A 115,343-nucleotide genomic window follows, 5' to 3' on the forward strand; every position below is an offset into this window, starting at 1 on the left:
ACGGGCTTCCCATCCTCAACCTGCCCGAACCCGCACAGGCCGAACAGGCCTCCGCGCCGGACGGGGACTGCCGGGCCGACCGCGGTGACCAGAAGAGCGGCGCGGGCGCGATCGAAGCCTTCAATTTCGCGTACTACAGCCAACGCAGCGGCGAAGCCGCCCGCGCCCTCGCAACACCGAACTCGTCGGTGCTACCAGGCCCCGAGTTGCAGCGCGTCATCGACACGGTCCCGCTCGGTACCAGCTACTGCATCCGCACCATCGAACTCTCCCATGGGGTCTACCTGGTCGATCTCTCCCTGATGCGACCGGACCAACCCCTCTCCCGCGGCACCCAGACCGTCACCACCCAAGAGATCGACGGGCGCTGGTACGTCGATGTCTTCACCTGAGTCCCAGCTCCGAGATGCGGTGCGGACTGCGCCGCCGACCCGGAAACGAGGACTTATTGCGAGCAGAGTGCTCGAACTATCGGGATGACCGCAACACCAACGCCGCAACGCTGGCGTTGCGCGCACGATGGTTCGGGCGGACAGATCAACCGCGCAATAGTGCGCCATACGTCATCGTTTCGCCGCACCTGACCGCGGAACAGGGCCGTTGCGGAGAGAGCGGCTTGCTAGCCATGCAAGCTGGGATCGCAAGCGTTGCGGCGCGTGACGTGGTGCCCCGGCGGCTGCTGCAACACGGCGCAACACCCTAATGAGCACCGCAACGCACTTCCGCAACACCACAAGAAATACCACCGGCGGCAACCCGTGGTCCCTCGTCCAGCGGGACCCCGTGAAAGGAGTCCCCGAGCATGAATGACCTCAGTATCCGAGCCGCGCAAGTCCAGCTCCGCGCCCTGATAGCGGCCCTCATCGTTGCGATCGCTATTGCAGTCGGCATCACCACAGGCGCCTTCGTGCTCTCCTTCGCCGTGCAACGTGACCTGGCATTGCAGGCGGGTATCCCGCACTACCTCACCTGGATCTTCCCGGCCATCGTCGACGGCGCAATACTCGGCGCGACGATCGCGGTCGTTGCGTTGAGCAAAATAGGCGGCAGCGCAATCGGGAAAAGGTTCTTCCTCGGGCTCGCTGTGGTGGTGGTCTTCATCAGCGTCTTCGGCAACGCCAACCATGCCTACCGTGCAGGGGAAGCCGCCGCGCGCAACGTTGCCGCCGGAATCGAACTGGGCTACACGCCGCTGTCACCGACCGGCGCATCGCTCATTGCAATCATTCCACCGTTGCTCGTGCTGGCTTTCACCCACGGCGTCGGCATCCTCATCAAGGCCATCGGCACCGCTCACATGGAGTACACCGCGGTCGTGCGAGACGCCCGACATCGTGAACCACAATGGGCGGGCGAGGACGCTGGGACCGACTCTCGGATGTCTGCACCGGAGCCGAGGTCGGTCGACCGCAACACCGGACGCAATGCGCAATCCGTTGCCTCGACCGTTGCACCGGGCGTCGACGTTGCGTCGGCAACCGAGTCGTCGGCATCCGACCGCGCCAGGGCCGCCGTTGCGAGGCCAGACATTGACCGTGACGTTGCGGCTGTCCTGCAACCGGAGGAAGCGGACCCTGCTGACTTCACCGGTGTTGCGGGAGAGAGCGAGGAACACCAGAAGCACAGTATCCGCAATGCACTGCACAGTCGCGATGCCGCACAAGAGATCAGCAATGGCCCGGAGGGCCCACCTCAGTCGTTCGTGCTGCCGGACGAGACCCAGACGATTGACAACCTCCTCGCCTTCATCGACGCCTGCGCCGACTTCGAACCGATAGTGAAGGAGACGGCCCGGCTGCGGATCAGTGAGCGACGCAGCTACGCAGAGATCGCCACGCTCACCAACGCCAAGGCAGCTTCCACCGCAATGCGCCGCTTCGACAAGGTGGCGCAACGCGCGGTCGAGGCAGGGTTCCGGACCCCGCCGCTGCCCGACGTTGACGACTCGACCGAGGGCCGCAATGCCGCAACGCTCGATAAGCAGTACGCCTTTGCCGGGGCATTGCAATGACTCGAATTGGCGAGAATGTCCACACATGAGTCAGCGCACTCTGCAAGGCATGGGAAAGAGCGACATGGCGGACCTCGGACAAGAACGGTCATCGTTGGAACCAACACGCTCGGGGTCGGAGCACAATACCGCAATGTCACGCATCACTCGGACGAGCCGCGCAATGCAACGCCCGGCTACGATAAAACCGGCAGCGCAACAGCGGCCAGCTCCGAGAGTCCCTGCCACACGCAGGTGATGCAGACACGCCACCAGCTGCTCCAACGGTCGGGACTACCCGCTATTCGCGGGCGCGACCGGTGGAGGCACCCGTGTCCGGTGGAGTGGGCAAGTGCACCCGGCATGACTCGGATCGGTCGACGAGAGCGCCGGGTCGGACAGGTAGCATCCTGCGCGCAGTAAATGGGTCCATTGCCCCGGAAATGATCGGAATCGTTCGTCCTTCAGGTTGTCGAGATCCCCTCGACCACAGAGGACGGCAATGGTCCGGGTTCGCCAGAGATCGACACCGCAAGAGACAAGGGGAGGGACCGTCGATGGCAATGGTCAGGAGCTCTACGAGGAATGCAAACGCCTGGCAGAGGGCCGGTTTAGTCGCCGCGCTATGGATGAGCGGGACACTCGCCTCCGCGGCATCAGCCCAAGCCGAACCTGTCGACCTACTCTCTGCGGGGGCTGTGCTTTCTGAGCAACCCCTCGCCACCGTGGTGCTTCCTGCCGGCGCCGCCGACACCAGCACCCGAATCCTCTACTCCACATTGCGCACCGCCACCGACCCGGGCGAGTCCACCGGATCGGTCTTCCTGCCACAGGGCCCACCGCCGGCTGGGGGGTGGCCGGTCGTGTCCTACGCCCACGGCAACGTTGGCATCGACGATGCCTGCGCCCCCTCGGTCACCGGGTCCACCGAGGTCGAACGCGTATCAATCGAGCAATGGCTGGCTGCCGGCTACGCGGTCGCGGCCACTGACTACGCCGGGATCGGCACCGACGGAGTCAATGCGTACACAGACGGCCCGGCAGCCGGCGCCAACGCCGTCGACATCGTCCGCGCGGCCCACCACATCTACGGCGACCAACTCGGCGACCGATGGATCGTTGCCGGCCTGTCCCAGGGCGGCCACGCCGCCTACTTCGCCGCCCACCAGGCCACTACCCGAAGCCCCGAACTCGACTTCCGTGGTGCAATCGCCGTCGGCGCCCCCACGCACCTCGACCAGCTCCTACCGCTAGCTGGACCCAACTTTCCACCGGTGCCGAACGCTGGGATCGCCCACTACGTTCTCTACACCCTCGCCGGCCTCGACGACCAGCGACCGCAACTCGACATCCGCCGCCGTCTGACCCCAACCGGCGTCGAGCTCATAGAGAAGGCGAAGGTGACCTGCAGCAGCGAGTTTGACGAGTATCTGCGCACACACCCGGTCACCATCGCGGAGCTTTTCACCGCCCCACTGGACAGCCCCGACCTGCACGCAGTGCTCCAACACATGCAGCAGGCACCTACCAGCGGGTTCGACCGCCCGATCCGAGTCGTGCACAGCCTTACCGACACCAAGGTGCCGATCCCACTAACCTGGGCGCAACTGAGTGAAATGCGTTCGAACGGCGTCGATACCGAGTACCAGCAGCTCTCCGATGTGGACCATTCCGCCAGCTTGACCGCCGCCATGCCCGAATCGCTGGCCTTCGCTGCGCGCGTACTGAAGTGAACACACCCAGACACACTGTGCAGTGTTGCGGGGGTTGAACCGCCGGCTTCCCTTGTTGCGCCCCGTTTAGCCTGATGTCAACGGTCGCTCGCGACACTTTGTGTCGCCATTCCGGCGATGACAAGAAGACACGCACATTTTCCGCACTCCTGGCTCGAGCGCCGTCCTACCGTGCCCGCCAAGGCCATACGACTGCCGTCCTGATTACGCCACTGCCGACACGCCCGACCGCGTGCGGGGGTCGTCGCTGGTAGAAGGACCGCTACCTGACACTGACAGCCGGAAAACCCTCGGTTGCAGTGCGATAGGAGTCCGGAAGATGGCACGGTTCGCCAGAGGTGGGGTCGCGGCGATTACCACCACCGCAGTCTTATGCGGGACCGCGCTCATCTCAGGGCCCGCGATCGCGCATGCCGACCCGGCCAGTTGCTCGTCGACGTTCAACCTGTTCATCCCCGGTACATGGGAGACCAACGAGCACGCCGACCCGAACCGGCCGGTGGGCATGCTGGCTCCCGTCGCGGAGGCGATCAAGGCGAAGAACGGTGCCCGAGCGCAGGTATACACGCTGCCGTACATGGCGCGCGCGTTCGACAACGGCCACACCTACGCTGACAGCAAAGCCGACGCGGTCAGCAAGGCCACCGCCGTGCTGAAGAACTACGCCGACAAGTGCCAAGGCGCGAAGATCACCATCACCGGCTACTCCCAAGGTTCCGATGCTGCAGGTGATCTCGCGTCGGCAATCGGAAACGATCGAGGGCCGGTCGACGCGGACCGGGTCCTCGGTGTGGCGCTGCTCGCCGATCCCGGTGCGGGCACGAAGGGCGCCGCGACGGTCGGGCCGAAGACCTCCGGGCAGGGGATCGCCGGTCCCAGAGAGCAGGGCATGGGCAAGTTGTCCGGGCGGGTCGCCTCGATCTGTGATCCGAAAGATCTGTACTGCTCGATCCAAAAGGGTGCCAACCCGTTCCTCGGATCGCTCGGATCGATCCTGTCGAAGACCCCGGGTGCCACCGATGCCGGAGGTGGTAACGCGGCAGTGGCCACCGCGCTGACCTCGGATTTCACCGACGCTGACCTGCCCGGTCTCGGCTCGAACCTGGACGCGCTCGGAAAGCAACTCTCCGGCATCGATTACGGCGGCTCCGTCGATGTCGCGGAGGTCGCTGACACTGCGACCTCGCTGTCGAAGACCCTCAGTCCCCTGGCCGAGCTGCTCCAGTCCGGGGCCGCCAACAGTGCCGCCACCACGGGCCTTGCCGCCGCCCCGGCGGGCACGCCGGAAAACGCGGCCGCGCAGGTCCTCACCACAGCCGGCCACGCGGACCTGACCGGTGCACTGGACTCGATTGCCACAATCGCGAACACCGCGGCCAAGCTCTCGAATAGTGGCACCACCACACTGCCCGCCACCGACCCGCAAATCTCGCAGCTCTCCACCACCGCCGCGTCACTCGGTAGCCAGATCGCGCCTGTGGCCACCACACCCGCAGATGCCCTGTCGACCGCGTCGAGCGTGTTGTCGGTCCTCAAACCGACAGTCGTCGTCGAGCAGGCCCTCAACGTGGTCACCGGCATCACCGCACTCGACATCCCGAAGATCCTGCACAACCTGATCGTGCTCCCACAGAGAATCGCCGCCGGCGATGTCCGCGGCGCCCGGGACGCCGCCCGAGAGCTGAACGTGCACTTCGCGCCGCTGGTGAAGATGGCCGCCGCCGTCGACCTGAAGTGGGTCTCGCAAATACTCTCGATCATCCCGGACCCGACCGGCTACACCCAGATCGCAGCGCTGGTCACCAGCATTCTCGGCAACGTCGACGTGATCAAGCTGGCCAACATCGCCGGCCAGGCCCAGGAAATCGCCTGGGCCGCCGCGGACAAACTCTTCCCACCACCCGGAGTGCTACCCGACCCCCTCGGTGCCGCCGCGCAGACCGCGGCGTTGATCCCCCTCGGCCTCGAACTCGCCTCGGTGGCCGCGAACATGCTCACCGGCAAAGCCAGCAAGACCGCCCCCGCGCTACTGGGCAAGCAAGCCAACCCCGTAGGAAACGCGATCACCACGCAAGCTCAAACCCTTGACCTGCAAGGACTCTCCGGATCGGTGTCCACGATGGCGCGCTCGCAGGGGGCCGAGGATCTCGCCACGGTCGTCGGCGAGGGCCTGAACGCAGCCAGCTTCTTCGCCTCCGGTGCCCACCAGAGCTACCACACCCTGGTCGTCGACAACGCCGGCCGCAACGCCATCCAGTGGGTCTCGGACTGGTTGAACCTGCAGATCAACCGCGCCGTCTGACCATCCCGACACCGTCCCCAGTCGAATAGGAGCACCGAATTGGCCCCTCGAGCACATCGTCCCACCGCGCGCTGGGTGACCTGCCCACACTGCAGCAAACGCACCTACTTCACACGCAAAGACGCCCGCGCAGCCCGCACACACCACGAAAAGCGACAGGGCCTATCGATCTATCCCTGCCCACACCAAGGCGAAGACCGCGACGGCTTCCACGTCGGACACAGGCCCAAGAGTTTGACCCGCGGGACAATCGGCCGCGGCAACCTTGCTGCAAGCCAAAGAGAATCGCCCCATCACCAACACCGTGCAACCGAGGATGCATCGCGACGTCGATGAACGCTACCGGAACGCTGACCTCCCCGAACTCGGGCAAAGGACCATCAACGCATCGGCACCGCCTACACCGAGCACACAGTGGTCGTCCATGGCACCCGCGACCGCGAACGACGAGACGAGGACATCCGACCGACTACCCGACGGCACTGGTGGAGCCGAAGCCGGCATCCGAACGCAACAGCGGCGATATTGCGGGCCGCGCGGCACCTCGGCGTTGCGCAGTATCTCGGTGTTGCATCGGACTCGGCCGTTGCACAGAACCCCAACGTTGCGCCGCGCACTACTAAAGCCGTTGCGCAGTTCGCCGACGCCGCAACGGCAGACCACTCCTCACTCGTCGGCAGCCATGAGGCCGCAGCGGTCGGACCTGAGGATTGCACTGGCGTTGTGGATGCCGCGTAACCAACCGAACCGAACCCAGATGACGTAACCAACGTTGCAGCCCTTACCGAAGAGCACGCACGCAATGCGCTGGACGGACACAACGCCGATGCACTGAAGGCCAGTAATGCGCCGGAGGACTCGCAAGAGCCTTTCGTGTTGCCGGACGAGGCCCAGACCATCGAGAACCTCCTCGACTTCATCGACACGTGCGCCGACTTCGAGCCTGTAGTGAAGGAGACGGCCCGACTGCGAATCCTCGAACAGCACAGCTACGCAGAGATCGCCACGCTCACGCGGGCCAAAGCCGCAAGCACCGCAATGCAAGGTTGCGCAACGCGCGGTCGACGCCGGGTTCCGGACGCCCCCGTTGCCGCAGTTCCAGGAGATGGCGGACGGACGCATTGCTGGCCTGATCAGAAGCCTGTCCGTGCTGAAGGGCACGTGACCCGTCACAGATAAGCCGCTGGGTGGTTCAACCCGGGCCGGTGCCGCCCTGACCCTTGCACCCGAAGGAGCGCGAAGGCCCATGACCATGGTGGCAGAAACCGTTGATGCCGTCATCGGCGGCGACACACACCGCGACACCCACGCACTGGAGATGACCTGCGGCAACGCTCAATCCGCAGTACACATTGGTTGGTGCACCCTGATCACCCGCCCCCGGCAAGGCGGCGACGGACGGGTCGTGCTGTCCGACGGCTCGACCGGGGAGACCACTAGAGCCACAGTCATGACCGTCGCCCGCGCCGCCGACTGCCTGTGCGGCGCCGGTTTCGGTGAACGCTCGGAAAACCGCACTAACCCAGCCGCAACGGATACCGGCACCGCGATTTCGACACCCGCGCCGGCACTCTCGACGTCGCGATCCCCAAGCTGCGGTCTGTTTCGAACGAACATGTCGGAATCCTCAGCACGGTCGCTATCCCAAAAGACGATCCGCTTGCAGTGACGCCCGCAAATCCCCCGGGTTCCAGGCATCGGACACGGGCTGCCAATGCCACCGGCGTCCCGCGTCGGGCGCCGTCCGACGAACAACGGAGGGTCGTAGTGTGCGCCGCGAGTCTTTGCACCTCGCATCGCGAGAGAAAGTCGGCACAATGAGCGACGAACAGGACCCGGCTCGGTCCGACGACGATCACACGGTGGCTCTGCTCGCCCGCACCCGTACCCAGTGCCAGGAATATTCGGACATCGTCGGCGTCGACGGCGCGGCGGGATAACCCTCTGCGCGTCGGTCTTGAGCCGGCCAACGAACGTATCGCAGCAGACGATTACGCCGTCGAGCGAGGGAGCTGGATGTTGCCAATCGCGATGACTGGTCCTTCGCTGCTGTTGGATCGCTGGCTGCTGCGCTCGATCAGGACTGCGGGTAGTCGTTCCCGGTCATGTAGCGACAGACCGCGCGGTGGAGCGGTCGGTCCCTCTCCCAGAGCGGGGGTCTCCTGGGTGCGATGATCGACTGCGCTGCAACCGTCCGCGCGTATTGATGGCAACGCCGTGGTGGTCCGCAGACCCAATAGCGTTGTCGTTCGACGTCAACCGAGCGAGAGAGAGGCCAAGGTCGACCGCACAGCATGCAGGTTACGGTCTCGCGGGATCTCACCCCCTCGCGGTCAGTCACGTTGTCGTCCTGTCACCTTGCCCGGTTCGTCTGGGCTGTTCGGATCGGACTGGATGAGCGCGCGATGAGCGCGAGTTGTCGGGTCGAGCGCACTAGTGTTGTCCCGCGGATCGCCACCGAACTCTGATGCCCCTGCGTTGTCTGCCATCTCGAACGCCTCGTCGATCCCCCGTGGTCTGGATCGATCGTTGCGCCAAACGACGACGTGTCCAGACAGACGAGCGCCCTGCTGCTCGGCGGAGCAGCAGGGCAGCTAGCCTCAGTCGAAGGTGGGCGCTTCGAGTGACCACGCAGTGACGTCAGACAGCTTGACTCGCAGGTGGGGGACGAAGCCGACGGATGGGAAGGGACCTCGATTGCCCAAACCCTGAACCTGAACATTCTGCAGGGTGATGAATCGGGGCGTGAAGATGTCGTCGTTTCCGTTCTCGGCGTCATCCTTCGGGAAGGAAACCTCCTCGGCAAAACCTTCCATCATCTTGGCGAAGACGTCAGCTATAGGCTTCATCTCGTGGTTCTCCGGTTGGTCGCTGAACTCCTCCGCGATCCGGGCGAAAAAGGACTTTGCACTCACGACAGTCCCGCGAGCGGTGCCCCATGGCAGGTACAAGGTAAGGCCGAAACCCGCGTCAACCCGATTCGCGAAGTCGGCGATGGACTGGAGGTACGGGTCGGGGGCTGTAAACGGATTTACGACCTCGGTGACGTCGATCTCGTTTGTGATGGTGGAGACTGGTTCGGTCATGATTTACTCCAGGCAGGTGTGGGTGTGAATTTGGACCAGTGGGTAGAGGCGAAGGCCCTTCTGTGCCTTCGCCTCTACCATGCAGCGCTACTACGCGGCGTTAGCCTCGAGCGCGTTCAGCACGATCTGAGGCATCGACTGCTGCCTGAGATACGTTGCGACGAACTCGGCGCTGTCCTGGTCCTCGCGGAGGACGTCGGCGACGACTTGTGCGAACCCGGGGATCTTGACCGCCTTGACAACAACCGCAACAAACACATTGCGGACGTACCACCTGTTGTGACTTGCGCCGAGTTCGAGAAGCCGAGCAATCAGCAGCCGACGACTCGTGAAATCCGTGGTTGCCGAGTACGCGAGCGCCATGAAGTCTGCAAGCTTGTCACAGAAGGAAAAAGGGTGGTTTCCGTAGGCGAACTGGTCAAAGTTAACGAGCACCTGCGCGAATTCCGACGGCGCGTGCTGAGCGAGCGCCTTCATGGCCTTCGCTGGCAGCAGCGGGACGAACTGCAGGTAGAGCGTCGAGTCCTCAGGATTGCGCACGAGAACCTCTGCGAGGGTATGCACTGCCTGCGGGTCGTCAGCCATGATTTGGCCCAGCGCCTGCTTGGCCTGTTCTTCAGGCGATGACAGCAGGGACGCGTCACTTGTGACCAAGTTCAGCGCCTGCGCCAGTTGCCCAGCAGTCGCGTACCGCTTGCCAGGGTCCTGATCCAGGCATCGATGCAGGATGTATTGGTATTTGGCCGGCGCCTTGCTGACATCGGGCGGGAACCAATTCGGCGTAATCCCCGTAGAGAGTTCGTGAAGGATCTTACCGAGAGAGTAGACGTCAGCAACCGGTCCGACGTCGTGAGCATCGTTGAACTGTTCCGGCGCCATGTACTCGGGTGTTCCCATTGCGAGCCGCGAACGCGTGATGCGAGCGCTATTGCTAAGCAGTCGCAGACCCAGTCCGAAGTCGGCCAGACGAGGAACGTCATCGAAGAACAGGACGTTCTCCGGCTTGAGATCTCGATGCACGACGCCTTCGTTATGCGCGTAGGCCATAGCGTCCACGATCTGGCCGAATATCCGCTGGACCTCATCGTCGGGCAGACCATTTGGGTTCTGTCCCAGGCGGCCGCGAAGCGAGCCATCAGCCCAGTCCATCGCATAGAACGGACCGCGGGCTTTGCTCGTTCCTGAACCCCGAACGTTGACCACGTTGGGATGTTGAAGTGACATCTGGCAACGGATTTCGCGCAAGAAGCGCTCCTCCGAGGTTGCAGGATCCGGATCAAGCGGGTCCCGCTTCATGAACTTCAGAGCGACCTTCTGATCGCCGGGATCAGTCCGCGCTTCCCAGATGACACCCTGTCCATTGTTGAGGCAGTCCAGCTGCCGAATAACCTTGTAACGCATTGCTTTAACTCCATCTGGGCAGACGCCTGCCCGGTTAGGTCTTGCTGCAAGCTGATGGCTGCATGATGGAGTGTTGCGTGCGTCACTCTTGCGGAACGGCAAACATTAGATACACTTCTGTCAAGCAGCCAATACACCCCGATGGGTGCTGCGGTGGAGTCTCGGAGCTGTTTCAAACCGGCAAAGTATGTGCAGTTCCGAGACTCAGTCAGTTAGTTAGAACGGTGGTTCGTCCTCCTCTCGCTTCTTAGCGGCCGGCCTGAATCGTTGCGCCGACTCCTTACCTGTTGTACCGAACCGGTTCGGACGACTCTGTGGGCCAGAGTCCCATGGGTTATCGTCCGTTAGTGGCCGCCAGTCGATCTCCGCTCTGTTGGCAGCCTTAAGCTCGTGCTCGGACTCCGGCGGCGTAACGTCCTCGAACTCATTGTCATCGGCGAGTACGTAGACACCACGCTTATCTGAAGTGCGTCGGAGTTCCCCGTTGGCTGCCATGCGAGCCAACGCGGCACGGATGACGTTCGCCGGATCCTTCGAGTCGGTCGTCCATCCCGACTTTCTGAGGTGTAAGTGAGCATCCTGGATTGTCATCGGCTTCCGGTTGCTCTTGAAGGCGTCGAGCAGCATCTCGTTTGTCGAACGCGTGTCCTCATCTTCCTCGTCGGACAACGCACTCAAAGCCCGCTCGACACGTCGAGTCTCGGAGGTAAGCCAGCGTTTGTACTCGCGCAGCTCCTCCACTATTGCGTCCACTCGGCTTTCGGGCATAAGGAATAGTAGCACCGCGGCAGGGCCAGTAGCAACTTTGTCAAGTTTGAATCTGCTTGATGTGTCGGACGCTTGCACGGCACTGCTTGGTCTGGTTCGGACATCTACTACTTCTAGTAAGAAAACTCCAGCTGGGGGCCTAGATATAGTGGTGGTGTCCTCGTGGCATCGATCATGACATTGAGAGTTATGATGTGAGTCACACCAGTCGGAACGTAGCGTTTTTCAAACGTGCCCGACCTGACGCTTTAGTAAGGTGTGTCACGTTCACTGCGCTCATGTGGCCGCTCTTCAGTGATCCGAGTGTGTGGGAGCAGATGTCAGAGGCACCACCTACCGAGGTTCTTTCAGCGCAGGATTAGCGGCGTGTCGTCTTGACAAATCCCACGGTCTTGAAGGGGCCGACCGTATAAACGTGACTCGACACACGCTTGCGGACTGCGCTGGTCAGCGAGTTCCAGTCAACGATCGGCATTCGGGACGAGCCAGTGAGGGTTCCGTTAACGGCGACGACGGCCCATGCGCTGCGTCGAACGCTTCTTGGATCTCGGCGGGGATCCGGCCGCGTGAGGAAACTTCGTAGCCGCTCGTGGCCGCCCACTCCCGCACGTCCCGCCTTACCCCAGACGGTCCCGCTCGACTCGTCGTGTCGACGTGAGAGTTCGGGCAGTGTGAATCGGCGGAGTTCACGCAGGGTGGCAAGCCGGTCTCGACTCGTCCCGTCGAGGGCTTTTAGCGTGGGAAGCCGCTGGCACCTCGTGGTGTCAGCGGCTTCGTTACCTGCTCGGGCACGCTACGCACTGTAGGTCTGACCCGGTCAGGGTGACGGTGCCCGCCAGCGCGCCTCTCGGCAAGTGGTCGCTCGAAGCGACGATTCTGTCAACGGCACCTGAAAACTGACCCCTTTCCGGCAGGCGGGTTCAAGGGCGGATTCGAGCGGTCGTCGCAACACCGTCGGTTCATGGTGCCAGACTTTCGGCGAAAACCTGTGCCGGTGTTCGCCAGTCGAGGTTCTTGCGCGGCCGGTTGTTGAGACGATCCTCTACTGCACGCAGCGTCTCGGGGTCGTGAACGGACAGATCGGTACCCTTGGGGAAATACTGCCGGAGCAATCCGTTCGTGTTCTCGTTCGTGCCACGCAACCACGGTGAGGCCGGATGCGCGAAGTAGACACCGTCGGCGAACAGATGGCCGAACAGATCATGACGTGCCATCTCCGAACCCTGGTCCCAGGTCATAGTCCAGCGCGCATGCTCGGGAATCTGCTCGAAGAGCGCACCGAGTGCCTCGGCGAACGGTTCGGCGCGATGCCCGCCCGGTAGATGCAGGAGCCGGACATAGCGGCTGCGTCGCTCGACGAGCGTGCCGATCGAGGACCTACTCGACCGGCCGACGATCAAATCCCCCTCCCAATCGCCGGTCCTACTGCGGGTTTCGACCACAGCGGGACGCGCATCGATCGACTGGGACGGAGTGATAAACCGGATCCGACGCTCGTCGGCTCTCCGCCGGCGGCGCCGCAGCGGACGTCTGGTGCGGAGCTTGGTGGTCAACGTGCGGCACAAACCGGACCGGCCGCTGTTGTGTACAGCGCCTGATAGATGGTTTCGTGGCACACGTGCCAGCCGGGACGGTCAGGATACTCGGTCCGCAGCCATGCGGCGATCTGTTCCGGGCTCCACTCGGTCTCGAGTTTTTCCTGCACCTTCGCCCGAAGATCCGGGTCGTCGAGCAGACGGCCCCGGCGGGGGCGGAGTGAGCGCCCCGTGGCGCGGGCGTGCGCCAGGGTGGCGTCATAGCCCCCGCGATCATGCGGAAAGGTGTTGCGCTGCAGCCCCCGACTGACCGTCGACGCCGATCGGCCCAAACGCCGGGCCACCTCCCGGATCGAGTGCCCAGCGGCTCGCAGCGTGGCGATGCGCTGGCGTTCGAGCAGACTCAGATACCGGCTCGATCGCGCCTCGTCGGCCAACCGTACCGGCGGAATCCCACCGCACTCCGCCCGCCATCGGTAACCGGTCTTGCGTCCGATACCGAGCTGCCTGCATGCCTCGATGCTGCCGACACCGCCGGCGAGCAGCGCCCAGTACCGCGTCTCCAGCTCGAGTCGCCGTTTGCGTCCTCTTCGTCCCATCCGCACACTCCTCTTCTATCAGGAGTGTTGCGACCAATACTTGAACCCGCCTGCCATACCGTGTTCAGTTTTCACGTTCCGTCGACAGGGCGTTTCAGTCGGCGAGGATTGACGTGCACTGAGAACGTCCCGGTTCCGCGACCACCGGCACTATTGACCGTGCAACTCACCAAGGTCTGACCTACCGGGAACCTGTCGCCAGACGTGCGGTCGCAGCCCTCGAAGACGGTTCCGGGCAGATTTGCAGGCGTGGGCCATGTCACCGCGGCCGTGCCCGATTGGTCCGCATCGGTGTGATGACTGAGCGATGGTCGAGAAGATCGCACGCGCCCATTCGGCGGGCTCCGCGGGCGGCAGATGTCGTAGCCGACCCGTCTCGGCGTCGAGGGTGTGCACGAGGACCGCGACGGCGAACCCGGCCACGGCGGGGAACGACTGCTCGCCGCGACATCGAACGCCGGCGATGGACGGTGGATGCCTCGGTCCCGCCGTCGCCGGGCGGCAACAAGTTCGGATCACCGCCCTCCTCAGGGCAGGATGAGACCGTGAGCGACCGAAGTGCAGCAGACCTCGAGCGTGAATTCGCCATGCTCGCCTATGTACGCGACCGTCTCCGGGCTTCGGAGGGCGAAGACGTCCGTATCCCGACCACTGCCGTCGACCAGGTTCTCGATGAGCTCAACAGGCTCGAACGATCGCCGTGGGATCCGAACTGATTTCTATCCGTGCAGAGTCGAGCAGCGGGGACCGGCTGGCGGCCGCCACGATGCAGCATCGGGAGTCTCGAATGAATTCGTCCCGCGACAGGTCCCCGCACCCGGTGCGGGCGAGTATCACCGACCGCCTCAACCGGTACGCCCGACAGCACGGCTAGAACATCACCCTGGTGCGCCGCCGATTCGTCATCGACCGCTTCCTGACCCGCGTCGTCGATGCCGACCTCGGACGGGTGAATCCTCAAGGGTGCCTCGGAATGTGGTGCTGGTCGATATCGCGTGGGCAGTGGTTATCGCGTGGGCGAGCTCAGCTGTCGGTTGCCGGTCCGGGGGAGGGTGGTCTGGGGGTTGTTTGGGTGTCGGACGTCTCGGATGGCGTCGGCGAGGTCGGCGGCTGTCGGCAGGGCGGGCCGGACGTCGGCGGGCAGGGACCGGTGTGTGGTGTAGGTGCTGACGGCGAGCGGGGAGTCCAGACCGCGAAGCGCGTATTCGACGACGATGTCGTCGCGGTCGGCGGCGAGGAGGATTCCGATGGTGGTGCCGTCGCCGTGCTCGGGTTTGCGGAGTAGGTCATCGACGGCGTTGACGTAGAAGTTGAGCTTGCCGATGTGTTCGGGCTCGGCGTGGCCGATCTTGAGCTCGAAGACGACGAAGCGGCGCAGGCCCAGGTGGAAGAACAGCAGATCGGGGTAGTAGTCGGAGTTGCCGACGGTGAGCTTGTACTGGCGTCCGACGAAGGAAAAACCACCACCGAGCTCGGTGAGGAAATGGGTGAGTCGGCCGATGAGGGCATCTTCGAGGTCGCGTTCGCTGTAACCGGCGTCGAGGCCGAGGAAGTCGAGGTTGTACGGATCCTGCAGGATTTCGTGGGCGAGGTCGGATTCGTGCGCCGGCAGCGTGGTGGGGAAATTGTTCGGTGCAGCCCCCACCCGCAGATGCCGATCCGAAGTGATGTGATGGACGAGTGTGGCGCGGGACCAGCCGTGATGAGCGGCCTGGCTGGCGTACCAATCGCGGACACTGGGGTCGGGGAGACGGTCGAGGAGGACGAGGATGTGTCCCCACGGCAATTGCGCAGCAGGGTGCTGCGCAATTGAGTCGGGGTATGCGGTGGCAAGGGTGCGCATGTAGACCAGATTGCGTTGCGACAGTCCTCGCATGCCGGGGAACTCGGTGCGCAGGTCGTCGGCGAGCCGGGCAATGACCCGGGCACCCCACCCTTCCTCGCTCTGCCGAGCGCGGATCAGCTTCCCGATCTTCCAGTACAAGATGATCAGTTCGGCGTTGACCTTGCGAGCAGCATGGACGCGGGTGGTGCGGACCTGGGACTTGATGTCCTCGAGCAATGCGCCGTACCCGGCGGGCTCGATTTCTTCTGATCGACTCATCGTCGCCAATCTTCTCCCATCCGACCGACAAGTGGTGCAGCCGGGCGTGCAGACATACATCCGGCCTCGGTATCGACCTCGGAGGCACTGGCTGGTCGTCGCTCCTCGAGAAGAGGAAAGACGCGGGGAACCGGCATTTACGCAGCAAGCTGCTGCGCAAATGGGCAGGCCGAGGGTAAGGACATCACGATCGCGGCTCGTGCGATCCGATGTGATGACGGCGGTGCCGCACCCCCCGAGGTGTGGTAATCGTGATGGAGCCACCTGTGGGCGGGGGACGGTGGTGGGTGGTGTGAGTCAGGTCGGATGACGACCGCAAATGCGTCGGTCGCGATTGCGGTTCACGAATTCGCCGGCATGGGAACAGGGTGATCGCGGAGAGGGTGATTCCCGCGGTGCCTCGTAGGGTCGCAACGATGCCGCCTCGTCGTTGGCCACCATGCAGCGCGGCGTGGCGACTTCTTTCCCGGTGCCATCGATCGACGCTCGCGGACCGATACCGCGGCGTGCCGGTTCGGGTCAGAGGATCGCGGTGTCGGGGGTCGACGTACCGGTGATCGGACCCGGCGTCTGGTCGGTTGATGTAGTCGGCGCACTGCAGGGTGGCAGGCCAGAACTGGTCGAGGTTGGGGAGGTCGGCGATGGGTAAGCCTTTCGCAGTGGATTAGTGGTCCTGGCCGACGAGGTGGGCGAGTTCGGCGAAGCCGCAGTGGTATTCCCTCTTGTCGTACTGGTACCAGTTTCCGTAGGCCATCAGCTGCCCGGATCTGTTGCTCCACAGTTGGATCGGCGCGAACCGCAGGCCGTAGGGGTGGAAGAAGACGCCCACCGCCTGGTTTGTTGCCATACCAGAGGTCGTCGTGGGTGCCGCGCCGGTCGTCGGCCTGGTCGAGGAGTGCGAAGAGTTTCTCGGCGCTCACGCGGTCGGTGTCGGAGCCGATGGCGCCGAGGAAGGTGTCCTTCGTCCACCGGGTGGTGGTGTCGGCCGAGGAGCGGGCTTGGCTGCGGCGATCTCGCCGCCGTAGGTGGAGGGGATGAGGATCTCGAGTCCCCGCCGGGCAGGTCAATCGGAGGGCGGTGACCTGTATGTCGTCGCGGGTGATCTGGTTGAGGTACTCGACGACGCCGGAGATCGGCGTCGATCTGGTCGACCGCGAGACACAGGTGGATGCGTGCGGATGTTCGGCCAAACACGCTCGGGTCTCAGCCTGCGCGGGTGGCGTAGGGATCCGTCGCCAGAAGCAATTGATGATCCGGGTATGCGCGGGCCAGGGTTCGAGGAAGACGAGGAACTCCTGATGACGATCGCTGATTTTGCCGCAGGCCGGTGACCTTGCCGGTGGCGATGGTAGGGCGCCGAATGGGATGGAGGACCATGTCGGACGTAGGGTGGGTGCGCGCCTCGACCGAGCCGGTCCTGCGCGCCTGGATTTGCGACCTTCCCGTGGACGCTCAGCACGATCGCGAAATCGGGCGGATTAAAAGCTCAGCCGGACGATGTCGGTGACCTTTCCGGCCGGCTCCGGTTGGTAGAGAGCTTCAAGTCTCACTGGAGCCAAGGCTTGACATTGTCCTCGCGCCACGCACCCGCGACTGTGGTGTTACTGGCAGAACTAACGGGAATGTGAGGAGGCTTGTCCGATTGCCTCGCACGAGATGATATGTCCAGATATGGGCTTGGCCATCCGCAAGAATGCTGCCGCAACGCCTGCCTCACCGACCATAAGGTCTGGGCAGCGTTTAGAGCGCTCGTCCGAGGGCCAGCCACCGTCCATGCGGTATGACACGAGATTCTCGGTAAGCAGACGCGCTTGTTCGAGAAAACTCGGCTGGTTCGTCTGTAGGGCGGCATCGATGAGGACCTCGATATTTCCGGCCAAGCCATGACACTGCGACGTTCCGATCCATGATCCTCCGGCCGCGGTCATCCGAGCGGCCCGCATAGCTGATTCCAGGTGGCTTGTGTCTTTGGTCGTCGCGTGGGCCTTCATGAGAAAACGCGCCATTCCGGGTGCTCCGTGGCACCAGTTGGTTCCGGAACTTCGTTCAGAGGTTTCGGTTGCGGTCCAGTACAGACCGGAACCATCCCCGAGGGCGGGGTGCGCTAACTCGATGATCCAGTCGGCCAATAGGTGCGACATCGCGCGAGATGCCTCGTGTCCGCTCGCGAGTGCATGTTCGGCGAGGAAGTAGCCGATGCCTGCCGATCCATGAGCGAATCCGAGATACTCTTGGCGACTGAGCAGGTCGAAGTCTTCAGGCATACGCCAGATGAGTCGGTCCGGCTCCCGCCTCTCGAGCAGTGCACGTGCACACCGGTCGGCCGCGTCGAGGGTGCTGTCGCTGTGGTCGATGTGCCACCGCATGAGGTGGAAGAGGCCGACGCCGGCCAGTCCAGTCATCAAGTCGGGTGAGCGGACACTGTTTGTGTCGAGTAGAGTTGCCATCTCATTGCAGCGATCAAGCCATAGTGCATCTTTCGTCGCACAGTGCAGCATCAGATAGAGCAGTGCTGGGCCGGCCTCGCCGAAATACAAGCCGGGCATTGCCTCCCGTCTCGGCACGATCGGTTCGGTTTCCCACAGCCAAGTTCCGCACCGTGTGGCCGTCGCGAGGTATTCGTCATTTCCGGTCGCTCGGGCCAGCGCGCACAGGAGAAGGGCGATGCCACTCGAGCCTGCGTAGAGGTCGCGGCTGGGCTGCCGGTTCAGGGTGTGATGGTCCGATGTCCAATAGAGTCTCCTGTCGTCCACTGGGGTCGCTTCGGCCACAATCCGGTCAGCGATTTCTATCGCCAGTGTCAGTGGTGAAAACCCGTCAGGTGGCGTCGGTGGGACGGGAGGTTGGTGCTCTACTGCCTCGACGATGCCTTCAACCGACTGGAACCGAGCGTTCCGGTCCTGTCTCAGGCACCGCGCCGCCGCGGCCATGATCGGGTTGTCGGGTGCCCGAGCATATTCGAGTTGAGCGACTGCCTCGGCATCCACCCAGTTCGAGGCATCTGATGACGTGGCGGCACTGAGAAGGGTGGCGCCGATGCCATAAATGTCATCGAGTACTGACCGGCCGGCACGGGTATCGGCTTGCTCGGGGGAGCAGTAGCCGGGAGTCCCCATGCTTCCGGTTGGCTCACACGTCGGTGGTCCCGCGAGTTCGAGATCGATGAGTTTGAACCCGTCCTTCGTCATGACGATGTTCGCCGGCTTGATATCGCAGCTGACATAGCCACATCGATGGAGCGCGGCAACGGTCTGGCACAGTGAGGTCATCCACTCGCGAAGGAGGTGTGGGGGCGGTCTGAGTCCCTGGGCCGCGAGTGATCCGATTATTGCCCCAAGTGTCGGGCCTTGAATCGGTTGATAGATCAAGAATGATGTGTCCGGGTCGTCCCAGTAGTCGATCAATTGCGGCGCGATCCCGGCGGGACCGAGTGCCCTGAGACACGCTGCTTCGTTGCTGAGCCGGGTGGTGGCGTTTCTACCGTCGACCTCCTCCATGGTGTGGCCGAAAGCCTCTTTGATGACCACGAAATCTCCGCCCGAAGCATCGTCGATGGCACCGAGGCAGGTTCTTCCCTTGGGGCTTTCGAACATGGTGTTCAGTCGAACATACTTCTGGCCGACGATTCGCGATCGAGTCGACTGCCGTGGCGGGTTTTCCGCTGACCGATCGTCGATATCGACTCCATCGACGGTCACGATAGCTGGCACGATTCGTCCCGATGGGAGTTGAACCCAATGGGATCCGAAGGATCCGAAGCGGGAAGAAACCAAACTGCCATCTCTGAACAGTTTTTCGTTGGGGATTCGAGGACCGTAGTACTGCATCGTTGCGTTGTCGAGCTCCTCGGCAATGATCATTGCCGACGTTTCGTCGCGGGGATACACAGTCAAGAACTTGCCGACTTGCGAGCGGCCGCCCTCGCCCGTCGACAAATGTGCGAGGACACGCAGATTCGAGGCGTGTTTGAATCCCACATGATGCTCCCGAAGTATCGGGGCGCACGCTGACAGTACCTCTGCCGCGCAGCGCACCGACGATGTCACATGCAGCTTCGTGCCTGCCTCACGCTCGAACCGCCCGGGTGGGGAATACTCGGTCCATAGTTGTCGATCGTCGGTCGAGATACCCCACGCTTCACTGAACAGCTCGGAACGAAGGGTGAAGGCGGCTGCCTCGAGGCGGTCGCCGCGTTCGACCGGCGGCGTGTTGTGGTCTGTCAATGCGGCGTCATTTGCAGTTGATGTTCCAACTTCAAAAGTTGCATCTCGATTGCGTCGCGCCAGTCACCTACCAGGGGCAAAACCAGGGTTTCCGCACCAACGAAAGGCCACCGCGCTGTATCCCCGCTGATGACCAAGCGCAGCGCTGTGGTCAGCGACGCAGCTTCACCGGTCTTTCCTTCCGAGACAAGGACACGCACGTAGTTGTTGGCGAGATGGAGCTGCCTGCATGTCACGAAGGTATGGCCATACGACGCGACAAGATCCGCGCAGGCTTCGAGCGAGCCGACAAGTTCCTCACGCGCGAGGCGGTTCCGGCCATCACGCCAATAGATGAGGGCCGAGACGGGCAGCGCGAAAGAGTCCAGTATCACCTTGATTTCGTGAGAGTCGGGCAGCGGAACCCGCTCACTCAACGACTGATAGTCGCGGCGGGCTCTCCTGGTGTCGCCGCGGTTCGCTGTCGCGGCGATCTCGTTGTAATGCTCGATGAGCACGCGCACCAGGACCACGTCGTCGAGGGTATGGCGTGTGAGAAGGCTTGTGAGCTGCTCCCTCAAGATCGCCGGGACGCCATCATGCTCATCGAGATTCGTGGGGGCCATATTCTTCGATCGCCCGGACTATTGGACAAAAGTGCTCGTGCACCCAGTGACCTGGGTGGCCATCGAACAGGTGAAGCAACACGAGCTGCAGCAGCAGTCCCACGTCCAGGTGATAAGATCTGCATCTGGCGGGGCCGGGAAATCGCCCTCCATGCCCGCAAAATCTTCTACCGCCATGGCCGTTGAAAGTGGTTTCGGTATGCCGTTCTCTTCGAAGAATTCGGCCAGCAGTTGCGGTGTGTTGATGTGTTGAGGTTCCTTGCCGGACGGCTCTTGGTTCTGTTGACGGTCTGCGAGTTCAGTTCGGAGCCGTCGCAACGTCGTCAGGGCATCTCGGTACGTTCCGATCTGCCGTTGGACCGTGTCCATCACTCGTGCGGCGATATCTAGATCGTCTTGAGCCGGTTCGCGATTGTAGTCGGGCACGTCGAACCCCCTAATTTCGCATGTGGATGTCCAGTGAAAGCAAGACTAGCACAGTGATGTGACGTACGTCACACCCTGTTCCCGTGCGTGCATGGATGGCGCGCTCGTCGGGACAGGGGCGACGGTGTGGGAGGGTCTATCTCGGTGGTTGAAATAGATGGGATCGGCATTGTCAGCTGTGTCTGCGCGCTCCGGAGCGTCGAGCTTGTTTGTCCGGGTGTGGTCGGTCGGCCCCACTGAGTGGTGCGGTTCGGATTCTGCAGTGGAGAAGGAGGTTTCGTTTCGTGTCGTGCTTTCGGGATGGGTGTTTGGGAGGTCGCCGCCGGGGACTGATTGGCTCGGTGTGAGCGGTGGTGAGTCGCATTTGCAGGCGGCGAGTGGCTGGCCATGCCGTGCCACGGCGAGCGCTGCGGCAATCGTGTGGGCGAAATCTGCCGTTTCGGGTCGCTTCCCGCTCGCACCGGAACGCCCAATCCCGGACTCCCGGAGCGCATATCATTCTGGTCGTCAGACGCTGCCGCTGACGGGAACGCGGGTCGCGAGTAGCCGACTACCTGTCTTTCGCTGGCGCGGTGTGGCAGTGGGCCGAGAGATGTCGTCGTGGCGACCGGGATCAGCGCAACCGGATTGCGTCGCGCAGGGCTTGCGCTACGGCGGGGTTGGCGACGTCGCCGTGGTCGGTGATCGTTGCGTCGGCCTGGAGGTTGAAAACCTTGCTGTGCGTGAAGGTGTACTGGTGCGGAGGGGTCACCTTCCGTAGGAGTGGTTCGGTTCTGTCGAGTTCGGGGGTGTGTTGGGCGCCGTTGCGTCCCATGCCGCCGTAGGGGTCGTTCTGGTCGCCGAGGGCGGCGGCATTGTCGCGGGCGATGCGTGAGGCCAGGGGGTAGGCGACGCCCACGGCGAGGTCATTCTTGGTGTGGGTGATGACGACCGGCCCGTTGACACGACGCTCGCCGAGGACGGTACGGAACGCGCCGTCGTGCTGTCCGTCGAATCGTTGTGCCAGGCCGTTGTGGGAGAAGGCGGCCTGCAACAGGATGAGGCTGAGCGGGGCATCGGAGGGTGGGAGCGCGGCAGCGGTTGCGGTCACGAGCCGTCCGCCGAAACTGTGTCCTGTCAGGTGGATAGGAATTTGGGAATGTTTTTCGCGGAGTCGGCCGAGGACCCCGGCCACACCTGTTTGGCCGACGGCGCCGGCGCGGGTCTTCATCGTGTAGTAGGTGGCGAAGTTCGCGATACGGCGGGCGGCGGCCTTGGCGCCGGACAACAGGTCTCCGAGAAAGGCGGCGCCGCCGCCGGTGTTTCCGGCCGCGCCTCCCGGACCGGTCGACAGTAGGACGGGCACCTCGCCGGTGAACTTCTGGAAGAGCTTTTCGGGGTCGAGGTCGAGGAACTCTCTGGATGCGTCGTCCTCATGTGCCTGGCTCGGGTCCAGGAGGGTACGTATCTGCAGCACGAACTCGCGCCGCGCGTCTGCGGAGGTGTCCAGGTCTTCGATCTGGGCTCGCGCGCGTTCCACGATGTTTCCTCGCGTCGGGTCGCTTCCGTCGGCGCCCAGCAGCACAGGGTCCTGTTCGAGCTGCGTCAGCGCGGCCAGGAGGGCTGCATCGTTGGCTGCGGTCGCGGAGGCGGCTCCTCCGCCGGGTATGAGCGATTCGAGTGCGAACCTCTTGCTCGGCCACAGCACTCTCATCACGGCCATGCGGGATCCGGATCCGTTCTCGGGCAGTCCGACCACCTCGAGCGAGGTGATGAGTGTGTCGTACAGCGTGGTGGCTTCGGCCTTGTCGTTGTTCCAGCCGTGCGCGAGGACGAGCAGGTCGGTGCTGTCGGCGAGGCCGTCGAGGAGCCGGACTACCTGGTTGTCGTCGTGGACGAGTCCGTCCTTGGTGAACTCGATCTCGAATTGTCCGGTGATCATCGGGTATGCCTTTCACACGGATTGAATGGCCTTCATCAGGTCGACGAGACCATGGCCTTCGAAGTAGCGTTCGCGGCCCAGGGGCACCGCGCTGGCGAGGAAGATGCGTTTGACCTCGTCGGAGCGCCCGATGAACTCCTGTCGGATGGAGAGAAACGCGGCGATGGCCCCGGACACATGGGGTGCCGCCATGCTCGTGCCGCTGTCTTCGAGGTAGTACGCCGTGTGCGCGGGCGGGATGCTGGGGGCGCTGGTAGGCCCGGTTCCCGGCATCGTGGCGAGCTTCGACAGTGCCGTGGCCTGCTTTGTTCCGGCCGCGCACGAGACGATGCGTTCTCCGGGTGCCACGAGGTCCGGCTTGAGGCGCCCGTCCGCCGTGGGTCCTTTCGACGAGAAATACGAGATTCCGAAGGTGTGGGGGGAGTCGCGATGAGTTGATCCGACGGTGATCGCACCGGCGGCGTTGCCGGGGTCGTTGATGGTGTTGGAGAGTCCTACCTTCGTCACGCGGGTGCTGGTCGGAAGGGTGGAGTAACCGGTGTTGCCGGCCGCGGCGACCACGATGACACCGGCCTGCACCAGCCGGTTCACCTCCGTGCACAGCGGACTTTGACCGCAGGCGAACATCTCGGCATCGAAGTCGTATCCCACACTGAGGTTTACTCCGTGCACCCGCAGGAGTTTGGGATTGTCGTTGAGCTTCTCGCGGATGTACTCCAGGGCCCGGACGATGTCGCTGGACCTGCCCACCCCCTGATCGTCGAGGACGCGCAGGCTCACCAGATGACAACCCGGCGCCACACCGTGAAAGCGTTCGCGTTCGCGGTCGGTGCCGATCACGCGCGCATCGGTCACCGTCACCCGGGTCGGTTGGTTCTCGTCCTCGTCGCCCGCGACGATCCGATCCTGGCGTTCGAGAACCACGTTGGTCACCGAGTTCGAGGCACGCCCGGCGATGATGCCGGCCACGTGGGTTCCATGTCCGAGGGGATCGGTCAGTGCCGCGGTGCGGTGAAGGTCGATGCGCTGGTCGCGGTCCTCCTTCGACATCGGTCCGCTCTCGGCCGGGTCCTCGTCCGGGTCGGGCAGCCGGTGACCGCCCACCTCGACGAAACATCGGTGCAGATTACGCACCCCGGCGTCCAACAACAGGTGCTCGCCGTCGATGTCACCGAAGTGCGGATGCGTGGCGTCGATCCCCGAGTCCAGGACTGCCCAGCAGATGCCTTCGCCACTGGCCTCGAAGGAACGCAGGGCGGCGTCCGCCTTGATGGTGGAGACGGATTTGGCGATATGGGCGCGGACCGGGAAGTCGGGCCACAGTCGGTAAATCGTGCGGTACGGAAAGTCCGACGGCGGCACCCCGACCGTGCCTGATGCGGGTGGTTGCCGACGGGCCGCCGCGTCGGTCGCCGCCCTGAGCGCGCGTTCCTGATCGACCGCCACCAACTGCTTCCACTCGGCCAGTGTCATCTCGCAGCGAAAATAGCCTTTCGAGATTCTCGTCAGCTGCCACGGATCCGCACCTCCTCTGCTCCCGGACGGCGCACCGAAAACATCGGCGAAGAGTTGACGAAAGGCGTTGGTGGCACCGGAGAGACCGTCGATGTGCAGGACGTTGAGCTCGACGAGGTACGGACCGCGGTCTTCCGGAGCGCTGCCCAGGCCCCATCGTCGGCGGTTGTTGTCATCCTCGAGCTCGGGCGGTGCGGTCTGCCGGTCGAGGCGCTCGCCCGAGAAATCATCCCGACTGGATCCGCCGTCGGAGCCTCGCGCACGTGGCCCGGTCATTCCTCACCTCCGTTGGTGCATTCGACGAGCCGCTCGGTAGTCGAATTCGTCGATCTATTCCCGGCTCCCCGTCTCCACACGCACCCCAGCGTCGCTCAATTCCATCCTTCTCGAGAGTTGCCGCGGCGCGCACCAGAGCGATAGTCAAGGTGACTGGTCTGTTTCATTGTCCCCTCCGCAGGTGCGGGTGTCAGCGTTGGTTCGGCGCTCTAATAATTATTCGAGGTGCACCACCAAAAGGCCCGTCCGGCGCTGCGGGATACTAGTTGGTGTCCGTCGTCCGCCGTGCCATCGCCGCCCGTGTCAGTAACCGGACACATCGAGCGTCGTACCACCGGGGAGCAGCTAGTCCACCGAACTTGCATATCCCCTCATCTGGGGAGGTAATTGTATAGGAACGATGCATGCGAAAGCGGACTCGATTCTCGTTTTCAGAACCAGGGGAATTGGGCGTCGACCTCTTGGAACGACGGCATCTTGATCCGCGAACCTTTCGGACCGGCCGCCTGCCGCTGGTGGTGCCTGCGGACTGACCGAACCACCGGGCACCTGTGTACAACCTCTCGGCTCCAACGGACTGACACGTCATTCTGGCCGCTAGAGCCCATCCGACTCGGAATCTCGGTTTGGCGCAAGCCGACATCAACGCGCCAGCGATTACAAATATCAAGCAGCTCAGGGCAATTCCTGCGAGGCATACGCACTGCTGGCACGGCAACGAATGGACGTCGTTCCGAGGAGACCGCGATTGCTTCCCATGCCCTCTCCAACCTGCACCTTGTACGAGCATCGATGATGCTCCGTGCAAACTCGGGACGCGCGAGTATGCGGCTACCCGAGTCATTGGCTGGCCTCCCCTTGAAGGAACAGATTTCCCGGTTGCTGACGGCGACTGTGCGCGCCCGGAAACGATGCAAAGCTGTCAGTGGTAGTCCTGACAGGAGGTAGGTATGCGCGGAGATTGGGAGCCGGTCGAGTCGTTCGGCACGACCGACCGCGGAGACGGGCCGTTGGACCGGGTGGACGCGGCTCTTGTCGACGCATCTGTCGAATGTCGGCGGTTTCAAAGAGCCAAGGGCGGGCGGGCGATTGTCGTTTCGGGCCGGGAACTTACCGATCAGGGACTCGCGACACTCGACCTGCCGGGCGACGTAGCGGACGTGTTATTCGTCGAGCCCTCCTCGTCAGAAATTGTGAACAGCTTTTTCCTGTCGTGGGCCCGCGCCGCCTCGCTTATTGCGGCACTGCCCGATGGCGCCGAGACTTTCGGGCTGATCCCGTCCGGCGGGAGGGTCGTCGTCCACACTGTGTCGGGGCCGACGAGCTTCCGGCTCTATCGGCGTGGAGCTCCCGGGCCGAAACTCGGCGAGAGTTCGGACGTGCTCGAGCAGCGGTCGAAGTGGTTCGAAACCCGGCACGGCGATTCCGAGTGACTGTCAGTCCACCGGCAGCCGCCAGATACTCCGGCCGTAGGTCGCGGCGGTCAGCAGCCGTTCCTGTTCGTGGTAGACGAGGTCGACGACCGTGACATTGGGCAGGGTGCCGGTGAGGTTCGCCCAGCTGGTGCCGTCGTCGTCGGAGACGAAGACCCCGGCATCGCCGCACACGTAGATCCGTCCCGGATGCGCCGCAGGCACCGCAATAGACAGCGCGGGGACGTCAGGGAGCTCACCGCGGTCGATGTCGGTCCAGTTCAGGCCCCCGTCGGCGGAACGGAAGACGTGATGGATGCCAAAGTTCGCGACCGTCGCATAAACCACGTCGGCATCGTCTGCCCGGCTCTGCACCCGGGTGAGGGTGCGGCCGGGCAGAAGTGTGCTGGCGAGGTTGTCGCTCCAGGTCGCGCCGCCGTCGGTGCTGCGGAAGAATCCGCCGTTCTCGGTGCCGATATAGACACGTTTGTTGTCGGCCCGCGCCACCTCGACGGCGGTGATGTCGCTGCCGTCCAGGACCTCCGACACCGCCGTCCAGGTGTCGCCGTCGTTCTTCGTTCGCCATACCCGCCGCGACCCCGTGAACAGCGTCTTGCGGTTCTTGGGATCCATCGCCACGAACATCATCCACGGCTTCGCCTGATTCTCCGGCGGTGACACCTCTTTCCAGCCGTCACTGGCACGAAAGCGTGCCATTCCCATGAACTGCCAGGTCGTGAACAAATGATTAGCATCCTGGGGGTCGATGACAACCCAGCCGCCGTCGCCGCCGGTGAGCTCGAAGTACGTGTGCGCCTGCCCATCGAGGGTGGCCAGTGTTCCGTTGTCCTGAGCGCCGCCGGCGATGAAGTCGCCGCTTGTCTGGGCAACCTCGAGGTCATAAAACATGTTGGTGGCCAGGCCATTGCTTCGGTTCTCCCACTTTGTTCCACCGTCGGCGCTGAAATCCATCCCGCCGTCGTTCATGTCGTAGACCGAACCCGGTTCCCCCGTCGGCATGACCAGCGAATGGTGGTCGGCGTGCGCGTAGATCGGGTCACCGCGGTCGGAGTCCCAACGTGTCACCCTGGTCCAGGTATTGCCGCCGTTCTTCGTGCGATGCAGGTCCACGCCGCCGCACAGCACCCAGTTCGCATCCGAGGAGTGGACGACGATGGTGTTGTTGTAGGACATCTGCCGCTCGTCCGCGAAATGGTTGCCGCCCACGGCGGTCCACGTGTCGCCGCCGTCCCCGGTGCGGAAGATGCCCAGCACGGCGCTCTGGCGCTCTATCTGGGCATACAGCACATTCGGATCGGAGGGCGCGAGCGCGAGTGAGGTGCGGCCGATTGCGGCGGGCGGCGGGAGCCCGCCACCGAGTTGCTGCCACGTCGCGCCGCCGTCGCGGCTCCGCCAAATTCCGCTCTTCGCTCCTTGGGCGGTGATCGTGACGTAGGTGAGCCCCTCATCGCCGGTTCGGAATTGGATGTCGTGACAGCGATACCCCGCCGGGCCGGCCAGGGGGACCCGGGCCCAGGACAGGCCACCGTCCCGTGAAACAAAGAGGCCCGCGGCATCTTGCGGGCGGTGGCCGACACCACCGGCCAGCAGGTGTTGGGAATCGAACGGGTCGACGGCAAGAGCGCCGATCCGACGGGGCAGACCGAGTGTGGCCGCGGGCGCGAGTACCTGCCAGGTCGCGCCCGCGTCGAGAGAGCGCATCACACCGATCCCCGGGTGCGAGTCCGCGGACAGGTTCGCCTCGCCAGTACCGCAGTAGATCGTGTCCGGCTGCTGCGGATCGATCGCGAGCGAGCCGACGTTCAACGACGGTTGGTCGTGCCACAACGGCTGCCATGTCATGCCCGCATCGGTGCTTTGCCAGACACCACCCCCAGCCGCACCGGCCCACAGGCGTTCCGGGTGATCGGGGTGGCAGACCAAGCAGGTCATGCGCCCGCCGATGTTCGATGGACCCACCGAGGCCCACAGGTCGCTACCCGGTGCGGGCGGCACCTCCACCTGGGCCCGGGCACGTTCTTGCAAGAGCACATCGATCGGCGACTCCCGAAGGGGCCAAGCCTCCCTCGCCTGGAACCAGTCGCTGCGGACTTTGTGCGTGGTCGTAGGATCCGGTCGAGCGGTCGGTGATTCCGATTTCCGGGGCCGGTCGGCGTACCGCTGCTGAACGACGATTGTCTTGCGGGCCATGGAGATCTACCTCCTCGATCAAACGCACTGTGCAGTCGGCCGTGCGCCGCGAGCATCGTGGCGCACTGCCGACGGGGTCAGGCTCTCTGCGGTTGCCGCCGACCCGCGGCAGGAGCACACCGTGCAGTCCTCGTTCGGACATCGCGCGGATAGATGCGGTTACCCCACTTCCGGACGAGGCCGCCTCAAAACGAACCCGGCGACCGTTAACCCGGCGGCGGCAACGGCGGGCGCCAGCACCAACAGCGCCTCGAGCGAACCGTCACCACCGTCCGGCTCGACCCCGAACAAGGCCTCGATCCACTGTGGACCGAACACCAAGTTCATCGCGAACCCGACAGCTGACACCGCCGCGAGAATGTAAAGAGCAGCACCGAGTGTTCTCACACCAGTCCTCATGTTGGGCCCCCGGGAAGGCGTCGAGACGGCGCGGTAGTGGGCGACCGTGCGTCAGGTGGATACCGATAACTGCTGCTGCGTACCCCGACCTGCAGCTCCAAGATCCGTGCTCATTTTCGCAAAGTCCGGGCTTGGTCGTTGGTATATTGCAGGATTCGATTTCTCTCGTTGCGGGCGCGGGCGAGCAATGGCTTCCGTACCCGGACACGGAGATTCGGAATCGCAGCGAACGGGACCCGCCGACACAGCCGACCTAATGTCTGTTAGAGGTTGTCTCATGTGGGGAGTTTCTTGAAGCAAGTGAGCGCGGCCGCGAGATGGAGGAATCCGGCAAAGTGCTCGGCGCGGCGTTCATAGCGGATGGTCAGGCGTCGGTAGCCGGTGAGCCAGGCGATGGTGCGTTCGATCTTCCACCGGTACCGGCCCAGCCGGTCGTTCCTCTCGATTCCGCGACGAGCGATGCGCGGGACAATGCCCTCTTCGCGCAGCCACCGGCGGTGCTTGTCGTAGTCGTAGCCCTTATCGGCGCGAAGCTTTCCGGGTTTGCGACGGCGCGGCCCACGTCGGGACTTCACCGCCGGGATCGCGCTGACCATCGGTTGCAGCAAGGTGCTGTCGTGGGTGTTCGCCGCGGACACATCGACGACCAGCGGGATTCCATTCGACTCGGACAGGACGTGGATCTTCGACCCCTTCTTGCCGCGATCGACCGGACTCGGCCCGGTCAGCGATCCCCTTTTTTCGCCCGCACGCTCGCGGCGTCCAGGATCGCTGCCGTCCAGTCGAGTTCACCGGCGCTACCGAGCCGGTCGAGCACCTCACGGTGCAGTCTCTCGAACACCCCTGCCGCCGCCCAGACGGTAAATCTTCGGTGCGCGGTAGGAACTGTGACCCCGAACGAGGGCGGCAGATGCCGCCACGCACATCCACTGGTCAGCACGTACACGATCGCGGTGAACACCGCCCGATCATCCACCGGCGCACTGCCACCTCCCTGCGGCCGTGCGGCGAATCGCGGAATCAACGGTTCGACGATCTCCCACAACGCATCCGGCACCAACCGCAGTGACAACCCATCTAACACGCGTCACATTATGCCCCACACGCCACTTCATCCACATGAGACACGCTCTTAGTGGGCGATTAGGTTGAGGCGGAGATGGTTTCGTGCAGAATTTCAATCTCCATCCCCTTTCCGCAACGAATTGATGCGTTCGTTGGGGTTGCTTGCCCCGATGTCGGGCCTTGACCCCAAGGCGAATGAAACCCTTCCGATCGAGGAGCTCGCGCAGGCCCCGGTCGCCGCGTTCGAGGGGGTGAGCGAGTCCGACGCCGAACACCTCGAGGCGGCGTTCAACATCAAGACCGTCGCGGACCTGGGCACCAACAAGTTCTTCCTCTGGGCGCAGGCAGTCGCGAAACTCGCCGAATAGATCCCTCCCGGATCGAGCGTGGTAGGGGCCCGAACCCTGGTTGCAGAGGAATACCCCGCAGACCCCTCGAGGCTGCGGGGGTATTCCCGTCAACGGGACGGTCCATTCGTTCGACCTGTCCGCGCCCGGCCGAAGCCGACGGACGGCACCCGGTGCGCCCGGGGGGTCAGGTGAGGCCGGCGACTTCCTTGGCGATCGCGGCCAGCCGGGTTTGCGCGGCGGAGACGACCCCGTGCCGGTTCTTGTTCGCTTCCTCGTAGGCGACGATCGCCCGCACGTCGGCGGGATCGGTGAGTTCCTTCACCGCCGCCACAGCTTGGGAGACGTTGAGGTCGTCGAAGTCCTCGATCGGCAACTCGCCCGATTCCGGGACACCGGTTGCGGTGCCGGTGCGGACCGAACGCAGGGCGTCGGCGGCACCCTCGGCACCTTGCTGGCGGGTGACCCTCTCGGCGGTCTCGAGGGCGGCGTCGCGGCTCGCGGTCAGCGTTTTGACCGCAACGTCCCCGGCGTGCGCGCCCCGGCTGAGCAGCTCCCCCAGGGAGGGTGGGGTGGCGCGGACGGTGTCGAGGGCCCGGTCCAGGCCGCGGGGCGGACCAGGACACCGGCACGTTGATCAGCCGTACCGCGGTGCCGGTGGCCGCCTGCAACGGGGTGCGGCGCAGCGCAGCGGGGCCACCGAGGGCGTCTTCGGCTAGGACGGTGGTGAGCCAGTCCACCGTGGCCTGGTGGGCGGTGATCAGCCGGAACGCGAGATTTTCGATGTCTTTGCGGCCGGCGGCGGTGGCGAGGGCTTTGATGTAGCGGGCGCGGTCGAGGAGCTGGTGTTCGAGGGCCAGGTCACCGAGTAGGGCTTCGTCGAACGGTTGGGCCTGCTCGACGACCGTTTTCACCGCGGCGGCGGCACGTCCCAGGAACGGCCCGATCAGCTCGGGGATTCCGCCGAGGTCGCGGATCGCGGCGTCGATGGCCTCGGCCCGGCCGCGGGCGTTCTCGGCGTTCTCGAGGAGTTCGCGGCGCACGGCCTCGGTTCTGGCCTGGGCTACTCGGGTCTCGGCGACCTGAATTTCGGTGTTGGTCAGGTCCAGGATCGTGCGCAACTGCGTCAGCAGTGTGGCGGTGTCAGATGTGCCCATACGTTTTCCCCTTTCGACGTGAATGGACGGTGTCGGTTCGGCGCAGGGTGCACCGCCCCGTGACTACCCCGCCCTACCCTCCGGTAACCGTCGCGCGTTTCGGATCGTTCGGCGCGCATGCGGGTTCCTGCATATGCTCCGGGGGGTCCGCCGAGCGAAAGGGTGCGAGCATGCCCAAAAACATGAGTGCGAAGAAACCGGCGCCTGCGGCGGTAGCGGTGGGCGTGCGGGTGCTGGTCCGCCGAGCATCCGAGGAGGCGCAGACCGGTGAAGTCGTCGAGGACTACGCCGCCCTGACCGACTCCCGGCGTGGGCACGAGTGGGCGCCCGTGCATCGGTGGGCCATCGCTCTCGACGACGGGCGCCTGGTCTTCGCCGACACCGAGGACCTCACCCTCGATCCCGGCGCACAGTAATTCGGGCTGCGGCCGCCGTGCCTCTGCTCGACAGCGGGATGCGGGCAGCGAGAGAGCGCGACCCGGTACCCCGAGGTACGGCGAAATCGGTCCTGCGGGTCCGTGGGGGGTCGAGAGTTTCTATCCCACGATGAGCAGCAAGCCGACGACCGCGACCACGAGAGCGGAGGCGGTGATGCAGACCGCCCACGCCCGTACCGCGATTCGGTGCCAGTCCCGAACACGGTCCACCACCACCTCGGCGGTCCGCAGTCGGGGCTTCGAGCGTGTGGCCGCGGTCTCGGCCCCGTCCGGTAGTCGCCCGCGTCGAGAAATCGCATCCGCGGTGACCGCGGCAGTAAGAGATGGGGGGCATGTTGCGGGGTGGAGTGGTCCGGGCGGTGTCGTGCGGGTAGGGAACGGCCCAGCATGTCGGTGTCCGGTCTTTACCACTTTTGTGTGCGTCCGCGCTGTCGCACCGGCGGCCTGCGTCGTTGCGCTGGCCGACCCAGCCGGGGGTGTGGTGCCGACTCGGCTGAGTCGATCGACCCGCACTGCGCCCTGACGGTCCGGGAACAGGCGTATCGTGCGATGTGAACTAGATCACACTGCATGTCTGGCGCCCGGCCCCACAACCCGGCCGAGGAGACCGATCAGTGGTTTGGCCGTCCGCCAGGGCAGGGAGGTGGCATGATCCGCACGAGTTCACTCTTTTCCGCGGAGCGAGCGCCCTGCGGGCGGGTGGTGGACGGTCGACGGCACCAGGAGAACGACGACGAAGGCCTGCGCATCGACGACCGGACCTATGCCTGCGGTTGCCGCATGATTCGCCACGAGTTCCATGACGGGTCCGTCCGTATCAAGACCGTCCGCCACGACGGCAAGGTCCTGAAGGACGAGCACAGCGGCAACCACGAGGCCTGAAAATGACCGCATTCCACGACGTCGTCATCGTCGGCGGCGGTGGCGCGGGCCTGCGGGCGGCCATCGCCATCGCGGAAGCCGACCCGAAGCTGAGCGTCGCGATCGTGTCGAAGGTCTATCCGATGCGTAGCCACACAGTCTCCGCAGAGGGTGGAGCCGCTGCCGTCATCGCCGATGACGACACCCTCGAAGAACACGCCATCGACACCGTGTCCGGCAGCGACTGGCTGTCCGACCAGGATGCCGTCGAGGCATTCATCGAGGAAGCCCCGACCGAGCTGCTTCGTCTCGAACATTGGGGCTGTCCTTGGAGTAGACAGTCGAACGGGCACATCGCCGTGCGCGCCTTCGGCGGAATGCGAAAGAAGCGCACGTGGTTCGCCGCCGACAAGACCGGCTTTCACTTGCTGCACACACTGTTCCAGACGGCACTGTCCTATTCGGACATCGTGCGCTACGACGAGTGGTTCGTCACGACAATTCTGGTCGACGAAGGCCGGGTGCGCGGCGTGGTGGCAATCGAATTGGCCACCGGCCGGATCGAGACGATCGTCGCCGGCGCCGTCATCGTGTGCACCGGAGGCTGCGGTCGAGTCTTCCCCTTCACCACCAACGCGAACATCAAGACCGGCGATGGCATGGCTCTGGCCTACCGGGCGGGCGCCGGCCTGAAAGACATGGAGTTCGTCCAGTACCACCCGACCGGCCTGCCCTTCACTGGCATCCTGATCACCGAGGCCGCCCGTGCGGAAGGTGGGTGGTTGCTGAACAAGGACGGCTACCGCTACCTGCAGGACTACGACCTCGGCACACCCACTCCCGAACCTCAGCTGCGGAGCATGGAGCTGGGGCCGCGGGACCGGCTCTCTCAGGCATTCGTGCACGAGCAGGAGAAAGGCCGGACCATCGATACCCCCAGCGGGCCGATCGTCCATCTAGACCTTCGCCATCTCGGCGCGAACGTCATCGACGCCAAACTGCCGTTCGTGCGCGAACTGTGTGCCAGCTATCAGAACATCGACCCGGTCCACGAACTCATCCCGGTGCGCCCGGTCGTGCACTACATGATGGGCGGGATCCACACCGACATCCAGGGTGCAACCGACCTGGCCGGCCTGTACGCCGCGGGCGAAGTCGCGTGCGTGAGCGTCAACGGCGCCAACCGGCTGGGCTCGAACTCCCTACCGGAACTGCTGGTCTTCGGAGCCCGCGCGGGACGGGCCGCGGCGGACTACGTGAGGCAACTACGCACCGGGGCGTCCAGCGCGGCGGTCGAGGCGCGGGGACGCGACGAGCAGCACCGGCTCGAAACCGAGCTTGCCCGGCACCAGGGTGAGGGCGGCTCGGGTCGTGAACGCATCGCCGGCATCCGTACCGAGATGCAGGATGCGATGGAGGCCGGGGCCGGTATCTTCCGGGACGAGAAATCACTGGGTAGGGCGGTCGACAAACTCAGGGCGCTGCGGGAGCGTTACGCCGGCGCGGCCATCGATGACCACAGCCGTACCTTCAACACCGAGCTGGTCGCCACCCTCGAGCTGTCGTGCATGTTGGATGTCGCCGAGTGCATCGTGGGCAGCGCCCTGCGACGGGAGGAGTCACGCGGCGCACACCAGCGTACCGACTTCCCCGTGCGCGACGACGAGCGGTATCTGGCCCATTCACTGGTTCATCGGGAGTCCGACGGGGCGCCCCGCTTCTCGTACCTCCCGGTCACGATCACCCGCTGGCCGCCGGGCGAGCGGATATACGGGAGATGAGAACCGTGGCGGACACAACCACTGCCGACACCATCACGATGGAGGTCTCGCGCTACCGGCCCGAGCAGGAGTCCGAACCGGCACTGCAGAGCTATCAGGTTCCGCTGCGCAAGCAGTGGGCGATCCTCGACGGCCTCAACTACATCAAGGACCGCCTCGACGGCACGTTGTCCTACCGCTGGTCGTGCCGGATGGGCATCTGCGGCAGCTGCGGCATGACAGTCAACGGCGAGCCGAAGCTGACCTGCTCGACATTCCTGACCGACTACGCGCCGGGGCCCGTCCGGGTCGAGCCGATGCGAAACTTCCCGGTGATCCGCGACCTGGTCGTCGATATCAGTGACTTCATGGAGAAGCTGCCCGAGGTCAAGCCATGGCTGATCCGCTCGGACGACACCGAGCCCGAGGACGGCGAGTACCTGCAGACACCGGAGCAGATGGACGAATACAAGAAGTACAGCATGTGCATCAACTGCATGCTCTGCTACGCCGCCTGCCCGGTGTACGCCCTCGATCCCCTGTTCATCGGCCCGGCGGCGATCGCGTTGGGGCAACGGTACAACCTGGACTCGCGGGACGAGGGCGCCGAGGACCGGCGTGATGTACTTTCCTCCGCGGAGGGTGCGTGGGCCTGCACCTACGTCGGCGAGTGCAGCGTCGCATGCCCCAAGGGCGTCGATCCCGCCGGCGCGATCCAACGGTACAAGCTGACCGCGGCGACGAAGTCGCTCAAGGAGTTCCTTTTGCCCCGAGGTGCGCGGTGACCGCCGGGCCCGTCGGCGCTGGAGGCATGGACACCGCTCCCGCCGGCGCCGGACCCGTGTACACGGCTCGCGCGTACCGGCAACCGGTGTCGCGGTTCTGGTGGCTTCGGCGACGCTCGTACTTCCTGTTCATGATGCGCGAGCTGTCCAGCGTGTTTGTCGCGTGGTTTGTGGTGTTCCTGCTGATGCTGGTCGCCGCGGTCAGCTCCGGCCCCGTGGCCTACCAGGAGTTCCTCGACTGGAGCGCCCGCCCATGGGTGATCGCGCTCGACGTGATCGCCTCGGCTTTCGTGTTGCTGCACGCCGTGACGTGGTTCAACCTGGCGCCCAAGGCGATGGTGGTCCGGCTGCGCGGGCGGCGAGTCCCGCCTCGTGTGGTGCTCGCAGCGCATTACGGGCTGTGGGCGGCGTGTTCGGCGGTTGTGGCGTGGGTGATCTTGCGATGACGGCAAAGAGGGCACCGGCCGGGAAGCAGAGCACCCCGAGATCGCTGGAGCCTGCAGCGTGGCTGTTGTTCAGTGCGGGTGGCATGATCGCGGCCCTGCTGATTCCGGTCCTGCTGGTTTTGTTCGGCATCGCGATCCCGCTCGGCTGGTTGGCCGCGCCCGACCACTCCCACCTGCTCTCGGTGCTGCACCACCCGGTCACACTGCTGGTGCTCTTCGGGCTCTGTGTTTCGGCATTGTTCCACTGGGCGCATAGATTCCGCTCCGTCCTGAGTCACGGGTTGCGCCTCGAGCGGGCCGGTGGGGTGATCGCGGTGCTGTGCTACGGCGGCGCGGTGGTGGGGTCCGTCGTGGCCGCGTATGTGCTCATCAGTGCGTGGTGACGGGCAAGGGCGCCGGCGCACGATCGGGTGCCGCCGGCGATGGTCACCGACACGGGGTTGACGGTGTCGGCGCGCGTCGGCCGGTGTCACGGTGATCGCGGGATCGGGGTCGGCTGCCGGTGCGGTGGTGTTGTTCGGTGTGGGGAGCCGGTGCCCGACGGTGCGCAGGGGCAGGAGGGTGAGAAGACCGGCGAGGGCGATCAGGACCGGGGTGCGGCGGGTCGGGTGCGTGTGCATGAGAGTGGTCGTTCGTACCGAGCGGAAAGGGGCTGTGACGCGAGGTGCAACGGCGGGTTGAGTGCTTCGATGCTTCGATGCGTCGAAAGCGGGAGGGGTGTGGGGTGGACCCGGGAAGGGCGGTCCACCCCACAGATCGTGGATCAGTTCGGTTGCAGCAGCGCCTGTATGGTGGTGATTTCGGCCCGCTGAGCGCCGATGATGTCGGTGGCCATCTTCTTGGCGTCGGCGTTCTCCCCGTCGGCCAGTTCGGTCTGGGGCCATCTCGATGGCACCGGTGTGGTGCTCGATCATCATCGTCAGCCACATGGTGTCGAACTCGGCGCCGTTCTTGCCGCGAGCTCACTCATCTGCTGCGCGGACATCGTTCCGCTCATGCCGCCCGCGGCGTGATCCGTCCCGCTCATCCCGGCGGCGGCCTTGGTGGTGGGGGCGGGTTTGCCCGGCCCGGTGAGCAGGGTGGACATCTGCTCCATCTCGGGTCCCTGGGCGGCCCCGATGGCGTTGGCCAACTCGATCACCTGCGGCTTGGTGCTGCGGCCCTCGACCATGGCGGCCATCTCGACCGCCTGGGCGTGGTGCGGACATCATCTGCAGGAACATCACGTCGGCGTCGTTGAACGCGACGACGCCCTCGGCCGTCCCGGCGGCGGTGGTGTTCGACATTTGGCTCATGTCGTGGCCTCCGCCGCCGTTGTCGCTACAGCTGGCGACGACAAGGATCGCGGCGGCACCGTCGAAGGTGGTGTCGATGACCGCACGCAGGTTGGCCGATCCGGCGGCGGTGATTGCCGGCCTGCCACCGGATTCGCGTCCTCTTCCCACCGTCGCCCCCTACGACGAGTTGCTGCGGCGGCGACCGCCACCCTCCGCGGACGCCGTCTCTGCACGGGAAGGAGCATCATCATGACCGGGTCGCCCCCCCACCTCACCGGCCGCCGCACGGCGCCGGCGTGGACTCACCCCCGAGGCCGCCGCCACCGCGATCGAGCAGGCCTGCCGTGATCTGCGGCTGCCGACGGTGCGCACCCGGTTCGAGGACATGCTCACCGTCGCCCACAAGGAGCAACTGACCTACGAGGGCTTTCTCGCCGACCTGCTGCTGGCCGAATGCGACGACCGCGCCCGGCGCCGCAGCATCCGCCGGGTCAAGGCCGCCGGATTCCCGCGCCAGAAATGGTTGGCGGACTTCGACTTCGACGCCAACCCGAACGTCAACCCGGCCACCATCAACAGTCTCGCCAGCTGCGTCTGGGTCCGCAAGGGCGAACCGTTGTGTCTGATCGGGGATTCCGGCACCGGCAAATCGCACCTGCTGATCGGCCTGGGCACCGCCGCCGCCGAGGCCGGTTTCCGGGTCCGCTACACCCTGGCGACGAAGCTGGTCAACGAACTCGTCGAGGCCGCCGACGAGAAAATGCTCGTCAAGACCATCGCCCGCTACGGGCGGGTGGATCTGCTCTGCGTTGACGAGCTCGGCTACATAGAACTCGACAAACGCGGTGCCGAGTTGCTGTTTCAGGTTTTGACCGAACGTGAGGAGAAGAACTCCGTGGCGATCGCGTCCAACCAGTCATTTTCGGGTTGGACCCGGACGTTCACCGACCCGAGGCTCTGCGCGGCCATCGTCGACCGACTCACCTTCGGCGGCGCGATCATCGAAACCGGCACCGACAGCTACCGGCTCGCTCAAACCAGGGCAGCAGCTCAAGCCGCGAGCTGATCGGAGGCCATGCGGGCGGACGGACAACACCGTCGACGTCGCGGCGTCCAGCCCGGACATTCGACCAACCCAGAACGCCCAGTTCACCGCATCAGGGTGGGGCCACTTCAGGCCGTCACGCCTCCACGAGTAAGGGTCGGCTGGGGCCAACTCGAGCCGACAAGGTGGGGCCAGATCGAGGGTTCTGGCCCACTTTTCGTGATGGTTCCTGAGTGTGTCAGTGGCTGAGTAGTATTCGTTTGCGGAGGAGGTCGAATCCGGCACGTCCGTACATCTGCCGCTTGAGCATTTTGATTCTATTTACGTTGCCCTCGACAGCGCCGGAGTTGTGGGGCAGGGTCAGCCCGCCCCGGACGGCGGCGTGGTCGCGTTCGATTCCCCGGACGAATCGTTGCAGGTGTGGCAGATCGTCCGACGCGACGGCCACCATCCAGGAGGCCAGACGGTCGCCGTGGCGGCCGGTGAGCATCTCGGCGAACGCGGTGACGTGCGCGGCCGTGGTCTCGAGGTGCTGGCAGCTGGCGAGGACCTGTTTGAGTCCGAGTTGCTCGTCGTCGGTGAGGTTGTCGGGATGGTGCAGCATCCACGAGGTAATGGTCCGAACCTTCGGGACTTTCGGTGTGGCCGGCGGGGCGGCACCGACGTCGCGGAACGGGCGGAGGTAGTCGCGGACGGTGGCGTAGCTGCCGCGATAGCCCAAGGCCCGGATCTCGTCGAAGAGGGTGAGGGCGGTCGTGCATCCGTCGTTCCATCGCTCGTGCAGGTGCTCGGTGAACTCGTCCAACACGTTGCGCCGGCCTGCCCGCGGTGTGACCAGCAGTTCGTCGACGCTGCCAGCGCGGTAATACCGGCGCACGGTTTCCTTGGCGAGTCCGAGCTCCCGCTGGATCGGTTTGATCCCCTTACCCTGGGCCTTGAGCGCGGCGACGGCCTCGTAGCGGCGCTTGGTGCGGGCGACGAGGACGGATTGTTCTCGGTGTGCGGTGTGCGCCTGTTCGGCGGCCCGCCGGAGGTCTTCCGCGGCGGTGCGTTCGATGATGGGTTCGGGGTCGACTGCGGTGTTGGCGCGGAGGCAACCGTGCTGGGCGGCAACGGTTTTCTCGACGGCTTCGGCCAGGTTGTGCCATAGGTGCCAGCGGTCGGCGACCTCGATCGCGTCGGGGGCTCCGGTGCGCGCCCCTTCGGCGTACGCGCCGGCGCGATCGCGGCACACCACGGTCGTGCCCGGGTGTGCGGTCAGCCAGTCGGCGAAGGTGTCGGCCTTCCGGTCGACGAGGACGTCGACGGGCCGGTGGGTGGCCATGTCGATCAGGACGGTCCCGTACCGGTGCCGTCGGCGCAGGGCGAAGTCGTCGACACCGAGGACCTCCACCGTTGCCGTGGGCGGGTCCGGAAGCGCACGTACAAGTCGTAGCAGGGTGCTGCGTCCGACGTGCACTCCGAGTGCTGTCGCCAGTCGGGCTCCGGCTCGGCCGGCGAGCGCCAGCCCGATCCTTTCGAGGGTTCCCCGCAGCGGTGGGGTGCGTCGCGCATATCGTGTGGTCACACCGTCGATCTGCTCGGCGAAGGTGCGGCGCTCGCAGTCGGCGGTCAGACACAGGAAGCGCCGCACCCGCAGGACGAGGCGACTCGGCCGATTTCCGATCGCGGTGTCGGCCACCGTGCGTTCGTATCGGCTGTGCACCCGATCGGAGGTGTCACCGCAGGCCGGGCAGGACGCCGACACCGACAGTGGGGAAGCACGAATGCTCACCCCGCCCCAGCGACGTCGATCGAATCAATCGCCACACCCACCAGGTGGGGAAGCAAAACACGCAGGTCACAACAGCTTCCAAAACACCAGCAAGATCATCTCCCGCGCATTCCACGTCTCATCGGAACGACACGCCGCCACGATGGACCATCACGGAAAGTGGGCCAGAACCTGAAAACTGAACCCGCCTGCCATACCGTGTTCAGTTTTCACGTTTCGTCGACACCAAATCGGCACAGTTCGACGGATACGGCCGGACACTCGAACCGAACCTCGACACCATGCTGTTAAATCCCGCGGATTCGCTTTCGGTGGCAGGCTGCGCGTGTCCATGACACCAGATGGGCAGACTGGAACACATGACCGAGTTGCTACTCGACAACTCGCAAGGATCCAGAGCCTACAACGTCCTCGCCGAGCTGGACGCGACGTTCGGTGAAGAGAACGCCGACGCACCGCTCGGCCCGATCGCCGAGTACAGCGGCGCGGCCTCACGCTCGGAACTCGGCGGCGCCGAGATCGTGCTCGCCATCCCCGGCGAATCGGGGGGCCAGGCCACCTCCACCGCGTTGGCGGTGCTGGGTCCTTACCCGTGGCCGTTGCGGTCGCTGCGGGTGCTGTCCACTGCGGATTTCGACTGCCTCACCGACGCGATGGAGCTGCCGCCGCTGGTGTCGGTGGAGGAGGCCGGCCGCCGATGGTCTCGGGATGAACCGTCAGAGCGTGCTGAAGGCGATCGAGGGCAAGGTGCTGCCCGCGACGCGTGTGGGCGGCACCTGGGTGCTGCGGCAGTCCGTGGGTGACTGTGCCCGCGCCCGCCGCGGCGCATAGCCGGCAGCGTTATTGCGCGGAGCAGGAATTGCGGAAGATCAAGCGGAGTCACCGACCGTCCACGTCCAGGTGGAACGCTCACATGTATCCCCGCACCGATAGGAGTTCCTTGTTCAGTTTCCTTCGCCGCCATTCCGCGGCGCCCGCCAGCGATTGGATGGCGACGCGAGGGAACGTCGGAGAACGCGTGGATGCGGGGTCGCCGGAGAACTATGCCCGTCTGAAGCAGTTCGCGTGCGACTTCGTGGTCAGTGGCTCCTACGTCGAGCCAGATGGCGACGAGCACGAGCTCTGGCGTGCCGGCAAGCTCGTTCCCTGGTACATCAGTCACCTCCTCGATAACGGACGGCACTTCGGGTCCGGGGTCGACATCGCCTGCCACGCAGAGGAACCGGCCGTGGATCTGTGGGAGGCGGGCCGACTGTGCCCGAGCTGGGATCAGACCGTGGCGTTAGCTCGACTCCTCGATGTACGGGTTCGCGACCTTACTCATCCCGACGCGCGACCTCACCACCATGAGGATCGCCCTCGCTACCGGGTCCGGGACAACGCCATTCTGTCGTTCGAGCCTTCGGTGCTCCAGGCCGCCGCATCGTCCACCACATGATTCTCATGCTGGTATGTCCGGACGGCACGAGCCCAGGGCCTCGGATCTCGGACTGGGTGCCGACCAGGGGAGATGAAAATGACTGAGAGCCTGACTTGCACAGTTTTAGTACCCCGATCAAGGGGCGGGTAGTTCAAGCGCGGTGAGGATAGCGGCGGCATCTGGTGTGCTCAGGTCCGCTGCTGTGTGGGGTCGGCCTGCGATCGTCAGAGTGATCTCCTGGAGCGGCCGCAGGACTTTCACGATGCGCCTGATCGAGACCCCGGTCTCGGTCTGCAGGTAGCGGGCGATCGCGAGGGCGGTGAACACGATGGTCAGGTGCGCTTCGATCGCGTCTCGGGTGTGGTGGAACATCGGTCTGGCTCGAAGGTCGGTCTTCGACATGCGGAACGACTGCTCGACGTGCCAGAGGTCGTGGTACTTGTCGATGACCTCGCCCGGGGTCATCAGCGCATTGGGGATGTTGGTGACGTAACCCTTCAATCCGACCAGCGATCGGGCGCGCTCGAGGGCTGAGGTGTCGAGGCTGCCGCCCTCAGTGGTGGTCTTGACGAACCTGGTCGCCTTCGGTGGCTTGTCGCCGTCGACGATGCCGCGGGCGCGAGCTTCCTGAGCATTGAGGGTCATATTGTCACGGACCGCGCGTCGCTTCGAGTACTGCCAGACTGCCCGCCAGGACTTTGGATGGCGGGGGTCCGTGGCCGATCTGGACGATGCCGATTTCGACTCCGAAGAAGCCGAGGTCGCTGTTGGTGCGTTCGTTGAGCCAGTCGAGGGCGCTGCGGAACTCTTCGCGGAAGTTGGGAGCGACCCAGATGACGGTGGAAGCGTCGAGGCCCGAGGCGTAGACCAAGCATTGTCCGAGGTGTCCGTGATCGGTGCGTTCGAGTTGGTTCTCGATGACGACGGAGCGGTCGTTGCCGTCCTTGGCGTGGATGTCGAGGCGGAAGTCACCGATCCGCACTTCGGTGGCGACGACGGTCAGAGTCATTTCGAGGGCGTCGGCGAGGACGTCGATGTTCTCGGCGAGCCACGGTGTGAAGTCCCCGGATTCGGAGGTCCACACCGATCTGGCGTCCGCGATTCGGCGCAGCCTACCCAGGTTCTTGCTGTCGAGTTCGTCCATGTCGACTCGCCCCACTTCCGAGCACGGTACTCAGCTGTGGGCTCAGCGTACGGCCGACCGACCGGTGCGGTGCCGAGTTCATGACCGGAATTGGCCTGTGTGTGGTGCAGATATAACGCAGCCACGCAGAGGGACCGCGGCGTCCGCGGTCACCAACGCCCGTTTCCGCGGCATCGGTGCCCTGGGGTGCGGTGTGGATGCTGAGCGGCGTAGAACGGCCACCGCGCCCGCGCCGCCGCGGTGGACGAGGGTTCCGGCGCGTGTCTTCCCGCGGAGCGGGTCATGTTCCCCGGGCGTTCGATGAGGGTGGGGCGTGTGGGTTCGGCGGGCCGCCGGAGGCGACGGTGAGTGTCCAGTCGCGGCGTTCGGTGACGGCGCGGTGTAGGTGCTGTGCCCAGCGGCGGCATTCGTCGCCACTGCGATCGTGGGTGATCGTGATTCGTCTGGTCCACCTTTCGGGTATCCCGCGGTCGTTGATCGCCAGCCCGATGACAACCCGAAGATCGGGATCGGGCGTTCCGGTGACCACGATGCGGCCGGGTTCGCCGCCCATCTCCATCCGGGCCCCGAGTACCGCGGCGATTACTTCGGCCACCTCGAGCACGGACTTCCCCCCGAGCACGTCGATGTAGTCGACTTCGGTCATCTCGGTCCTCCATTCCGTGCCGGCCGCATATCGCCGGCACCTGGAACCGAATCACATCACGCACGTCGGTCGACGGCCCGGGTGGCACCGACGGCTCGGGTGGCACCGGCGGCCCGGGCATCAGCGGCTGGAACGGGTCGGGCGCTTCGGGCTGCGGCCACACCCCGGGTCGGGTGCACGCCTGTGCCGTTACCGCGTGCGACCGAGCGCACGGTGCGTTGCGTGAACGGGAGGTGCGGTCGTATCGGTCTTTATAAAGGGACTTCTTATAGAGACTGATAATGTCTGATGAATGGATCCAGTCCTGAACCCGTTCAAGCCCGGAGCCGGTCTGCGCCCGCCCATTCTCGCTGGTCGCGACACTCTGTTCGGGGAAACTCGCCACCACGCTCGCCACCAGCCTGCGGGGCGCGACGCGACGATTCGACCCGCGCAAGCTCACCCAACTGTTGGGTGTGTTCACCTCGTTCACGGTGTCGCTGAACGTGGGTGTGGTCACCCTCGGCGTCGATATCGACCCGGCTGCCGGGTTCGCCGATACCGGCCGGTTGTCCACCGACCTGACCGACCTGTTCGTCGTTCTCGGTGAGACCGTGCGTGAGCTGGGTGTCGGTGCGCTGATCCTGATCGACGAGCTGCAGGAGGCCACGGCCGAGGAGATGGCGGCGGTCAGCACCGCCCTCCATCAGATCAGTCAGACCTCGCCGGTGTTGCCGTTGTTCCTGGTCGGCGCGGGCCTGCCGTCGCTGCCGTCGCAGTTGGCCACGGCCAACAGTTACGCCGAGCGGCTGTACCAGTTCCGGGCCTTGTCGACCCTGAGCGAGCCGGACTCGCGGGCGGCGCTCGTCCAACCGGTCATCGAGCGGGACGCCGAATGGGACGAGGCGGCACTGCGGCTGGCGCTGGACGCAGCCAACGGCTACCCCTATTTCCTGCAGGAGGTGGGGAAAGCGGTGTGGAACAACGCCTTGGGTTCGGTTTTCACCGTGGAGGACGCGCGGGTCGGCACCGATGTCGCGCGGCAGGAAGTCGATGCCGGTCTCTACCAGTCGCGGTGGGACCGTGCGACACCGGCGCAGAAGGACCTGCTGCGGGCCCTGGCGGAGGAAGGCGAGGGCGAGGGTGTCGTCGTCCGGGACCTGGCCAGGGCCATGGGCAAGCCCAGCGCGTCGGCGCTGTCCGTGCCGCGCGACGAACTGATCAAGAAGGGCCTGGTCTACGCCCCCGAACGCGGCGTCCTCGCGTTCACTGTTCCCGGCTTCCACCAATTCATCGGCGACCAAGACTGAGCTGATTGCTCGATGCGGCCGCGGCGCCCCGCAGCCACCCCCCGAGCGAGTGCGGGCCGGCAGACCACCCGTCGATGCCGGAACCGGTGAACGCGACGGGCGCCGATGCTTTCGTCACGCGGAACGAGTCCCCGCAGCGTGTAGCCCGCTGGTTCGCGCGGGTTGTGGTGCGGTCCTTCATCTCCGGGGTGGCCTCGTCATCCGGCGACTACGCTCGACGTGGAGCTGGGATCGGACGGTGGCCCGTACAGCCGGTTTCGTCAAGCAGGTGGTCTCCTCGACGCTCTACCACCCGGACGGAACGATCGAAACCACACGTGATCCCGCGGTGTGGACGCTCGCGCACCGCGGCTACAGCGGCTGCGGTCGCCTCGACGTCTGGGTCTACCGGACACAGGCCGCCGCGCTGCAGGCGGGTGCCACCCTGGCGATGGACTGCGGTATGGACGAGGATCCTCGCGCTACCGAACTGTTCGAGGCCCGCCGCTAGACGGCGGTGATGGAGCGGTACGAGGAACTGAGCCCGGAGGGGCACCTCTTGCGGGTCCAGGCCGCGTTCCTGCAATTAGACGACGCCTGAGGGGGCATCCAAGGCTTCGGAAACCCGGGCTTCATGGATGATGTGGCCGCCGGTTTCGGCGCTGTCCCTCTCGCTGGAGGGCTTTGTCGACGCCGTGAACAAGCGTACTTCGGATCTCTTTCCGTCCGGATGAGGTCCTCGACACGAGGCTGCAGGGCGTTCCCCCGCGTGTGGACATCATGAACACTGGGAAGGTCGAATGGACACAGAGGGGGATCACCATGGCACGGCAGAGGCATCCTCACAAGTACACACGGCGCGGTCCCGGCGACGACCGAGTCGTCCTCCTCGACGTCGACGGGGTGGTCGCCGACATGTCCATGTTCGAGCACGAACTCGCGCGCCCGGCGGCGGCGCGGTGGCCGGCGTCCTTCTCCCACCTCGCGGACGCGGAGGTCAACGCCTCGGGTTTCGACCTCGCCTGGGCGATCGAGGGACTCGGCTTCACCCTCGTCTATTCGACGACCCGGCCCGACCACACCCATGCGGGCACCCGTGCGTGGCTCACCGACCACGACCTTCCTGCCGGTCGGGCGCTGCTGTGCAGACCGCAAACCATGGCGTGGTCGTCGACCGCGGCGGAGGTCAAACGCTCCCACTGCCGGCTCGTGCGACGGCAGCATCCGCAATGGCTGCGCGGGTTCGTCGACGACGAAGCACCCATCGTCGACCACTTTGCCGGCGAAGGCCTTCCCGCCCTGCTCGCCGCCGATCTCGCCGGTCTCGGTTCCCGGGCACTCGGGCAGGTCTTCGACGGCACCGAACAGGCCCCCACCGCCGCGCAGCATCACACCTCGATCACATCGAACTCGGCGTAGAGCCACGACCGTTACGTGTGTCGAACACAGCCCGGGTGAAATCCGCCCCGTCTCCGGCCGTCCGGGCGGCCGAGTATGCCGGCAACGTGGCGAGGGGTCGGCGCCGTGCCGACGACATCGTCGACGAGCCGCCCGGATCGTCTGCCATCAGGGTGACGCCGTCACTCGCGTGACCGGTGACGGCATCAGGTAGTTCGGCTGTGCCCCACCGGACCGGCTGTGCCCGGTCCGCCGGGGCGAGTCAGGTCCATGAGCGTTGCCGGGAACGCGCAATCAGCCTCTTCCCCAGTTCGTGGCGCGGGGTAATCGGTCGGGAGGTGGCGAGATGGATCGCGAGACGACACTCGACTTCGATCTGGACTTCGATCCACGTGGCGTGGACCGTTCGCCCCAACACGGCGGGTATGCCCGTCCCCTGGGGTGTGGGGATCGAGTTGCCGACGTCCTCGGTGACCCAGCTCGATGCGGCCTTCGCTGCCCGGTTGGAGAAGATGCGCGATTCACCGGTCAACCAGGATCGCTACGTCGTCCTGCGGAGCGTGCACGGCCGGGTGGAGGCCGACCTCGTCGAGTGGTTCGACCGACGCGAGCAGGCGATGCAGGCCGCACACCGCCGGCACCAGGCATTCATGCCGCGGTGCGATCCCGGTGGGCTGGGGGTGGGCGAGGAGATCGAGATCCCATCCGGGAGCGCGGCGTCGTGATCATCATCGACGCGGAGGATGTCGGCACGAGGCAGGATGAGGCAATGAGCGACGGAGTTCTCTATGACAACTGTTGCGGCGAGCCCATCGCCTGGGCACGGGTCGGCGAATCTGTCATCGGGGAGGAGTGGACCGGGCACGGCCACGTAGCGATTACCCGGCGGCTGAGCCCGGCGGAAGCGGTACGCAAATACGGCCCGGTCACAGAGGTGGTGGTCGGCCGGGGCGGCGGCTTCAAGTCGGTCACCTACGGTGCCACCAGGTTCTTCTCCCGATTCGTGGACCCACGGGGGACCGGGTTGTACGACGACGGGGTGGTCGTAGTCGACGACCCCGCCCGGGACGGCTACCAGTGCCCGGTCTGCGGGGCTGCGCCCGGTGCGCAATGCGTGAACACGAAGGGGAAGCCCTGTGCGACACACGGGAAACGATCGGAGGGGCGCAGCCGCCGGGAGATCGAGCGAGCACAGGAAGCGGACCGGATCGCCCGTGAAGAAGCAGAAGCCGCGCAGCAGTGGAAACGCGATATGGCTACCCCACCCGTCGTCGGCGACGTCATCGAGATCAAGCGGTGGAAGTGGGTCGGGGCCCCGGCGCGGGAGTTGGTTCCCGATGTCCCCGATCACGCGACTGTTCAGCGAACCTATGCCAACACACGGTGAGTGGTACCGCTGAGAGCAGCGAGCATATGTTCCTGGCGAATAACGAGTTCACCGATGATTGGCACGAAATCTGTGGCCAGCCGACATCGATGCGTTTGCCCTGCAAGAACGGCGGCACCGGAGTGCAATGCCGGGTCCGGCACAAGGCGGAAGAACACCTACGCGAGGACACGCCGTGGGAGTGACGCATCGTTCGACGACGAGCGCGGTCGGGCGATAGGCAACGCGAAATCCGACCGAAGCCCGGGGTGTCGGGTCAGCATGCACGCCTACGTGCAAACTCACGTGCAAACCTGCGCGTAATATCGCGTGCGTTCTTGCGCGCATCGACTAGTATGAACTGCGGCGGGCCGGGAACACGCACGGCGGCCAAGGGGAGCGGATGAAGGAGTGGACATGGCGCAGGTCGGAAGACGTGGAGGCCACTCTTCGCGGCCGATCGAGGGAGGTCGAACTGCTGCCTCCGTGTCGGGAAGAGATCCCGACACTGAGCCATCCACTGCGGGTTTGACGTCAAAGCTCGAATCCCGCAAGGGTCCGGTAAAGGTGCAGCTGAACACGTGGGTGTTGGCCTCGACGGAGGCCCGGTTGAAGTGGCTTGCGGCGAACCGAAGGTTCACGGTCACCAGCGTCGTGGACGTGGCCCTGCAGGAGTTGCTCGACCGCTACGACGTACCACCGGCAGATCCCGATGGCCAGATCCGGGAGCAGTAAGGTGAGCGGTGGACCCGAGCAGTTCGCCCTGTTCGAATTGTCCTCGCCGACTGCACCTCTCTCTCCACAACCACCTGAGAATCCCGGCGTGGACGATGGTGATGCCCCGGGGGAGGCCCTCCCTGAATCCGCGACTGTGGCATCGGCTGAGGCGGATGATCCGGAGCCTGACGAGCCCACCGCTGATGACACGACAACATCACCCACACCGGTGTGGGAGTCGCTGCCGGTCGGTGTCGAGGCGGACGAGCACGCTTTGATCGTGACCGCCGCGGGAACGTACACGCCGTCCGGGCGGGAGTTGACCGGACCGGTCGATTCGGTGGAGAAGCTCGACAAACTTGTTCGCTGGGCCGCTTTGACGCCGTTGGGTTCGCCGCCGCAGGTGTGGATCGTGGGCCAGGACGCGTGCGAAGCGTTGGGGTGGGTGATCGACCCGGGCAGCGAAGACGACTTCGACGATATGGAGGCGCTGCGCACCCGCGCCGCCGCCGACCTGACCGCGGTGCTGCAGGCGACGTTGACGCCGATGCTGAGTGCGGGCTGGGAGCTGCGCGGTGATCCGGGGCATGTGGTGCACCTGTCCCGGTCGATCGGCAAGTTCATTTCGATGGTCGATGTGGTGATCGAGCCGTACGTGTGGACCTATTGGAACAAGGACTTCGGTTGGAACAACCGGGTCGGGGAGATGGGGATCCTCGGCTCACCGACGGCGGGAACGTATCTCCCCGACGAGGACCTGCCGGCGGCGCGGGAATTGGGTCGCCGGTTGGCGTGGTCCGCGAAACACCTCGGGGTGCTTCCGGGGCCGACACCGGCGCGGACCGGTGCGGCGATCGTCGACAAGATCAAGCGGGAACGCACCCGGTCGGGCAAGGGCCTGGTGGTGGCGACCGCCGGGCCGGTGCCGCCGCTGGACGGGGCCCCGCGCGGGGACCTCGAACCCGCGGTGGGGTGGACACGCGTCCCGGAGGCCGATGAACTCGACAACGTCCACCGGTTGGTGTCCATCGACCAGCGGGCCGCGTATCTGGCGTCGGCGGGGATGCTCGAATTCGGGTACGGGCAGCCTGCCCATTTGACCGGCGGGGCGGCGGCCGGTGCGGTGGTGGGGGAGAAGGGGGCCCCGTTCGGGTTGTGGCGGGTCACCCTACCGGCGGCGCGGACGTTGTCGCTGCCGGAGAGGCTGCCGCCCCCGCACCCGCACATGCTGGCGGACCAGCCGGTGCAGACGTGGGTCACCTCCGTGAGCCTGGACGGGTTGTGCTCACCGGTGGCCGATGGGGGGATCGGTGCCGAACTCGACGATCTGGACATCACCGAGGCCTGGGTGTATCCGCAGCAGGGCCGGGTTTTGGACAAGTGGGCGAAGATCCTCCGCGAGGCGCGCAAGGTCTCGGTGGACACCGAGGACGTGGCGACGAAACGGTTCATCGGGTCTTGCTACAAGGGTTACATCGGGCGAATGGTGAACCCGGACATGTGGACTGCGAAGCAGATGCAGCATCACCACCAACCGCTGTGGCGGGCGGCGATCATTGCGCACTGCCGGTGGCGCGGGCGCCGGGTGGCGATGCGGATCGCCCGCGAGCACGGCCGCTGGCCGGTCCGCACCGTCACCGACTCCTGGGTGTACCTCCTCTCAGACGGCGAGGACATCGCCGACCCGAGTGAGGCGTTGGGGAAGATGTCGGTGGAGAAGGACATATACCTGTCCGACACCCTGCTGTCCGCGTTGGCGTCGGCTCAGGATGTGCATGAGGTGAATCTGGCGATCAGGGCGGCATTCGCCGACGACGAGTTCGCCGCCGACGAAGGGGAAGGGGGACTCTGATGGCCCTGCACTTGCCGAAGCCGCGCACCACGAAGCCGGCGCAGCAGGCGGTCGGTCTGGACGGCCTCAAGGTCTCGGTTGCCAACGCCGCGACCAGCGGGGTGGAAAAGTCGAAGCAGGTCAAGTCCGGGGGTTTGGCGGGGCTGACCAGCAAGGTTTCGGTCAAACAATTACGCAAGGAGCTCGGCAACGAGGGGTTGCGGCAGGCGGCGATCGATGCCGGCCGTACACCCCCGTCGGCGCGCACACTGCGCCGGTGGGCGCAGCAGGGCCGGATCCCGCACGCGGATGTTCTCGAGCGTGCGCAGCGGCGTGCGGCGATCGAACGCCTGGGTGGTGTCGATGCGGTGGCGGCGATGATCGGCCGGTCCCGCTCCGCGGTCTCCCGATACCGGTCGGGGGAGACGAACGAGTTGCGTGCGGACGCGAGCAAGAAGCTCAAGAACGTGAAGGCGCAGGACATCATGAAACGCGCCGGAGTGTTGCGGCCGGACGGAACCCCGAAAAGAGCGGTCATCCGGGTCAAGGGTGGTGTCATGGTCCGTAACGGCGCCGACGAGGGCTACGACTACCGGGTCCGGACCCTGGATTTCGCGAACTCGGATACACCGTTCACCAGTGAGGAGTCCCGCGAACTGGCCGCCGCGTTGGCGAATGACGATCACGCCCGGGTCGTCGCGTTGCTGGAGCGGCACGCCACCCTCGACTACCCGGAGAACAAGGGCTTCGACAAGTACAGCGACCAGTTCGGATTCCACTTCGACCACATCGATTCCGTCCACATCGACTGGATCTAGAGGCCGTCGCCGATCCTTACGGTGGTCGACGACATTGGCCGGCCCGCTGTTTCGGGCTGGGCAGGTCAAAGTTTTTCCATGCGTTGACACATCACTGCCCGGCCGATAGAGCGCAAGCGTCACCGGCGCCCGTGAGACAGGGCGGTCGAATGCCTGACCGTCGGGCCGTGTGCCGATATTCGCGGCCCCCGCGGCCGTCGGAGGGGGGAGACCTCGAGGACCGCGAGGGAGCGACGTTCGTCGTCGGGCAAGGCGTCGGCCCGTCACTTCTTCACCGCCCGGTAGAGCCACTGACCCACTTGCTCACCGTCGGCGGTGCCATAGTTCGCGGGAACGAGTGCGTCGCCGTGCTCTTCGCGGTAGGTCGCGATTTCGGTGAGCATCCGTCGCCGCTTGCCGTCGGCCGGTGACACGGCAGGAAGTGAGTTGTCGTCATCGCTCCATACGAACCCGACCGCATCGAGTTGCCGAATGCGGTGGACCGGCAGGGTGCCGAGCATCCGGGCAACCCGCTGGCGGTCCTGCCAGCGTCCCAGTCGGATACCGCATTCGGTGACGTAGTCGGCGGGGATCGCCGTCCGAGGGTGCTGGTGACCAAAGGTGCGGTAGAGCTGCAGAGGTGAGGCCGAGGACTGGTTTAGCTCGCATCGAGATCGCATCCTTGTGATTTCTCGGTGCGGGTGGGTTCGTAGTCGACGGCGTGTTGGACGAACATCCGGGTCACCGAGGCGGGGAGGAAATCTGTCACGGTGCGAACGCGGCCGGTGACCCGGACAGTGGGACGGCACGGCCGATCTCCCACTCCCGGATCGCGTCGTCGAGGAACACCTGATCGACCTCGGTGATCTCGTCGAGGCTGTCGATGAATTGACGGACATCGGCGACGATCTCGGGGTCGTCGGTGATGATCACAGCGTCGTCGGCGAGGGTGGAGTTTTCGGACGCGTTCGCGGACCCGATCACCGCCCGTCGGCTGGTGGCGATCACCTTGGCATGCAGGGTCGGCGACGACAGCACCCGCACCCCCGTGCACGTAGTAGGCGAGGGTGGCGGGGGAGGTGGCGTGCCCCCGGATCACAGCTTTGGAGGCGTTGACGACCAGGACGTCCCCGGCGCGCAGCGGGAGCAGCTCGGGGGCGTCCTGTCCGAGGTATCCGATCGCGGCGTATCGGGCGCCGCGGGTGCGGATGGCGCGGGTGATGTGCGGCCAGGGGCTCGGCCCGTGGAATGTGGTCCCCATGCCCCGAAAGGTAGCGGGATGAACGCTGGGGCCGGTGGATCCGATTGACATGCCGCACTAGCAAGGTCCCACCATCTCCCTCGTGACTGCTGTAGGAGATGTTTCCGCAGCGCTCTCGGGCTATTTCTCGGCCAACACTTTCTACTTTGCAGGGTGCTACAGGAGTGCTGTCAGTGAGTGCGATATCCGACTCGGCGCGTGAGGGCAGGAGTTTCAGGCGTTGGGCTGGCGACAAATGAAGTCGGCCCTTCCCGGGACGGTGAACGCGATGCGACCGTGTTCGGGTGACCAGATCAGACCCTTTTTGATGGCGGAATCACGGACATCGCTGACCGCGGTCGTCGCCACACCCATGGCTGCGGCGACCTTCCCGGACCGGGGAGTGGGTTCCCCGGTCTCCGCAATGGCGCGCAGGTACCGGCGCTCCCGTCCCGGTGGCCCGGGTCCACCGGGACGGGAAGAACCCGTCGTCCAAGGCCCGACGGCCTTCCTCGACCGCGGATTAATGCGGTGGGTGATAGCTTCGGTGCAGCGGATGTCGATGGTTGAATGCGATTTGCGTGTGGTGTCGAGGGCGGAGCGGCGGCAGTATGACGACGAAGAGGAAAGAAGTTCAGGCAGCAGAGCATGAGGGAGACCGGGCATTCGAGGCGGTCGTCGCATTGCTGGATTACCCGATGTTCGTGGTCACCACGCGACATGGCGACCACAGGGCAGGATGCCTGGTCGGTTTCGCGTCCCAGGTGAGCATCCATCCGCCGCGGTTCCTCGCTGGTCTGTCGAAAAAAAACCACACCTTCGAGGTCGCTTCCGCCGCCGAACACCTAGCCGTTCACGTCCTCAGCCGCGAGCATCTCGATCTCGCCCGGTTGTTCGGCAGTCAGACCGGCGACGACATCGACAAGTTCGCCCGCTGTGCATGGCGGGACGGCCCCAACGGCCTGCCGATACTCGACGACGCCACTGCCTGGTTCAGTGGACGGATCCTGGAGCGTCTTCCCCTCGGCGATCACGTTGCGTTCTTGACAGCTCCGGAGGCCGGATCGGCGCCAATCCATCTCGGGCAGCTGGTCACCTTCGCCGACGTGCGCGATCTCGAACCAGGACATGAGGCCTGATGCCTCGCGCACACATGCTTGGAGACCTCCCCGGCGACGTCACGGCCGAAGAGCACTACCGTGACCCACCTGACGGAGTGCGCGCCAACATGATCACCACTCTAGATGGGGCCGCCGCCTTCGATGGACGCGTTAGGCCGTGGTCGGATCCGGTAGATCAGGCCCTACTTCTGGCATTACGTACGTACGCCGACGTCGTGCTTGTCGGTGCGGGAACAGTGCGCGCCGAACACTACGGACCGGTGCGGCTGACGCCAGAACAGTCTGCGTATCGACGTGAGCACTGGGGTGACGACACACCACCTCCAATTGCGGTCGTGACTCGCAGTGGCACGCTGCCTCTCGACTCCCCGCTGTTCGCGTCGGGGCGGAGACCCATCGTGGTGACCACGCGCCGTACTGCCAATGTGAAGGGGGCGAGGCTGTCGGATGTCGCCGAGGTTCTTGTCGTAGGGGAGGACACGGTCGACATTCCGACTTGTATGAGTGTCAGCGGTCCGTGGTCGGGTCAGCTGCCCGTAGCGTTCCGTAGCAGACCGGAAGGGCTGACTCGCGTAATTCCTGTCACCCGCCCGTTGGGTTGACCCTGGTAGGGGTGTGTCCACCCCTTCCGGTCTGCGTTCGCGGAGTGACTGAAGAGAGGCGTGACCCCAAGCTGCTGTGAGAGGTACTTGAAGTCGGATTGTCCTCCGCGGATCCCATCCTGACAGAGAAGGGAACCGTCTTCCATGATCGTCATCGGTATCGATCCCCACAAGTCCACCCACACCGCAACCGCGGTCGACCCGGCCACCAACACCGACCTCGGCTCGATCCGCATCGACGCCACCCTCACCGGATACAAGAAGCTGATCGCCTGGGCCAAGTCCTGGCCGCAACGCCAGTGGGCGGTCGAGAATGCCTACGGTCTCGGACATCACCTTGCGCAGTGGCTGCTCGTCCTCGGGGAGGTCACCCTCGACGTTCCGACCACGGCCACCGCCCGGGTCCGGGGACTCTCCCGCGGCGGCCGACGCAAGAACGACCGCATTGATGCGGCGGCAGCGGCGTGCGTCGCCGCCGCACAGGGCGACGCCCGCCCGGTTGATCCGGAGGGTCCCACCGACATCCTGTCCCTACTCGACGAGCGACGAACAAACTTGTCGGGCAGCAGAACTCGCATCGTGAATCAACTCCACGCGCTGCTGCGTCAGCTGCTCGCCGGGGGTGCCCCGACCTCGCTCACCGCTGCTGCAGCGACCGCGCTGTTGCGGGGCTTCCGCGCCCGCAGCGAGGTGGACCGGGTGCGGGTCGGTCTGTGTCGGGATCTGATCGCCGACGTCCGGCGCCTCGACGACCAGCTCGCGGCGAACGAGAAGCAGATGACCCATGCGCTCGACGAGCACGGCACCCGCCTGCGCGAGGTCGACGGCATCGGTGCGGTGACCGCGGCCCGGCTGATCGGCCGCACCGGCCGGCCCGATCGGTTCCCGACCGCGGCGGCCTTTGCGAACTACAACGGCTCGGCGCCGGTGCAGATCGCCAGTGCCGACACCGACCGGCACCGACTCTCCCGCTACGGCGACCGACAACTCAACAGCGCGCTCTATACCGTCGCTGTGGTTCAGATCCGGATGCCCGCGAGTGCCGGGCGCGCGTATTACGACAAGAAGATCGCCGAGGGAAGAAAGCCCGCTGCGGCGAGGCGCGCCCTCAAACGTCACCTGTCCGATCACGTCTGGCGGATCATGCTCGCCGATGAAAAGCTTCGTCTTCGACCAGAAAGGAATCAATCCGCCAGGGCGGCTTGACAAACAGAGAGGCACCCCTACTCATCGCGACCCTGCGGGATCGAGGCCTGCGACGGATATTGTGCGAGGGTGGCCCCACCCTCCTCGACGAACTGATCGTTCACGATCTTATCGACGAGATGTGTCTGACCCTCGCGCCCAGGATGGCCGGGCCTCAGCCGCTAACGCGAGAACAGAGTTGTCTTCTGGACATGCCACGCAAACTGACGCTTGAGCATGTCTTGTCGCACGAAGATTACCTCTACCTGAGATACGGCCGCGGCCCGAAGTAGCGGCGCCCGCACTTGAAGTGTCGCTGTCTACGAATCGTACCAGCGGCAACACGAGCACTACCGTGTGCCGCTAGCTGCTAGCGGAGTGCAGACCTGTCTGATTCATCTGCTCCGCAACACCTTCCGTATGCATTCCGTTAGTACTGGGACGAGATGTCGCGGGACCTGCGGCCGATTTACACCGCCGTCAACCGGCAGTCAAAAGGAACGGTTCGCTGAGTTAGCCGGCAAATGGGGGCCGAGGTATCCAGCGATCGTCCGGCTTTGAGTCAACGCCCAGCCGGCATTGCACTTGCCGCTCCGCCACCACCTTGGCCCGAGTTTGTATTTCGAGCGCCAGGAACTGCGCCGAGGGGGCGAACCGGGTTCACTGCGGCGATCTGGTGGCGGTGTCGAGTCGCCAGGGAGACGGTGTGATCACTGAATCGTCGCGCAGAGTTCCGAGTGACGCGCGCTGGTCGCCTCAAGAACCCTTATTGTGAGACTCCGTGAACCACACCGCGATCTGTGCCCGCGAAGTGAATCCCAGCTTGGCCAGGAGATGTTCCACGTGTCCCTGCGCAGTGCGCGGCGAAATCGTCAGGCGCGCGGCGATCTCCTTGTTTGTGAGCCCCTCGGCGATAAGTTCCGCGACCTCACGCTCGCGTTTGGTCAGAGTTGCCGATGATGCGGCATCGGACATCGGCGCCGACGGGTCCGGCTCGCCCAGCGCGTAGGCGACGGCTGCGTCGAAACCGAGCGTACCGCCCTGCTTGCGGGCCGCGTCGATTGCCCGCTCACTCATCGCCCGTCGAGTCTCGCGTTCGCACTCTTCTTGATACACCAACACGTTGGGCAAGAACAGAGTCGAGCTCCCCACCGACCAGCTGAGCTGCTCTGCGGCTCCGATCAACACGACCGCGCGTCGGATGTGGTGCTCCTCGGCGGCGATCCATGCCAGGGCTTGCAGGCACATGCTGGCGTTCAGTCGGTCGTTGACCCTCCGATTCAGTTGCAGCGCCTGCTGGAGAAGGCGAACTGCTCGCGCGCGATCCCCGTGCCGCCACACCGCAACAGCAAGTGCCCACAGCGTGTACGACCGATACACCACTTCACCTCGCGGTTCGGTGATCGCGAGGACCCGCTCATGGCAGTCGATGGCCCGCTCGGTCTCGGTTAGCATGTCATGCGTCATTCCGAGGCCAATGAGACCGACGACCTGGAAGAGAAGGTCGTCCCGTGCGGCGTACACTTCGATGGCATTTTCGAGATGCGCCAGTGCGTCGGGTAGCTGACCACCGAACAGTGCCAGAAATCCGTCGGACAGGTGGAGGTGTGCGCGCAGCATCGGGTCGGTCCTCTGGTCGGCGAGCGCGTCGCCCCGCGCCACCAGGATGCCCGACGCTTGCAGGTCGCCCTGCACTCCAGCCAAGATGCTGTCGGCGTAGAGAGCTTTTGCCCGGTCGACCGTAAGGGGGCCCGACACGCTGGTCAGGAAACGGTCGAGCCAGCGCCGGCCCTCGCTGAACAATCCCCGGGAAAGCCAGAATGAGAAGAGAGCAGCAGAGATCCGAAGTCCGGTTTTGGGGCTATCGGACACGCAGAACTCCAACGCCTCGCGGATATTCGGTTGTTCCCGGCCCAGTTTGGCGATCAACGCGAGCTGGCGGGAACTGATCCATTCGGCCTCGGCCTCGAGCGCCAATCGCTCACACCAGTCACGATGTCGATGACGAACTTCGTCATACTCGTCACTCTCCTGCGCCTTTTCTCGCCCATAGGCCCGCACGGTCTCGAGCATTCGGAACCGCACCGCGGTACCCGACTCTTCTCTCGTCAAGATCGACTTGTCGACCAGGAAAGTCACCGTGTCGAGGAGGTCCTCCGACATGTGGTCACGATCGCAGACCTGTTCTGCAGCCTCGAGTTCGAATCCGCCGGCGAATATCGACAGCTGTGCCCACATCCGTTGTTCGATGGGTGTGCACAGGTCGTAGCTCCAGTCGATGCACATCCGCAACGTCTGCTGGCGCGACGGTGCGTCCCGGCTGCCGCGGGTAAGCAAGGTGTAGCGGTCGGTCAGCCGCTCCAGGATCTGCTCGGGTGACATTGCCCGTAGTCTTGCTGCTGCCAATTCGATCGGCAGCGGCAGCCCGTCCAGTCGCTGGCAGATGCGAGCGATGGTGATCTTGTTGTCGTCGGTGAGCTCGAAACCCGGGAGGGCCGAGGAGGCGCGTTCGGCGAACAGTGTCACCGCATTCTTGCGGGGCAGCCCTCTCGGTAGACGGTCGGGATCGGGAACGGGGAGCGGGGGAACCAGCAGAACCGCTTCCCCGCCGATACCGAGTGGTTCGCGACTGGTCGCGAGAATCCGCACGTCAGGGCAACCATGCAGCACGTTTTCGGCAAGTTTCGCCACCGCATCGACCACCTGCTCACAATTGTCCAGAACGAGCAGCAGCTCGCGAGGGGCGAGGAACTCGACCAGCACCTCCTGTACGGGACTCGTCGCCCGGTAGCGCAGCCCCAGAACTCCCGCCACCACACCTCCCAACAGCGACTCGTCACGTAGATCGCCCAGCTCGACCAGCCACACACCGTCGGGGAAATCGTGTTGCGCCTTGGTGGCGACCCTCAGCGCCAGGCGGGTCTTCCCGACCCCGCCGATCCCGGTCAACGTGACCAACCGCGAGGCCGACAGCAGATTCTTCGCCTCGGCCAACTCCGTGCGGCGGTCGACGAAACTGGTCAGCTCCAGCGGAAGGCCACCGGTCCGGCTCGAATCCAGGGATGACGGTGATGGCCAGCTCCCGTCTGACCCGCGTTCTGCCGAGGAATAGTGCGCGTGCGTCGATGTAGTGCTGTCGTGCACTTTATCCGGTTCGGTGTGCAGGGCCATCTCGTCGATCGGAAACCCATGACGACGTTGGGATGCTTGCAGTAGTTGGCCCAGTTCCGCGGCGGAGGGACGACTTCCCGGGTCGCCGGACATCGCACGTTCGATGCTGGCGCTGACGTCCTCCAGAACACCGTGCTCACGGGGGTCCGGCACGGGCTCGGAGGCGATCCGCAGGAACTGGGCCACCAGCTGCTCGCCGCTGCGGCGTTCGAAGGCGACGTGCCCGGTGATCGCCGCGAACAATGTCGCGCCGAGGGCGTAGACGTCAGCGGCGGGACCCGACGGCTCGCCGGCCAGGACCTCGGGGGCGGTGAACGCGGGCGACCCCGTCACGACGCCGTGTTTGGTTTCGAACCCGCCCGCGATGTGGGCGATGCCGAAGTCCGTCAGCACCGGCTCTCCGTAGTCGGTGAACAGTATGTTCCCGGGCTTGACGTCGCGATGGAGGATCCCGAGGCGATGGGCGGTCTCCAGAGCGCCGGCCATCTTCACCCCGAGTCGCAGCGCTTCCTCCAACGGGAGCGGCCCGTGGCGGCGGATCCGCTCGTCCACCGAGTCCTGGGCAAAGCACGGCATGACAATGAAGGGCCGACCGTTCTCGGTTGCACCGACGTGGAGAACATTGACGATGTTGGGGTGCCCGGTCAGCCGGCCTGCCGCATGCTGTTCCCGAAGGAACCGGGCCCGATTCTCCTCGTCCAAGTCGGCGGTGAGGACTTTAACCGCCACGGTGCGGTCCAGCGAAGCCTGCAGGCACCGGTAGACGACGCCGAACCCGCCGCGGCCGATCTCCCGAGCGTCCGCGAACCCGGCTGCCGCCAACTCCGCCGTGACTGAACCGGACACGTCACGTTGCGTCGCGAATGGATCGACGTCGGTCATCGACTACGTCGATCCGGTCCGAAACACGGTCGAAAAATGCACGACTGGTCACCTCTCGATAATGTTCCCCAAGGATATCGCTAGACGCCCGAGCTAGAGCGCGACTGGCCACCACAACGGCATTCTCGACGCGAGCGGGCCGCGGTCCAGGTTGGACGTCGATCCCGGTGTCCGTGACGTCGTCGCCGATCGCGATCAGTGTTGTCGAGCAGTTCGTCGACCGTGTGATAGATGATCGCGGGTGACGGTCGCCCCGGGGATCTCGGGCATGCTGGCATGCCGCTCTATCCGAGTTCAGCGAAAACGGGGCATGCGCGGCACCGCGCGTCAACCGAACCGACGGACAAGACCGTGATGGGCACGTCGACATGCAACCACCACTCGGCATCGGGAGAATCGTCTGCGGTGTTGTCGCCGGTGATAGACACAGCAGCGACGGCGCTCGCAACATGCAGCTTGTCCACCACCACCACCACCGGCCACCATGCGATGCCGATCTGGATGGGTGCGTTTGGCGACCTCGCCCGGATCAGTATTGAGGGCACCGGATTGTACGGGGCAAGCGGTCCTCTGCCCTGGCGACAGCGGTGTCACATTTTGGAGGTCGACAGGATTGGATCCAGTCGGATCGGCGCCGCGAATGCAAGAACGACGACCCCGGCGCGGTAAATGCTGCACGAGCCATCCTCCGCCCCAAACCCTCATGCGGTCGCCCGCGGCGTCATCCTCCGCGACCTGGTCCCGCCACCGACCGAGAGCTCGGCCAACTCGCATGGGACTTGCCACGTCGAACGGAGTGCGATCATCCGCGTCACGGCGGACCGCTTCCTCCCCCGCGGGAGATCCGACATTCAGTGCTCCGCGAGGAGGCCCGCGACGAGCCCAGCTGACGTGCGCTCCACGTCAGCCCCTCGACTCTGATGTACCTCGACCGGCTCACCGGCCGCAAACGGCGACGTTCTCATCCGCGCGGCGATGCGAGTTGCGCAGTACGTCGGCTCCTCGAGACCCCGGGAACCTCGCCGCCGACTTGCCGCGATTGGAGTTACCCGCGACCTCACCTCGGAAATCTCGGTGCACGCACCGACGTGCACTTCGGCGACGGGCTACGCGACCTCGCCCTCCTGCCCGGCTCCAACTGTCAGGAGGGTAGACGTGTGGACAACTCGGGTACCCCCCGGCAATCGGGCTGGAGAGGATCCGCCGTCGCCACACATCAGCCTCAGCTGGCGACGGTTCCCGAGGCACACGTCGACACGGCATCGCCGGTTATGTTCTTCGCTGCGCACCCCAGCGGCCGATCAGGTCTACCGCGGCAGCCAGGTTGCGGCGAACCAGGCGTGAAACGCACACCCCGCGAGTCTCGTACTCCTCGAGATTCCGGGCGAGCTCCTCCGCAGCCCTGAACGCGTCCCGCGCTGCTGTCGGGAATCCGGCGACCTGGCGTCGCATACGGCCAGATGAGTCCCAGGCTGGAAGAATTCTCGCAGTTCAGTTCTCGTGGTGTTCTCTCCGAGGGCTCTTTCGCGGCGGGCAAATGTCGGGCCAGTAGTTTAGGTTGGTTGTTCTTGGCACGGAACGTCTCGGTGAGCATCCGGTAATCGATGTAGGGGGTAGAACCGGGGGGATGCGTTTGTAACCAGGTAAGTCAGTCCCTACTGGCGCCGGTAGCCGAGGGATCGGACAACTCCTGGGGACGTGTCATTCCCGCGGTGCCACGTTAGATGGGGCCGAACCCGCCACGCGTGGGAGCCAACCGGACCTATGGGGCCGCGACCACTCCATGCCAGGTGATCCAGCCTGGCCACACCGTACGTGTGAAGTCCGTGCGAACTCATCCAAACTGTAACGGCCGCTATCCCGCAGGAACGCGCATGTGAGGCGTTGAGGTGCCGCCCGGTCGAAATCGGTGACAAATTTTCAGCCCGGTCTCGCTACGACCGATTCAAACGGCACCGGTTCAAGTAATGACCTCAGTAATACCAGGGATAAGGAGTCCAGTCGGGATCACGTTTCGCGAGAAACGCGTCCCGTCCTTCCACTGCCTCGTCTGTCATGTATGCCATTCGGGTTGCCTCACCAGCGAATAGCTGCTGGCCTACCAGCCCATCGTCGATCAGATTGAAGGCATACTTCAACATTCGCTGTGCCTGAGGTGATTTTCCGTTGATGCTTGCAGCCCACTGGAGTGCGACGCTCTCGAGATCTGTGTGCGCGACAACCTCATTGACGGCACCCATCGAGTGCATTTGCTCGGCCGTGTATGTCTTTCCGAGAAAGAAGATTTCGCGCGCGAACTTCTGTCCGACTTGGCGTGCTAGAAGCGCGCTTCCGAAGCCACCGTCGAAACTTCCGACATCGGCATCTGTCTGCTTGAAACGGGCATGTTCTCGGCGTGCGAGGGTCAGATCGCATACCACATGCAGACTGTGGCCGCCACCTGCAGCCCACCCGTTGACCAATGCGATGACCACTTTCGGCATGAATCGAATAAGCCGCTGAACTTCGAGAATGTGCATTCGCCCCGTACGCCCCCGGTCGACGGTGTCGGCTGTGTCGCCGCCGGCGTACTGGTAGCCGCTGCGCCCGCGGATCCGCTGATCCCCGCCGGAGCTGAACGCCCAGACGCCGTCCTTCGGGCTCGGACCATTCCCGGTAATCAACACGACTCCGACATCAGAGCTCATCCGGGCGTGGTCGAGGACGCGGTAGAGCTCGTCCACAGTGTGTGGCCGGAAGGCGTTGCGAACGTCCGGCCGATCGAAAGCAATCCGTACGGTGCCCTGGGAAACGTGTCTGTGGTATGTGACGTCTGTCAGGTCTGCGAAACCGGGAACGAGTTGCCAGCTCACGGACGTGGTGTCTCCACCACTGGTCGACGGTGCCATACCGCCACTATAACCTAACTTGCATTAGGTTCGAAGAGGGTCGCTCATGCGTCGGCAACAGTGCTGTGGTTGCTGTGCTGAGCTCGGCTACAACTGCATTGGCAGCGATGTTGGGAGAGTGTGCCGGTGGTGGCACGGGTATGGGATGCGCTGTCGCGCTGGGCCGTAGGGGCCATTCGAGAATAGGCCAACTGCAAGTGGAGATGATTAGAGGACTCGTTGAAGTCCCCGACCCGGGGGGAGTATTCCTGTTGATCGAATGTTGTTGTAAGTCTTGGAGGCGTGGGTTGGCAGATGTGCGCAGGATTCTTCCAGCGCAGTTCGTCGAGGGCATTGCAACAATGGGGATGCACAGGTGGAGTTCGCCGTAAACTCTCGGCGCAGCGATTTTGAGTCTGAAGGTACTTGTTGTCAGTTCAACTCGCTGCAATTCGCGAACGCGCATCGTTCACGAACGGCAGGAAGTGAGCTCGCGAGAAGGATCGTTGCGTTTTCACGTCTCCTGGCGGACCGTGTGATGTCCAAACGCCTCGTTGGGCAATTCCATGCTGAGTTCTCTGGTCCGAATATGTCCCTTGCCTCTATCTAAATCTGTGCTAATTTAGATTTATGTGACCCAGGGCACACAAGCGTAGGGGTCTCCCTGCACCGCTCACGCATCGACGAACCGATCAGATGTGAGTAAGTGCGACATGCAGTTTGGTCGAGATGAATCAGAGAACTTCGGACAGGTCTGGGAGCGTTTGATGATCGAAGTGTTCACGAAGTTGCCCACCGTGGGTCCGGCATCCCGCGCCGCGGACGCCCTTCAGCTCCTCGGGCGAGTAGTGGGACGCCCTTCAACATTGCATTGCAACGCACTTCGAACCGGAGGATCGGATGTCTGATCCGTATGCCGTGATCGTGGCGGTACTCGTTGCCGTGGGCGGCGCCGTTCAAGGAGCCAACCTACCCGACCCAATCAAAGACCAGGTTGCTGATTCAGTGCAGGTCGCTGAGCAGGCGGCCCCGCAAGTGGCATCTCAAGTCAACCAGATACTGTCAAGCCTTCCTGAACCTGCGCAGCAGTTCGCGCAAAAGTCAATCGATGATGCCGCCGCCGCTTTGCCGCCTGTCGTGCAGGCGGAGGCACCTCCACCCAGCGTCGAGGTCGCACCCCCTGAAGTCCGCAGAGATGAGTCGGCCGCCGATCCCGTGGTGGGCTCGAACGGACAACAGAACGACATGCTCAATGCCGCCCAGTTGTATGATTCACCGATCGAATCACATCCGCCGATACCCTCCGCCATCGCAGGGCTGAATTCGGTAGTGGTAGGGGCCTTCCCGATCTTCAGACCTTGGCTGAACAAGGCCGGCCAACTCTGTGACGGAATCAAGCCGGAGACGATAGCCGCGCTCTATTCAGCAGAGAACAACTTCCGATACGGGCCCAGTGCACCTGTATCGATCTCCGGCGCAAAGGGCCCGGGGCAGTTCATGGATGCAACCTGGGCCAAGTACGGCAAGGACGCTGATGGAGATGGTAAGGCGGATGTTCTCGGCGTCGCGGATTCGGTCATGGCTACCGGGCATCTCTTGTGCGACTTGTACGCACAGGTTGATCAATGGAAAGCGAGAGGGATCGTCACTGGCGACAGCCTGGACTTGGCAATCGCCGGCTACAACGCGGGCGCGGGCGCGGTTCTCCAGTCCCGCGGAATGCCCTCGGGTTCGCCGGATTACGAGAATCAGACGAAGCCGTATGTGCGGAAGATCCGCGGGTCAGAAGAGTATTTCCGGCGGATGCTCTCACCGTTCAGTGGCCTTCCCTTGTCGGGATTGGGCGGCCAGATCGTAGATCGCGCCACGACTTTCCTGGGCCTTCCGTACGTCTGGGGCGGCGGTGATATCGACGGGCCGTCCGGAGGGGGGTTCGACTGTTCGGGTCTGACATCGTATGCAGTTCATGCAGCAACATCTGGGAAAGTCACGCTACCAAGAACATCTGAGACCCAATGGAACATTGGCGTCGAGATCCCACTCGAGCAGGCTGTAGCTGGTGACCTTTTGTTCGGGAACTGGGGACCAGCCGGTCCGGGACATGTTGCCATCTATGTCGGAAACGGCCAGATGATCCATGCGCCCACTACCGGAGACGTAGTGCGAATAGGCCCAGTTTTCGACAACATGAAGGCTCGCCGGGTGATCTAGTGGTTTGTGTCGCAGGTGATTCTGGAGCGATTCGACAGAATCCGTACTTGACGAATCCGATACCCGCTTTGGAGATTTCCGATGGGCAGCGCGTTCTGCTCAAGTCGTTGGCGCGGTCGTATTCGGGTGCGCGCCGGGAGGTAAATGCGGGTTATGGCATTTGATAGCCTCCGAGTGTGCCAACACGGCTACCGGGCAGGCGCTGTCGGTATCACCGCGGCGAACTGGCGGGCGCGGTTCGCCGCGGTCGGCATGGCGTGGTTGGGAGGTGCGCACGGGTGGGTGGCCGCACGCCATTGACCCGGAGGAGGCGATCGAGAAGATCGTGGATCTGACGCAGAACGACCGTCCGAAAGACGAGACTCATGGAGCTGCTGGACGATGGGAGACTCATGGAGCTGCTGGACGATGGGAGAGGTGGTCGAGGTCTCGAAGGGCATCGTCCAACGCGGGTGGTTCGTCCGCGGGTTCAGACCGCATACCGAGTCGAGACGTTCAAGCTGTCGAACTATCCCCGGTTCGAGAACGAACTTGGCGACGTCGTCGGTTTTTGCCTAACCCCGCCGGACTATCGTGCTGTTTTGCCGACGGGACATGTTCTCGGTGCAAGTACTGGACCGTACTCAGGCGTCGCTTCCCACCGTGAAGGGAGAAGGTAGAATGATGACACACGACTGTAGAATGATGACACACGACTGCAAGCGACACTGGGCCCCAAGCGCAGAATCCATCCTCGCGAAAGTCGCCCGCGGACAAACCGCCCTCGAAGGTCGAGCCAAATCCGCGACCCATCACTAGGTACGGCTCAAGCTTGGTCGAGTCAGATCAGGCGCGGAGTCGGAACAGTTGACGTCGATCGTGGAACCCCTTCAATCTGACCTGACCCGCCGACTCGTATGCTTCCGGAAAGTACCTACCCAACTTCCGCTGAACATCCTCGTCGATGAGCACCTCTCCCGGGCCAGCGGCGGCGGCGATTCTGTTAGCCAGATTGACCGGCCGACCGATCCAGTCCCCCGCGCTGGGCACCGCAGTCCCCCAAGCGATTCCGGCATGTAATGCGGGCAGGCCCTCCTGCCTGGCCGCAGCCATGATGTCAAGCGTGGCGCGGCACAATTCCGCCGAATCGGGGGAGATGAGCATGACTGCGTCGCCAACCATCTTGACGAATCGGACGGGGTGTTCGACCACTGCGGTTGTTAGGGTGTCGAGACGCTCTGCGAGTTGCCCGAGGTCGGCCGCTGATAGCTGCTCACTGAGAGCAGTGAAACCGACAAGGTCCGCGAAGCAGACTGCGACTTCCTGTGCGCCAGGGGTATGCTCGTCTGTTGCGTCGGCTTTGATCTGCTGCTGCAGATTCACCGCCATCACGTGAGCGAGGATCTGGGTGTGGAACTTCGCGAAGCGTTTCAGCTCTTCCGCATAGCGTAGTGCGTCCTCGGGGTGATCCCGGCCTATCTCTGCGAGTTGATCCTGTAGCAATGATTGGGCGCCGTCTGCGATGGCCCAGACATTTCGGCCCAGAATGCGCACTGTCGCGAACATACTGTCCTCATCTAGACCGAGTTCGCGATAGTCGGTGAGGAGGCAAGCGAGACGCACATCATCGGCGCTGTATTCTGCAGAGGATCGTTTCGATATCCCGCGACCCATCGCGCGAAACCATCTGGTGGTGTCATCGACGGATACACCTGATAGTTTAGATACTTCGTCCAGCGTATAGGTCGCGCTGCGAGGGGATAAGGCGGCCTCGAGCAACATGTGAGCAAGGCGCGCATCTTGCGTGGCTCGCATCAATTCGTCGATGGTCGCTCCATTCTCGACCAGTTGATGGAGTACCGAAATCCGCTGAGATCTGGCCGTGCCCTCGAGGTCGTTGAGTAATCCGGAATTCGCGAACTCCCGTCGCTCCGCTGACGGCGTCCACAGCATGGAGAATCGCGAAGGGAGGAGTCGTCCTACGCGCCCGACGTGCACAGAACCATTCTGTCACTACCAGGAGTGCTCACTCCGGTGAATTGAGTGAGAAGTGTGCGGTGACCGGTGAGGTCAGGCAAGAGAGCTGACTGGATTGTTGCGCTGCCGCGATATCCCGACCCGGATGAAACGCGGGATGGTCGGAAGTCCCATCCGGGTCGATCTGGTGCTGAACCATCTCATGGGCGCATGCGTACTGCGACCGCAGGCGGACGAGGTGCACGCGGTGCCCCTGCGGGATCTGATTGCTCAGGAGACTAATGTCCAGTCCAGACGGGAGCCCGCTTCTCCGCAAAAGCGCGGGGGCCCTCAAGTGCGTCGTCAGATTCTTGAAGCTTCCGAAATTCCTGTGCAGTCAGTTCCCAGTCCGTAGCCTCGGGTCCCACGGTGCCGTCCACGATGCGTTTGGCGATGCGCTTACTGGCTTGGACCGCAAGGGGTGCGTTCTGTCCGATGGTCCGCGCAAGAGACAGGGCACGATCGAGGACCTGATTCGGACGCACGACATGATTCACCAATCCTAGTTGCAGGGCACGCTGTGCCGGGAGGGGTTCACCGGTAAACGTCAGCTCGAGTGCGAGCTTGCGGGGAATCTGTTGTGGAAGACGAAACAGTCCGCCAGCTCCTGCGATCAGGCCTCGCTTGACCTCGGGGAGTCCGAGGATTGCTTCGCTTGAGACAACCGCGAGATCACTCGCGAGTACTAGTTCGGTTCCGCCACCCAGTGCCATGCCATTGACCGCTGCAATCGTCGGTTTCGAGATGTGGTGCGAGACGTAGCCGGCGAATCCCCAGGCGGCTCTGTGCCCTTCGGTAGGGACGATGTTCTCCCCGCGTGCGATTGCTTTCAGATCAGCACCGGCGCAGAACGCCTTGTCTCCGGCGCCAGTGAGGACCACGGCGCGGATGTCGTTGTCCTTCTCTGCGGATTCCATGGCGTCACCCACAGCTTGATTGACAGCTGCGTCGACGGCGTTGCGGGCGTCAGGCCTGTTGATCGTAATGATCAGGGTGTGTTGATCCCGATCTAGCGTGACCGGGGCAGAGGTGTGGCTGGACAATTTAGCTCCGATTCTGGAGATCGAGCTACACTACCGCTCGATGAGGCCGATGCTACTTGAGACCGAATCGCTGGGCACCATCTATTCGGATGGTTTCGCCGTTGATGTAGTCGTTTCCGACGACGAATGACACCAGATCGGCGTACTCGGTCGCTCGCCCCATTCTCTTCGGAAACGGAACCGTGCGACCCCAGGTTTCTTCGGCCTGCGCTTCGTCCATTTGAAATGCGGGCGTAAAGAATGTTCCGGGAGCGATGGTCACGACACGGACTCCCACCGCGGACAGATCCCGCGCCGCGACCAGTCCGAGGCCGACGACGCCACCCTTCGCGGCGCTGTAGTCCGACTGGCCGACTTGGCCTTCGAAGGCAGCAATGCTTGCCGTGTCGACGACGAGCCCGCGGACTCCCGATTCGAGCGGTGGCAACGCGGACATTGCACTAGCTGTTTGGCGTAGAACGTTGAAGGTTCCGGAGAGGTAGATCGCGATGGTTCGGTCGAACAGCCTCTGTGGCATCGGCGAGCCGTCCCTACCTAGAATCCGCTGTTGTGCGACGGGACCGCCGTGAGCATTGACCGCGACGCGGAGTTCGCCGAGTTCGGTTGCGGCCGCGACAGCGGCAGCAACGGAGGCATCGTCGGTCACGTCGGTCCGAACGAACCTAGCGGCACTGCCCAGGTCGGCGGCGAGCTTTTCGCCCTTCTCTTCGGACAGGTCGGCGATGATGACGCGGGCACCGTCACTGACGAGACGACGGACCGTCGCCTCGCCGAGACCGCCCGCTCCACCAGTCACAATTGCTGATTTGCCTTGAATCTCCATCGTATTGTTCCCTTCGTGGTCAACTGGTCCATCGATGCGATCGAGTGATCAGAGAAGCTCGAAGATGGTCGCATTGGCTTGGCCGCCGCCTTCGCACATCGATTGGAGCCCGTATTTGATTCCGTGGTTTCGCATGTGGTGTATCAGCGTTGTTGCGATGCGTGCTCCCGACCCACCCGCGGGATGCCCGAGTGCGATCGCGCCGCCCAGCGGATTGAGCTTGTTCTGATCGGCGTCGAAGTCGCTCGCCCACGCGAGCGGTACCGGGGCGAATGCCTCATTGATCTCAAAGGCGCCGATGTCCGAGAGCGAGAGTCCGCTTGTCTTGAGCGCCTTCTTGGTGGCGGGAATCGGCCCGGTCAGCATAATCATCGGATCGGATCCGGTCACAACGGCAGTGTGAACCCTGGCGAGTGGTGTGAGGCCATGCTGTCGGGCGTTCTCGCTCGTGGTAACCATCAATGCTGCTGCACCGTCGGAGATCTGTGACGAATTGCCCGCGTGGATGACTCCGTCCTCGGTGAAGGCGGGTCGGAGGGTGGCCAGTGCCTCCGCGGTACCGCCGCGTCGGATTCCTTCGTCGCGGGCGACGACACCGGTCGGGGTATAGACCGGAACAATTTGCTCATCGAAGGCGCCCTCGTCCTGAGCGACGGCAGCGCGGGCGTGCGACCGAAGTGCGTACTCGTCGAGCTGGTTGCGGGACAGATTCCAGAGGTTCGCAACTGTTTCGGCACCCACACCCTGATTGGCGGTGGCACCGTACCGGCTCTGCCATCCGTCACCCGAGAACGGGTCACCACCGAGCGTGAATGCCAGTCCCATCGTCACCCGTGACATCGATTCGACACCGCCAGCTACCGCGAACTCGTAGTGCCCCGCGATTACACCCGCAGCGGCGAAGTGAATTGCCTGTTGAGACGAGCCGCACTGCCGGTCGATTGTCACACCGGGTACATGCTCTGGCCACCCGGCGGAAAGGATTGCGGTTCGGGCGATGTCACCGGTCTGTTCTCCAACCTGACCGACGCAGCCCCACACGACATCGTCGATGATAGCGGCATCGAGGCCGGTTCGCTCGGCGAGCGCAGTGAGGACCACCGCGCTGAGATCGGCTGGATGTGTGTCGGCGAGCCCTCCTTTCCTTTTCCCGACCGGGCTTCGTAGGGCTTCGACGACAACGGCGTCACGCATGTGAGACCTCCATATTGATGGTCGGGGGATCAGGAATTTAGTTCGGTTCCGACGATCGAGACGAACGACACGCACTCACCGGGTCCACCGCCGAGGTTGTGGGTCAGCCCCAGCTTCTTTCCCTCAACGAGAGTGCCGATGCGGCGGTCCTCCGGGGCCTCGCCACGCAATTGCAGCCAGCACTCGAACAACATTCGCAGACCGCTCGCACCCACGGGGTGCCCGAATGCCTTAAGGCCGCCGTCGGGATTGACTGGAAGCTCTCCGTCGAGATCGAAGGTGCCGGAAAGTACTGCCTTCCAGGCAGTTCCGCGGTCAACGAAGCCGAGATCTTCCATCAGCACGAGTTCAGTGACTGTAAAACAGTCGTGAACCTCCGCCATCGCGATCTCGGTACGCGGATCGACCACACTCGCTTCGGCATAGGCGTTGCGCGCCGAAGCGACTACCTCGGGAAACGAGGTGAAGTCGTATCCGGGGTCGACGTTGCCGTCAGCGGCACCCGACACCAGAGACAACGCTTTTACGTAGAGGGGATTGTCGGTATACCGATGAGCGTCCTTTGCTGGGACCACAATAGCCGCCGACGCACCGTCCGACACACCCGAACAATCGAAGATCCCGAGTTGTCCCGCAACCAAGGGCGAACGGGAAATGGTCTCGAGCGACACCTCCTTGCGGAACTGCGCGCGCGGATTGGAGGCCCCGTTGCGGTGATTCTTCCATGCGATCCTGGTCAGGACAGTCTTGAGTTCGTCACTGTCCACACCGTACTTCTCGGCATAGGCTGGACCGAGTAGGCTGAAATTTGCTGGTGCAGTGGTTGTTCCGAGGGTTCCGCCTGTGGCGTCGGACGGAATCGAATGTCTGAGTAGTCCTGAATAGCCCGAGTCCTTGAGCTTTTCTACTCCGACCGCCATAGCCATGTCGTAGGCGCCACTTGCTACGGCGTAACACGCATTGCGCAGTGCCTCCGATCCGGTCGTGCACATATTCTCGACGCGGGTTACTGGTTTTCCACGTAGCCGCAATGGTCTGCTCAGGCTCAGCCCTGAAACCCCGGACAGGTAGGTTCCCAGCCAGAAGGCATCAACGTCCTCCAGTGCTACGCCGGCGCTAGCGGTCGTCGAACTTACGGCGTCGAGAATCAAGTCGTCGGCCGAGCGGTCCCAATGCTCACCGAATGTGGTGCACCCCATGCCGATGATGGCAACTTGATCACAAATTCCATGCGAAGCCATATCAGCTCTCCTTGGTCTGGCGACGTGCCGGCCGGGCTTTCCAGAAATAGTTGTGAACACCGTGGGAGGTCATGAGCCGACGGAACGTCATCTCGACGGCGGCTCCGATCGTCGGGGATTCGCTGCTGTCCGTCAGTTCGCAGCGGAAGCGGCCACCGCCGTGAAAGTCCACTACAACGGCAACCATTGGAGGGCTGGGGGTATAGGCCAACCGGTCTACGGTGAAGGTGGCCACGCGGGCCGGAACGTCTGCCATCGGCTGTAGGGTCGCATCGTCGATGGCGCCACAGCCATAGCAGACGCGAACCGGCGGCAGACTGACGGTCTGACACCGATCACAACGCGACCCATGGAAGCTGTACTTCCACTTCTCCGATCGGTGGGTCGGCGGCGCCGCCGGTGCCTCCGGCTCCGGCCGTCGGGGCGGCTCACGGCGCAGAGTTCCTTTCCATGACAGGTAGGTAGCGTAACTCAGCGAGTCGTCACCGGCCGCAATCTGTTCGGCGACCGTCAGCGTCGAGGCCAGCTGATTCGCGAGGTGTTCGGTCGTGCGCAGGATCAGGGTGGAAGCGCCATCGGCAAGCAGAACCAGCGCGATCGTTTGTCCCGGAGTTGCGCGGTCGAGTACGTCAGCGAGCAGGACGCCAGGCTGGGCAGTTCCAGGGTTGCCGATCGACGTGGTGAGATCTGGTGCGATGGCATCGGGACCGGCGCCGCTCGATGCGGCGAACTGCCGAACCGCTTTTGGGGACAGTCCGCACACGACAAGGTGGTCGACCTGGTCAGCGCCGATTTCTGCCTGGTCGAGAGCTGCCGAGAAGGAATCAGTTGCGAGGGGCGCGTACACATGTTCGCCGAAGCGCTCTTCCCATACCCGCGACGTAGTGTCGCTGGGCAGCCGCCAGCGGTCGAGGAATTCATCGGTTATCGAGGCGTGCGCAATGAGCTCGGCAATGACCGGGGCATCAGCGGTTCCTGCCCCGAACAAGAGTGCTGCCGCCGCATCACCGCCCTGCCGTTCGTCGGCCCCTCCGGGCAACCCGGTTCGTACGTCTGAGAGAAGCGCGAGAGCAGGTTCCGTCGACTCGGCAGCGGCGAGAACAGCGCCGATGGACGATCGAGGTGCCCCGCCGAGGTCGACTGCCAGCGCCCTCGCGGGAAGACTGAGTGCTGCGTGGATGACAGCAGCATTTGTCTTGTCGAGATACGGAGGATTGGCGGTGGCGAAGTACACGCGCCCCGGCGCGACGGTCCCCGGGAGACCGCGCAAGGCGATGCGGGCGGCCTCGACGGCCATGGACGTCGTGTCTTCGTCGTAGGCGGCGACCGAACGAGACCCGGGCCCGCCGGGCCCGCCTAGGACCGACCCGATTTCTTTTACGCGCAGGCGATAATGCGGTATGTACGCACCGTATGCAATGAGGCCGCTCACGTGGCTCCTTTGTGGTGTATCAGATTTTGATTAGAATCTAATCTAAATCGTGTTAGGTAGCAATGACGGACGCAGCTGTCCGTGGTGAGGCGGCGGCGGTTTCGCGGCTGACGCCGTCCTGTCACTGGAATCACAGCGGCAAAAGCACGAGAGAGCGGTGCTTGAGTGTCACTCGGATCCTGGTTACGCGACAAGGGAACCAAGATTCGAACGCGAGGTAGGGGCCGGTTTGAAGCGCGGCCCCTGTCCCATGATTTGAATCTGGATTCGATCACGGTGTGCTGGGCTAGCCGGCGGCTCTCTGGTCAAGTGGGGACGCATTCCGGCGGAAGTGGCCTGTGGTGGTTCGAGAACCGACTTCTCTGAGCGCCGATGCGGGGTGTCGGTCGGCCGCGCAGAACATGAGAGTCGTCCTCGAGTATCCTTCCGGGCTCGCCACCACGGAATGTCTGGCGTCACGACCGCGAGAGAGCTTGGTGCCCGAGCGTGGCCGCTGCCTGCGTCGACGCCCGGACCACGACGCCGGAGAACACCTCGATCAGGGCCGGTATAGGAGGCGAACGGGGCCGAACTCGGGATCAAACAGGAATTTATCAAACCCGTCGCCCCTGGCGGAACGGGAACAGTCGAATGACTCAACAGGACTTGCATACCACGTCGCCACGGCATAATCGGAGGCCTGGCTCCGTGCCGCCGATCGGTTTCCAATGCTCACCGGCAACCGCCAAGAAATGGGCCGGCCGTCATCGAAAAGGTGGGCGATGAGGCGATGCAGGACCGCTCGTTCCGTCCACACCACGGCCCGCACCGCGCCGCACCGCGTCGCGAACCGAACGGCGGATCGTTTGGCTGCGGTTCACCCGCAGCTGGGGCCGCACCGCATCGGCTACTACCTGCATCTGGCCCGATCCACCGTCGAAGCGGCCTTGCGCCGCTATCGGATAAGAACAACCGACACAACAAGCCGGGCGTAGCGGTGTTTGGCGTTCTCGCAGCCCAATGGGATGGTCAAGCGCTTCAATCGCACCTTGGCCGCCGAGTGGGCGTACGCCGAGAAGTATCTGTCCGATGAGGTCCGCTCGGCGACCTACCAGTCCTGGCTCTATCACTACAATCGCCACCGATCCAAACCGGAATCGGCGGCAAGTCGCGTCGGCATTCCAACGTCCCCAGGAATTGCATTTAGCTCCAGGATCAACCATCACCCCAGGCGGCAAGGCGCGCCCTGCCCTGGATGAACCAATTGCCTACCGAAGGCTCGCTGGACCAACCCCCTTACGCAGTAGCGGCGCTGATCTTGGCGGACGTCAGTTCACCTGCGATGCCGTCGAAGACAAGTGTCGAAAACTGGATCGCGAGTTGTTCAGGGTTCAGGTCTCCATCAGCGCTGTACCACTCGACTGTCCAGTTGAGAGCGCCTGTCATCAACATGGTGACAACCATGGGGTCGAGGTCGTCACGGACCTCGCCTGCGGTGATCGCTTCGTTCAGGAGTCCACGCCAGTAGTCCAGGTAGGCCCGCTGGTTAGCGACGGTCTGTTCACGCACCACGTCGGAGATCTGTCCGAGGATTCGGACTAGCGCTGACGTGTACATGCTGCTCCGAAGTACCGAGAGTAGGTGGGCGGTAAGAACTGTGGAGAACCTTTCGAGCGCTGAAGCGGTCGCTGGCAGCGCATTGACACTCGTGCGGGCAAGATCGTCGGTCCGTTTCCAGGCGGCGAGCAGCAATTCGCGGACGAGGTGCTCACGGGAGTCGAAGTAGTAGTACATGCTCCCGGTCTGAATGCCCGCCGCCGCCGCGACATCCGCCAGACGTGTCCCGGCATAGCCGTTCTGGCGGAACACTTTTGCGGCACCGTCCAGTATCCGTTTCGCACCGTCTGCCATGTCGTCCTGGCGCTCCGCGCTCAGGAGTACGGTCGACTCCGCGGATTTGACGGCCTCTAGTTCGCCGTCCAATGGCCGGAGTCCGCTCGATTTCGTGATGGCGAGACCTTCGAGGAACAAGGACTCGAATTGCTGCTTGAACGCTGCTGCAGACAGGCCGTCTCGGCGCGGTCGAAACCAGTCGGGGACGGAGTTCATCGCGCCGAGCAGGAGCATGCGCAGTACTGAACTGTCGAGGTCGGTCCGGATTTCGCCCGACTCGTGAGCGTCGTTGACCAGTCCGCGCCAGAATAGGCCGTACTCGCGTTGCTCATGGAGACGACGCTTACGGATCTCCTCGGGCACCTGTCCGATGATCCTGATCGTCGCTGCCGTGTAGTCGCCGCTCTCGAGCGTGGAGTCCAGATGAGCGTCGATCGCTTCCCGTAGGCGATCGAGGCAAGAAGCGTCATCGGAGAGGGCCGCGACGCGACGTCTGACGTAGCCACTCGTGCGTTCTTGGCCGACTCTGAGGACCTCCTCGACCAGTTCTTCACGTGAGGGGAAGTGGTAGTACAGACTCCCGGCCTGTGTGTCTGCCGCGGCGGCCACGTCGGACAATCGCGTACCCGCGTACCCCTTTGTGCGGAAGGTGTGTGCTGCAGAGTCTAGGATCCGTGCCCGCGTGGCCATGGCCTTCTTGCCTGGCCGGGTTCGTCCACCACTCATGATTCCCTCCCCATCGCTCTCTTGATGCTGTGGCGACGGACTCCGCGCCTCGCATTGAATCTGTATTGGATTCGACCAGCATACCGACTCCGTTGAGTAAGTGGGCGTCACCTGACCAGGCGGACTGTCATGTGGTGCGGCATGTGTACATGCCGACAGTCCATGTAAACCACGGTAGCGGGCCCATGCTGCGAGGTCGTCGGATCCGGGTCGCCGAGCCTCGCATTCGAAGCCTTGACCCTGCAGCGGTTCGTCATTAGATTAGAGCCTAATCTGGATTAGGTTAGAATTCTGCTATCGTCCGTCCCTTCCCTCAGTTGAGGAGCTCTGGAGAAAAGTATGATCAGGCTCTTGGAGGGCATACGTGTCCTCGAATGCGCATTGCTTCCCACTGGCGACCAGACGAGCCGGTTGCTCGGCGATCTGGGAGCAGACGTAATCAAGATAGAACGACCCGGTACGGGCGATTACCTGCGCGAACTGGGAGATCGCATCACGCCGCAGAACAGCGTCTTCCATCTGTTGTGTAACCGCAATAAGCGCAGCGTCGAGCTCGACCTCCGTAGTGACGAGGGTCGAAAGATCTTCTTCGAACTGCTTCGGACCGCTGACGTCTTCGTCGATGGATTTGCCGGCGATGCGTGTGACAAGCTCGGTATCGGGTACGCGGAGCAAAGGGCCGCCAAGCCGGACATTATCTACACCCAAGCAAGCGGTTTCGGTGCGCGCGGTGACTACAGCCAGATTCCCGTGCACGGCTACATGATGGGTGCTGTCGCCGGGCAATCGCAGTACGATGTGTCCGACGAAGGTATGGTGACTGAGGTTGTGGCGCCTGAGGGCGTGTATTTCTCCGGCTCGATCGACGGTCCGCTTTCTACCGCACTCTACGCGGCACTGACCACAGTCGCGGCAGTGCGTCACCGAGACAAAACCGGTGAGGGCGCATATATCGACGCGGCCGGAGCCGATGCGGTGCTCGCAAACCAGAGCCTGGATGCAGTCATGGCGTGGAACTACGACCAGATTACCGACCGCCGGAATCCGCCCCCGCCCGTCGGCCTCGACCCGCGGAGGCGACCGAAGTACACGTACTACCAGACCAAGGACGGTAAGGCGGTTCTGCTGGCCGCGATCGAGCACAAGTTCTGGGACAATTTCTGCTCCGCGGTCGGACGCCAAGATCTGATCGATGTCAAGAACACCACCTTCGCAGTCGACTTCGCCGACGGTGGCCGAGCGGATCTGTTCGACGAGCTCGCGCCGATCTTCCGCTCCAAGACAGTTGCCGAGTGGATGGACATCGCGCGCGAGCACGACATTCCGCTGTGCCCGGCCAACTCCAAGAATGACACGTTGGCCGACCCGCATCTGCGAGCTCGCGAGATTGTGCACGAGTCGGTCCATCCGGTGGCCGGACCGTACCGGAGTACCGGATGGCCGGCGCCGGTCTCGGGTCAGCCCTTCGACATCGGACAGCCGGCGCCAGCCCTCGGTGAGCACACCGACAGTGTGCTGGAGCAGCTCGGCTACAGCGAAGAGGACATCAGTGCACTGCGTAAGCGCGGAGTGATCTGATGACCGGCTCGAGTAGCTCCACCTGGGCGGCTCGCTGATGAAACGTACAATTTTCGATGCCGAGCACGAGATGTTCCGCGAAAGCTTCCGCCAATTCCTGGACAAAGAGGTGGTTCCTTACCACCTGCAGTGGGAACGCGACGGCATAGTCCCTCGTGAACTGTTTTACGCGGCAGGAAAGCTCGGATTCCTCGGGATGGACGTGCCGACACAGTACGGCGGCGGCGGGGAACCGGACTTCCGCTACAACTACGTGATCCACGAGGAAGTGCAGGCCGCGGGGGTGAACGCCTCCGGCCTAGGCATGTCATTACACAATGACACAGGGATCGCCTATCTGCTGCACTGCGCAAACGAGGAGCAGCGCGAGCGATGGCTGCCCGGGGTCGTGACCGGCGACCTGATCACCGCGATCGCAATGACCGAGCCAGGGACCGGATCGGATCTGGGCGCGGTGCGAGCGACTGCGATTCGCGACGGCGAGCACTACGTCCTCAACGGGTCGAAGACGTTCATCACCAACGGAATCAACGCCGACATTGTCATTGTTGTCGCGAAAACGGATCCGTCCAAGCGAACCGGTGGTTTGAGCCTCATCGTCGTCGAGCGTTCTCAGGTCGGCTTCACCCGCGGCCGCCGGCTCGAGAAGATCGGAATGCATGCGCAGGATACTGCAGAACTCTTCTTCGAGAACGCCCGTGTTCCGGCTGCGAACCTTCTCGGCGAGGAGGGAGCCGGATTCCACTATCTGACCCAGAATCTACCGCAGGAGCGCTTGGCGATCGCGACAATCAGCGTTGCCGCAGCACGTGCAGCTCTCGAGTTGACTCTCGAATATACGAAGGAACGCACGGCATTCGGACAGAAGGTCGGGTCATTCCAGAACAGCAGATTCTCGCTCGCCGAGATGCATTCCGAGATCCTCATCGCGACGACGTTCGTGGACAAGTGCGTGTTGGCTCACAATGCAGGCGAACTCAGTGCCGAGGAGGCTGCTGTTGCAAAGTGGTGGTGTAGCGATCTGCAAAACCGTGTCGTAGACAGATGCCTGCAGCTGCACGGTGGATATGGATATATGAGCGAGTACCCGATCGCGCGGGCTTTCGTCGACGCCCGAGTGCAGCGTATCTATGGCGGTACGAACGAGATTATGAAAGAGATCATCGGTCGATCCCTCGGGGTGTGACGTTGATGGATGCGGGCACATCGGCGATTCGAAGCCGTTGAGAGAGTGGAGACGAACATGGTGATGCACACCCCGACCCAGGTTCCGGCAGCGGGTCTGCCGAACGCGGTCGCTATCTACGAAGTTGGCCCCAGAGACGGGTTGCAAAACGAAAAGGAGACGATCCCGACATCGGTCAAGATCGAGTTCATCGAGCGGCTCGCCGGAGCGGGCCTGAACACGATTGAAGCCGCTGGGTTCGTACACCCGGGGCGGGTCCCACAACTGGCCGATGCCGAGGCCGTCCTCGACGGTCTCGACTTGGGTTCGGATCTGCGGTACCCCGTCCTCGTACCCACCGTCAGCGGGCTGAAACGTGCACTCGGTCGGGGGGTGGGTGATATCGCGATCTTCGGTAGCGCCACCGAGACCTTCTCTCAGCGCAACCTCGGCCGCAGCATCGATGAGTCGATCGAAATGTTCGCACCAGTAGTTGCGATGGCGCGGGAGGAGGGTGTCCGTGTTCGTGGTTACGTCTCAATGTGCTGCGGAGACCCGTGGGAAGGCGAGGTGCCGATCGACAATGTGGTCGCCCTCGCCGGTCGGATGATGGCACTCGGCTGCACTCAACTGGCACTCGGCGACACCATCGGAGTAGGTACGCCGGGGCATGTTACCGAGCTGATTGGTGCGTTGGTCGACTCGGGAATCGGTATCGAGGCCATCGCCGTGCACTTCCATGACACATACGGGCAGGCATTGGCAAATGTGCTGGCGGCCCTCCACTGTGGAGTTCGCACGATCGACAGCTCGGCCGGTGGACTCGGGGGGTGCCCTTTCGCGGAGAGTTCAGCAGGAAACCTCGCGACGGAGGACCTCGTGTGGATGCTGCACGGTCTGGGTATCGAGACCGGTGTAGATCTTCACGCGCTAGTCTCGACGAGCCTGTGGATGGCTGAACACCTCGGCCGCCCCAGTGTCTCACGCACAGTTCAAGCCCTCGCAGGCTACTCGTGTCCACCCCTGGGACAGGACGATGCCGGTGTAAGCCTCCTCGAGGTGCAGCGATGACCGATCTCGACGGATCTGTGGACACTCTGCGGGTCGAACTGCAGCAGTGGGTAGCGAAGAATGCGCCAAAGGGGCTGCGGGAGTTGATCGATTGGAGACTCCGAGCTGACCTCCCCGGGTCGGCGGGCAGTCTGCAGGGCGAAGAGGAACTCGCTCGAGCACAGGAAGACCCACTGTTCAAAGAGTGGGAACAGCGCTGTCTGGAAGCTCGTCTGGTTTGTCCGGCGTGGCCGGAGGAGTACGGCGGTCGTGGTTGGAAAGCGCCGCAGATGACCGCGTTGGACGAGGTTTTTTACCAGGCGGGACTACCTCGGGTCGATCGGGTTCAGGGCGAGTCGATGGTTGGACCATCGATCATCCTGCACGGAACGGACGAGCAGAAGGACTACTACCTGCCTCGGATCATCTCCGGCGAGCACCGATACTGCCAGGGTTTCTCCGAGCCGGGTTCGGGATCGGACCTTGCGTCGGCAAAGACCCGCGGCGTAGTGAATGACGACTCTGTGACGATCACCGGTCAGAAGGTATGGACCTCTCGTTTCGCCATCGCCAATATGATCTTCGTCCTGTGCAGGACAGATCCCAGCGCGACGAAGCACCGAGGGCTGTCCTACGTGATCACAGAATTCACACCCGGATCGAACGGCATCGAAGTCCGCCCCATTCGCCAGATCACCGGTGCCGAGGAGTTCGCCGAAGTTTTCTTCGACGGGACAGTGGCGCCACTCTCGGGCGTAATCGGCGGATTGGGCAAAGGCTGGCAAGTCGTGCAATCCACCCTCGGATTCGAGCGGGCGGCCGCTGGGCGCGCGACGACGATGCTGCTCCAGGCGCGCGAGCGGGAACTTGAGCAGTTGGTGCAACTCGCGCGGAGCAACGGTAGGCACAAAGACCCAACGGTGCGTCGAGAACTCGCGTGGGCGAAAACACAGGTGACGATCTTGCGCAGCAGCTGGATGCGGACTGTCGCAGAAGTCGCCGCCGGAAGAAATCCGGGTCGGCAGATGTCGACCTGGAAGCTCGGATGGAGCGAATATCACCTCCGTCTAGGCGCGATCGCTCTTGAGATCGCAGGCACTGCAGCCCTCGTTCGACCGGACGACCCCGGCTATGCCGTCGACGCCTGGCAGGACGTCTTTTTGGCCGCGCACTCAGGGACGATTTATGCAGGTACGAGTGAAGTCCAGCGCAACATCATCGGTGAAAATACACTTGGGCTTCCGCGTGAGCCTCGAGTGCAGGACGGGGCGCGGAGCTGATGTCTGCGGAGAATGAGCGAAGCGAAGCGAAGACAGTCGTAGCCGATCAGTCCGAGGGCGGATTCAGCTTTCCCATTGAGGCCGGCCACATCATGATGTTCGCTCGTGCCTTGGGTGATGACAACCCTGTCTATTACGACGAGAGCGACGAGGAAACTCGCCGTCGTGGCGGAATCACGGCACCACCGACATTTGTTGCGGCAGCAGCACAATTCGACCCGGACTGGCCCTACCGTCCCCGGGTGGGGGTGGAGTGGAACGGCTCGGGGCGAGGCCCGGGGACGGCGCCGGTGTCTTCGGGTGGGGGAACAAGTCTTCATGCCGAGCAGCACTATGAATATCATGTGCCGCTCCGCCCCGGCGATGTGCTGCGTGTCGATCGGGAGTTGGGTGACTCGTGGGAGAAGGAAAGCCGGCGTGGGGGAATGTTGAAGTTCTCCGAGGAGGTCACCCGCTTCGTGAATCAGCGCGGCGAGCTCGCCGTCACGGCGCGACGGGTTCGCGTTGTTACCGAGCGCACCGTTGAGGAGTGAGGAACAGCATGTCCACGAAAATTTCTGAGCTGTCCGTAGGTGACACGCGTGAATCGATTGTAGTACGGGATCTTTCGAGAACCCAGATTGTGATGTACGCCGGCGCGTCGGGAGACTTCAACCCGCTGCACAGCGATGAGGTCTACTCCGTTGAGGTTGCAGGGTATCCCACGGTGATCGCCCACGGTCAGCTGACCATGGGACTTGCCGCGAAACTCTTCACCGATTGGATTGTCGATGGCGAGTTGACCGGATTCGGTGTGCGCTTCCAGCGTCAGGTGTGGCCCGGCGACACGCTGACAGCTACCGCCACGATCACGGCGGTCAGTGACGACGAGGGTTGCAGGGTGGTCGATCTCGACCTGGTGACTGTCAACCAGGCCGGGCAACCCGTAGTCACGGGATATGCCCGGTTACGCGAGTACAACTAACAACGGCGGATACGCCGAGGCGGAGGAACAGAGTGGACGACCTTGGAAAGATCGGATCCGGAGAGCGGACGGTACTCGTCGCCGGTGGTAGCGGCGGAATCGGATCTGCTATCTGTCGTGCGTTGGCCCGAGACGGCTACGACGTTGCATTGACCTACCGCCGAAACGCGGAGGCCGCTGAGCGCACCGCAGAAGCGGTGCGAGAGCAGGGAGCGAAGGCATGGGTGCATCAGGTCGATCTGACTGACGCGCAGAGTACCCGCGCCTTGGTGCGCGGTTTGCCGCGACTCGACGCGGTGGTGTACGCGGCAGGCCCTCAGATACCCATGCGCTACACCGCCCAGATCGAGCCCGAATTGTTTGCGGAACAGCTACAGCGGGATGCCGCGGCGTGCTTCAATCTTCTGCATCCAGCGATCGAGCCTTTGCGAGCGAGCCGAGGCTCGGTGGTATGCCTGGTCACAACCGCATTGCTTCGCTACGCTACGCGGGATCTGTTGTCCGCAGCTCCCAAGGGTGCCGTAGAGCAGGTGGTGCGCGCGATCGCTGCAGAGGAAGGCAAGTACGGGGTTCGAGCGAATTGTGTCGGTGTCGGCGTCATTCAGGCCGGCCTCTTGGAAGATCTTATCGAGAGCGGCGAATACGACAAACGAGCACTCGAAGCGGCGACTCGCGCGACTCCGCTTCGGCGATTCGGATCCCCGGAAGAGTTGGCCGATGTGGTGGCATTCCTTGCGGGACCCCAGTCCACCTATGTCACGGGTCAGACCATACGGGTCGACGGCGGATACTCCGTCTAAACAAGCGGTCCGCGTGACGCGGGACCGACGGGGTTCCCTCTCCGACTATGGCTGATGAATAATCATTCGACTATAGGTGGCGGGTGACGGCGTCGTCGGTTTCCTCTATCCGATCCTCGGCTTATCCTGGATCCACCGATAGGGGCGGGTCGGTTGATGGGTTCGGTTGCGGCCGTTGATGGGCTGTCGGGACGTGGGTGATCGCCCGACCGATGTGTCGGGTTGTCCACTAGGGTTTTCGGGTCGGGACCGGAGGAGGCCGGGCGGGATAGGTGGCCTGCGGTTTTCGTCGCCGGGTGGAGGCGAACAGGCGTGTCCATTCGGCTTCCCAGGGCCAGTCCCGGGGCAGGTGCAAGGTGAGGCGGCGGGCCGAGGACGCGATCCGGGCCGGGACAGATATCAGGGTGCAGCGGATGGTGGCGGTCGTCGCCCTGGCCAGCCGTGCGCCTGTGATGGTGGCGGTGGCGCGGGTGAGGCCCAAACGCCATCACCGCGAGTACCAGCCAGGCACTGTTGGCGGCGAACCGTCCCGAGGGCAGGTGCGCGAGCGCGGAGTTCTTCAGGTCGGCGTGGACCTGCTCGATGATCGCGTGCCCGCGGTGGACCTTGTCCGCGGCCACGGTGTCCAGGACGGCCGGGTCGGTGGTGGTGAAGAACGCGTGGAACCGCCAGGTGTCGAACAGTGAGCCCTGCCCATCGGTGTTTTCCCGCAGGTCGGGGATGCGGCGCACCACCAACCGGCCCGGTGTCCGCTCGGAGGCGAGGCGGGTGAACGCGGTGAAGTCGATCTCGGCGACCTCGGCGCGGGAGATCCACCGGCCGGTCTGTTCGTCGTAGACGGCGTCGGTGTACTCGATCGGGGTCCACGCATCCTCGTCGATGGCAGCGATCGCCGCTTTCACCGTCGCGGTCATCCGCACCGTGACCGAGACGTCGGCGCCGCCGCGCAGTGCCGCGGACACGGTCGGGTGCCCGTAGAAGGCTGAGTCGGCCCGCACCAGCACAGACCCCGGCGACACCTGCGGGCGCAGACGACCGAGTGTGGCGAGGGCGTCGCGGACCATCCGGGATGCCCCGCGTGGGGATCCGCAGCCACCGCGGCGCAGGCGTTGGCCGACGATCACCGGTGCCCGCCCGTCGGTGGTGGCGGTGGCGATCAGCGCGTTCAACCCGCGGATCCCGGTGTATCCGTAGCCGGCGCCCTGCTTCCGGTGCCCGTGCACCGGGACGATGGTGTCGTCGAGGTCGAGCAGCACCCGCCCACCGACTTCGGGCCCACCGATCAGCGGTGTTCGTTCGTCCAGGCCTTGCAGGAATCGGGCGGCGACGGCGTCGAGTTGGCGGACGTGTCCGAAGGTGAACTCACGCAGGAACGAGCCCAGCGTCGACGGGGCGTACGGGCGGTCGAAGACCGTGGGCATGGCGCCGTGCCGCAACAGTGCCATGTCATCGATGCTGTCGGCGCCGGCGACCATGCCCGCCACCAGCGAAGACACCTTCCGGCCCGGATGCGCGCCCTTGTCGGTCGGCACCGACACATACTCATCCGCCAAGGCTTCCAAGCCGCACAGGTGTGCCAGCCCCAGCACCGGAACCAGGCCGGCCGACGCGAGGAGGTTGCGGTCATCGAACGCCGCGGCCGTCACCGGTCGGGTATGAGATAGTTGCACCCTAGAGATGCCCTTCGTGTCGATCGAACTGGTTCTGTGAGAAGTCCAATTCTTTCAGCACGCAAGGGCATCTCGCCGTTTCGACTCACCTACCCCGACACCACATCGGTGGATCCAGGATCATGCAGGCACCGACGAAAGTAGTGTCGGCTGCCACCTTGAGCGCGGGAGTTGGTGGAATCAACTTCCTTTCGCCATGGTCGCTCATTGGAGCCCCAACAGATTGTTATCCCCGTTCTATCTCGCAATGCTTCTCAGGTTCGCGTTACGCACAACGTTGATTGTGCGAAACGCGTAGCTCTTCGGTTTGGCTGCCTGGCGTGTCCGTGGCCATGAGAAAGTGGATCCGGCGCAATTTTCGTGATTACTATGGGGCGCTTGACTATCCGGCGTGGATGACGCGTTTGCGGAGTAGGTCGAAGTTGGCTCGCCCGTACATCTGCCGTTTGAGCATCTTAAAAGTTACGTGGAATCTGGCCGTGGGGATGATCATGTCTCCTCGGTGTTGACCACGAACTGAGGAGACGGCTTGAGCGGCACGGTGGTGTTGGAGGAGAAGTGGCCGGTGCTGGGCCGGCATGTGCAGGCGGCCTGGTGGCTGCGGGTGTGGACCGATCTCGGGAGGGCGCCTCGGACGATCGACGCCTACGCCCGGGGGCTTGCCGAGTACCTGGAGATGTGCGAGCGGGAGGGTGTCGACCCGCTCACGGCGAGCCGGGCGCATGTCGGCGTCTATGTGCGGGAGTTGACCGACCGGCCCAGCCGCCGTGGCGCGAACGTGGTGGCGCTCGATTCCGGTTCCAGTCTGGCGAATGCCACCATTCAGCAGCGGCTGGTGCCGGTGCGGCTGTTCTACGACCACCTCATGGAAGAGGGCCTGCGCGAGTCCAATCCCGTTGGCCGGGGCCGTTTCACACCCGGCCGACGCGGTGGCGGCCATCAGCGTGGGTTGGTGCCCCGGTTGACGAAGCTGCCCTGGATCCCCACCGAGTGGCAGTGGGCGGACATCCTGACCGTCGCCGCCGAGGAACCGGTCCGCAACCGCCTGATGCTGGCGCTGGCCTACGATGCCGCGCTGCGCCGTGAGGAGCTGTGCGCGCTGCGTACCGACGATCTCGACCCGGCCCACCGCACCCTGCGGATTCGGGCGGAGACGACGAAGAACCGGCTCGAGCGGGTCGTGCCCTACTCGGCTCCGACCGGGGTGCTGCTGTCGGACTATCTCGCGCACCGGGCGAGACTCAGCAGGGCACGCGGATCGCTGTTCCTGTCGGAGTCCCGCCGCAATCACGCGCAGCCGCTGAGCCTGTGGACGTGGTCGAAGGTGGTGCGACGGATTGCCTTGGCCGCCGATGTTCCGCGGTTCTCCACGCACACCACCCGGCATCTGTGTTTGACGGATCTGGCCCGGATGGGCTGGGAGCTGCATGCGATCGCGACGTTCGCCGGGCATCGCCACACGGACTCGACGCTGCGATATATCCACCTGTCCGGACGGGATCTGGCCGACAAGCTCGGCCGCGGCATGGACCACATCCACGCATGGCGCATCGGAATGCTCACCGGCATGGACGCCGCGACCGCAGGAACACCACAGTGACCGCGCCGCTGTCGGGGACCCCGATCTGGACCCCGAATCACGTTGGTGCTCACCGCTCGTCGCGCATCACTTCGACACCACTATCAACCTCCGAGACGACGAGGTCCGGGCCATCGGTGAACTCGGCGTGCGCAACCTGCGGCGGCTGCAGTATCACGATCCGAACGCGCCCGGCTGGCACGTGATCGGACGACTGCTGCGACCGCTGGAGACGGTCAACGCAGCGCTGGATTCGCCGGCCACCGCGCATCGGCGGCGCGCCATGGCCGACGCCGTCGCGGTCCTGCTGGTGCGCTGCGCCGAGAAGGAGCGGACCTTCTGGGGCTGGAGCACGCAGGAATGGGTGCATCTGCTCGGCCGGGATCAGGCCGAGTTCCACCGGAACGCACCCCGCCTGGGCCGGCGACGAGGTCCGCCCCTACCTCGCCGCGCACGCCTACCTGCTGGGCTCCTTCACCGAGTTCCACCGGCTCGGCAGCTTCCAACGCCTGACCCTGTCGTGGCGGATCTTCGGGCGCGACCGAGTCGACGGCGAGATCGCCCGGCTTCGTAAGGTGCTCGCCGAGTGGGGTTATCGGCTCGGACACGGCGACGACACGCTGCTGCCGATGGTGGCCTGCCAGCTGTTCCTGCTCAACCGCAGCCCGCACCTCGAGGACCTCACCACCGACCTGTTCGAGCGGGTCCGCCGTGACGGACTGCTCGGCGGCGCCCGTCTGAACGCTGTGCATGCCGTGCAGCGGGCGGTGAATGCTTCTCGGATTCTGTGACCCGCCGCCCACGACGACCGGTCGTGGCACTGCTCGGGCGGCCGGCGGTGCGCAGATCTGGCAGCGGTGGGTCGACCGCTGGTACGCGACCTCGACATTGACGCCGCGGGCACGCGGCAACGTCCGGTCCCGCCTGCTCAAGGTCGGCCGCTGGATCGCAGCCGAGCATCCCGACGCCGCCGATCCGACGGCGTGGACCCGGCAGACCTGCGCGACCTGGGTCGCCGCGCTGGACCGGATGAACGTCGGCGACTACGTGCACCGCACCACCGGACTCGAAGAGCGCATCGGCAAGCCGCTTCAGGCCTCGACCAAGGACGGTCACCTCGCGGCGATCCGGAGGTTCTTCACCGACTGTCAGGAATGGGAATGGCTGCCCCGACGCTTCGACCCTGGGCGCGCACTGGCCACTCCACGCAGCATCACCGCGCTACTCGGCCCGAACCCACGGGTAATTGCCGACGACATCTGGGCGAAGCTGCTCTGGGCGGGACTGAATCTGTCGCACGCCGATCTCCCCGAGACACAATCCGGGAACTTCTACCCGTTCGAACTCGTCCACGCGATCACACTGTCCTGGTTGTTCTCCGGACTGCGCAGCGACGAGATCGCCCGCCTGCGGGTCGGCTGCATCCGGTGGCAGCACGACGACACCCCCATCGTCGGCGCCTCCGATCAGGTGCTGGCGCGTGACGCGGTCTGCCTGCTCGATGTCCCCGCGCACAAGACCGGCACCGCGTTCACCAAGCCGGCCGACCCGATCCTCGGCCAGGCCCTCGACACCTGGCATACCCTCCGACCCTCACAACCGCAGTTTCACGACCGCCGCACCGGCGAGCGAGTCGACCTGCTGTTCGCCTTCCGCGCCCGCCGGGTCTCCTCGTCCTTTCGTCATCAACACGGTCATCCCGATGCTCTGTCACAAGGCCGGTGTCCCGACCGCCGACGTCCGAGGGAACATCACCAGCCACCGGGCCCGATCGACGATCGCCAGCCAGCTCTACAACGCCAAGGAACCGATGACCCTGTTCGAGCTGCAAGCCTGGCTCGGCCACCGCTCACCGCAATCCACCCAGTACTACGCAAAAATCAGCCCCACCACGCTGACGCGGGCCTACACCGACGCCGGATACTTCTCCCGCAACGTCCGCACCATCGAGGTCCTTATCGACCGTGATGCCGCCGCCGCCGGCGCCGCCGCCGGCGCCGCCGCCGGTGGCGACGCGCCATGGCAGTACTACGACCTCGGACACGGATACTGCACCTACACGTTCTTCGAGCAATGCCCACACAGGATGGCGTGCGCCCGCTGCGACTTCTACGCCCCCAAGGCATCCGGCAAGGGACAACTGTTGGAGGCCAAGGACAATCTCCAGCGCATGCTCGGCGCGATCCCACTCAGCGACGACGAGCGCGCCGCCGTCGACGAGGGACAGACCGCCCTCGACAACCTCCTGAACCGGCTGGTCGACGTTCCAACACCGACCGGCACGACGCCACGCGAGATCGGCGCCCCGCCGACCGCGACCGAGCTACCGATCGTCCCGGTCAACCAGCGCAAACGAGAGTGAGCTTGACATCTCAGATTCCACAGAATGATCCTGTTCACATGCCCCTCGACGGCGCCGGAGTTGTGCGGCAGTGTTAGCCCCGCGGTAACGGCATCGAGATCACGGACCAGGCCCGCAGCAAACGACCGAAGTGCCGGTGACCCTTCTTGCCGGGCGCGGCCGATCCAGGCGTTCAGGTCCTGGCCGCGCCGATCAACCATGATCTCGGCGAAGTCCTGGACCAGTCGACCGGTGGTGGCGAGCGCGGGGCTGCGCGCCAGGAGCGCGTCGCGCCCGGCCCGGTCCTCGTCGGTGAGCCGGTCCGGTCGTCGGGTCAGCCACCCGGTGACCCGCCGGACGCTGGGCGCGGCCGGCCTCGAGGGCAGTGCGGTGTGTGCGGCGCGCAGTGGCTGCAGGAATCGGCGCACGGTCTTGGTGCTGCCGTGGTAGCCGAGTTCGGTGATCTCGCGTGTGAGGACTGCCGCGTCGACACATCCGCCGGCGACGCGTTCACGCAGGTAGGGTGCGTACTCGTCGAGCAGACTGCGGCCGGTCCGTGTAGTTGGCAGCAGGTCTTGGGCATCGGCGGTGCGGGCGAAGCGCCGGACCGTCTTACGGTCGAGTGGCAGTGTCCGGGAGATATACGAGATCGTTCTTCCCTGCGCGAGCAATTCGTGGACGGCGGCGTGGCGTTCCCGGGTTCGGGTGGCCAAGCGACCGTCAGCGATACCACTTTCGGTCGGGTCGGGAGGCGCGGAGGAGGGGTTGTCGATCGCGTCGTTGGTGCTCGTGGTTTCGGTGGGTGGGCGCAGGTCGGCGCGGTGGCGGATCACCGTCTTCTCCACCGCAGCGGCGAGGTTGTGCCATAGGTGCCAGCGGTCGGCGACCTGGATCGCGTCCGGGGCACCGGTGCGGACGCCTTCGGCGTACGCCCGGGCACGATCTCGGCAGACCACCTCTATCTCGGGATGGCCGCGCAGCCAGGTGGCGACGGTGCCGGCGGTGCGGTCGGGCAGCAGGTCGATCGGTGTTCGTGTCTTCATGTCCACCACGACGGTGCCGTAGACGTGGCCTCGGCGGAGTGCGAAGTCGTCGATACCGAGGACGGGCACCTCACCGATGGGTCGGTCGGGTATCGACCGCACTGCCCGCAGCAGGGTGTCCCGGCTGACGGCGACACCGAGTCGGCCGGAGAGTCGGGCGCCGGCCCGTCCTGCCGCGGCCAGGCCGATCGCTTCGATCATCGCTGTCCTCGCCGGTGTTCGCAGACTCCATCGCTCGGTCAAACCCGCGATCTGCTCGGCGAAAGTTCTTGCCCCGCAGTCAGTGGTGTCGCAGAAGAGCCGGCGGGACCGGACATCGATCAAGACCGGATGCCCGCCGATCGCGGTGTCGGTCAACTGTCGGCGATACCGCGAATGCCTACGAGTGGCCTCACCACCGCACCGCGGGCACCACGCTCGGTCACCTCGGGAACGGGCCTGGATTCGGATCGTCGATCCGACTCGCCAAACACCGACAACATCGATACTTGCCAGATGCGGGAGTAGGACCCGCACACCGTCTTCAGCGCACCCGGAGAATCCTCACCCGACCTCGTCGATGCAGGTCAGTGACACACCCAGCGGCTTCACGAAAATTGCGCCAGATCCACTTCTACCTGACCATTGCACGGCGTCGGTGATTGGGCAAGAACCGCGAGTGCCAGTGCGGCTCAATTCCGAACTGGCGGGGCTAATGATGGTCGCCGCAGCTGCTGCGATCAGTTGTGATTGCACTCCGGGGTGGGATCGAACCGTCCCGAGGGATGTGGGGTCCATGGAGCACATTTGGCATGAAAATGCTTCGGGCTGTGTGATACTCAATCGCTGAGAAGTCTCAATCGATAGAGGAACGGACTCAGAGACCGATTCCCCCGGCGATCAGATCCTGCTGGTATCTGATGCCACCGAAGAGTGCTTCGGAGCTCTTTGCACGCTTGAGGTAGAGGTGAGCGTCGTGCTCCCAGGTGAATCCCACGCCGCCGTGAATCTGGATGTTTTCACTGGCGGCACGGGAGAAGACCTCGGAGCAGTGGGCGTGAGCGAGGGCTGATGCCATCGGCAGCTCGTCATTCGCGGCGGCGGCTGACAAGGCGTAATACGCGGCGGACCGTGCGGATTCGACCCCGAGCAGCATGTCGGCGCACCTGTGCTTGATCGCTTGGAAGCTGCCGATCGGTCGTCCGAACTGCATTCGCATCTTGGCGTACTCCACCGACATGTCAAGGCAGCGAGCCGCTCCACCGAGCTGTTCGCAGGCGAGACACACGGCGGCGAGTTGGAGTGTGTGTTCCAGAGTTGACCACCCACTTCCGATCTTGCCAAGTAGTTGGGCTGGGGTTCCATCGAACTCCACCGTCGCCAATTTGCGGGTCTGATCGAGTGTTGGCAGTACGCGTCGCGTCATGCCGGGCGCGTCGTCGCATTGCACGACGAAGAGAGATGCTGCGTCGGTTCCGATGCTGCCCGGTGTACGCGCCGAGACGATGAGGGTGTGCGCAGTGTGGCCATCCACGACCAGGGTCTTGAGACCCTTCAATCGGTAGTGAAGGCCGTCTGGGGTGGCTTCCGTGGTGGCCACGCCGGGCTGCCAGGTGTCGGTAGTCTCAGCGAATGCAAGTGCGCCGCGGACCTGGCCGCCTGCGATCCCGGGCAGCAGTAGCTTGCGCTGTTCGTCCGTGCCGCCGGCGAGTATCGCATTAGCGGCCAGGACCACCGAGGACAGGAAGGGCGCGCAGAGCAGTGCTCGGCCCATCTCCTCGAGCACGAGGCCAGCTTCGATCACTGTGTATCCCATTCCTCCGTAGATCTCAGGGATGAAGAGCGCCTGCAGCCCCAGCTCCTTTCCCATTTGATCCCACACTGCAGTGTCGAAGCCGTCCTCGGTGTCCATGAGTCGCCGAACCTCGGCAACCGGAGACTTCTCCTCGCAGAATCTGCGGACCAATTGTTGGAGTTCGCGCTGCTCATCGGTGGGGGCGAAGCTCACGGTAGTCCTCTCTGATGGCCACTCTCGATCGAACGTGGCGTGGTATCTGATGAAAACGTAGTGCCTAATTTAGAAAAGAGTATCGCAACATCGGAAGCTTAACTAGGTGCTTGTTCCATTGACTAGCGTTCGAAATCTGTGTAGAAAACGAAGTGTTACGTTGCCGTCCTTCCAGTATGGGCGGGCGGCCATGCATTCCCGTGAGAGGGTGAGCGCTAGTGACAGTGAAGGACAGCATCACGGTCGTCCGGGAGTTCACGGACGGCCTGCGGGCGGGCGACGTCCCAGCATGCCTCGACCTTCTGGACGAGGCGATTGTGTTTTCCGAGGCGGATAGCCTTCCCTTCGGCGGCGACTACGTAGGTAGGAATGGTTTTCTCGGCATGCTCCGCGCCGTGAACCGGGACTTCCGTGTCGACCTCGAACAGCCGGAGATCGCAACGGCAGGATGCCGGATCCTAGTGACGGTTCGCGGGATGTTCACATCACGCGTGACAGGACGAAGTCTGGCCTTGGACTGTGTCGACCTCTATCAGGTGCGAGACGGCAAGATCGTCCGCGTCGATGTCTTCTACAAGGACTCCCACGCGCTCACCGAACTCTGTCGAGAAGAGGTCGCGGCGGCAGCAACTGGGCAACCCCATTCCACCACTCCCGACGATCGAGACGAGTTCAGGTGAACGACCAGCAGATTGACAAGATGAGCGGTGGTTGCAGCGCGCTCCAGGCACTGGGGCACGACTATGATCACTACGACCCCGAGTTCGCGTTGGATCCCCATGCGGAGTTCGCGGCCCTACGAGCGAAGTGCCCTGTGGCGCACACGGACAACTACGGCGGCTTCTATGTGGTGTCGAAGTTCGACGACGTCGCCGAGGTCCTTCATGATGCGACGACCTTTTCGTCGTGGCCGGCGGACACTCCAGCGACGCCGGGGCACACCAGGCCGTTGATTCCGCTTGAGGTGGATCCGCCCGACCATCGACGTTACCGGATGATCGTCGATCCGCTGTTCCGACCCAAGGCGATCGAGCACATCGCGGAATCGGTTCGTCAGTACGCCATCGAGTTGGTCGACGGAATGCTGGAGTCGAAGGAATTCGACTTCATGGCCGAGTTCGCCCAGCCGTACCCCAGTGCTGTGTTCCTCCGCCTGGTTGGACTCGACTTCAGCGTGGAGCAGCGAGACCAACTGTGCGAGTGGGCAGGGACTATTCTGCATACCACTACACAGGGCGCTGAGCACGGCGATGTCGAAGCTCAGACCGCAGCCAGGCTCGACGCAGGGAAGGCGCTACACAACTTTCTACGCGGACTCGTGGATGACCGACTCGAGACGCCGGGCGACGACATCATCTCAGTGCTGATCAAAGCTGAGATGCCGGGGCAGCGGAAGCTCGACTACCGAGAAATCCTCAACTTCGCCTACGTCTTGGTGTTGGCCGGGCTCGACACTGTCACGACGGCAATTGGCTTCAGCTTCATGCATCTAGCACGCCGACCTGATCTACAGGATCAGCTCGCCGCCGATCCGTCACTGATTCCCGGGACCATCGAGGAATTGCTTCGGTTCGAACCCATCGTCCATGCCAGCCGCACGGTCACCGAGAGGAAGGTCATCAGTGGCGTCGAGTTGCAGCCAGGCGACCGGGTTGTGTTGCCACTGGCATCCGCGCACCGAGACGAAGACGTCTTCCCCGATGCAGACCAGATCCTTATCGATCGCACGTCGGACAAGTCGATGGTCTTCGGAGCGGGTAGCCATCGTTGTCTCGGTTCGCATCTCGCGCGTCTGGAGCTGACCATCGCCTTCGAGGAGATCTTCCGCCGTATTCCGCGGTTCTCCCTTCCTGAGGATGCGAAGCTCACCGCACACGGTGGCCAGACGCGAAGCCTCGCCGTTCTGCCTTTCCGCACGTGGCGTGACTGATCGACTGCGTCCCCACGCAGAAAAATCTTCGTCAACACATTTCGCATTCGTCGAGTACTACAAAGCACAGGAAGGCACACAGACATGGCGGTTGAGCAGATGACGCCCCCGGCGGAGGTCGGGGAGGGTTCCTCGCAGTTACGAGGAGATGTCGTCAAGTATTTCCTCGAGCCATCCTCTGTTGCCGTCGTGGGTGTTTCGACCAGTACGGGACAGGCATACAAGGCCGGGGGTCGAGCCGTCCTGGATCATCTCGGAGTGTACGGCTACGAAGGTGAGGTCACGGTCATCCATCCGACGGCTACCACCGTCGAGGGTCACCCGGCTCTACCATCGCTGCGGGACATGAGGTCGGCGCCAGACGTCGTGGTCATCGCTGTACCGTCGGGAGCAGTTCGAGGTGTTCTGGAGGACTGTGCCGCCATCGGGGCACGTCAGGCTTTGATTCTGACGGCAGGATTCGCTGACATGGGCGAGGCCGGCCATGAGTTGGAGCGATCGCTACTGAGCTATGCCGAGGCGCAGGGCATCAATGTTGTCGGCCCCAACAGCACAGGGCTGGTGAATGTGCGCACTGGTTTGGCGATGAGTATGACATCGGTCCTCACCGAAGGTGAGCCCATTCCGGCAGGGCGGATTGCAGTGATCGCGCAGAGCGGCGCAATCGGTAGCACGATCGTTGAACGTGCGCGCAATGCAGGTGTCGGCATCTCCCATATCGTGAGCACCGGCAATCAGCGCGACATGGACATCCCCGACTTCATCTCCTACTTCGCCGGTCTGCCGGAGGTAGACACGGTTGCGCTGTATATGGAGTCGATTCGGGACGGGCAACTGTTTGCCGCTGCGGTACGCGAACTCGACGAGGCCGGCAAGAGACTAATCACCTACCTTGGCGGACGCACCGCGGCCGGTGAGCGGGCGGCCGCGAGCCATACCGGCAAAATCGTTGGCCGCGGCGCACTGGAGTTGGGCTTGTTGCGGGCGCTCGGCGTCACCGTGGTGGACGACCCCGACGATTTGTGGGTCCTGGGAGCGATGAGCGCTCACGGCCGGGAATTTCCCCGACAGTGGGGAATGGTCGCCTACTCGGGAGGTATGGCGGTGCTCGCGACCGAGCAGCTCTCCACCGCAGGGGTAGTCTTCCCCCCACTTGCTCCGGGCACCGTCGACACGTTGAAGTCCCAGCTACCGAACTTCGCGAGTATCCCGAACCCATTGGATGTGGGGCCGGGTTCGATGCCCGTCCACTTCGGAGGGTACTTGGCGGCAGTCGCTGAGGATCCTTCAGTCGAGGCCGTGTGCGTACCACTACCCATGGGTGCGAGAGGCTGGAACGCCCAGAGCGTCAAAGACATCTTGGACGTGCGACGCAACACCGGAAAACCCGTCGTAGTGCTCTGGTACGGAGGTGACGCGGTGCAGGCCCACATCAAGGAGCTCCGCGAAGGCGGAGTTCTGGTTGCGGAGAGCCCCTCGGATCTCGGCCGGGTCGTTCGAGCGTTGATAGGTCCTGAGCGAGTAATCGCATCAGGGAGCGCGGCACCGACCGAGGGCGCAGGGCCTGCGTCCGCTCCGGCGACCATCGGAGGCGCTACCGCTCTGCAACTTCTGGTGGACCACGGACTGAGTGTCGCGCCGATGGCTGTCGGTGACCACGCGACGTCGGTGGCAGCTGCCGCGGATAGTCTCGGGTATCCCGTGGTGGTCAAATCTGCCGATGACGACATCGCGCATCGGACCGAACTCGGACTCGTCGCGGTCAATCTGACGAACCCCGCTGATGTAACGGAGGCCGTCACCCGAATGGATGGGGTCGTGTCTCGTCCGGAAGGCGCACCCGCACCGACCTGGTTGGTGCAGAAGATGATCAAGGGCGGGGTCGAACTCGTGCTCACCGTCCGCGATGCAGACGATCTGGGAATCTTCGGCAGCGTCGGCGTCGGAGGTGCCGCGGTGGAGGTGCTCCGTGACGTCGAGCAGGTGCCGATTCCCTGTGATCTGGACACCCTCCGGAAGGCGCTGTCGCGACTGCGGATGGCGGAATTGATATTCGGATTCCGTGGCAGCAAGCCGCTCGACGACCGCTGGATCCTCGAGACGCTGAACCGAATGGGTGATGTGGTCCGCGAACACGGGCTGGCCGAAATTGAGATCAACCCGGCAATTGTCGACGAAAACGGAGGGACGATCATCGACGCCCTCTGTGTCCGCGCAGTTCGATAAACATCTTGTAAACCCACCAAATTCTGAGTAGATTTAGATTAGTCCGATCACGCGGATGTGGCTCCTCATTCCGACAGAGGAGGTATCACTCTGCCAACGCGATGTCTGGAGAACCCATGAGTGAGACCGAACTTCCCCCCGTACTCGATACCGACCAGCACTACTACGAGCCGCTCGACGCTTTCACTCGGCACATTCCGAAGGAGTGGAAGGAGCGCACCGTCCAGACAGCGAATATCGACGGTAGAACCCGGCAGATCGTCGGTGGCAAGATCGACCACACCGTTACCAACCCGACCTTCGATCCCATCGTGAAGCCGGGAGCGATGGCTGATTACTTCCGGGGAAACCCCGAGAAGCGGTCGCTGGTGGAGATCCTCTCGGATCGTGAGCCGATTCCGTCCCACTACCGCAACAGGGACGACCGAATCCTCAAGATGGATGAGCAGAACCTGCAGGCCGTCTGGATGTTGCCCTCGTTGGGAATGGGCTACGAGGAGGCGCTGCAGCTCGATCCAGAAGCCGCCGGCCAAGCATTCAAGGCGTTCAACCGGTGGTTGCTCGACGACTGGGGATACAACTACAAGGACCGCATCTTCGCTTCGCCCTACCTTGCGTTCGGGGACGTGGACACCGCCGTAGGTGAGGTCGAGCACGGTCTCGCGAACGGGGCACGCATCTTCGTGGTCCGCGCGCAGGCCGTGTACACCGACGGTGGATGGCGTTCCCCCGGATCGGAAGTATTCGATCCGATCTGGGCACGTATTCAGGAGGCAGGCGCGACGGTCGTCGTCCACGTGGGCGAGGTTGGCGGCTCGGGTCTGGACAAATACACGAGCTACACCGGAAACATCATCGGCGGCATTGCATCGCCACTGCAGATCGCCGTCGGTCACGAGCGGGCCATCGCCAACTACTTGGCAGCGGTAACCTGCGACAAACTCTTCGAACGGTTCCCAGACCTGCACATCGCCTCCGTCGAGAACGGTGCGGAGTTCCTTCCACTGCTGGTGTCGGGCCTCAACCGTGCAGGATTCCAGCGACCGGGCTACTTCGCATCGGACCCGGTGGAACAGTTCAGGCAGCACGTGTGGGTGGCACCGTTCTGGGAGGACAACCTCACGGAGGTCGTGCACCACCTCGGTGCGGAACAGGTGCTGTTCGGCTCGGATTACCCGCACCCGGAAGGGCTCGCCGAACCGCGCCAGTACGAGAAGGTCGCCACGGAACTGAAGGACCCTGTCTCTGAGCGCAAGGTCATGTGGGACAACGCGGCGAAGCTCACGAAGCTCATCTGAGCTGATGGATCCCGCAGGTAAGGTCGTCGTTGTCACCGGGGGAGCCGCCGGCATGGGTGAAGCCATGTGTCGGCGGTTCGCCGCCGCGGGCGCTTCGGTGGTTGTCTCGGATATCGACGCCGAGGGCACATCCAGAGTCGCCGAGGACATCGGAGCTCTCGGAGTCGTGGCGGATGTGTCCGATGAGTCCCAGGTGATTCGGCTGGCCGAAGAGACCATTCGTGAACTTGGCCGTATCGACGTCTTCGTGTCTAACGCCGGTGTTCTGTGGGGGGAACCACACGACGGTGTGACTCCGCTTCACGAGCGAGGGAATCCGTGGGCCTCGAATGAGGCATGGCAGCGAGTCTGGGACGTCAACGTCATGCCCCAGGTCTACGCGACGCGAGCGGTTCTGCCGCACATGGTGGAGCGCGGATCGGGATATCTGATCCAGAACGCATCGGCCGCTGGATTGCTGACCGCGCTCGGGAACGCGCCATACGCCACCAGTAAACATGCAGTCCTCGGTCTTACCGAGTGGCTGTCGATTCACTATGGCAGCAAGGGGATTCGTGTCTCCTGCATCGTCGCAGAAGGAGTCCGTACATCAATGCTGCGCGGAGCGCAGGGGGAGTGGTTTGCAGTGGCCGGTGCAATCGAACCGGACGTGGCTGCGGACTGCGTTATCGACGGGATGAGCAAGGAACAATTCCTGATATTGACCCACCCCTCCGTTGAGAAGTACTTCCGCGGGAAGGCCGCCGATTACGACGATTGGATCTCGAAGATGCGCCGGTTACACGCCAAGACACCTGGACTGACATCATGAACGCCCTCGATCGTGAGCACGTCTTCATCGACGGAACCTGGCAACGTTCGGCAGGTGGCGACATCGAGGTCCATTCCGCGATAACAGGGTTGGTGATCGGTCGAGTCCCTGACGGTGCCGCCGAGGACGTCCAAAAGGCCGTCGCCGCCGCCCGCGCCGCGTTCCCCGCCTGGTCGCGAACCGCACTGGCTGATCGGCTGGACCTCCTGGCGAAGTTGGCGACCAAGGTGGACGAACGCGCAGACGAGCTCGCCCGGCTGATTTCGGCCGAGGTGGGGACACCGTTGCGGGTCTCGACTGCAGTCCAGGTCGGACTCCCTCGGAGGGTTCTGCAGAGCTATGGCGAGCTGATGGAGGACTTCCAGGTCGAGGAACAGGTCGGCGACTCTCTGGTGTTCCGCGAGCCGATCGGAGTCGTCGCCGCGGTCACCGCGTGGAACTACCCATTGCAGCAGGTGCTGGGGAAGATCGGTGCCGCCCTCGTCGCAGGGTGCACCGTGGTTCTCAAGCCCTCCCAAGTGGCACCCCTGAGCGCGTTCATTGTCGCCGACTTGATCGAAGAGATCGGGTTTCCGCCCGGGGTCTTCAACCTTGTGTCCGGCCGGGGACGTGTCGTAGGCGAAGAATTGGTCGGTCACCCGGACGTGGACATGGTGACATTCACGGGGTCGACAGGTGCCGGCCGCCGGATTGGTGAAGTTGCGTCCCGGACAGTGAAGCGGGTCGCGCTTGAGCTGGGCGGGAAATCACCCAACGTCATCCTCGACGACGCCGATTTCGCGCAAGCCGTGAAAGTGGGTGTCGCGAACTGTTTCACGAACACCGGGCAGACCTGCACGGCACTCACCAGAATGCTTGTGCCCCAGTCGCGAATCAGCGAGGTGGAAGAACTGGTCCGGGCGCGCCTGCGCAAGTATGTTCTCGGCGACCCTTTGGACCAGGCCACGACGATGGGACCGCTGGCATCGGCCGCGCAACGCGACAGCGTGCGTGAGTACGTCCAGGTCGGTATCGACGAAGGCGCCACCCTCATCCATGGTGGGCTCGAGGTCCCGATAGGCGTACCGTCGGGATACTTTGTGACGCCGACCGCTTTCTCAATGGTCACCCCGGACATGCGGATTGCCCGTGAGGAAATCTTCGGACCTGTGCTCTCGATTCTGCCGTACGGCAGTGAGGAAGAGGCGATCGAGATCGCCAACGACAGCGAGTACGGGTTGTCCGGAGCCGTCTGGTCCGGGGATCGTGAACGCGCGCTCGGGGTCGCCCGGCAGTTACGTACCGGTGCGGTCGACATCAATGGCTCGTTTTTCAACATGCTCGCTCCTTTCGGGGGTTACAAGCAGTCGGGTAACGGTCGCGAACTGGGCCATCACGGATTGGCTGAGTTCTTCGAGTTGAAATCCGTGCAACAGGCGCCACAAAATTCATGATCAGGAAGGTGTGTACCGGTGGACTTCTCGAATGATTCGGACCTCGACCTAATTCGGGAGGGTGTGCGTTCCGTCTGTAAGAAGTTCGACGACGAATACTGGGCTGAACGAGATGCACGTCACGAGTTTCCCTGGGACTTCTACAAGGCACTTGCTGACGGTGGCTGGATCGGTATCGCGATTCCCGAAGAGTACGGCGGCAGTGGCCGTGGGTTGCTCGAGGCGTCAGTGATCTTGCAAGAGGTGGCGGCATCCGGTGCGGCCATGAACGGATGCAGCGCGATCCATCTGTCGATCTTCGGTATGCATCCGATCGCTCTGCATGGATCGGAGGAGCTCAAGCAGCGCTATCTACCGCGAGTGGCCTCAGGTGACCTCCACGTCGCGTTCGGGGTGACCGAGCCTGACGCAGGCACCGAGACTCTCGCAATCAAGACTCGCGCCGTTCGCGATGGTGATTCATACATTGTGCGTGGGCAGAAGGTTTGGACATCGAAGGCTCAGGACGCCGATCGCGTTCTGCTCCTCGTTCGTACCACCCCGGTCGAGGAATGCGAGCGTCGAACCGACGGTCTGACGTTGTTGATGGCCGACCTGCGAGACCCGGCGGTGACCATCACCCCGATCTCGAAGGCGGGACGAAATGCGGTCGCCTCGTGCGAAACCGTCTACGACAATTTGGTCGTCCCGGTGAGCGATCGAGTGGGGGAGGAGGGGAAGGGTTTCAAGTATCTGCTCGACGGACTCAACGCTGAGCGGATCCTGATCGCATCCGAAGCGGTCGGAACAGGAAAGGCTGCCCTGCGCCGCGCAGTCGCCTACGCGAACGAGCGTGTCGTCTACGGCCGCCCCATCGGGAAGAATCAGGGCATTGCATTCCCGCTTGCCGACGCGCACGCGCGACTCGAAGCAGCCGAGCTCATCACGCGCCGCGCCGGATGGATGCTGGACCGCAAGATTCCGTGCGGACCCGAGGCGAATATGGCGAAGTACCTCGCCGCCGAAGCGGGGTTCCAGGCCGCCGACGTGGCAATGCAGACACATGGTGGCTTCGGCTATGCCGAGGAATACCACGTCGCACGTTACTGGCGCGAGGCTCGCCTCATGAAAATCGCCCCGCTTCCTCAGGAACTCGTGCTCGCCTACATCGGTCAGCATGTTCTCGGCCTTCCCAAGAGCTACTGAAAGTCGAAGGTCTCTTTACGAGCCCTTGAATCATTTTCAAAATCTGTTCAGAATCTGTGTCAAATTTGGTAATGTGCGGTGAGTCACATCGCTACGAGTCCTGGAGGAACCGCCGATGAACAACGAGGTCTTCGACTACATAGTCGTGGGGGGTGGCTCCTCGGGGTCTGTCGTGGCAGCGCGACTCGCCGAGGCGGGAGCCGGCGTCCTTCTGCTCGAAGCAGGGGTTAGCGATCGTCGAATCGACGTCCGGATCCCGGCAGCTGTGGCAGTGGCATACCAGAAGGTGAACTGGAAGTACCCCGCCGAGCCGGACCCGACACGTACGAGTCAGCCCGAAGCGTGGATGGCCGGCAAGGTCATGGGTGGCGGTGGGTCGATCAATTCCTGCGTATTCGTTCGCGGCAACCGATCAGACTACGACGGCTGGGCAAAGGAAGGGTGTACGGGCTGGGACTTCGAATCTGTGCTCCCTTCCTTCAAGCGTATGGAGACCTGGGAAGGCGGGGCCGACGGTCTTCGCGGGGGTTCGGGTCCCATCGCAGTGAACGTCCAGAGCAATCACGGTGAGGGCAACACGACCTTCATCGAAGCGTGCGTCCAAGCAGGCTATGCCCGTAATCCCGACTACAACGGTGCGAGCCAGGAGGGCGTCGGACTGGGGCAGGTCAACCACCGGCGCGGTACGCGGTCGCAGGCCTCGCGGGAGTACATGAGGCGGGTGGCGCCGAAGGGCAAGGTCACCGTCGCTACCTCGAGTTTCGTCCATAGGATCCTTCTTGAGGACGGCGCCGCAGTGGGAGTCAAGTACCGACACAAGGGCGTCGAGAAGCAGGCACGGGCCCGCGACGAGGTGATCATCAGTGCCGGCTCGATCGGGTCACCTCGCCTCTTGCAGCTGTCGGGAATCGGCCCGCGTGCGGCGCTGTCCGACGCGGGCGTCGAGATCGTGCACCACCTTCCCGGAGTGGGGGAGAACTTGCACGAACACCCGTATCTGATGCAGCGCTGGCACACGACGATCCCGACCATCAACAAGATGCGGGTGGGCATGGTCGCCAAGGGGTTGGCAGACTACGTGCGCAATGGCAGCGGGATGCTCGCCATGACCATGGTCCAGGTCCAGTGTATGGGTCGCACCGACTCCAGCCTCGAAACACCAGATCTGCAGTTGCAATTCGTGCCGTTCGCGATCACGCGCGGCGTCGACGAGAATGGGATGTTCAACGTCCAGCCGGCGAAAGAGGAGGGATTCCTCGCATCCTCCACCTACCTCAAGCCGCGTGCCAGGGGTTCGATCACGCTGCGCGATTCCGCGCCGGACAGTATGCCCCGGATCTCGTATCAATTCCTTGCAGACCAGGACGATGTCCGTGACTGTCTGCGAGGACTTCGTGAAATCCAGCGAGTGATGTCGCAGCCGGCAATGGCCGCGATCACCGCAGGCCAAATGAAACCCGAGGCGAACTGCAGAACCGACGCCGACTGGGAACAGTATGTTCGGCAGACCGTTACGCCGTCGTACCATCCAGTGGGTACATGCAAGATGGGAGTCGACGACCTTGCCGTCGTGGATCCAGAATTGCGGGCCCACGGACTTCGGAATCTGAGGGTTGTCGATGCCAGCATCATGCCGACGATCACCACCGGGAATACCAACGCGCCGTCCATGATGATCGGCGAGCGGGCGGCCGAGCTGATCCTGGGTGTACGTCACGCCGCCCCCTGACACATCAGCGAATCAGTGAAGCACAGCTGTAGCTGTAGCGGCCGATAGCCGCCTTTCTCCACAGGACGCCCTTCGCGTCCGCTCAACATCTAACGCAGTGGCGTGTAACAAAAGGGGAACATCACAATGGCTCTCGACAAACAGCGATCTGGTCGGGTTGTCGGCGACTGGCTCCGCGAAGAAGCGGCCTTCGACCCGGACAGACCGTTCGTCCAGTGCGCAAGCGACTGGGTTTCGCTCGGTGAGCTGGACCGACGATCTGATCGCGTCGCGGCCGGACTTCAGTCATTAGGAATCGAAAAGGGCGACCGGGTCGCGGTCAATTTGCCCAATCGACTCGAATACATCGTGCTTATCTACGCAATCGCGAAGGCAGGTGCCATCCAGGTGCCTTTGAATACGTACCTGCGCGGTGAGTTCCTTCGGCATCAGTTGGTTCAGACCACACCGAAGGTCTACATCGGCGACAGTGCGGCAATGGAAATGCTAAAGCCGATCTTGTCGGAGCTGACTGAGGAACCGCAGCTCGTGCTGGTCGGGGACGCGGCAAGTACCAGCGCAGCTCAGGTGTCGCTCGCGTACAGCGAGTTGGAATCGAGCGCAACTGAGTTCGTCGCACCTACTCTCTCGCCATCTGACGTCTGCGCAGTCATCTATACGTCGGGCACGACGGGTGCGTCCAAGGGGTGCACTATCACCCATGGTTACTACTGCAACCTGATCAACGTTTTCGTCGACTCAGGCTGGTACGAGAAGGGGGACGTGATTTTCGGTGCGAACCCACTATTCCATTTCAGCGGCCAAACCTGGTTGGTAGCAGCTGCACTGGCAGTTCGCGGATCCGTAATCGTGGAACCTGCTTTCAGTGCGAGCAAGTATATGGAACGCATTCGTGAGACTGGTGCGACGGCGGCAATGGGAATGGGAGCCATGGGCATGGCGATTCTCGCCCAACCGCGGTCGGACGACGACCGTAATCACAAGCTGCGGCACATTACGTTCATGCCGTCGACTGCGGAGTTCACAGCGCAGTTCGAGGAACGATTCGGGATTGCGCCATTCGCAGAGGTATTCGGGCAGTCCGAATGTTGGCCAGTGCTGCTCGGAGATCCGCGCGGTCCGCGCAAACCGGGAAGTATGGGCAAGCTGACGAAAGGGCTACAAGTCAAGATCGTCGACGACGACGACGTCGAGGTACCCGTTGGTGAGTCCGGCGAGATCGTGGTTCGTCCGGACGCGCCGTTCCGCCTGTTCTCTGGCTACTGGAACAACGACGCCGTCAGTATCGATACATTCCGCAACCTGTGGCATCACACCGGTGACAAGGGTCGGGTAGACGAAGATGGATACTTCTGGTTTACCGATCGGAAGAAGGATTCCTTACGTCGGCGCGGCGAGAACGTCTCCTCGGTAGAGCTCGAACAGGCGATTTTGCAGCATTCCTCCATCTTGCAGGCCGCAGTGCATGCGGTGCCATCGGAGTTGAGCGAGGACGACATCAAAGTCTGTCTCGTTGTGACACAGAAGACTCAGATCGATATCGCCGATTTGTTCGAGTTCTTCCGTAAATCTGTTCCCTACTATGCGATTCCGCGGTATGTCGAATTTCTGGACGAGCTACCGGTAAACGTAAACGGCAGAGTGCAGAAGTTCAAGCTGCGTGACCGCGGGATCACCGACACCACCATCGATCTGGAGAAGCTGGGACATGTGGTTGCCCGGGCGGACCGGCGTCTGAGCTGACGTTTTTGCGTCGAGTTACCTTGCCGGCCCGTACTCTGATTTCGTCACAACCATCAAATAGTCGCGGAACGCCCGATGGGGAGCGGAGTTGACGGAGACGGTCCTCGGCGGTGCGGCACGGACAGCTCTCCGTGCCGCAGCGAATCGAGAGAATACCGGTGATGGAAGTTGCCTGCGAATGTGGGGCGAGGTTCGCGAAATTCCGGGAGAGCTGGCTTTGTGGTAACTGATGCGTCTTGGCAAATCAGGAGTCGTTCGTCACTCACACCGAACATAGCCACAGATTGTTAGGAGTTAAGGCGTGACCTACGTTGTCGCCGAACCCTGTATCGATGTCCTCGATAAGGCGTGCATCGAAGAATGTCCGGTGGACTGCCTTTACGAGGGCGGTCGCATGCTGTATATCCATCCAGATGAGTGTGTCGATTGCGGTGCCTGCGAACCGGTATGCCCTGTCGAAGCAATCTTCTACGTCGACGACCTGCCGGATCAGTGGAGTGTCTACGTCACCGCAAATGTTGAATTTTTCGAGGAGTTCGGTTCGCCGGGTAGTGCAGCGAAGTTGGGCAAGATAAACCGTGATCATCCGGCCGTGGATGCGCTACCCAGGGCCTAGGGAGGTTCCGCGGCGGTCGGTTACTTGGACGAGATGATTGCGACCAAGATTGCTCCGAAATTTTGCGGATCCCGCTGCTAGAGTATGAGCCAGGTCCTGCGCCGGGCGGCGGGGTGCCTGTTTCAGGCCTCCTGGAAAAGGGCTCTACCCGCCGCTCGCCGCCGATGACATTTCCGTCGCGGTTACGTGTGTCAGGTCCTTGAGCTCGCTCCCCAGCCCTATTATTGATCGGCGCAGCCGGTATGTCCGGCTTCCGTATCTGCCGGGTGGGCACCGCGCCGAGCCTTTCGCCGCGGCGCTGGGTGAGTTGGTCGAGCAATCCCAGAGCACGCGCGCTGGACGATGACCAGGGACCAGGGTACGGAGATGGCGCGGCACGATCTGTTCGGTCATCTGTTCGCCGAGGGTGTCTACTTCGCCCATGCCGCCTCACCTTGGTTGCGTGGCACGACCGAAAATACGAACGGATTGCTTCGGCAGTACTTCCGACTGATACGAAAATGAAGGTGACCACAGGAGGCGACCGGGTGTATGCGGGAGTCTCCTTGCAGTGCGGATCAGCGAAAGCCCTCGAAGGCCTTCGGTGGGCTTCCGCCAACGACGTGAGATGTTGGGTTGCTGGCGAGTTCAGTCAGGTAATGGGCATCGAGACCTACGATATCGCCGGCGATGGCGTCATCCGATCCAGCAACAACCGGGCAATGAGGTCAAGTCCTGGGAGGCGGTGTACGACATCGTCGCGTGAGTCTTCGGCGGGTGGTTATGCGGTCAGCGCCGCTTGAGTCACCTCCTGAGCGGGTTCGACAGCGGCGCCGTCGGGGTGGACACCGCGGGAGCGGGCCAGCCGTCGAGCCGAGATAGCGGCGGCCTTCGATCCACTCGGCATGCATTCAGTGCGCTATGGGCATACCCACAGCCTCTCGATCCCAAGTGTGTGTGTTGTTCGGGCGTGTTCGTAGCTGGAATTTCTGCACGCGAAGGGTCTGGTTCTTCGGTAGCTCCGCGACGATTTCGATGAATCGGGGCACCATGAACCGGGGCAGTCGAGGAATGACGAATCGGATTAGATCCGACGGCTCTATGGTTCGGCCTTCGACCGGGACCACGAAGACTTTCACCTCTTCCTCACCGAACTGTGCGGGGACTCCAACACATGCCGCTTCGAGAACATCGGGATGCGCCAGCACTTCGGCCTCCACTTGGAAACTGGAAATGTTCTCTCCACGGCGGCGCAACGTATCTCGCGTTCGATCGACATAGTAGTAGTTGTCATCGGGATCCCGCCGGAACGCATCGCCGGTGTGGAACCATCCGTTGCGCCATGCCGAAATCGTCTCGGCGGGGCGCTTTACATATCCGAGGTTCATCTCCCACGGCCGGTGAGTCCGAATGATCAGCTCGCCCACTTCGCCTGTCGGCACAGGCATGTCGTGCTCATCGACGATCCGCAACTCGACCCCTGATCGCGGCCGCCCCACGCTGCCCGGGATGATGTCCCCTCCAGGCGGCACGAGCAGCGGAGTGCTGATTTCGGTCTGCCCGTATACAGAGCTGAGCAAGTCGACGCCGAAACGCTGGCGAAAGCTCTCGTGGTCGGCGACTATCGGGGCTAGAACGACGGTTCGCAGTCGATGCTTTCGCTCCTCAGGGGAGGGTTCCTGCGCGAGTAGAAACTGCGCCATCGTGCCTACCAGCAGAGAATGCGTCGCCCTGGTTTCCGCGAGAACGTTCCAGTAGCGTGACCCGGAGAATTGGTCGCGTATGGCGAGGCTTGCCCCGGCGGACATGCAGACCAGTGCAGTCATCTGCCCGCTGACATGGAACAGTGGAGTGTCGACCAGCCATCGGTCTGTGTGCCTGAGTCCGCCGCCTTCTCCCATTGCGTTCACGCCGCCCATATAGGTTGCTAGGCACGGTGTCAGCACACCTTTCGCGGTGCCCGTGGTGCCGGACGTGAAGTTGACCGCGTGCACGTCCCACGCGTCCAGTGGGGGGTCCAGAACTGGAGCTGCCGCAGTACCTCCTGCAAGTTCAGCTGGCGACACGACGGTGAGGTCGAGTCCGAGTTGGTCGATGCGTTCACCGAGGACTGCATCGGTGACGATCACGGACGCGGCAGATTCTGTGCATGCATGACGCAAGGTTTCTCCGCGGTAGGCCGTATTCACCGTGACCATGACAGCACCCAGCATGCTGACACCCCACCAAGCGCGCAGCCAGCTCAGACCGTTCGGCAGAAGGATCAGGACGTGATCTCCCCGACACACACCGCGGTCCGCGAGAGCGCCGGCCGCGCGTTGCGCGTTCTCAAGAGACTTTGCCCAGTTCCATGTTTCACCGTCCGAACCGAGCACGCACAGTTCGCGCGGGCGCACGGCGGCCTGGTGTTCGAGGATGTGGCGTGTCACCACCTTGTTTCGGTCCGGAAGTGGACCCACCTCCGATGAGTCCTCTGCCCCGGACGTGGTGTTCATGTCAACTCTCCTTTCGCAGGCGACCCGCATAGACCCGGGGTAGCGGCTTCGCCGTCGCTGAGTTCAGGCCCTGCTGTGATGCATGTAGCAGCCCGGATCGGCTGTTTACCGGTCCCGCAGATATGGCGGGAGGATTGGACCCCACCGTGCGATTCGAAGGTGTCTTCGCGGTGCACCGCAAGAGCTTGCCGAGCGTTCGGCTACCACTAAGGTTGGTCGGGTCTGAGCACGACGAATAGGGCTTCGGCGTCGGCTAACACATCCGACCCCTGGAGCAGTCGGCCCTCGGCGAAGATCTTTCGATCTTCTGAACGATCGATCCGTCCTTCGAAACGTAGTTCGACGTCGATTGGTGTGATGCGGCGGTAGTTGACGTGCAGATAGGCGGTGCGCGACCGATCGCGACCTCTGGCTGCGAGAGTTCCCAGCATCTCGTCGAAGAGCAGGGACACGGTACCACCGTGCGCAGCGATCCCGCCCGCGACGTGGGCGCGTCGAAATGTGATCCGGCCGCTGGTGTGCTCGGTAGATTCATCCTCAATGAGGATTGGAGGAAGTGTGGGGTGGCCTCTGCCGGGAAGATCACGCCGATTGCCTGCCGAAGACAGGCTTGAGTCGACGCTGTGCGCTTCCAGAGTTGCGCACGTGCTCAGGATATTGGCGGTGCTGGTGCGTACGACGTCTTCGGATTCGGTTGTCGCGGAGACCGAAGCGACGGCGTCGACGAGACGCCGGGTCGCCTCGAGTAGGGAACCGTAGGTGACAGAACCTGTAGGCCGGGTGCTCTCGAATATATACATTTCAGTCCAAATCGTTCGGCGCCGACGGACGAAGGCAAATGCCTGCGGGCGGCGAGTTCATCGCGTGGAGGGAGTCGCCGAGGCTAGCCGTGTGGTGATATCCGGTGAACCCGGTGAGTCCTCCGTCCGGGCTCAGCGGTGTCGGGGAGTCGCCTTCGAAAACCGAGCGTCATACGAGGGTCGCGATATGAGCTTTCAAGTCAAACGCAGTGTCGGCTGCCTGCTCGGGGGTGAGAGTGCCACCCGCGGAAAGCAGCTTGCGAGAGGCCATGTGGTCACCGGGGCGGTTGAGCGACTCGACCGCGCGTAGTGTCCCGTCGTCGAAACAGAACACTGAGAACTTTCCGTCCGCCGGGCTGCCGCGCACAACCGATTCGTCGCTGCCTGTCGTGAGCCCGGCGATCTGGAGCTTGAGGTCTGCCTGATCGCTCCAGAACCAGGGCACACTGTGATAAGGCTCTGGAGTGCCTGCGATCCGAGCGGCAAGGCATCGTGGTTGCGCGGTCGCATTGTGGACGGATTCCAAACGGACTATCCGTCCTTGCGCATAGGGGTTGGGGCACGCAGCGCAATCGCCTACGGCCGAGATCCTCGGATCCGCGGTTGTGAGGAACTCGTCGACCAGGATTCCGTTGTCGGTCGGGAGTCCGGCAGCGTCTGCGAGCTCGGTATTGGGTACTGCCCCCACGCCGACGAGAACGAGATCTGCGGGAAATTCTCGGCCGTCGGACGTAGTCACCGTAGTGACACGACCGTCGCGTCCTGAGAAGTTGGCGACGTTGACGCCGAGTTCCACGTGGAGGCCCCGAGACCGGTGCGCATCCAGAAGATAGTCTCCCATTCGAGGGGACAGGACCCGGCCCATCAGGCGATCAGCGAGTTCGACGACGACAGTGGGTATTTTCAGTTTCACCGCCGTCGAGGCAACCTCTAGTCCGATGAATCCTCCACCGACGACAACGACGTTGCTGACATCGGCCAGGCGACAACGAATATCGTCTGCTTCTGTGAGCGTGCGTAATCCGACGACTCCGTCGAGCGCGGCACCTTGCAGTGGGAGGCTCCGGTTCCGTGCACCGGTTGCGATGACGAGGTGGTCGTAGCCAAGGGACACCCCCGAATCGAGTAGCACGGTGCCAGCAGCTCGATCGATGGTGGTGACGCGCTCAGAAAGCAGTACTTCGACCTCATGCTGTTCGTAGAAGCTGCGGGGGTGGAGCCAGAGTCGGTCACGTGAGGAATTCCCGGTGATGTGGCCCTTGGACAGCGGGGGCCGCTGATAGGGCAGGTGCGGCTCGTCGCCGATGAGGATGATGCGCCCGGCGAAACCTTCCTCGCGGAGCGAAGTCGCGGTCTGCGATCCTGCCTGCCCGGCACCGACGATGACGACCGTCGGGGCCGGCATCAGTACTGCTCCGGGGGGAGGCGCACAACCAGCGAGTCGAGATCGGGCCCGAGCGTGAGCTGGCAACTGAGCCTGCTGCCGGGAAGCCGCGGTGAGGCGGTGTAGTCGAGCATCTCCTCCTCGTCTTCGTTGGGTGCACCGAGGCGCTCGATGTCGGCATCGTCGACGTAGACGTGGCAGGTAGCGCAGGCCAGCGTCCCGCCGCACTCGGCCACGATCTCACTGATGCCGTTCGCCAACGCTGCTTCCATCACCGAGGTTCCTTCGTCGACCTCCACTATCACGTCGTCACCATCGAGGCGTTTGTAAGTCAGTTTCGCCACGGCTCATCTCCATCCTCTTGCCGGTAGGGCCGACCTTCAGTCCGGGGCCATGTCCCGGGTGTCAACGGCAGCGGGTCAAAGCGCTGGACCGCACGGATTTCAGCTGCCATTTCCGGTAGTCTAAATCAAAACAGAAAAAGACGCACCACCGTATTTTCGAGCGCGGTTGTAGAGGAAGGGGCGCGACCGTGTGCGAACTGCGGTGTACTGGTCGAATGAAGCGACGATGTGACGTACTTGACAGTCGACTTAGCAGGAGATAGAAACAGAGTCGTTCTAATGGAACACAGAATTTCTTCCGGCGGAGCGCAGAATCTGCTTCGATCTACGGATCACCTGATGAGCGGGTATGACGGAAATGGCTGGAACTGACCGCCGCGTGAGTGAATATCAACTAGGAGCTTCATCATGAACGAGCCTGCCCTTGGTGTCACGGATGTGGGCGACCCTGCCCCCGATGCGGCGGCGGAGGCGGTGAATTTCAGTCCCCTCGACCCCGAGCTGGCCGATGACTTCTGGCCGCGGAACAACGACTTGCGCGAGCGATGCCCTGTCGCGTGGAGTACCGCGCACTGGAGCGCAGACGAATCCGGATTCTGGGTGCTGAACAAGCACCAAGATGTGATGGCTGCGGCAACGAACTGGAGTGTCTACAGCAGCGCCGACGGTGCGTCGCCGGTTCAGTTCGACCTCGACATCATGAGAATGGTCCCGCTGGAGACGGACCCGCCGCTCCACCGTGGCGTGCGGAAGGCGCTCAACAAGTTCTTCACACCCGAAGCGCTGACGCAGACGGAACCGAGCATTCGGGCCACAGTCGACGAACTCATCGCGCGGTGCGTAGAGAAGAGTCCGGCTGACTTCGTTGCCGAGTTTACCTCGCAACTGCCACCGATCGTGTTCTTCGAGACGTTCCTCGACAAGAAGGCATCCGAAATCGGTTGGATCATGGAGCTCATCGATATGCTGCTGACCCAGCCCGACAGGGTGATGGAGGCTGCTCCCCAGCTGTTGATGTTCCTCTCGGAGCTCCTGGAGTCGCGTCGAGCCGAGGGCCGCACGGATGATCTCGCTGGGACCATTGCTCACATGGGTACCGGCGAGGTCGACGATGGACTCGATCTCGACGAGCGGGCCCGGGTGGAAACGATGAATCTCATGGTTCTGGGAGGAATGGAAACCACCATGGGTGCGCTGGCTGGAATCGCACGCACGCTTGGCACCGACAATGAACTGCGGGTCAGTCTTCGGGACGCCGATTCGAAGACACTCGATCGGCATGTCGAGGAATTCCTGCGCTACGACAGCCCGGTGCCGACCGCCGGTCGTACCCTCGCCCAGGACGCTGAGGCGTCCGGCTGCCCGATGAAGGCTGGAGACCGGATTCTGCTGAACTGGGCGGCCGCCAACCGCGATCCGGAGAAGTTCCCGGAACCGGACACTCTCAACTTCGAACGCGCTAACGCAAACGCGCATCTGGCATTTGGCGCCGGCGTTCACCGTTGTCTCGGAAATCATCTGGCTCGCCGCGAGATCCGCGCCGCGGTACAGGCCATCAGCGAGCTCAGCGTCTTCGAACTCGAGCCAGGCTACGAGGTCAAGTACCGCCCGGCATTCGCGCGCGGGCCGATCAGCTTGCCGACGAAAGTTGCATACTGACTGGTTTTGTTCGAGATTCACAATCGAGGTGACCTGGCTCGGGATACCTGCCGGGGCGGCGGCGGTATCCCGAGCGAAGTGGCATCTGTTGCTGCGAGTAATCCAGTTGCTTGCGACCTAGTGGTCCAGCAACAAAATCATGTTAGAATTAGATAGTCGATGTTCTTCCGATTGCCATGCGGTGGTGCTCTATAAGAGCAATTGGAAGTTATGAAATATCGTCGAGAGTTTGAGCGTTGCGCCTCTCTGTCGGCACCGCGAATCGCGGTTCGCTGAGGCGCCCAAGAGCTGAACGACCGAGCGGAAGGATCCGCTCAGAATCACGCAGGACGAGAGGAACCACACATGGGAACCCTGGATGGACGCGTTGCGATCGTGACAGGAGCGGGCCGCGGCATCGGCGGATCGGTTGCGAAGCTCTTCGCCGCTGAAGGCGCGACGGTCGTAGTGAACGACATCGGCGCTTCGCTGAGCGGGCTCGAATCCGATGGCAGTCCCGGCGATGACCTCGTCCGCGACATCGTTTCTGCCGGCGGGGCGGCGGTTGCGAACGGCGCCGACATCTCCGACCACGAAGCGGCGCGCGATCTGGTCGATTCGACGATCGAGCGGTTCGGCAAGCTCGACATTCTCGTGAATGTCGCCGGGATCTTACGTGACCGAATGATCTTCAACATGTCCGAAGAGGAATGGGACGCCGTGATCAGGGTTCACCTCAAGGGCCACTTCAACACCATCCGACCCGCTTCCGCTCACTGGCGCAAGGTTGGCGATCCGAACGCGCAGAACAGGATCATCAACTACACGTCGCGAGCCGGTTTGCACGGTGCACCAGGCCAGCCCAACTACTCGGCAGCGAAGATGGGCATCGTCGGACTCACCTACTCGTGCGCCGTCGCCCTGAAGCGGTACGGCGTCACCACCAACGCCATCTCTCCTGCGGCCGCGACCCGGATGACCGATACCGCGAAGGTTTCCGGTGTGGATGGCCTCGCAGCCGACGAACTCTCGCCGGACAATATCGCGCCCGTCGCGGCCTTCCTCGCGTCCGAGCGTTCGGGATGGTGCAACGGCCGGGTCATCCACGCAAGGGGCTATGAACTTTCCCTCTACAGTGATCCGCAGCCACTCGTCACCATCGGCTCGGGAGGACCGTGGGACCTCGATCAACTGGCGAAAGAAGCCGAAGAGACCTTCAAGCCCATCGTCGATGCCGCCCCTCCGAACCCGTTCGTCTGATGTCGATCAAGGGGAAAGCGTTCATTGCGGGAGCGTACGAGCATCCCGGTCGTGAGTTGCCCGACAAATCCATTCCGCAGATTCATGCGGAGGTCGCACTGGGCGCCTTGGCGGACGCGGGTCTCGGTCTCGCCGATGTCGATGGATACTTCTGCGGTGCCGACGCGCCAGGTCTGGGTGGACTTGCGATGGCCGACTACCTCGGTCTGAACCTGCGCCACATGGACAGTTCGGACATGGGTGGGTCGGTCTACATGTCTCATGTCGGACATGCTGCTGCCGCAATCGCGTCGGGTAAGTGTCGCGTTGCGTTGATCACGCTCGGTGGGAGGCCGCGGACGACGTCGTTGCGCGCTCCCGGTCAGTTGATGGGTGAGCCGCCGGAGAAGTACTTCGAGCCGATCTTCGGGGCCAACGTGAGTGCACTGTATGCGCTTGCAGCGCAACGTCATATGTACGAGTACGGTACGACCAGCGAACAGTTGGCCGAGATCAAGGTAGCTGCTTCCGTACACGCGCAGTACAACGAGAATGCGATGCTACGCAAGGTCGTCACAGTCGAAGAAGTGGTGAACTCGCCGATCGTGAGCTCACCACTGCACAGGCTGGATTGCTGCGTGGTCACTGACGGCGGCGGTGCACTCGTGTTGGTCGCGGACGATATCGCGGCCACCCTCGATCGCCACTGTGTCAAGATCCTGGGTCACGGCGAGGCCGTCGAACACACACGGGGCGGTTGGCAGGACATCACCACCACCGGTGGCGTCCGGTCCGGCGCCGATGCCTTTGGCGAAGCTGGTGTGAGCCGAGCCGACATCGACTACGTGGGTCTCTACGACTCATTCACCATCACCGTGCTTCTCGCGCTAGAGGACCTCGGATTCTGCCCAAAGGGCGAAGGCGGCAAGTTCGTTCAGGACGGCGCCCTACAATCGCCCAACGGTCGGCTGCCGTTCAACACTGACGGCGGCTCGCTCTGCAACAACCACCCGGCGAACAGGGGTGGCATGACGAAGATAATCGAAGCCGTCCGGCAGTTACGCAATGAGGCGCATCCGGCAGTACAGGTTCCCGATTGTGAGCTGGCGCTGGCACACGGCACCGGCGGCTGGCTGTCCACCCGGATGGGCAACGCCACGGTCATTCTGGGAAGGGAGGGCGCATGAGCACCACGGAACTTCCAAGCCCGAAGCCGGAAATCCAACCGGAGACTGCGAGCTTCTGGGCCGCCACGCTCGAAGGCAAGCTACTCCTCCAGCGGTGTTCCGATTGTGGACGTGCGGGTTACTACCCCCGCTTTGTTTGCGCGAATTGCCACAGCACCGGTCTGGACGACTTCGAGGCAACCGGGCGCGGCACGATCTACAGCTACACCGTGACGACCCGCGGGATACTCGAGTACGCGACAGCGGGCTCATACGTGTTGGCCATGGTCGCTCTCGACGAGGGACCGAAGATGATCACCAACATCGTGGAGTGTGAGCCAGCCGACCTCCACATCGGCCAGACGGTCGAAGTGGTCTTCGCCGCCACCGGTGGGGCCGGGGCGCTGCCACGATTCCGGCCTGTCATCCGAGACGTCTGATATGACCAGCCACGAATTTCGAGTGGAACCAGGACATGTCCTCGCCTTCGCACGCGCTGTCGGCGACGAGAATCTCGTGGCCGCTTCGCCCGCCGTGGGGACTGTCGTTCCTACGACATTCCCCTCCGCGGCTGTCCAGTACGACCCGAAGCATATGCAAGGAATGCGGGCCTCCGGTGCCCTCGCCGATTCTCCGCACGACCGAGGCAGTGTGCTGCACGCCGAGCAGCATTTCGAGTACTCGCGTCCGGTGCGGGTTGGCGATCAGCTGACCGTGGAGGAGTTCGAGGGTAGACGGTGGCGGAAGGAGAGTCGTCGCGCGGGATCACTCAACTTCCGGGAGGTGGTCAAGGAGTACCGCGATCAATCCGGCGAAATAGTCATACGCTCGCGGATGGTTCTGGTCGAGACCGAGTTCGCCGTCTCGGACGGGACAGGGTCGACATGACCGGATTCGTGCACGACGACCTCACGGTCGGTAGCCGCCTCCAACGGGTGGTGTGCGAGCAGATCACACGCACTCAGATCGTGCAATACGCGGGCGCTTCCGGTGACTACAGTCCACTGCACACCGACGAGCCGAGCGCTGTTCGTGACGGCTATCGAGGTGTCATGGCGCACGGAATGATGGTGATGGCCGCCACGGAATGTGTTCTTGCGGAGGTTATCGGCCGAGATCGACTGATCTACTACGGTGCCCGCTTCAGGAGCCCGGTTTGGCCGGGTGACACACTGACCGCCACCGTGGAAGTCACTGCGGTGCGCGAGGAAGCGGATGGCCGGTACGTCGACCTGGATGTATACACGACCAATCAGGACGGTGTCACCGTGCTGACGGGCAGCGCAAGCGCCCGCATCCGACACCCTGCCGACCGGCGGCAATCATCGAAAAATGGAGGATGACGTGGACGAGCACCCGAATGCCTTGGTTGTCCGCCGACTGATGGCGGCCCTTTCCGACCAAAATCGTGACGAGATCGAAGCTATTCTCGCCGACCAATGCGTCTGGCATGTTCCCGGGGACAACGTTCTATCCGGAGTCTACGAGGGACGCCGGGCAATCCTGTCGCTCTTCGGCAAGATGAAACGCATCTTCACTGGTGCTGCAAGGTTCGACATCATCGACATCACGGCGAGCGACGGTTACGCGGCGGCATATCAGTTCGGCATCGTCCAGGTCGGTGGCCGAACGGTGAGGCTCAGGGAGTGCCTGGTCTACCGGATCGAAGACGGTCGCGTCGTGGAGGTCGACGAATTCCAATCCGACGATCTTGCCTTCGATGACGCATTCTCGGAAGAGGCGATTGCCGCCACCCAGACGACAGGCTTGAAATGAGCAACCCGAGAATTCTCGATCCTTCACGGGCTCTTGCACTGGTCGGCGACGGTGCCCGTATCGTCGCAGCGCCAGGCTGTGGAGCCCCGACGACGATGCTGCACGCTCTGGGCAAGGAAGCTCCCGGCCGCGGATGGACGTTGAGTTCTGGTCTACTGCTCGGGGATTACCCGTTCATCGATGCAGTGACGAACCGTGACCTACGGTATCGCACATGGCATGTGATGGCGCCGATACGCGCACTCGTCGCCGGCGGTGTCGTGGAATACGTGCCGCTTCGTGCCTCCCAAGTTGGGAGCTACCTGGGACGCCGTGGCGTGGACGTTGCAGTGGTCCGCGTGAGCCCACCGGACGGACATGGCTACTGTTCGGTGGGGCCGTCTGCAGGCTATAGCCTCGACGCCCTGCGAATGGCGAGCTTGCGCATCGGTGAGGTCGACCCCGCGCTTCCCAGAACGTTTGGAAATACAACCGTCCACCGATCCGTCTTCGACGCTTTTGTCGACACCGCAGACCCGACACCGCGCTACGAGTCAGCGAAGCCAAATGAGACGAGCAACAAGATCGCCTCTCATGTTCTGAGCCTGCTCCCCGCGCATCCCACATTGCAGATCGGCATCGGCTCGATTCCCGAAACCGTCGTGAGCTCGCTCGGAGACGCCGACCTCGAATCTGTGCGATTTGCAGGCATGGCCACCGACGAGATGGTCGACCTCTTTGAGAGAGGGGTCATCCCCGCTGCCGGCGATGAGCCCGCGATCATGTCGCCCGAACTGATGGGAACAGAGCGCATCATGCAGTTCGCCGACTGCAACCCGGCGCTGAGCGTGTACCCATCGTCGATTGCGCATGACGCCGCCGTTCTGGGCGGTATTCGACGGTTCGTTTCCGTGAATACTGCGATCGAGGTGGATATGACCGGACAGGTAAACAGCGAGATGGTTCGTGGCCGACAGGTTTCCGGTATCGGGGGCAGCCTCGATTTCGTCGACGCGGCGAGCCGATCAGCCGGGGGGCTGCGCGTGATCGCGCTACCGTCAACCACCTCTGATGGTGCTCATTCCCGCATCGTCCCGTCGATCGGTCCTGGCGGCACCGTCACTATTCCGCGATCGATGGTCGACGCCATCGTCACCGAATACGGGGTCGCGCGCCTGGATGGGCTCAGTGCCCGCGAGCGCGCGGAGGCTTTGATCGCGATCGCACATCCTAACCATCGAGATTCTCTGGTCGATCAGGTAGGAGCACAACGATGACTGTTCACACTCGTCGGGGAAAGTACTTCGATGAACTCGTGATCGGCGACGTTTATGTACACCGTCCAGGACGAACGGTCACCGAGGCAGATAACCTGCTGTTCACGACCCTGACGATGAACACCCAGAGTCTGCACCTCGATGCCGCGTTTGCCGAAACCCGTGAGTTCGGTCAGCGGCTCGTGAACAGCCTGTTCACGATGTCGACTGTGGTCGGTCTGAGCGTAGCCGACCTCACCGAGGGGACGACGGTAGCAAACCTGGGCTTCTCCGAGATCGCCTTTGCTTCACCTGTTTTCATCGGAGACACGGTGACCGCTGAGACTGAGGTCCTCGCCAAGCGCGAGTCGTCCTCACGGCCCGGCCAGGGCATCGTGACCTTCGAGCATCGGGGGCACAACCAGCGGGGGGAGCTGGTCTGTACAGCGCGTCGGGCGGCCCTGGTCCTCGCTGCGAGCGCCGCCGAGGCCCTCGATGTGGATGTTCGCTGACACAACAGTCTTCGTGAGAGCGGCTGTTCCCTAGCGTGAGAGCGGCTGCTGACACGGATCCGGGTACCGCGGTGCGGTATTGACGGCGCTCACTGAAAATGCTCAGTTCTGCTTACCGAAAGTGCTCACCCGTGTGGCTCCGCCGATGAGGGCGGGTCTCCCTCGATGCTGGTGGTCTCTGACCACACACCAGCGATTCGAGGGAGACCCGCAATCTCATGCTGACATGGGAGGAAGACGTGGAAGTACACGCACTGCACAAACAGGGCTGGACGATCTCGGCGATCGCCCGCCACACCGGCCGCAACCGCCGCACCATCCGCAACTACATCAACGGTGTCACCACCGCCGGTATCCGCAAACCCGCACGTGAGGACCCCTTCGAACCGTTCGTCGAGTACGTCACCTGCCGGCTGCGGGAGGACCCGCACCTGTGGGCCCGCACCCTGTGCGACGAGCTCGAGGATCTCGGCTACCGGTTGTCGTATCCGACGCTGACCCGGCAGATCCGCGACCGCAAACTCCGCCCGGTGTGCGAGGCCTGCGCGAACGCCACCGACCGGGCGAACGCGATGATCGACCATCCGCCCGGCGAGGAAACTCAGTGGGACTGGGTCGATCTGCCGAATCCACCCGCCTCCTGGGGCTGGGGCGGGATGGCGCACCTGCTGGTCGGGTCCCTGGCGCATTCGGGG

92 protein-coding genes and 17 pseudogenes (2 of these 109 only partly in view) are annotated in these 115,343 nt (G+C 63.6%); 67 read left to right on the forward strand and 42 right to left on the reverse strand.

All coding sequences use genetic code 11. From position 1 onward, the window contains the following. The 6 genes and pseudogenes from CBI38_RS34265 to CBI38_RS40195 all read left to right on the forward strand — a co-directional run. Positions 1-392, forward strand: the 3' portion of a protein-coding gene (locus tag CBI38_RS34265) for a DUF8176 domain-containing protein (RefSeq protein ID WP_109335884.1). 301 nt of this gene lie to the left of the window's left edge; 392 of the gene's 693 nt are visible here — the last part of the coding sequence; its start codon lies beyond the left edge, outside the window; its stop codon occupies positions 390-392. A gap of 410 nt (positions 393-802) precedes the next feature. Beyond that, on the forward strand, positions 803-2,011 hold the full coding sequence (locus CBI38_RS34270; RefSeq protein WP_109335885.1) for a DUF2637 domain-containing protein: 1,209 nt from the start codon (positions 803-805) through the stop codon (positions 2,009-2,011). A 608-nt stretch (positions 2,012-2,619) separates the two neighbouring features. Beyond that, a complete protein-coding gene (locus CBI38_RS34275) occupies positions 2,620-3,723 on the forward strand; it encodes an alpha/beta hydrolase family protein (protein ID WP_230990334.1) in 1,104 nt (367 codons plus the stop codon). A gap of 319 nt (positions 3,724-4,042) precedes the next feature. Then, positions 4,043-6,025 carry a cutinase family protein gene (locus CBI38_RS34280; RefSeq protein ID WP_109335887.1) on the forward strand — a complete coding sequence of 661 codons (1,983 nt, stop codon included), beginning with the start codon at positions 4,043-4,045 and terminating at the stop codon, positions 6,023-6,025. 1,468 nt (positions 6,026-7,493) lie between these two features. Beyond that, positions 7,494-7,633: pseudogene (locus CBI38_RS34295) on the forward strand (transposase); the annotation flags it as partial. Positions 7,634-7,842: 209 nt separating this feature from the next. Continuing rightward, a complete protein-coding gene (locus tag CBI38_RS40195; protein ID WP_257792496.1) occupies positions 7,843-7,965 on the forward strand; it encodes a hypothetical protein in 123 nt (40 codons plus the stop codon). A gap of 660 nt (positions 7,966-8,625) precedes the next feature. On the opposite strand, the gene CBI38_RS34300 is transcribed toward CBI38_RS40195, so the two are convergent. The 5 genes and pseudogenes from CBI38_RS34300 to CBI38_RS40995 all read right to left on the reverse strand — a co-directional run bounded on the left by CBI38_RS34300 (position 8,626) and on the right by CBI38_RS40995 (position 13,414). Continuing rightward, the gene (locus tag CBI38_RS34300; protein WP_109335889.1) at positions 8,626-9,111 is read right to left on the reverse strand and encodes a hypothetical protein; all 486 of its coding nucleotides are present in this window, start codon (positions 9,109-9,111) and stop codon (positions 8,626-8,628) included. Positions 9,112-9,201: 90 nt separating this feature from the next. Then, positions 9,202-10,512 (reverse strand): serine/threonine-protein kinase, encoded by a 1,311-nt coding sequence (locus tag CBI38_RS34305; RefSeq protein ID WP_109335890.1) that lies wholly within the window; start codon positions 10,510-10,512, stop codon positions 9,202-9,204. A gap of 216 nt (positions 10,513-10,728) precedes the next feature. Further along, positions 10,729-11,253, reverse strand: a complete 525-nt coding sequence (locus CBI38_RS34310) for a hypothetical protein (protein ID WP_162603374.1) — start codon at positions 11,251-11,253, stop codon at positions 10,729-10,731. A 474-nt stretch (positions 11,254-11,727) separates the two neighbouring features. Then, positions 11,728-11,970, reverse strand: coding sequence for an Lsr2 family protein (locus CBI38_RS39800; RefSeq protein ID WP_257792497.1), 243 nt, complete (start codon positions 11,968-11,970; stop codon positions 11,728-11,730). A 269-nt stretch (positions 11,971-12,239) separates the two neighbouring features. Beyond that, positions 12,240-13,414 (reverse strand): annotated as a pseudogene (locus tag CBI38_RS40995) (IS30 family transposase). A gap of 545 nt (positions 13,415-13,959) precedes the next feature. On the opposite strand from CBI38_RS40995, the gene CBI38_RS38670 reads away from it, so the two are divergent. Next, complete coding sequence (locus tag CBI38_RS38670) at positions 13,960-14,130, forward strand: hypothetical protein (protein WP_204165023.1); 171 nt, start codon at positions 13,960-13,962, stop codon at positions 14,128-14,130. A 290-nt stretch (positions 14,131-14,420) separates the two neighbouring features. Here the strand turns inward: CBI38_RS38670 and CBI38_RS34330 are convergent, their stop codons facing one another. Together CBI38_RS34330 and CBI38_RS39815 are read right to left on the reverse strand one after the other, a co-directional pair. Beyond that, the gene (locus CBI38_RS34330) at positions 14,421-15,518 is read right to left on the reverse strand and encodes a PDDEXK nuclease domain-containing protein (RefSeq protein WP_109335894.1); all 1,098 of its coding nucleotides are present in this window, start codon (positions 15,516-15,518) and stop codon (positions 14,421-14,423) included. Between the two features lie 664 nt (positions 15,519-16,182). Continuing rightward, positions 16,183-16,365, reverse strand: coding sequence for a hypothetical protein (locus CBI38_RS39815; RefSeq protein WP_230990338.1), 183 nt, complete (start codon positions 16,363-16,365; stop codon positions 16,183-16,185). 13 nt (positions 16,366-16,378) lie between these two features. Here CBI38_RS39815 and CBI38_RS39820 point away from each other — a divergent pair, with 13 nt between their 5' ends. Beyond that, entirely contained in the window at positions 16,379-16,543 is a 165-nt protein-coding gene (locus CBI38_RS39820) for a hypothetical protein (protein WP_230990339.1), read from the forward strand. Between the two features lie 588 nt (positions 16,544-17,131). On the opposite strand, the gene CBI38_RS34340 is transcribed toward CBI38_RS39820, so the two are convergent. From CBI38_RS34340 to CBI38_RS34360, 6 genes and pseudogenes are all read right to left on the reverse strand, one after another. Continuing rightward, positions 17,132-19,045, reverse strand: a complete 1,914-nt coding sequence (locus CBI38_RS34340; protein WP_204165024.1) for a lanthionine synthetase LanC family protein — start codon at positions 19,043-19,045, stop codon at positions 17,132-17,134. Positions 19,046-19,192: 147 nt separating this feature from the next. Then, positions 19,193-19,741, reverse strand: a pseudogene (locus tag CBI38_RS41000) (class III lanthionine synthetase LanKC N-terminal domain-containing protein); the annotation flags it as partial. Further along, complete coding sequence (locus CBI38_RS34345; protein WP_109335896.1) at positions 19,738-20,346, reverse strand: hypothetical protein; 609 nt, start codon at positions 20,344-20,346, stop codon at positions 19,738-19,740. The gene CBI38_RS34345 and the pseudogene CBI38_RS41000, both read right to left, overlap by 4 nt. An 18-nt stretch (positions 20,347-20,364) precedes the next feature. Next, positions 20,365-20,772, reverse strand: a complete 408-nt coding sequence (locus CBI38_RS38145; RefSeq protein ID WP_162603377.1) for a hypothetical protein — start codon at positions 20,770-20,772, stop codon at positions 20,365-20,367. A 613-nt stretch (positions 20,773-21,385) separates the two neighbouring features. After that, positions 21,386-22,693: an alpha/beta fold hydrolase gene (locus CBI38_RS34355; protein WP_109335898.1), complete on the reverse strand. Its 1,308-nt coding sequence runs from the start codon at positions 22,691-22,693 to the stop codon at positions 21,386-21,388. A 12-nt stretch (positions 22,694-22,705) separates the two neighbouring features. Further along, on the reverse strand, positions 22,706-24,484 hold the full coding sequence (locus CBI38_RS34360) for a S8 family peptidase (protein WP_109335899.1): 1,779 nt from the start codon (positions 24,482-24,484) through the stop codon (positions 22,706-22,708). Between the two features lie 950 nt (positions 24,485-25,434). Between CBI38_RS34360 and CBI38_RS34365 the strand changes: the two genes are divergently transcribed. Further along, positions 25,435-25,917 (forward strand): hypothetical protein, encoded by a 483-nt coding sequence (locus CBI38_RS34365; protein WP_109335900.1) that lies wholly within the window; start codon positions 25,435-25,437, stop codon positions 25,915-25,917. A 3-nt stretch (positions 25,918-25,920) separates the two neighbouring features. On the opposite strand, the gene CBI38_RS34370 is transcribed toward CBI38_RS34365, so the two are convergent. The 3 genes from CBI38_RS34370 to CBI38_RS34380 form a co-directional block, all read right to left on the reverse strand. Further along, entirely contained in the window at positions 25,921-28,107 is a 2,187-nt protein-coding gene (locus tag CBI38_RS34370; RefSeq protein ID WP_109335901.1) for a WD40/YVTN/BNR-like repeat-containing protein, read from the reverse strand. Between the two features lie 159 nt (positions 28,108-28,266). Continuing rightward, positions 28,267-28,494, reverse strand: a complete 228-nt coding sequence (locus CBI38_RS34375; protein WP_230990340.1) for a hypothetical protein — start codon at positions 28,492-28,494, stop codon at positions 28,267-28,269. A gap of 287 nt (positions 28,495-28,781) precedes the next feature. Further along, a protein-coding gene (locus CBI38_RS34380) for an IS5 family transposase (RefSeq protein WP_204164786.1) occupies positions 28,782-29,590 on the reverse strand; the annotation gives its coding sequence in 2 pieces (ribosomal slippage) (positions 28,782-29,242 and positions 29,242-29,590; 810 coding nt in all). A 151-nt stretch (positions 29,591-29,741) separates the two neighbouring features. On the opposite strand from CBI38_RS34380, the gene CBI38_RS34385 reads away from it, so the two are divergent. Continuing rightward, the gene (locus CBI38_RS34385; RefSeq protein ID WP_109335903.1) at positions 29,742-29,939 is read left to right on the forward strand and encodes a hypothetical protein; all 198 of its coding nucleotides are present in this window, start codon (positions 29,742-29,744) and stop codon (positions 29,937-29,939) included. 166 nt (positions 29,940-30,105) lie between these two features. Here CBI38_RS34385 and CBI38_RS34390 read toward each other — a convergent pair. Then, a pseudogene (locus tag CBI38_RS34390) lies at positions 30,106-31,075 on the reverse strand (ferritin-like domain-containing protein). A 170-nt stretch (positions 31,076-31,245) separates the two neighbouring features. Here CBI38_RS34390 and CBI38_RS34395 point away from each other — a divergent pair. The 6 genes from CBI38_RS34395 (at position 31,246) to frdD (ending at position 35,747) form a co-directional block, all read left to right on the forward strand. Further along, entirely contained in the window at positions 31,246-31,491 is a 246-nt protein-coding gene (locus tag CBI38_RS34395) for a hypothetical protein (protein ID WP_109335904.1), read from the forward strand. Positions 31,492-32,160: 669 nt separating this feature from the next. After that, positions 32,161-32,394 carry a hypothetical protein gene (locus CBI38_RS34405; protein WP_230990341.1) on the forward strand — a complete coding sequence of 78 codons (234 nt, stop codon included), beginning with the start codon at positions 32,161-32,163 and terminating at the stop codon, positions 32,392-32,394. 2 nt (positions 32,395-32,396) lie between these two features. Continuing rightward, positions 32,397-34,154, forward strand: a complete 1,758-nt coding sequence (gene frdA, locus CBI38_RS34410; protein ID WP_109335906.1) for a fumarate reductase (quinol) flavoprotein subunit — start codon at positions 32,397-32,399, stop codon at positions 34,152-34,154. Further along, positions 34,151-34,918: a succinate dehydrogenase/fumarate reductase iron-sulfur subunit gene (locus CBI38_RS34415; protein WP_109335907.1), complete on the forward strand. Its 768-nt coding sequence runs from the start codon at positions 34,151-34,153 to the stop codon at positions 34,916-34,918. Before frdA ends, CBI38_RS34415 begins: the two co-directional genes overlap by 4 nt. A gap of 26 nt (positions 34,919-34,944) precedes the next feature. Further along, positions 34,945-35,364, forward strand: coding sequence for a fumarate reductase subunit C (locus CBI38_RS34420; protein WP_204165057.1), 420 nt, complete (start codon positions 34,945-34,947; stop codon positions 35,362-35,364). After that, entirely contained in the window at positions 35,361-35,747 is a 387-nt protein-coding gene (gene frdD, locus CBI38_RS34425) for a fumarate reductase subunit FrdD (RefSeq protein WP_109335909.1), read from the forward strand. The genes CBI38_RS34420 and frdD overlap by 4 nt, the downstream gene beginning before the upstream one ends. Before the next feature lie 380 nt (positions 35,748-36,127). Here the strand turns inward: frdD and CBI38_RS40855 are convergent. Then, positions 36,128-36,659, reverse strand: a pseudogene (locus CBI38_RS40855) (DUF305 domain-containing protein). Positions 36,660-36,723: 64 nt separating this feature from the next. Here CBI38_RS40855 and CBI38_RS34435 point away from each other — a divergent pair. Then, positions 36,724-36,894, forward strand: a pseudogene (locus tag CBI38_RS34435) (IS21 family transposase); the annotation flags it as partial. Positions 36,895-36,969: 75 nt separating this feature from the next. After that, positions 36,970-37,707, forward strand: a complete 738-nt coding sequence (istB, locus tag CBI38_RS34440; RefSeq protein WP_109335910.1) for an IS21-like element helper ATPase IstB — start codon at positions 36,970-36,972, stop codon at positions 37,705-37,707. A 217-nt stretch (positions 37,708-37,924) separates the two neighbouring features. Here istB and CBI38_RS34445 read toward each other — a convergent pair. Continuing rightward, positions 37,925-39,525, reverse strand: a pseudogene (locus tag CBI38_RS34445) (ISL3 family transposase). A 276-nt stretch (positions 39,526-39,801) separates the two neighbouring features. On the opposite strand from CBI38_RS34445, the gene CBI38_RS34450 reads away from it, so the two are divergent. After that, positions 39,802-40,263, forward strand: coding sequence for a hypothetical protein (locus CBI38_RS34450; RefSeq protein WP_230990342.1), 462 nt, complete (start codon positions 39,802-39,804; stop codon positions 40,261-40,263). A 215-nt stretch (positions 40,264-40,478) separates the two neighbouring features. Further along, on the forward strand, positions 40,479-40,898 hold the full coding sequence (locus tag CBI38_RS34455) for a hypothetical protein (RefSeq protein ID WP_230990343.1): 420 nt from the start codon (positions 40,479-40,481) through the stop codon (positions 40,896-40,898). A 117-nt stretch (positions 40,899-41,015) separates the two neighbouring features. On the opposite strand, the pseudogene CBI38_RS34460 reads toward CBI38_RS34455, so the two are convergent. From CBI38_RS34460 to CBI38_RS34470, 3 genes and pseudogenes are all read right to left on the reverse strand, one after another. Further along, positions 41,016-41,594: pseudogene (locus CBI38_RS34460) on the reverse strand (IS1634 family transposase); the annotation flags it as partial. Then, positions 41,530-42,024, reverse strand: a complete 495-nt coding sequence (locus tag CBI38_RS34465; RefSeq protein ID WP_230990444.1) for a PDDEXK family nuclease — start codon at positions 42,022-42,024, stop codon at positions 41,530-41,532. The gene CBI38_RS34465 and the pseudogene CBI38_RS34460, both read right to left, overlap by 65 nt. Positions 42,025-42,304: 280 nt before the next feature. Further along, positions 42,305-42,670 carry a hypothetical protein gene (locus CBI38_RS34470; protein WP_109335911.1) on the reverse strand — a complete coding sequence of 122 codons (366 nt, stop codon included), beginning with the start codon at positions 42,668-42,670 and terminating at the stop codon, positions 42,305-42,307. A 455-nt stretch (positions 42,671-43,125) separates the two neighbouring features. Between CBI38_RS34470 and CBI38_RS34475 the strand changes: the two genes are divergently transcribed. From CBI38_RS34475 to CBI38_RS34510, 8 genes are all read left to right on the forward strand, one after another. Next, positions 43,126-43,959, forward strand: a complete 834-nt coding sequence (locus CBI38_RS34475; protein WP_230990344.1) for an ATP-binding protein — start codon at positions 43,126-43,128, stop codon at positions 43,957-43,959. 238 nt (positions 43,960-44,197) lie between these two features. After that, positions 44,198-44,449 carry a hypothetical protein gene (locus CBI38_RS34480; protein ID WP_230990345.1) on the forward strand — a complete coding sequence of 84 codons (252 nt, stop codon included), beginning with the start codon at positions 44,198-44,200 and terminating at the stop codon, positions 44,447-44,449. A gap of 311 nt (positions 44,450-44,760) precedes the next feature. Further along, complete coding sequence (locus tag CBI38_RS34485) at positions 44,761-45,357, forward strand: LNS2 domain-containing protein (RefSeq protein ID WP_162603378.1); 597 nt, start codon at positions 44,761-44,763, stop codon at positions 45,355-45,357. Positions 45,358-45,728: 371 nt separating this feature from the next. Beyond that, positions 45,729-46,061, forward strand: a complete 333-nt coding sequence (locus CBI38_RS34490) for a hypothetical protein (RefSeq protein ID WP_109335913.1) — start codon at positions 45,729-45,731, stop codon at positions 46,059-46,061. Positions 46,062-46,105: 44 nt separating this feature from the next. Next, positions 46,106-46,723: a hypothetical protein gene (locus tag CBI38_RS34495; protein WP_157180134.1), complete on the forward strand. Its 618-nt coding sequence runs from the start codon at positions 46,106-46,108 to the stop codon at positions 46,721-46,723. A 546-nt stretch (positions 46,724-47,269) separates the two neighbouring features. Beyond that, positions 47,270-47,437 (forward strand): hypothetical protein, encoded by a 168-nt coding sequence (locus CBI38_RS40860; RefSeq protein WP_016881771.1) that lies wholly within the window; start codon positions 47,270-47,272, stop codon positions 47,435-47,437. Further along, positions 47,415-49,271 (forward strand): hypothetical protein, encoded by a 1,857-nt coding sequence (locus CBI38_RS34505; protein ID WP_418328363.1) that lies wholly within the window; start codon positions 47,415-47,417, stop codon positions 49,269-49,271. The genes CBI38_RS40860 and CBI38_RS34505 overlap by 23 nt, the downstream gene beginning before the upstream one ends. Then, entirely contained in the window at positions 49,271-50,068 is a 798-nt protein-coding gene (locus tag CBI38_RS34510) for a hypothetical protein (RefSeq protein WP_109335915.1), read from the forward strand. Before CBI38_RS34505 ends, CBI38_RS34510 begins: the two co-directional genes overlap by 1 nt. Before the next feature lie 119 nt (positions 50,069-50,187). On the opposite strand, the pseudogene CBI38_RS34515 reads toward CBI38_RS34510, so the two are convergent. From CBI38_RS34515 to CBI38_RS40865, 3 pseudogenes are all read right to left on the reverse strand, one after another. Next, positions 50,188-50,716, reverse strand: a pseudogene (locus CBI38_RS34515) (helicase associated domain-containing protein). Positions 50,717-50,735: 19 nt separating this feature from the next. Then, a pseudogene (locus CBI38_RS34520) lies at positions 50,736-51,308 on the reverse strand (phospholipase D family protein); the annotation flags it as partial. Between the two features lie 213 nt (positions 51,309-51,521). Next, positions 51,522-51,810: pseudogene (locus tag CBI38_RS40865) on the reverse strand (hypothetical protein); the annotation flags it as partial. Positions 51,811-51,898: 88 nt separating this feature from the next. Between CBI38_RS40865 and CBI38_RS34530 the strand changes: the two are divergent. From CBI38_RS34530 to CBI38_RS40870, 5 genes and pseudogenes are all read left to right on the forward strand, one after another. Beyond that, the gene (locus CBI38_RS34530) at positions 51,899-52,426 is read left to right on the forward strand and encodes a flavin reductase family protein (RefSeq protein ID WP_016881768.1); all 528 of its coding nucleotides are present in this window, start codon (positions 51,899-51,901) and stop codon (positions 52,424-52,426) included. Positions 52,427-52,515: 89 nt separating this feature from the next. Further along, on the forward strand, positions 52,516-53,010 hold the full coding sequence (locus tag CBI38_RS34535) for a dihydrofolate reductase family protein (RefSeq protein WP_230990433.1): 495 nt from the start codon (positions 52,516-52,518) through the stop codon (positions 53,008-53,010). A gap of 144 nt (positions 53,011-53,154) precedes the next feature. Then, entirely contained in the window at positions 53,155-54,216 is a 1,062-nt protein-coding gene (locus CBI38_RS34540) for an IS110 family RNA-guided transposase (RefSeq protein ID WP_109335917.1), read from the forward strand. Beyond that, entirely contained in the window at positions 54,213-54,488 is a 276-nt protein-coding gene (locus tag CBI38_RS34545; protein ID WP_335743641.1) for a dihydrofolate reductase family protein, read from the forward strand. Before CBI38_RS34540 ends, CBI38_RS34545 begins: the two co-directional genes overlap by 4 nt. Positions 54,489-54,573: 85 nt before the next feature. Next, a pseudogene (locus CBI38_RS40870) lies at positions 54,574-54,753 on the forward strand (transposase); the annotation flags it as partial. 198 nt (positions 54,754-54,951) lie between these two features. Here CBI38_RS40870 and CBI38_RS34555 read toward each other — a convergent pair. Next, complete coding sequence (locus CBI38_RS34555) at positions 54,952-58,248, reverse strand: protein kinase domain-containing protein (RefSeq protein WP_109335920.1); 3,297 nt, start codon at positions 58,246-58,248, stop codon at positions 54,952-54,954. A gap of 1,973 nt (positions 58,249-60,221) precedes the next feature. Further along, positions 60,222-61,136, reverse strand: coding sequence for a 1,4-dihydroxy-2-naphthoyl-CoA synthase (locus CBI38_RS34565; protein WP_109335922.1), 915 nt, complete (start codon positions 61,134-61,136; stop codon positions 60,222-60,224). An 879-nt stretch (positions 61,137-62,015) separates the two neighbouring features. On the opposite strand from CBI38_RS34565, the gene CBI38_RS34570 reads away from it, so the two are divergent. Together CBI38_RS34570 and CBI38_RS39830 are read left to right on the forward strand one after the other, a co-directional pair. Next, positions 62,016-63,326 (forward strand): C40 family peptidase, encoded by a 1,311-nt coding sequence (locus CBI38_RS34570; protein WP_109335923.1) that lies wholly within the window; start codon positions 62,016-62,018, stop codon positions 63,324-63,326. 47 nt (positions 63,327-63,373) lie between these two features. Further along, a pseudogene (locus CBI38_RS39830) lies at positions 63,374-64,001 on the forward strand (transposase); the annotation flags it as partial. Positions 64,002-64,151: 150 nt separating this feature from the next. Here CBI38_RS39830 and CBI38_RS34575 read toward each other — a convergent pair. From CBI38_RS34575 to CBI38_RS34600, 6 genes are all read right to left on the reverse strand, one after another. After that, positions 64,152-65,258: an adenylate/guanylate cyclase domain-containing protein gene (locus tag CBI38_RS34575; protein WP_109335924.1), complete on the reverse strand. Its 1,107-nt coding sequence runs from the start codon at positions 65,256-65,258 to the stop codon at positions 64,152-64,154. A 302-nt stretch (positions 65,259-65,560) separates the two neighbouring features. After that, positions 65,561-66,364: a crotonase/enoyl-CoA hydratase family protein gene (locus CBI38_RS34580; RefSeq protein WP_109335925.1), complete on the reverse strand. Its 804-nt coding sequence runs from the start codon at positions 66,362-66,364 to the stop codon at positions 65,561-65,563. A 52-nt stretch (positions 66,365-66,416) separates the two neighbouring features. Continuing rightward, the gene (locus CBI38_RS34585; RefSeq protein WP_109335926.1) at positions 66,417-67,187 is read right to left on the reverse strand and encodes an SDR family NAD(P)-dependent oxidoreductase; all 771 of its coding nucleotides are present in this window, start codon (positions 67,185-67,187) and stop codon (positions 66,417-66,419) included. Between the two features lie 48 nt (positions 67,188-67,235). Then, positions 67,236-68,381 carry a thiolase family protein gene (locus CBI38_RS34590; RefSeq protein ID WP_109335927.1) on the reverse strand — a complete coding sequence of 382 codons (1,146 nt, stop codon included), beginning with the start codon at positions 68,379-68,381 and terminating at the stop codon, positions 67,236-67,238. A 29-nt stretch (positions 68,382-68,410) separates the two neighbouring features. Beyond that, positions 68,411-69,622, reverse strand: a complete 1,212-nt coding sequence (locus CBI38_RS34595) for an acetyl-CoA acetyltransferase (RefSeq protein ID WP_029538845.1) — start codon at positions 69,620-69,622, stop codon at positions 68,411-68,413. Position 69,623: 1 nt separating this feature from the next. Continuing rightward, positions 69,624-71,054: an OB-fold domain-containing protein gene (locus CBI38_RS34600; protein WP_029538842.1), complete on the reverse strand. Its 1,431-nt coding sequence runs from the start codon at positions 71,052-71,054 to the stop codon at positions 69,624-69,626. A gap of 702 nt (positions 71,055-71,756) precedes the next feature. Between CBI38_RS34600 and CBI38_RS39835 the strand changes: the two are divergent. Further along, positions 71,757-72,240 (forward strand): annotated as a pseudogene (locus CBI38_RS39835) (integrase core domain-containing protein); the annotation flags it as partial. A gap of 89 nt (positions 72,241-72,329) precedes the next feature. Here CBI38_RS39835 and CBI38_RS34610 read toward each other — a convergent pair. Next, positions 72,330-73,652: a TetR-type transcription factor C-terminal domain-containing protein gene (locus tag CBI38_RS34610; RefSeq protein WP_230990348.1), complete on the reverse strand. Its 1,323-nt coding sequence runs from the start codon at positions 73,650-73,652 to the stop codon at positions 72,330-72,332. Positions 73,653-73,991: 339 nt separating this feature from the next. Between CBI38_RS34610 and CBI38_RS34615 the strand changes: the two genes are divergently transcribed. Genes CBI38_RS34615 through CBI38_RS34645 form a run of 7 tightly spaced genes read left to right on the forward strand, consistent with a single transcriptional unit; the run spans position 73,992 to position 80,489 of the window. Next, positions 73,992-75,230 (forward strand): CaiB/BaiF CoA transferase family protein, encoded by a 1,239-nt coding sequence (locus tag CBI38_RS34615; RefSeq protein ID WP_109335930.1) that lies wholly within the window; start codon positions 73,992-73,994, stop codon positions 75,228-75,230. A 37-nt stretch (positions 75,231-75,267) separates the two neighbouring features. Then, positions 75,268-76,416: an acyl-CoA dehydrogenase family protein gene (locus CBI38_RS34620; protein ID WP_016881750.1), complete on the forward strand. Its 1,149-nt coding sequence runs from the start codon at positions 75,268-75,270 to the stop codon at positions 76,414-76,416. A 57-nt stretch (positions 76,417-76,473) separates the two neighbouring features. Beyond that, on the forward strand, positions 76,474-77,466 hold the full coding sequence (locus tag CBI38_RS34625) for a hydroxymethylglutaryl-CoA lyase (RefSeq protein ID WP_418328364.1): 993 nt from the start codon (positions 76,474-76,476) through the stop codon (positions 77,464-77,466). Continuing rightward, positions 77,463-78,725 (forward strand): acyl-CoA dehydrogenase family protein, encoded by a 1,263-nt coding sequence (locus CBI38_RS34630; protein ID WP_109335931.1) that lies wholly within the window; start codon positions 77,463-77,465, stop codon positions 78,723-78,725. Before CBI38_RS34625 ends, CBI38_RS34630 begins: the two co-directional genes overlap by 4 nt. Continuing rightward, positions 78,725-79,258, forward strand: a complete 534-nt coding sequence (locus CBI38_RS34635; RefSeq protein WP_109335932.1) for an FAS1-like dehydratase domain-containing protein — start codon at positions 78,725-78,727, stop codon at positions 79,256-79,258. Before CBI38_RS34630 ends, CBI38_RS34635 begins: the two co-directional genes overlap by 1 nt. Positions 79,259-79,266: 8 nt before the next feature. Next, positions 79,267-79,689 (forward strand): MaoC/PaaZ C-terminal domain-containing protein, encoded by a 423-nt coding sequence (locus CBI38_RS34640; RefSeq protein WP_204165026.1) that lies wholly within the window; start codon positions 79,267-79,269, stop codon positions 79,687-79,689. A gap of 32 nt (positions 79,690-79,721) precedes the next feature. Further along, on the forward strand, positions 79,722-80,489 hold the full coding sequence (locus CBI38_RS34645) for an SDR family NAD(P)-dependent oxidoreductase (RefSeq protein ID WP_109335934.1): 768 nt from the start codon (positions 79,722-79,724) through the stop codon (positions 80,487-80,489). Positions 80,490-80,718: 229 nt separating this feature from the next. Here CBI38_RS34645 and CBI38_RS34650 read toward each other — a convergent pair. Beyond that, a pseudogene (locus CBI38_RS34650) lies at positions 80,719-82,159 on the reverse strand (IS1380 family transposase). 529 nt (positions 82,160-82,688) lie between these two features. Between CBI38_RS34650 and CBI38_RS34655 the strand changes: the two are divergent. Then, entirely contained in the window at positions 82,689-83,759 is a 1,071-nt protein-coding gene (locus CBI38_RS34655; protein ID WP_109335935.1) for a tyrosine-type recombinase/integrase, read from the forward strand. A gap of 49 nt (positions 83,760-83,808) precedes the next feature. On the opposite strand, the gene CBI38_RS34660 is transcribed toward CBI38_RS34655, so the two are convergent. Next, positions 83,809-84,138 (reverse strand): hypothetical protein, encoded by a 330-nt coding sequence (locus CBI38_RS34660; RefSeq protein WP_109335936.1) that lies wholly within the window; start codon positions 84,136-84,138, stop codon positions 83,809-83,811. Between the two features lie 175 nt (positions 84,139-84,313). Here CBI38_RS34660 and CBI38_RS38675 point away from each other — a divergent pair, with 175 nt between their 5' ends. Then, a complete protein-coding gene (locus CBI38_RS38675; RefSeq protein ID WP_204165058.1) occupies positions 84,314-84,529 on the forward strand; it encodes a hypothetical protein in 216 nt (71 codons plus the stop codon). Beyond that, positions 84,510-85,706: a hypothetical protein gene (locus CBI38_RS40875; RefSeq protein WP_204165059.1), complete on the forward strand. Its 1,197-nt coding sequence runs from the start codon at positions 84,510-84,512 to the stop codon at positions 85,704-85,706. The genes CBI38_RS38675 and CBI38_RS40875 overlap by 20 nt, the downstream gene beginning before the upstream one ends. 141 nt (positions 85,707-85,847) lie before the next feature. Here the strand turns inward: CBI38_RS40875 and CBI38_RS34670 are convergent, their stop codons facing one another. After that, positions 85,848-87,638 (reverse strand): ISL3 family transposase, encoded by a 1,791-nt coding sequence (locus CBI38_RS34670; RefSeq protein ID WP_109335937.1) that lies wholly within the window; start codon positions 87,636-87,638, stop codon positions 85,848-85,850. A 340-nt stretch (positions 87,639-87,978) separates the two neighbouring features. Then, positions 87,979-89,109 carry an acyl-CoA dehydrogenase family protein gene (locus tag CBI38_RS34675; RefSeq protein ID WP_109335938.1) on the reverse strand — a complete coding sequence of 377 codons (1,131 nt, stop codon included), beginning with the start codon at positions 89,107-89,109 and terminating at the stop codon, positions 87,979-87,981. Between the two features lie 218 nt (positions 89,110-89,327). On the opposite strand from CBI38_RS34675, the gene CBI38_RS34680 reads away from it, so the two are divergent. The 11 genes and pseudogenes from CBI38_RS34680 to CBI38_RS41005 all read left to right on the forward strand — a co-directional run. After that, entirely contained in the window at positions 89,328-89,789 is a 462-nt protein-coding gene (locus CBI38_RS34680) for a nuclear transport factor 2 family protein (RefSeq protein WP_230990349.1), read from the forward strand. Beyond that, positions 89,786-91,039, forward strand: coding sequence for a cytochrome P450 (locus CBI38_RS34685; RefSeq protein ID WP_109335939.1), 1,254 nt, complete (start codon positions 89,786-89,788; stop codon positions 91,037-91,039). Before CBI38_RS34680 ends, CBI38_RS34685 begins: the two co-directional genes overlap by 4 nt. An 84-nt stretch (positions 91,040-91,123) precedes the next feature. Continuing rightward, a complete protein-coding gene (locus CBI38_RS34690; RefSeq protein WP_230990350.1) occupies positions 91,124-93,265 on the forward strand; it encodes an acetate--CoA ligase family protein in 2,142 nt (713 codons plus the stop codon). Between the two features lie 116 nt (positions 93,266-93,381). Further along, on the forward strand, positions 93,382-94,563 hold the full coding sequence (locus CBI38_RS34695) for an amidohydrolase family protein (protein ID WP_016881739.1): 1,182 nt from the start codon (positions 93,382-93,384) through the stop codon (positions 94,561-94,563). A 4-nt stretch (positions 94,564-94,567) separates the two neighbouring features. Further along, complete coding sequence (locus CBI38_RS34700; protein ID WP_109335940.1) at positions 94,568-95,374, forward strand: SDR family oxidoreductase; 807 nt, start codon at positions 94,568-94,570, stop codon at positions 95,372-95,374. Further along, on the forward strand, positions 95,371-96,807 hold the full coding sequence (locus CBI38_RS34705) for an aldehyde dehydrogenase family protein (protein WP_109335941.1): 1,437 nt from the start codon (positions 95,371-95,373) through the stop codon (positions 96,805-96,807). Before CBI38_RS34700 ends, CBI38_RS34705 begins: the two co-directional genes overlap by 4 nt. Positions 96,808-96,825: 18 nt before the next feature. Next, positions 96,826-97,992, forward strand: coding sequence for an acyl-CoA dehydrogenase family protein (locus tag CBI38_RS34710; RefSeq protein ID WP_016881736.1), 1,167 nt, complete (start codon positions 96,826-96,828; stop codon positions 97,990-97,992). Positions 97,993-98,107: 115 nt separating this feature from the next. Further along, complete coding sequence (locus tag CBI38_RS34715; RefSeq protein WP_109335942.1) at positions 98,108-99,721, forward strand: GMC family oxidoreductase; 1,614 nt, start codon at positions 98,108-98,110, stop codon at positions 99,719-99,721. A 126-nt stretch (positions 99,722-99,847) separates the two neighbouring features. Beyond that, the gene (locus CBI38_RS34720; protein WP_109335943.1) at positions 99,848-101,464 is read left to right on the forward strand and encodes an AMP-binding protein; all 1,617 of its coding nucleotides are present in this window, start codon (positions 99,848-99,850) and stop codon (positions 101,462-101,464) included. A 301-nt stretch (positions 101,465-101,765) separates the two neighbouring features. After that, positions 101,766-102,080, forward strand: coding sequence for a ferredoxin (gene fdxA, locus CBI38_RS34725; protein WP_109335944.1), 315 nt, complete (start codon positions 101,766-101,768; stop codon positions 102,078-102,080). Between the two features lie 220 nt (positions 102,081-102,300). Continuing rightward, positions 102,301-102,566 (forward strand): annotated as a pseudogene (locus CBI38_RS41005) (IS30 family transposase); the annotation flags it as partial. A 404-nt stretch (positions 102,567-102,970) separates the two neighbouring features. Here CBI38_RS41005 and CBI38_RS34730 read toward each other — a convergent pair. From CBI38_RS34730 to CBI38_RS34745, 4 genes are all read right to left on the reverse strand, one after another. Then, positions 102,971-104,554: an AMP-binding protein gene (locus CBI38_RS34730; protein ID WP_162603382.1), complete on the reverse strand. Its 1,584-nt coding sequence runs from the start codon at positions 104,552-104,554 to the stop codon at positions 102,971-102,973. A gap of 206 nt (positions 104,555-104,760) precedes the next feature. Continuing rightward, the gene (locus tag CBI38_RS34735) at positions 104,761-105,354 is read right to left on the reverse strand and encodes a PaaI family thioesterase (protein ID WP_109335946.1); all 594 of its coding nucleotides are present in this window, start codon (positions 105,352-105,354) and stop codon (positions 104,761-104,763) included. A gap of 169 nt (positions 105,355-105,523) precedes the next feature. Further along, the gene (locus CBI38_RS34740; protein WP_109335947.1) at positions 105,524-106,759 is read right to left on the reverse strand and encodes an NAD(P)/FAD-dependent oxidoreductase; all 1,236 of its coding nucleotides are present in this window, start codon (positions 106,757-106,759) and stop codon (positions 105,524-105,526) included. After that, entirely contained in the window at positions 106,759-107,082 is a 324-nt protein-coding gene (locus tag CBI38_RS34745; RefSeq protein WP_016881728.1) for a 2Fe-2S iron-sulfur cluster-binding protein, read from the reverse strand. Before CBI38_RS34745 ends, CBI38_RS34740 begins: the two co-directional genes overlap by 1 nt. A 408-nt stretch (positions 107,083-107,490) precedes the next feature. Between CBI38_RS34745 and CBI38_RS34750 the strand changes: the two genes are divergently transcribed. From CBI38_RS34750 to CBI38_RS34795, 10 genes and pseudogenes are all read left to right on the forward strand, one after another. Then, positions 107,491-108,741: a cytochrome P450 gene (locus CBI38_RS34750; RefSeq protein WP_230990351.1), complete on the forward strand. Its 1,251-nt coding sequence runs from the start codon at positions 107,491-107,493 to the stop codon at positions 108,739-108,741. Positions 108,742-109,086: 345 nt separating this feature from the next. Beyond that, positions 109,087-109,980 (forward strand): SDR family NAD(P)-dependent oxidoreductase, encoded by an 894-nt coding sequence (locus CBI38_RS34755; protein WP_109335948.1) that lies wholly within the window; start codon positions 109,087-109,089, stop codon positions 109,978-109,980. Further along, positions 109,980-111,146, forward strand: coding sequence for a thiolase domain-containing protein (locus CBI38_RS34760; protein ID WP_109335949.1), 1,167 nt, complete (start codon positions 109,980-109,982; stop codon positions 111,144-111,146). The genes CBI38_RS34755 and CBI38_RS34760 overlap by 1 nt, the downstream gene beginning before the upstream one ends. Further along, positions 111,143-111,565 carry a Zn-ribbon domain-containing OB-fold protein gene (locus tag CBI38_RS34765; RefSeq protein WP_109335950.1) on the forward strand — a complete coding sequence of 141 codons (423 nt, stop codon included), beginning with the start codon at positions 111,143-111,145 and terminating at the stop codon, positions 111,563-111,565. Before CBI38_RS34760 ends, CBI38_RS34765 begins: the two co-directional genes overlap by 4 nt. 1 nt (position 111,566) lies before the next feature. Next, positions 111,567-112,013, forward strand: a complete 447-nt coding sequence (locus CBI38_RS34770) for an FAS1-like dehydratase domain-containing protein (protein WP_109335951.1) — start codon at positions 111,567-111,569, stop codon at positions 112,011-112,013. Next, entirely contained in the window at positions 112,010-112,468 is a 459-nt protein-coding gene (locus CBI38_RS34775) for a MaoC family dehydratase (protein WP_109335952.1), read from the forward strand. The genes CBI38_RS34770 and CBI38_RS34775 overlap by 4 nt, the downstream gene beginning before the upstream one ends. Before the next feature lies 1 nt (position 112,469). Beyond that, positions 112,470-112,901 carry a nuclear transport factor 2 family protein gene (locus CBI38_RS34780; protein ID WP_192815065.1) on the forward strand — a complete coding sequence of 144 codons (432 nt, stop codon included), beginning with the start codon at positions 112,470-112,472 and terminating at the stop codon, positions 112,899-112,901. 410 nt (positions 112,902-113,311) lie between these two features. Continuing rightward, the gene (locus CBI38_RS34785; protein ID WP_230990352.1) at positions 113,312-114,157 is read left to right on the forward strand and encodes an acetyl-CoA hydrolase/transferase family protein; all 846 of its coding nucleotides are present in this window, start codon (positions 113,312-113,314) and stop codon (positions 114,155-114,157) included. After that, complete coding sequence (locus CBI38_RS34790) at positions 114,154-114,648, forward strand: MaoC family dehydratase (RefSeq protein ID WP_109335954.1); 495 nt, start codon at positions 114,154-114,156, stop codon at positions 114,646-114,648. Before CBI38_RS34785 ends, CBI38_RS34790 begins: the two co-directional genes overlap by 4 nt. A 218-nt stretch (positions 114,649-114,866) precedes the next feature. Further along, a pseudogene (locus tag CBI38_RS34795) lies at positions 114,867-115,343 on the forward strand (IS21/IS408/IS1162 family transposase) (it continues 907 nt past the right edge of the window).

It is taken from the genome of Rhodococcus oxybenzonivorans (assembly GCF_003130705.1).
Lineage (GTDB): Bacteria > Actinomycetota > Actinomycetes > Mycobacteriales > Mycobacteriaceae > Rhodococcus_F > Rhodococcus_F oxybenzonivorans.

Coding starts and splice junctions, on each gene's coding strand:
- CBI38_RS34270 (WP_109335885.1), top strand. CDS start 803: ATGAATGACCTCAGTATCCGAGCCGCGCAAGTCCAGCTCCGCGCCCTG.
- CBI38_RS34370 (WP_109335901.1), bottom strand. CDS start 28,107: ATGGCCCGCAAGACAATCGTCGTTCAGCAGCGGTACGCCGACCGGCCC.
- frdD (WP_109335909.1), top strand. CDS start 35,361: ATGACGGCAAAGAGGGCACCGGCCGGGAAGCAGAGCACCCCGAGATCG.
- CBI38_RS34585 (WP_109335926.1), bottom strand. CDS start 67,187: ATGGAGATTCAAGGCAAATCAGCAATTGTGACTGGTGGAGCGGGCGGT.
- CBI38_RS34690 (WP_230990350.1), top strand. CDS start 91,124: ATGGCGGTTGAGCAGATGACGCCCCCGGCGGAGGTCGGGGAGGGTTCC.
- CBI38_RS34615 (WP_109335930.1), top strand. CDS start 73,992: ATGATCAGGCTCTTGGAGGGCATACGTGTCCTCGAATGCGCATTGCTT.
- CBI38_RS34365 (WP_109335900.1), top strand. CDS start 25,435: ATGCGCGGAGATTGGGAGCCGGTCGAGTCGTTCGGCACGACCGACCGC.
- CBI38_RS34420 (WP_204165057.1), top strand. CDS start 34,945: ATGGACACCGCTCCCGCCGGCGCCGGACCCGTGTACACGGCTCGCGCG.
- CBI38_RS34720 (WP_109335943.1), top strand. CDS start 99,848: ATGGCTCTCGACAAACAGCGATCTGGTCGGGTTGTCGGCGACTGGCTC.
- CBI38_RS34790 (WP_109335954.1), top strand. CDS start 114,154: ATGACTGTTCACACTCGTCGGGGAAAGTACTTCGATGAACTCGTGATC.
- CBI38_RS34510 (WP_109335915.1), top strand. CDS start 49,271: ATGGCCCTGCACTTGCCGAAGCCGCGCACCACGAAGCCGGCGCAGCAG.
- CBI38_RS34610 (WP_230990348.1), bottom strand. CDS start 73,652: ATGAGTGGTGGACGAACCCGGCCAGGCAAGAAGGCCATGGCCACGCGG.
- CBI38_RS34760 (WP_109335949.1), top strand. CDS start 109,980: ATGTCGATCAAGGGGAAAGCGTTCATTGCGGGAGCGTACGAGCATCCC.
- CBI38_RS34305 (WP_109335890.1), bottom strand. CDS start 10,512: ATGCGTTACAAGGTTATTCGGCAGCTGGACTGCCTCAACAATGGACAG.
- CBI38_RS34300 (WP_109335889.1), bottom strand. CDS start 9,111: ATGACCGAACCAGTCTCCACCATCACAAACGAGATCGACGTCACCGAG.
- CBI38_RS34495 (WP_157180134.1), top strand. CDS start 46,106: ATGAGCGACGGAGTTCTCTATGACAACTGTTGCGGCGAGCCCATCGCC.
- CBI38_RS34695 (WP_016881739.1), top strand. CDS start 93,382: ATGAGTGAGACCGAACTTCCCCCCGTACTCGATACCGACCAGCACTAC.
- CBI38_RS34485 (WP_162603378.1), top strand. CDS start 44,761: ATGGCACGGCAGAGGCATCCTCACAAGTACACACGGCGCGGTCCCGGC.
- CBI38_RS34765 (WP_109335950.1), top strand. CDS start 111,143: ATGAGCACCACGGAACTTCCAAGCCCGAAGCCGGAAATCCAACCGGAG.
- frdA (WP_109335906.1), top strand. CDS start 32,397: ATGACCGCATTCCACGACGTCGTCATCGTCGGCGGCGGTGGCGCGGGC.
- CBI38_RS34630 (WP_109335931.1), top strand. CDS start 77,463: ATGACCGATCTCGACGGATCTGTGGACACTCTGCGGGTCGAACTGCAG.
- CBI38_RS34570 (WP_109335923.1), top strand. CDS start 62,016: ATGTCTGATCCGTATGCCGTGATCGTGGCGGTACTCGTTGCCGTGGGC.
- CBI38_RS34330 (WP_109335894.1), bottom strand. CDS start 15,518: ATGAGTCGATCAGAAGAAATCGAGCCCGCCGGGTACGGCGCATTGCTC.
- CBI38_RS34450 (WP_230990342.1), top strand. CDS start 39,802: ATGGGCAGACTGGAACACATGACCGAGTTGCTACTCGACAACTCGCAA.
- CBI38_RS34595 (WP_029538845.1), bottom strand. CDS start 69,622: ATGGCTTCGCATGGAATTTGTGATCAAGTTGCCATCATCGGCATGGGG.
- CBI38_RS34280 (WP_109335887.1), top strand. CDS start 4,043: ATGGCACGGTTCGCCAGAGGTGGGGTCGCGGCGATTACCACCACCGCA.
- CBI38_RS34415 (WP_109335907.1), top strand. CDS start 34,151: ATGAGAACCGTGGCGGACACAACCACTGCCGACACCATCACGATGGAG.
- CBI38_RS34395 (WP_109335904.1), top strand. CDS start 31,246: ATGCCCAAAAACATGAGTGCGAAGAAACCGGCGCCTGCGGCGGTAGCG.
- CBI38_RS34715 (WP_109335942.1), top strand. CDS start 98,108: ATGAACAACGAGGTCTTCGACTACATAGTCGTGGGGGGTGGCTCCTCG.
- CBI38_RS34465 (WP_230990444.1), bottom strand. CDS start 42,024: ATGGACGAACTCGACAGCAAGAACCTGGGTAGGCTGCGCCGAATCGCG.
- CBI38_RS34405 (WP_230990341.1), top strand. CDS start 32,161: ATGATCCGCACGAGTTCACTCTTTTCCGCGGAGCGAGCGCCCTGCGGG.
- CBI38_RS34750 (WP_230990351.1), top strand. CDS start 107,491: ATGAACGAGCCTGCCCTTGGTGTCACGGATGTGGGCGACCCTGCCCCC.
- CBI38_RS34385 (WP_109335903.1), top strand. CDS start 29,742: ATGTCGGGCCTTGACCCCAAGGCGAATGAAACCCTTCCGATCGAGGAG.
- CBI38_RS34730 (WP_162603382.1), bottom strand. CDS start 104,554: ATGAACACCACGTCCGGGGCAGAGGACTCATCGGAGGTGGGTCCACTT.
- CBI38_RS34590 (WP_109335927.1), bottom strand. CDS start 68,381: ATGCGTGACGCCGTTGTCGTCGAAGCCCTACGAAGCCCGGTCGGGAAA.
- CBI38_RS34530 (WP_016881768.1), top strand. CDS start 51,899: ATGACGACGAAGAGGAAAGAAGTTCAGGCAGCAGAGCATGAGGGAGAC.
- CBI38_RS34555 (WP_109335920.1), bottom strand. CDS start 58,248: ATGACCGACGTCGATCCATTCGCGACGCAACGTGACGTGTCCGGTTCA.
- CBI38_RS39815 (WP_230990338.1), bottom strand. CDS start 16,365: ATGGCAACAAACCAGGCGGTGGGCGTCTTCTTCCACCCCTACGGCCTG.
- CBI38_RS34740 (WP_109335947.1), bottom strand. CDS start 106,759: ATGCCGGCCCCGACGGTCGTCATCGTCGGTGCCGGGCAGGCAGGATCG.
- CBI38_RS34625 (WP_418328364.1), top strand. CDS start 76,474: ATGGTGATGCACACCCCGACCCAGGTTCCGGCAGCGGGTCTGCCGAAC.
- CBI38_RS34355 (WP_109335898.1), bottom strand. CDS start 22,693: ATGATCACCGGACAATTCGAGATCGAGTTCACCAAGGACGGACTCGTC.
- CBI38_RS34470 (WP_109335911.1), bottom strand. CDS start 42,670: ATGACCGAAGTCGACTACATCGACGTGCTCGGGGGGAAGTCCGTGCTC.
- CBI38_RS34535 (WP_230990433.1), top strand. CDS start 52,516: ATGATCACCACTCTAGATGGGGCCGCCGCCTTCGATGGACGCGTTAGG.
- CBI38_RS34770 (WP_109335951.1), top strand. CDS start 111,567: ATGACCAGCCACGAATTTCGAGTGGAACCAGGACATGTCCTCGCCTTC.
- CBI38_RS34505 (WP_418328363.1), top strand. CDS start 47,415: ATGGCCAGATCCGGGAGCAGTAAGGTGAGCGGTGGACCCGAGCAGTTC.
- CBI38_RS34345 (WP_109335896.1), bottom strand. CDS start 20,346: ATGGCCCCCACGAATCTCGATGAGCATGATGGCGTCCCGGCGATCTTG.
- CBI38_RS34785 (WP_230990352.1), top strand. CDS start 113,312: ATGGCGAGCTTGCGCATCGGTGAGGTCGACCCCGCGCTTCCCAGAACG.
- CBI38_RS34620 (WP_016881750.1), top strand. CDS start 75,268: ATGAAACGTACAATTTTCGATGCCGAGCACGAGATGTTCCGCGAAAGC.
- CBI38_RS34755 (WP_109335948.1), top strand. CDS start 109,087: ATGGGAACCCTGGATGGACGCGTTGCGATCGTGACAGGAGCGGGCCGC.
- CBI38_RS34360 (WP_109335899.1), bottom strand. CDS start 24,484: ATGACCGGGCCACGTGCGCGAGGCTCCGACGGCGGATCCAGTCGGGAT.
- CBI38_RS40875 (WP_204165059.1), top strand. CDS start 84,510: ATGCTTCTCGGATTCTGTGACCCGCCGCCCACGACGACCGGTCGTGGC.
- CBI38_RS40195 (WP_257792496.1), top strand. CDS start 7,843: ATGAGCGACGAACAGGACCCGGCTCGGTCCGACGACGATCACACGGTG.
- CBI38_RS34735 (WP_109335946.1), bottom strand. CDS start 105,354: ATGTATATATTCGAGAGCACCCGGCCTACAGGTTCTGTCACCTACGGT.
- CBI38_RS34540 (WP_109335917.1), top strand. CDS start 53,155: ATGATCGTCATCGGTATCGATCCCCACAAGTCCACCCACACCGCAACC.
- CBI38_RS34775 (WP_109335952.1), top strand. CDS start 112,010: ATGACCGGATTCGTGCACGACGACCTCACGGTCGGTAGCCGCCTCCAA.
- CBI38_RS34275 (WP_230990334.1), top strand. CDS start 2,620: ATGAGCGGGACACTCGCCTCCGCGGCATCAGCCCAAGCCGAACCTGTC.
- CBI38_RS34640 (WP_204165026.1), top strand. CDS start 79,267: ATGTCCACGAAAATTTCTGAGCTGTCCGTAGGTGACACGCGTGAATCG.
- CBI38_RS34575 (WP_109335924.1), bottom strand. CDS start 65,258: ATGCTGTGGACGCCGTCAGCGGAGCGACGGGAGTTCGCGAATTCCGGA.
- CBI38_RS34700 (WP_109335940.1), top strand. CDS start 94,568: ATGGATCCCGCAGGTAAGGTCGTCGTTGTCACCGGGGGAGCCGCCGGC.
- CBI38_RS34705 (WP_109335941.1), top strand. CDS start 95,371: ATGAACGCCCTCGATCGTGAGCACGTCTTCATCGACGGAACCTGGCAA.
- CBI38_RS34565 (WP_109335922.1), bottom strand. CDS start 61,136: ATGGCACCGTCGACCAGTGGTGGAGACACCACGTCCGTGAGCTGGCAA.
- CBI38_RS34635 (WP_109335932.1), top strand. CDS start 78,725: ATGTCTGCGGAGAATGAGCGAAGCGAAGCGAAGACAGTCGTAGCCGAT.